The sequence below is a fragment of the Comamonas sp. NLF-1-9 genome, assembly GCF_019195435.1.
Classification (GTDB): domain Bacteria; phylum Pseudomonadota; class Gammaproteobacteria; order Burkholderiales; family Burkholderiaceae_C; genus Comamonas_C.
The window spans coordinates 2,839,249-2,947,453 of the sequence record NZ_CP078069.1; the positions used below are offsets into that span (position 1 = coordinate 2,839,249).

General features: G+C 67.9%; 121 protein-coding genes and 2 tRNA genes (2 of these 123 running past the window's edge). 79 read left to right on the forward strand and 44 right to left on the reverse strand.

From position 1 onward, the window contains the following. The 3 genes from KUD94_RS13645 to KUD94_RS13655 all read left to right on the forward strand — a co-directional run. Positions 1-198, forward strand: the end of a protein-coding gene (locus tag KUD94_RS13645) for a nitronate monooxygenase family protein (RefSeq protein ID WP_218237722.1). It extends 1,242 nt beyond the left edge of the window; the window shows 198 of its 1,440 coding nt (coding positions 1,243-1,440); its start codon lies beyond the left edge, outside the window; it ends in the stop codon at positions 196-198. A gap of 47 nt (positions 199-245) precedes the next feature. Next, positions 246-845 carry a LysE family translocator gene (locus KUD94_RS13650; RefSeq protein ID WP_218237723.1) on the forward strand — a complete coding sequence of 200 codons (600 nt, stop codon included), beginning with the start codon at positions 246-248 and terminating at the stop codon, positions 843-845. An 83-nt stretch (positions 846-928) separates the two neighbouring features. Then, positions 929-1,600 (forward strand): histidine phosphatase family protein, encoded by a 672-nt coding sequence (locus tag KUD94_RS13655; protein WP_218237724.1) that lies wholly within the window; start codon positions 929-931, stop codon positions 1,598-1,600. A 101-nt stretch (positions 1,601-1,701) separates the two neighbouring features. On the opposite strand, the gene KUD94_RS13660 is transcribed toward KUD94_RS13655, so the two are convergent. The 3 genes from KUD94_RS13660 to KUD94_RS13670 all read right to left on the reverse strand — a co-directional run bounded on the left by KUD94_RS13660 (position 1,702) and on the right by KUD94_RS13670 (position 3,501). After that, positions 1,702-2,517, reverse strand: coding sequence for a creatininase family protein (locus KUD94_RS13660; protein ID WP_218237725.1), 816 nt, complete (start codon positions 2,515-2,517; stop codon positions 1,702-1,704). Positions 2,518-2,529: 12 nt separating this feature from the next. Then, positions 2,530-3,039 (reverse strand): copper chaperone PCu(A)C, encoded by a 510-nt coding sequence (locus KUD94_RS13665; RefSeq protein ID WP_218237726.1) that lies wholly within the window; start codon positions 3,037-3,039, stop codon positions 2,530-2,532. A 96-nt stretch (positions 3,040-3,135) separates the two neighbouring features. Next, entirely contained in the window at positions 3,136-3,501 is a 366-nt protein-coding gene (locus KUD94_RS13670) for a hypothetical protein (RefSeq protein ID WP_218237727.1), read from the reverse strand. A 100-nt stretch (positions 3,502-3,601) separates the two neighbouring features. Here KUD94_RS13670 and KUD94_RS13675 point away from each other — a divergent pair, with 100 nt between their 5' ends. Continuing rightward, positions 3,602-5,797, forward strand: a complete 2,196-nt coding sequence (locus tag KUD94_RS13675; protein WP_218237728.1) for a protein-disulfide reductase DsbD — start codon at positions 3,602-3,604, stop codon at positions 5,795-5,797. Between the two features lie 212 nt (positions 5,798-6,009). On the opposite strand, the gene rsmI is transcribed toward KUD94_RS13675, so the two are convergent. Further along, the gene (gene rsmI / locus KUD94_RS13680; RefSeq protein ID WP_218237729.1) at positions 6,010-6,951 is read right to left on the reverse strand and encodes a 16S rRNA (cytidine(1402)-2'-O)-methyltransferase; all 942 of its coding nucleotides are present in this window, start codon (positions 6,949-6,951) and stop codon (positions 6,010-6,012) included. Here rsmI and KUD94_RS13685 point away from each other — a divergent pair. Further along, complete coding sequence (locus KUD94_RS13685; protein ID WP_218237730.1) at positions 6,951-7,346, forward strand: YraN family protein; 396 nt, start codon at positions 6,951-6,953, stop codon at positions 7,344-7,346. The genes rsmI and KUD94_RS13685 overlap by 1 nt on opposite strands. A 77-nt stretch (positions 7,347-7,423) precedes the next feature. Here the strand turns inward: KUD94_RS13685 and fliE are convergent, their stop codons facing one another. Then, entirely contained in the window at positions 7,424-7,735 is a 312-nt protein-coding gene (gene fliE, locus KUD94_RS13690) for a flagellar hook-basal body complex protein FliE (RefSeq protein ID WP_218237731.1), read from the reverse strand. Positions 7,736-7,917: 182 nt separating this feature from the next. Between fliE and fliF the strand changes: the two genes are divergently transcribed. The 13 genes from fliF (at position 7,918) to fliR (ending at position 19,056) form a co-directional block, all read left to right on the forward strand. Then, positions 7,918-9,612, forward strand: a complete 1,695-nt coding sequence (fliF, locus tag KUD94_RS13695) for a flagellar basal-body MS-ring/collar protein FliF (RefSeq protein ID WP_218237732.1) — start codon at positions 7,918-7,920, stop codon at positions 9,610-9,612. A gap of 27 nt (positions 9,613-9,639) precedes the next feature. Then, positions 9,640-10,635 (forward strand): flagellar motor switch protein FliG, encoded by a 996-nt coding sequence (gene fliG / locus KUD94_RS13700; protein ID WP_218237733.1) that lies wholly within the window; start codon positions 9,640-9,642, stop codon positions 10,633-10,635. Positions 10,636-10,652: 17 nt separating this feature from the next. Next, positions 10,653-11,375, forward strand: coding sequence for a flagellar assembly protein FliH (locus tag KUD94_RS13705; protein WP_218237734.1), 723 nt, complete (start codon positions 10,653-10,655; stop codon positions 11,373-11,375). Continuing rightward, on the forward strand, positions 11,365-12,768 hold the full coding sequence (fliI, locus tag KUD94_RS13710; RefSeq protein WP_218237735.1) for a flagellar protein export ATPase FliI: 1,404 nt from the start codon (positions 11,365-11,367) through the stop codon (positions 12,766-12,768). Before KUD94_RS13705 ends, fliI begins: the two co-directional genes overlap by 11 nt. 13 nt (positions 12,769-12,781) lie before the next feature. Next, positions 12,782-13,246: a flagellar export protein FliJ gene (fliJ, locus tag KUD94_RS13715; protein WP_218237736.1), complete on the forward strand. Its 465-nt coding sequence runs from the start codon at positions 12,782-12,784 to the stop codon at positions 13,244-13,246. A 3-nt stretch (positions 13,247-13,249) separates the two neighbouring features. Further along, positions 13,250-14,671 carry a flagellar hook-length control protein FliK gene (locus tag KUD94_RS13720; protein WP_218237737.1) on the forward strand — a complete coding sequence of 474 codons (1,422 nt, stop codon included), beginning with the start codon at positions 13,250-13,252 and terminating at the stop codon, positions 14,669-14,671. Positions 14,672-14,840: 169 nt separating this feature from the next. Further along, positions 14,841-15,431, forward strand: a complete 591-nt coding sequence (fliL, locus tag KUD94_RS13725) for a flagellar basal body-associated protein FliL (protein WP_218237738.1) — start codon at positions 14,841-14,843, stop codon at positions 15,429-15,431. A gap of 29 nt (positions 15,432-15,460) precedes the next feature. Beyond that, on the forward strand, positions 15,461-16,465 hold the full coding sequence (gene fliM / locus KUD94_RS13730) for a flagellar motor switch protein FliM (RefSeq protein WP_218237739.1): 1,005 nt from the start codon (positions 15,461-15,463) through the stop codon (positions 16,463-16,465). Next, positions 16,455-16,919 carry a flagellar motor switch protein FliN gene (fliN, locus tag KUD94_RS13735; protein ID WP_218237740.1) on the forward strand — a complete coding sequence of 155 codons (465 nt, stop codon included), beginning with the start codon at positions 16,455-16,457 and terminating at the stop codon, positions 16,917-16,919. The genes fliM and fliN overlap by 11 nt, the downstream gene beginning before the upstream one ends. Further along, a complete protein-coding gene (locus KUD94_RS13740; RefSeq protein ID WP_218237741.1) occupies positions 16,903-17,229 on the forward strand; it encodes a flagellar biosynthetic protein FliO in 327 nt (108 codons plus the stop codon). The genes fliN and KUD94_RS13740 overlap by 17 nt, the downstream gene beginning before the upstream one ends. A 2-nt stretch (positions 17,230-17,231) precedes the next feature. Continuing rightward, on the forward strand, positions 17,232-17,996 hold the full coding sequence (gene fliP, locus KUD94_RS13745; RefSeq protein WP_218237742.1) for a flagellar type III secretion system pore protein FliP: 765 nt from the start codon (positions 17,232-17,234) through the stop codon (positions 17,994-17,996). A 15-nt stretch (positions 17,997-18,011) separates the two neighbouring features. Beyond that, positions 18,012-18,281, forward strand: coding sequence for a flagellar biosynthesis protein FliQ (fliQ, locus tag KUD94_RS13750; protein WP_218237743.1), 270 nt, complete (start codon positions 18,012-18,014; stop codon positions 18,279-18,281). 7 nt (positions 18,282-18,288) lie between these two features. After that, the gene (fliR, locus tag KUD94_RS13755; protein ID WP_218237744.1) at positions 18,289-19,056 is read left to right on the forward strand and encodes a flagellar biosynthetic protein FliR; all 768 of its coding nucleotides are present in this window, start codon (positions 18,289-18,291) and stop codon (positions 19,054-19,056) included. A 91-nt stretch (positions 19,057-19,147) separates the two neighbouring features. On the opposite strand, the gene KUD94_RS13760 is transcribed toward fliR, so the two are convergent. Next, a complete protein-coding gene (locus KUD94_RS13760) occupies positions 19,148-19,777 on the reverse strand; it encodes a response regulator transcription factor (protein ID WP_218237745.1) in 630 nt (209 codons plus the stop codon). After that, positions 19,774-20,898 carry an ATP-binding protein gene (locus tag KUD94_RS13765; protein ID WP_218237746.1) on the reverse strand — a complete coding sequence of 375 codons (1,125 nt, stop codon included), beginning with the start codon at positions 20,896-20,898 and terminating at the stop codon, positions 19,774-19,776. The genes KUD94_RS13760 and KUD94_RS13765 overlap by 4 nt, the downstream gene beginning before the upstream one ends. A gap of 141 nt (positions 20,899-21,039) precedes the next feature. On the opposite strand from KUD94_RS13765, the gene KUD94_RS13770 reads away from it, so the two are divergent. The 7 genes from KUD94_RS13770 to KUD94_RS13800 all read left to right on the forward strand — a co-directional run bounded on the left by KUD94_RS13770 (position 21,040) and on the right by KUD94_RS13800 (position 27,393). Next, positions 21,040-21,486: a hypothetical protein gene (locus tag KUD94_RS13770; protein WP_218239311.1), complete on the forward strand. Its 447-nt coding sequence runs from the start codon at positions 21,040-21,042 to the stop codon at positions 21,484-21,486. Positions 21,487-21,543: 57 nt separating this feature from the next. Continuing rightward, entirely contained in the window at positions 21,544-21,906 is a 363-nt protein-coding gene (locus KUD94_RS13775; protein WP_218237747.1) for a response regulator, read from the forward strand. A 56-nt stretch (positions 21,907-21,962) separates the two neighbouring features. After that, the gene (locus KUD94_RS13780) at positions 21,963-24,101 is read left to right on the forward strand and encodes a chemotaxis protein CheA (RefSeq protein WP_218237748.1); all 2,139 of its coding nucleotides are present in this window, start codon (positions 21,963-21,965) and stop codon (positions 24,099-24,101) included. Positions 24,102-24,126: 25 nt separating this feature from the next. Then, on the forward strand, positions 24,127-24,618 hold the full coding sequence (locus KUD94_RS13785; protein WP_218237749.1) for a chemotaxis protein CheW: 492 nt from the start codon (positions 24,127-24,129) through the stop codon (positions 24,616-24,618). Between the two features lie 68 nt (positions 24,619-24,686). Beyond that, on the forward strand, positions 24,687-25,580 hold the full coding sequence (locus KUD94_RS13790) for a CheR family methyltransferase (protein ID WP_218237750.1): 894 nt from the start codon (positions 24,687-24,689) through the stop codon (positions 25,578-25,580). Further along, positions 25,567-26,280, forward strand: coding sequence for a chemoreceptor glutamine deamidase CheD (cheD, locus tag KUD94_RS13795; protein ID WP_218237751.1), 714 nt, complete (start codon positions 25,567-25,569; stop codon positions 26,278-26,280). Before KUD94_RS13790 ends, cheD begins: the two co-directional genes overlap by 14 nt. Positions 26,281-26,301: 21 nt before the next feature. Then, a complete protein-coding gene (locus tag KUD94_RS13800; protein WP_218237752.1) occupies positions 26,302-27,393 on the forward strand; it encodes a chemotaxis response regulator protein-glutamate methylesterase in 1,092 nt (363 codons plus the stop codon). A gap of 96 nt (positions 27,394-27,489) precedes the next feature. Here the strand turns inward: KUD94_RS13800 and KUD94_RS13805 are convergent, their stop codons facing one another. Beyond that, complete coding sequence (locus tag KUD94_RS13805) at positions 27,490-28,131, reverse strand: histidine phosphatase family protein (RefSeq protein ID WP_218237753.1); 642 nt, start codon at positions 28,129-28,131, stop codon at positions 27,490-27,492. Between the two features lie 283 nt (positions 28,132-28,414). Here KUD94_RS13805 and KUD94_RS13810 point away from each other — a divergent pair, with 283 nt between their 5' ends. From KUD94_RS13810 to KUD94_RS13830, 5 genes are all read left to right on the forward strand, one after another. After that, positions 28,415-29,452 (forward strand): ABC transporter substrate-binding protein, encoded by a 1,038-nt coding sequence (locus KUD94_RS13810; RefSeq protein ID WP_255568850.1) that lies wholly within the window; start codon positions 28,415-28,417, stop codon positions 29,450-29,452. A gap of 21 nt (positions 29,453-29,473) precedes the next feature. After that, entirely contained in the window at positions 29,474-30,289 is an 816-nt protein-coding gene (locus KUD94_RS13815) for an ABC transporter permease (RefSeq protein ID WP_218237754.1), read from the forward strand. Further along, on the forward strand, positions 30,286-31,161 hold the full coding sequence (locus tag KUD94_RS13820; RefSeq protein ID WP_218237755.1) for an ABC transporter ATP-binding protein: 876 nt from the start codon (positions 30,286-30,288) through the stop codon (positions 31,159-31,161). The genes KUD94_RS13815 and KUD94_RS13820 overlap by 4 nt, the downstream gene beginning before the upstream one ends. Continuing rightward, the gene (locus KUD94_RS13825; protein ID WP_255568851.1) at positions 31,158-32,411 is read left to right on the forward strand and encodes an NnrS family protein; all 1,254 of its coding nucleotides are present in this window, start codon (positions 31,158-31,160) and stop codon (positions 32,409-32,411) included. Before KUD94_RS13820 ends, KUD94_RS13825 begins: the two co-directional genes overlap by 4 nt. 123 nt (positions 32,412-32,534) lie before the next feature. Then, positions 32,535-33,179, forward strand: a complete 645-nt coding sequence (locus KUD94_RS13830) for an FmdE family protein (protein WP_218237756.1) — start codon at positions 32,535-32,537, stop codon at positions 33,177-33,179. A 76-nt stretch (positions 33,180-33,255) separates the two neighbouring features. Here KUD94_RS13830 and fba read toward each other — a convergent pair whose 3' ends face one another. Continuing rightward, on the reverse strand, positions 33,256-34,320 hold the full coding sequence (gene fba, locus KUD94_RS13835) for a class II fructose-bisphosphate aldolase (RefSeq protein WP_218237757.1): 1,065 nt from the start codon (positions 34,318-34,320) through the stop codon (positions 33,256-33,258). Positions 34,321-34,387: 67 nt separating this feature from the next. After that, positions 34,388-35,830: a pyruvate kinase gene (pyk, locus tag KUD94_RS13840; RefSeq protein ID WP_218237758.1), complete on the reverse strand. Its 1,443-nt coding sequence runs from the start codon at positions 35,828-35,830 to the stop codon at positions 34,388-34,390. 172 nt (positions 35,831-36,002) lie between these two features. On the opposite strand from pyk, the gene KUD94_RS13845 reads away from it, so the two are divergent. Next, positions 36,003-36,869: a transporter gene (locus KUD94_RS13845; protein WP_218237759.1), complete on the forward strand. Its 867-nt coding sequence runs from the start codon at positions 36,003-36,005 to the stop codon at positions 36,867-36,869. Positions 36,870-36,902: 33 nt separating this feature from the next. Here the strand turns inward: KUD94_RS13845 and KUD94_RS13850 are convergent, their stop codons facing one another. From KUD94_RS13850 to KUD94_RS13875, 6 genes are all read right to left on the reverse strand, one after another. Continuing rightward, positions 36,903-38,336, reverse strand: coding sequence for a 4Fe-4S binding protein (locus KUD94_RS13850; protein ID WP_218237760.1), 1,434 nt, complete (start codon positions 38,334-38,336; stop codon positions 36,903-36,905). Beyond that, entirely contained in the window at positions 38,333-39,181 is an 849-nt protein-coding gene (locus KUD94_RS13855) for an FTR1 family protein (RefSeq protein ID WP_218237761.1), read from the reverse strand. Before KUD94_RS13855 ends, KUD94_RS13850 begins: the two co-directional genes overlap by 4 nt. Before the next feature lie 11 nt (positions 39,182-39,192). Then, the gene (locus KUD94_RS13860) at positions 39,193-39,567 is read right to left on the reverse strand and encodes a cupredoxin domain-containing protein (RefSeq protein ID WP_218237762.1); all 375 of its coding nucleotides are present in this window, start codon (positions 39,565-39,567) and stop codon (positions 39,193-39,195) included. A gap of 35 nt (positions 39,568-39,602) precedes the next feature. After that, entirely contained in the window at positions 39,603-40,145 is a 543-nt protein-coding gene (locus tag KUD94_RS13865) for an iron transporter (RefSeq protein ID WP_218237763.1), read from the reverse strand. 138 nt (positions 40,146-40,283) lie between these two features. Beyond that, entirely contained in the window at positions 40,284-40,631 is a 348-nt protein-coding gene (locus tag KUD94_RS13870) for a cupredoxin domain-containing protein (RefSeq protein ID WP_218237764.1), read from the reverse strand. Between the two features lie 175 nt (positions 40,632-40,806). Further along, complete coding sequence (locus tag KUD94_RS13875; RefSeq protein ID WP_218237765.1) at positions 40,807-42,189, reverse strand: aminopeptidase P N-terminal domain-containing protein; 1,383 nt, start codon at positions 42,187-42,189, stop codon at positions 40,807-40,809. 59 nt (positions 42,190-42,248) lie between these two features. Between KUD94_RS13875 and KUD94_RS13880 the strand changes: the two genes are divergently transcribed. From KUD94_RS13880 to KUD94_RS13925, 10 genes are all read left to right on the forward strand, one after another. Beyond that, complete coding sequence (locus tag KUD94_RS13880) at positions 42,249-43,031, forward strand: nucleotidyltransferase family protein (RefSeq protein ID WP_218237766.1); 783 nt, start codon at positions 42,249-42,251, stop codon at positions 43,029-43,031. 173 nt (positions 43,032-43,204) lie between these two features. Then, positions 43,205-43,540 carry a preprotein translocase subunit YajC gene (yajC, locus tag KUD94_RS13885; protein ID WP_218237767.1) on the forward strand — a complete coding sequence of 112 codons (336 nt, stop codon included), beginning with the start codon at positions 43,205-43,207 and terminating at the stop codon, positions 43,538-43,540. Positions 43,541-43,592: 52 nt separating this feature from the next. Next, positions 43,593-45,494 (forward strand): protein translocase subunit SecD, encoded by a 1,902-nt coding sequence (gene secD / locus KUD94_RS13890; RefSeq protein WP_218237768.1) that lies wholly within the window; start codon positions 43,593-43,595, stop codon positions 45,492-45,494. Between the two features lie 20 nt (positions 45,495-45,514). Further along, on the forward strand, positions 45,515-46,468 hold the full coding sequence (gene secF, locus KUD94_RS13895; protein ID WP_218237769.1) for a protein translocase subunit SecF: 954 nt from the start codon (positions 45,515-45,517) through the stop codon (positions 46,466-46,468). Between the two features lie 58 nt (positions 46,469-46,526). Continuing rightward, complete coding sequence (locus KUD94_RS13900; RefSeq protein WP_218237770.1) at positions 46,527-48,908, forward strand: DUF1631 family protein; 2,382 nt, start codon at positions 46,527-46,529, stop codon at positions 48,906-48,908. 40 nt (positions 48,909-48,948) lie between these two features. Continuing rightward, positions 48,949-49,025, forward strand: a tRNA-Arg gene (locus KUD94_RS13905). Positions 49,026-49,211: 186 nt separating this feature from the next. Next, a complete protein-coding gene (locus tag KUD94_RS13910) occupies positions 49,212-49,640 on the forward strand; it encodes a CopD family protein (RefSeq protein WP_218237771.1) in 429 nt (142 codons plus the stop codon). A 22-nt stretch (positions 49,641-49,662) separates the two neighbouring features. Beyond that, a complete protein-coding gene (locus tag KUD94_RS13915) occupies positions 49,663-50,007 on the forward strand; it encodes a ferredoxin (RefSeq protein WP_218237772.1) in 345 nt (114 codons plus the stop codon). Between the two features lie 35 nt (positions 50,008-50,042). After that, the gene (locus tag KUD94_RS13920; protein ID WP_218237773.1) at positions 50,043-50,672 is read left to right on the forward strand and encodes an alpha/beta hydrolase; all 630 of its coding nucleotides are present in this window, start codon (positions 50,043-50,045) and stop codon (positions 50,670-50,672) included. Between the two features lie 76 nt (positions 50,673-50,748). After that, entirely contained in the window at positions 50,749-51,912 is a 1,164-nt protein-coding gene (locus KUD94_RS13925) for a D-alanyl-D-alanine carboxypeptidase family protein (RefSeq protein WP_218237774.1), read from the forward strand. A 16-nt stretch (positions 51,913-51,928) separates the two neighbouring features. On the opposite strand, the gene ccmB is transcribed toward KUD94_RS13925, so the two are convergent. Genes ccmB through ccmC form a run of 9 tightly spaced genes read right to left on the reverse strand, consistent with a single transcriptional unit; the run spans position 51,929 to position 58,959 of the window. After that, positions 51,929-52,642, reverse strand: coding sequence for a heme exporter protein CcmB (gene ccmB, locus KUD94_RS13930; RefSeq protein WP_218237775.1), 714 nt, complete (start codon positions 52,640-52,642; stop codon positions 51,929-51,931). Next, positions 52,639-53,307, reverse strand: a complete 669-nt coding sequence (gene ccmA / locus KUD94_RS13935; RefSeq protein WP_255568855.1) for a cytochrome c biogenesis heme-transporting ATPase CcmA — start codon at positions 53,305-53,307, stop codon at positions 52,639-52,641. The genes ccmB and ccmA overlap by 4 nt, the downstream gene beginning before the upstream one ends. Before the next feature lie 11 nt (positions 53,308-53,318). After that, the gene (gene ccmI / locus KUD94_RS13940) at positions 53,319-54,527 is read right to left on the reverse strand and encodes a c-type cytochrome biogenesis protein CcmI (protein ID WP_218237776.1); all 1,209 of its coding nucleotides are present in this window, start codon (positions 54,525-54,527) and stop codon (positions 53,319-53,321) included. After that, complete coding sequence (locus tag KUD94_RS13945) at positions 54,527-54,979, reverse strand: cytochrome c-type biogenesis protein (protein ID WP_218239315.1); 453 nt, start codon at positions 54,977-54,979, stop codon at positions 54,527-54,529. Before KUD94_RS13945 ends, ccmI begins: the two co-directional genes overlap by 1 nt. 16 nt (positions 54,980-54,995) lie before the next feature. Continuing rightward, entirely contained in the window at positions 54,996-55,523 is a 528-nt protein-coding gene (locus KUD94_RS13950) for a DsbE family thiol:disulfide interchange protein (RefSeq protein WP_218237777.1), read from the reverse strand. Continuing rightward, positions 55,520-57,556, reverse strand: coding sequence for a heme lyase CcmF/NrfE family subunit (locus KUD94_RS13955; RefSeq protein ID WP_218237778.1), 2,037 nt, complete (start codon positions 57,554-57,556; stop codon positions 55,520-55,522). The genes KUD94_RS13950 and KUD94_RS13955 overlap by 4 nt, the downstream gene beginning before the upstream one ends. Beyond that, positions 57,553-58,002 (reverse strand): cytochrome c maturation protein CcmE, encoded by a 450-nt coding sequence (gene ccmE / locus KUD94_RS13960; RefSeq protein WP_218237779.1) that lies wholly within the window; start codon positions 58,000-58,002, stop codon positions 57,553-57,555. The genes KUD94_RS13955 and ccmE overlap by 4 nt, the downstream gene beginning before the upstream one ends. Positions 58,003-58,006: 4 nt before the next feature. Further along, on the reverse strand, positions 58,007-58,147 hold the full coding sequence (gene ccmD, locus KUD94_RS13965) for a heme exporter protein CcmD (protein WP_255437801.1): 141 nt from the start codon (positions 58,145-58,147) through the stop codon (positions 58,007-58,009). Next, the gene (gene ccmC / locus KUD94_RS13970) at positions 58,144-58,959 is read right to left on the reverse strand and encodes a heme ABC transporter permease CcmC (protein WP_218237780.1); all 816 of its coding nucleotides are present in this window, start codon (positions 58,957-58,959) and stop codon (positions 58,144-58,146) included. The genes ccmD and ccmC overlap by 4 nt, the downstream gene beginning before the upstream one ends. Positions 58,960-59,215: 256 nt before the next feature. Between ccmC and rpsL the strand changes: the two genes are divergently transcribed. From rpsL to rpsQ, 15 genes are all read left to right on the forward strand, one after another. Next, complete coding sequence (gene rpsL, locus KUD94_RS13975) at positions 59,216-59,593, forward strand: 30S ribosomal protein S12 (RefSeq protein WP_146912115.1); 378 nt, start codon at positions 59,216-59,218, stop codon at positions 59,591-59,593. 149 nt (positions 59,594-59,742) lie between these two features. After that, positions 59,743-60,216 (forward strand): 30S ribosomal protein S7, encoded by a 474-nt coding sequence (rpsG, locus tag KUD94_RS13980; RefSeq protein WP_146912114.1) that lies wholly within the window; start codon positions 59,743-59,745, stop codon positions 60,214-60,216. 86 nt (positions 60,217-60,302) lie between these two features. Beyond that, the gene (fusA, locus tag KUD94_RS13985) at positions 60,303-62,411 is read left to right on the forward strand and encodes an elongation factor G (protein ID WP_218237781.1); all 2,109 of its coding nucleotides are present in this window, start codon (positions 60,303-60,305) and stop codon (positions 62,409-62,411) included. Between the two features lie 173 nt (positions 62,412-62,584). Further along, positions 62,585-63,775 carry an elongation factor Tu gene (gene tuf / locus KUD94_RS13990; RefSeq protein ID WP_218237621.1) on the forward strand — a complete coding sequence of 397 codons (1,191 nt, stop codon included), beginning with the start codon at positions 62,585-62,587 and terminating at the stop codon, positions 63,773-63,775. Between the two features lie 25 nt (positions 63,776-63,800). After that, positions 63,801-64,112 (forward strand): 30S ribosomal protein S10, encoded by a 312-nt coding sequence (gene rpsJ, locus KUD94_RS13995; protein ID WP_005796953.1) that lies wholly within the window; start codon positions 63,801-63,803, stop codon positions 64,110-64,112. Between the two features lie 220 nt (positions 64,113-64,332). Then, positions 64,333-65,007 carry a 50S ribosomal protein L3 gene (gene rplC, locus KUD94_RS14000; protein ID WP_218237782.1) on the forward strand — a complete coding sequence of 225 codons (675 nt, stop codon included), beginning with the start codon at positions 64,333-64,335 and terminating at the stop codon, positions 65,005-65,007. After that, positions 65,007-65,627: a 50S ribosomal protein L4 gene (gene rplD / locus KUD94_RS14005; protein WP_218237783.1), complete on the forward strand. Its 621-nt coding sequence runs from the start codon at positions 65,007-65,009 to the stop codon at positions 65,625-65,627. Before rplC ends, rplD begins: the two co-directional genes overlap by 1 nt. After that, positions 65,624-65,938, forward strand: coding sequence for a 50S ribosomal protein L23 (rplW, locus tag KUD94_RS14010; RefSeq protein WP_146912109.1), 315 nt, complete (start codon positions 65,624-65,626; stop codon positions 65,936-65,938). Before rplD ends, rplW begins: the two co-directional genes overlap by 4 nt. Before the next feature lie 2 nt (positions 65,939-65,940). After that, the gene (gene rplB / locus KUD94_RS14015) at positions 65,941-66,765 is read left to right on the forward strand and encodes a 50S ribosomal protein L2 (RefSeq protein WP_218237784.1); all 825 of its coding nucleotides are present in this window, start codon (positions 65,941-65,943) and stop codon (positions 66,763-66,765) included. A 10-nt stretch (positions 66,766-66,775) separates the two neighbouring features. Next, on the forward strand, positions 66,776-67,054 hold the full coding sequence (gene rpsS / locus KUD94_RS14020; RefSeq protein WP_218237785.1) for a 30S ribosomal protein S19: 279 nt from the start codon (positions 66,776-66,778) through the stop codon (positions 67,052-67,054). A gap of 9 nt (positions 67,055-67,063) precedes the next feature. Then, positions 67,064-67,396 (forward strand): 50S ribosomal protein L22, encoded by a 333-nt coding sequence (gene rplV, locus KUD94_RS14025; protein ID WP_146912106.1) that lies wholly within the window; start codon positions 67,064-67,066, stop codon positions 67,394-67,396. Positions 67,397-67,412: 16 nt separating this feature from the next. Next, entirely contained in the window at positions 67,413-68,273 is an 861-nt protein-coding gene (rpsC, locus tag KUD94_RS14030) for a 30S ribosomal protein S3 (RefSeq protein WP_218237786.1), read from the forward strand. Between the two features lie 2 nt (positions 68,274-68,275). After that, positions 68,276-68,692: a 50S ribosomal protein L16 gene (gene rplP, locus KUD94_RS14035; RefSeq protein WP_218237787.1), complete on the forward strand. Its 417-nt coding sequence runs from the start codon at positions 68,276-68,278 to the stop codon at positions 68,690-68,692. A gap of 12 nt (positions 68,693-68,704) precedes the next feature. Continuing rightward, complete coding sequence (rpmC, locus tag KUD94_RS14040) at positions 68,705-68,902, forward strand: 50S ribosomal protein L29 (protein ID WP_218237788.1); 198 nt, start codon at positions 68,705-68,707, stop codon at positions 68,900-68,902. 12 nt (positions 68,903-68,914) lie between these two features. Continuing rightward, complete coding sequence (gene rpsQ, locus KUD94_RS14045; RefSeq protein WP_146912102.1) at positions 68,915-69,184, forward strand: 30S ribosomal protein S17; 270 nt, start codon at positions 68,915-68,917, stop codon at positions 69,182-69,184. A gap of 174 nt (positions 69,185-69,358) precedes the next feature. On the opposite strand, the gene KUD94_RS14050 is transcribed toward rpsQ, so the two are convergent. Next, positions 69,359-69,802, reverse strand: coding sequence for a GNAT family N-acetyltransferase (locus KUD94_RS14050; RefSeq protein ID WP_218239316.1), 444 nt, complete (start codon positions 69,800-69,802; stop codon positions 69,359-69,361). A gap of 175 nt (positions 69,803-69,977) precedes the next feature. Here KUD94_RS14050 and KUD94_RS14055 point away from each other — a divergent pair, with 175 nt between their 5' ends. The 3 genes from KUD94_RS14055 to ptsP all read left to right on the forward strand — a co-directional run bounded on the left by KUD94_RS14055 (position 69,978) and on the right by ptsP (position 72,442). Next, the gene (locus KUD94_RS14055; protein WP_218237789.1) at positions 69,978-70,385 is read left to right on the forward strand and encodes a PTS sugar transporter subunit IIA; all 408 of its coding nucleotides are present in this window, start codon (positions 69,978-69,980) and stop codon (positions 70,383-70,385) included. Positions 70,386-70,391: 6 nt separating this feature from the next. Then, positions 70,392-70,661 (forward strand): HPr family phosphocarrier protein, encoded by a 270-nt coding sequence (locus KUD94_RS14060; protein ID WP_218237790.1) that lies wholly within the window; start codon positions 70,392-70,394, stop codon positions 70,659-70,661. A 62-nt stretch (positions 70,662-70,723) separates the two neighbouring features. Further along, positions 70,724-72,442 (forward strand): phosphoenolpyruvate--protein phosphotransferase, encoded by a 1,719-nt coding sequence (gene ptsP / locus KUD94_RS14065; protein WP_218237791.1) that lies wholly within the window; start codon positions 70,724-70,726, stop codon positions 72,440-72,442. A gap of 218 nt (positions 72,443-72,660) precedes the next feature. Here ptsP and lipB read toward each other — a convergent pair whose 3' ends face one another. Both lipB and KUD94_RS14075 read right to left on the reverse strand, forming a co-directional pair. After that, positions 72,661-73,302, reverse strand: coding sequence for a lipoyl(octanoyl) transferase LipB (gene lipB / locus KUD94_RS14070; protein WP_218237792.1), 642 nt, complete (start codon positions 73,300-73,302; stop codon positions 72,661-72,663). 56 nt (positions 73,303-73,358) lie between these two features. After that, positions 73,359-73,673: a YbeD family protein gene (locus KUD94_RS14075; RefSeq protein ID WP_218237793.1), complete on the reverse strand. Its 315-nt coding sequence runs from the start codon at positions 73,671-73,673 to the stop codon at positions 73,359-73,361. A 147-nt stretch (positions 73,674-73,820) separates the two neighbouring features. On the opposite strand from KUD94_RS14075, the gene KUD94_RS14080 reads away from it, so the two are divergent. The 10 genes from KUD94_RS14080 (at position 73,821) to KUD94_RS14125 (ending at position 81,918) form a co-directional block, all read left to right on the forward strand. Further along, the gene (locus tag KUD94_RS14080) at positions 73,821-74,372 is read left to right on the forward strand and encodes an ATP synthase subunit I (RefSeq protein ID WP_255568859.1); all 552 of its coding nucleotides are present in this window, start codon (positions 73,821-73,823) and stop codon (positions 74,370-74,372) included. Then, positions 74,362-75,261, forward strand: a complete 900-nt coding sequence (gene atpB, locus KUD94_RS14085) for a F0F1 ATP synthase subunit A (protein ID WP_218237794.1) — start codon at positions 74,362-74,364, stop codon at positions 75,259-75,261. Before KUD94_RS14080 ends, atpB begins: the two co-directional genes overlap by 11 nt. Before the next feature lie 83 nt (positions 75,262-75,344). After that, complete coding sequence (atpE, locus tag KUD94_RS14090) at positions 75,345-75,608, forward strand: F0F1 ATP synthase subunit C (RefSeq protein WP_146912055.1); 264 nt, start codon at positions 75,345-75,347, stop codon at positions 75,606-75,608. Between the two features lie 97 nt (positions 75,609-75,705). After that, positions 75,706-76,176: a F0F1 ATP synthase subunit B gene (locus KUD94_RS14095; RefSeq protein WP_218237795.1), complete on the forward strand. Its 471-nt coding sequence runs from the start codon at positions 75,706-75,708 to the stop codon at positions 76,174-76,176. Between the two features lie 13 nt (positions 76,177-76,189). Beyond that, positions 76,190-76,729 (forward strand): F0F1 ATP synthase subunit delta, encoded by a 540-nt coding sequence (locus KUD94_RS14100; protein ID WP_218237796.1) that lies wholly within the window; start codon positions 76,190-76,192, stop codon positions 76,727-76,729. A gap of 41 nt (positions 76,730-76,770) precedes the next feature. Then, positions 76,771-78,330, forward strand: a complete 1,560-nt coding sequence (gene atpA, locus KUD94_RS14105; protein ID WP_218237797.1) for a F0F1 ATP synthase subunit alpha — start codon at positions 76,771-76,773, stop codon at positions 78,328-78,330. A 19-nt stretch (positions 78,331-78,349) separates the two neighbouring features. Continuing rightward, positions 78,350-79,216: a F0F1 ATP synthase subunit gamma gene (gene atpG / locus KUD94_RS14110; RefSeq protein WP_218237798.1), complete on the forward strand. Its 867-nt coding sequence runs from the start codon at positions 78,350-78,352 to the stop codon at positions 79,214-79,216. Positions 79,217-79,248: 32 nt separating this feature from the next. Further along, positions 79,249-80,682: a F0F1 ATP synthase subunit beta gene (gene atpD / locus KUD94_RS14115; protein ID WP_218237799.1), complete on the forward strand. Its 1,434-nt coding sequence runs from the start codon at positions 79,249-79,251 to the stop codon at positions 80,680-80,682. A gap of 87 nt (positions 80,683-80,769) precedes the next feature. Further along, complete coding sequence (locus KUD94_RS14120) at positions 80,770-81,186, forward strand: F0F1 ATP synthase subunit epsilon (protein ID WP_218237800.1); 417 nt, start codon at positions 80,770-80,772, stop codon at positions 81,184-81,186. A 201-nt stretch (positions 81,187-81,387) separates the two neighbouring features. Then, complete coding sequence (locus tag KUD94_RS14125; RefSeq protein ID WP_218237801.1) at positions 81,388-81,918, forward strand: DUF2946 family protein; 531 nt, start codon at positions 81,388-81,390, stop codon at positions 81,916-81,918. A gap of 60 nt (positions 81,919-81,978) precedes the next feature. On the opposite strand, the gene KUD94_RS14130 is transcribed toward KUD94_RS14125, so the two are convergent. The 4 genes from KUD94_RS14130 to KUD94_RS14145 form a co-directional block, all read right to left on the reverse strand. Then, a complete protein-coding gene (locus tag KUD94_RS14130) occupies positions 81,979-82,914 on the reverse strand; it encodes a cytochrome c5 family protein (protein WP_218237802.1) in 936 nt (311 codons plus the stop codon). Between the two features lie 103 nt (positions 82,915-83,017). Next, positions 83,018-84,469, reverse strand: a complete 1,452-nt coding sequence (locus KUD94_RS14135) for an efflux transporter outer membrane subunit (protein ID WP_218237803.1) — start codon at positions 84,467-84,469, stop codon at positions 83,018-83,020. Positions 84,470-84,482: 13 nt separating this feature from the next. After that, complete coding sequence (locus KUD94_RS14140) at positions 84,483-87,629, reverse strand: efflux RND transporter permease subunit (protein WP_218237804.1); 3,147 nt, start codon at positions 87,627-87,629, stop codon at positions 84,483-84,485. 18 nt (positions 87,630-87,647) lie between these two features. Next, a complete protein-coding gene (locus tag KUD94_RS14145; protein WP_218237805.1) occupies positions 87,648-88,883 on the reverse strand; it encodes an efflux RND transporter periplasmic adaptor subunit in 1,236 nt (411 codons plus the stop codon). Between the two features lie 175 nt (positions 88,884-89,058). Between KUD94_RS14145 and KUD94_RS14150 the strand changes: the two genes are divergently transcribed. Further along, positions 89,059-89,688, forward strand: a complete 630-nt coding sequence (locus KUD94_RS14150; protein ID WP_218237806.1) for a TetR family transcriptional regulator — start codon at positions 89,059-89,061, stop codon at positions 89,686-89,688. A gap of 17 nt (positions 89,689-89,705) precedes the next feature. Beyond that, a tRNA-Arg gene (locus KUD94_RS14155) sits at positions 89,706-89,781 on the forward strand. Positions 89,782-89,805: 24 nt separating this feature from the next. On the opposite strand, the gene KUD94_RS14160 is transcribed toward KUD94_RS14155, so the two are convergent. Further along, a complete protein-coding gene (locus KUD94_RS14160) occupies positions 89,806-90,417 on the reverse strand; it encodes a LysE family translocator (protein ID WP_218237807.1) in 612 nt (203 codons plus the stop codon). A 142-nt stretch (positions 90,418-90,559) separates the two neighbouring features. On the opposite strand from KUD94_RS14160, the gene KUD94_RS14165 reads away from it, so the two are divergent. Both KUD94_RS14165 and KUD94_RS14170 read left to right on the forward strand, forming a co-directional pair. Then, positions 90,560-91,315 (forward strand): tyrosine-protein phosphatase, encoded by a 756-nt coding sequence (locus KUD94_RS14165; protein ID WP_218237808.1) that lies wholly within the window; start codon positions 90,560-90,562, stop codon positions 91,313-91,315. Between the two features lie 33 nt (positions 91,316-91,348). Further along, positions 91,349-92,071 (forward strand): PhaM family polyhydroxyalkanoate granule multifunctional regulatory protein, encoded by a 723-nt coding sequence (locus tag KUD94_RS14170; protein WP_218237809.1) that lies wholly within the window; start codon positions 91,349-91,351, stop codon positions 92,069-92,071. A 62-nt stretch (positions 92,072-92,133) separates the two neighbouring features. On the opposite strand, the gene KUD94_RS14175 is transcribed toward KUD94_RS14170, so the two are convergent. Beyond that, positions 92,134-93,621 carry an FAD-linked oxidase C-terminal domain-containing protein gene (locus KUD94_RS14175; RefSeq protein WP_218237810.1) on the reverse strand — a complete coding sequence of 496 codons (1,488 nt, stop codon included), beginning with the start codon at positions 93,619-93,621 and terminating at the stop codon, positions 92,134-92,136. A gap of 76 nt (positions 93,622-93,697) precedes the next feature. On the opposite strand from KUD94_RS14175, the gene KUD94_RS14180 reads away from it, so the two are divergent. Further along, a complete protein-coding gene (locus tag KUD94_RS14180) occupies positions 93,698-94,564 on the forward strand; it encodes a lysoplasmalogenase (protein WP_218237811.1) in 867 nt (288 codons plus the stop codon). A gap of 74 nt (positions 94,565-94,638) precedes the next feature. On the opposite strand, the gene KUD94_RS14185 is transcribed toward KUD94_RS14180, so the two are convergent. From KUD94_RS14185 to ruvA, 8 genes are all read right to left on the reverse strand, one after another. Next, positions 94,639-96,366: a GDYXXLXY domain-containing protein gene (locus KUD94_RS14185; protein WP_218237812.1), complete on the reverse strand. Its 1,728-nt coding sequence runs from the start codon at positions 96,364-96,366 to the stop codon at positions 94,639-94,641. Then, on the reverse strand, positions 96,363-97,337 hold the full coding sequence (locus tag KUD94_RS14190) for a DUF2157 domain-containing protein (protein WP_218237813.1): 975 nt from the start codon (positions 97,335-97,337) through the stop codon (positions 96,363-96,365). Before KUD94_RS14190 ends, KUD94_RS14185 begins: the two co-directional genes overlap by 4 nt. Positions 97,338-97,386: 49 nt before the next feature. Further along, entirely contained in the window at positions 97,387-98,691 is a 1,305-nt protein-coding gene (locus tag KUD94_RS14195; protein ID WP_218237814.1) for a TRAP transporter large permease, read from the reverse strand. Next, positions 98,688-99,176, reverse strand: a complete 489-nt coding sequence (locus KUD94_RS14200) for a TRAP transporter small permease (RefSeq protein ID WP_218237815.1) — start codon at positions 99,174-99,176, stop codon at positions 98,688-98,690. Before KUD94_RS14200 ends, KUD94_RS14195 begins: the two co-directional genes overlap by 4 nt. A 44-nt stretch (positions 99,177-99,220) precedes the next feature. Next, entirely contained in the window at positions 99,221-100,207 is a 987-nt protein-coding gene (locus KUD94_RS14205) for a DctP family TRAP transporter solute-binding subunit (RefSeq protein WP_218237816.1), read from the reverse strand. Positions 100,208-100,350: 143 nt separating this feature from the next. Beyond that, positions 100,351-101,415, reverse strand: a complete 1,065-nt coding sequence (gene ruvB, locus KUD94_RS14210; RefSeq protein WP_218237817.1) for a Holliday junction branch migration DNA helicase RuvB — start codon at positions 101,413-101,415, stop codon at positions 100,351-100,353. 17 nt (positions 101,416-101,432) lie between these two features. Continuing rightward, positions 101,433-102,983, reverse strand: coding sequence for a serine protease (locus KUD94_RS14215; protein ID WP_218237818.1), 1,551 nt, complete (start codon positions 102,981-102,983; stop codon positions 101,433-101,435). A 14-nt stretch (positions 102,984-102,997) separates the two neighbouring features. After that, entirely contained in the window at positions 102,998-103,570 is a 573-nt protein-coding gene (ruvA, locus tag KUD94_RS14220; RefSeq protein ID WP_218237819.1) for a Holliday junction branch migration protein RuvA, read from the reverse strand. Positions 103,571-103,617: 47 nt separating this feature from the next. On the opposite strand from ruvA, the gene KUD94_RS14225 reads away from it, so the two are divergent. The 4 genes from KUD94_RS14225 to KUD94_RS14240 all read left to right on the forward strand — a co-directional run bounded on the left by KUD94_RS14225 (position 103,618) and on the right by KUD94_RS14240 (position 106,309). Next, positions 103,618-104,559 carry a PhoH family protein gene (locus KUD94_RS14225; protein ID WP_218237820.1) on the forward strand — a complete coding sequence of 314 codons (942 nt, stop codon included), beginning with the start codon at positions 103,618-103,620 and terminating at the stop codon, positions 104,557-104,559. Positions 104,560-104,580: 21 nt separating this feature from the next. Further along, positions 104,581-104,967: an aspartate 1-decarboxylase gene (panD, locus tag KUD94_RS14230; RefSeq protein ID WP_218237821.1), complete on the forward strand. Its 387-nt coding sequence runs from the start codon at positions 104,581-104,583 to the stop codon at positions 104,965-104,967. Between the two features lie 55 nt (positions 104,968-105,022). Further along, the gene (gene ybeY, locus KUD94_RS14235) at positions 105,023-105,484 is read left to right on the forward strand and encodes an rRNA maturation RNase YbeY (protein WP_218237822.1); all 462 of its coding nucleotides are present in this window, start codon (positions 105,023-105,025) and stop codon (positions 105,482-105,484) included. Positions 105,485-105,556: 72 nt separating this feature from the next. Beyond that, the gene (locus KUD94_RS14240; RefSeq protein ID WP_218237823.1) at positions 105,557-106,309 is read left to right on the forward strand and encodes a sulfite exporter TauE/SafE family protein; all 753 of its coding nucleotides are present in this window, start codon (positions 105,557-105,559) and stop codon (positions 106,307-106,309) included. Here KUD94_RS14240 and KUD94_RS14245 read toward each other — a convergent pair. Beyond that, a complete protein-coding gene (locus KUD94_RS14245) occupies positions 106,299-107,009 on the reverse strand; it encodes an HAD family phosphatase (RefSeq protein WP_218237824.1) in 711 nt (236 codons plus the stop codon). The two genes, KUD94_RS14240 and KUD94_RS14245, sit on opposite strands and share 11 nt — an antisense overlap. Positions 107,010-107,143: 134 nt before the next feature. Between KUD94_RS14245 and purU the strand changes: the two genes are divergently transcribed. After that, positions 107,144-107,992, forward strand: coding sequence for a formyltetrahydrofolate deformylase (gene purU / locus KUD94_RS14250; protein ID WP_218237825.1), 849 nt, complete (start codon positions 107,144-107,146; stop codon positions 107,990-107,992). On the opposite strand, the gene KUD94_RS14255 is transcribed toward purU, so the two are convergent. Next, on the reverse strand, positions 107,989-108,205 hold the final stretch of the coding sequence (locus KUD94_RS14255; RefSeq protein ID WP_218237826.1) for an ATP-binding cassette domain-containing protein. The gene runs 1,667 nt beyond the window's last position; 217 of the gene's 1,884 nt are visible here — the last part of the coding sequence; its start codon lies beyond the right edge, outside the window — the gene reads right to left on this strand; it ends in the stop codon at positions 107,989-107,991. The two genes, purU and KUD94_RS14255, sit on opposite strands and share 4 nt — an antisense overlap.

Genomic DNA, 108,205 nt, shown 5'->3' on the forward strand with positions numbered 1-108,205 from the left:
GCGGCCACTGCGGACGCAGCGCCGGCGGCAGCGGCGCAGCCGCTGGCTGCGCTGCTGGCCAGCGCCGCGGCCTTGCAGGCCGAGTGGAAGGCGCTGCTCGAAGCGATCGACGCAGAGCTTGCCCAGCAGGCCCGCGCGCTGCTTGCGCTGCGCGCGGAGGCGCTCGATGCGCTGCTGGCCGCCAGTGCGCAGGGCTGACGCGGCGGGCCCGATGCACACCGAGATCGTGCGGGCAGGGGCGGCGCATGCCCTGGTCTGAATTCACCGCTCTGTTTCTGCTGGCCACGGCCATGAGCTTCACGCCCGGGCCCAACACCTCGCTGGCCACGGCGATCGCGGCCAACCGCGGCCTCGCGCCGGCGATGCGCTTCGTGCTGGCGGTGCCGGTGGGCTGGTGCCTGATGCTGGTGCTGTGCGCGGCCGGGCTGGGCGCGGCCGTCGCCGCGGTGCCGGCCTTGCGCTGGTTCATCAAGCTTGCCGGCGTTGGCTACCTGCTCTGGCTGGCCTGGCGGCTGGCGCGCTCGCGCCGGCTGGCGCAGGCGGATGGCTCGCACCTGTCGGTCGGCTTCTGGGAAGGCGTGGCGCTGCAATTCGTCAACATCAAGGCCTGGCTGATGCTGCTGGCCATCGTCGCCAGCTGGATCATCGGGCGCGAGGACGCCATGATGCGCCTGCTGCTGGTGCTGCCGGTGATGGCCGGCTTTGCCTTCACCAGCAATCTGGCCTATGCCAGCGTCGGTGCGCTGGCGCGCCGCTGGCTGGCCCGGGGCAGCCGGCTGCTGTGGTTCAACCGCGCGATGGGCCTGGTGCTGGCGCTCACCGCGCTGTGGATGCTGGGCGCCTGAGGCGACGCTGAACCAGCGCCTCGCGCGCCGCGCGTCGCCGCCGGGACAAGCGCCGCGCGGCGGCGTTCGCACAATCGGCGGCCATGGGAAGCCTCTACCTCGTGCGCCATGCGCAGGCCTCGCTGGGCGCGGCCGACTACGACGAGCTCAGCGCCCGCGGGCGGCTGCAGGCGCAGCGCCTGGGCGCATGGTGGCAGGCGCATGGCCAGCGCTTTGATGCTGTCTGGAGCGGCACGCTGCGCCGCCACGCCCAGACGCTTGAGTGCATGGGCCTGGCGCTGAACGGCCTGCCCGCTGCGCAGCACTTTGCCGCGCTCGATGAATACGACGGCGCGGCGCTGGTGCGCGCGGTCCATCCCGGCCCCTTGCCGGCGGTGCATTCGCCCGAGGGCTTTCGCAGCTACTTTCGCCTGCTGTGCGATGCGCTGGCGCAGTGGATGGCCGGCACCCTGAGCCCCGAGGGCATGCCCGACTGGCAGACGTTTTCCGCCGGCGTGCGCGCCTTGCTGGAACAGGCGCGCGCGCAGCACGCGGGCCAGCGGCTGCTGGTGCTCTCCAGCGGCGGGCCGATCTCGACCGCCATCGCCCAGGTGCTGGGCAGCGCGCCCGAGGTCGGCATCGCGCTGAACATGCGCCTGCGCAACACCGCGGTGAGCGAGCTCGGCGTGAGCGCGCGCCGCCTGGCGCTGCAGACCTTCAACACCTTGCCGCATCTGACTGCGCCCGAGGACGTGGCGCTGCAGACCTACGCTTAGGCTGCGCTCAAAAGGGCTCCTGCGCGCGGGGAATTTTTCAGCGCCGCCGCAAGGCTGCGCTGGTGCAAGCGGCCCGCTTTGGGCGCAAACGCGCCTGGCGATCAGCCGGTCGCGGGCAGCGGCAAACCCTGCAGCTCCGCCATGAGCTGCGCCAGCGCCTGCCCAGCGGCCTGCACCAACGCGCGGCCCTTGTCCGCAGTGGCGGCGCTCGCGTCGCCCACGGCGCCGCTGGGGTTGTAGTCCTCGATCATCCAGCCCAGGCGCACGCTCTTGCCATTGCCGGCGATGGGGCAGCGCTCGGCGCGCTCCTGCGAGCTCGAGCGCCAGTGGCGCGCATGCGCCATCTGCACCGTCTCCGGGGCCAGGTGCAGCATCATCGAGGTTTCGATCGCGCCGCCGTGGATGCCAAAGCGCCATTCCTGCTCGCTGAACAGCGCGCGCACCGGCGCGGGCAGCGGCAGGTCAGGCCAGCTGCAGCGCCACACCTGCAGGCCCAGGCGCTGGCGCAGGCTGCGCGCGGCGATGTCCATGGGGGCGACGTTGCCGCCATGGCTGTTGAACAGCAGCAGCCGGCGCACCCCGGCGCGCGCCACAGCCTCGCCCAGGGCCTCCCACAGCGCGAGCAGCGGGGCCGGCGCCAGGCTGAGCGTGCCGGGGAAGGACAGGTGTTCGGTAGACAGCCCGACGTTTTGCGCCGGCAGCACCAGCAGCGGCAGCGCTGGCGGCAGCTGCGCCAGCGCCGCGTCGAGCACGCCCTGCGCCAGCACCGCATCCACGTCGAGCGGCAGGTGCGGGCCGTGCTGCTCCAGCGCCGCCAGCGGCAGCACCGCCAGCGTCTGCGCCGCCAGACCGCTGTCGCGGGCGGCGGCAAAGTCGCGCGTGCTCAGTGCTTGCCAGTGGCGGGAGGGGTAGGACATGGCGGGCGGTGCTCAGGAGCCGTGGTGCTGCGCGGCGCCCGCGTCGGGCGCGCCGTGCGGGGCATTTTGCCGCACCGGCACCTGCACCGTCTGGTTCAGGCTTGCGCCCTGCGCGTCGCGCAGTTGCAGCGTGATGTCGATCTGCGTGCCCGCCTTGAGCGGCTGCTTGAGGTCCAGCAGCATGATGTGGTGGCCGCCGGGCTTGAGCGTGACGCTCTGCCCCGCGCCCAGCTTGAGCGAGGGCACGGCGTGCATGCGCATGGTGTCGCCCTCGAGCTTCATCTCGTGCACCTGGGCGACGCCGGCCACGGGGCTGCTGGCGCCCACGAGCTCCAGGTCGTGGTTGGCCTGCAGCGTCATGAAGGCGCCGGTGCCGCCCTGGCCGGGCACGGTGGCGCGCGCCCAGGCGTCTTGCACTTGCACGCGCGCTTCGTGCGCGAGGGCGCCCGCGGGCGCCAGAAAACACAAGGCCAGCGCCAGCAGCGCGGGGCGGGTGAAGAAAGAAAAAGAGGCTGTTTGCATGGTGTTCAAAATGCGGTGATTGACGGGACGGCGCGCCGCGCGCCGCCGGCCATGGCCGGGCGGGGCGAACGCGCTGCAATGCGATGTGCGGGGCGCTCAGGCCTGCGGCGGCCCGCGCGCGGGCGGAACGTCAAGCGCATGGCCAGCGGTCAGCGTCGTCGCTGCGGGGCCCAGCCAGTGGCCGGCCAGCGGTGCGGCGCAGGGCAGGCCCGTCCACGCCGCGGGCGGCGGCAGCACCGGCAGGCACAGCGGGCAGTTCAGGTGCGTGTGCCCGGCCGGCGCGCTGCCGGTGTCCGGGCCGTCCGCGCTCCAGCCGGGGGCGCTGGTGCAGATGTCTTGTGCGGGCGCCGGCTGCAGCACCGGCGCGGCCGCAGCCGCACCCAGGGCCAGCGCGAACCACAGCAGGAGCACGCGGCCCGACAGGCGGGTGGCGCTGCGGCGAAGGCGGGCAAGCAGGCTCATGGCGGGCGGCCATGATACCCAAGCCGCCGGGGTCTCTGCTCAGGCTCTACCATCGGCGCTCCCCGGAACCAAAGCCCGGGCCCGCCCTCCAAGCCGCACCATGTTTGCCCGACTTCGCCCCTTGCTGCCGCGTGCTCTGTTGTTGATAGCTGCAGCCGCAGTCGCCACGAGCGCTGCAGCCCAATTCCAGTTGAAGAGCAGCTCGGGGGTCGCAGCCAGCAACGTGGTGAACACGCCGCATGTGCGCGCCGAGCTCGTGGCCCAGGCGCCCGAAGGCGTGGCGCCGGGCAAGCCGCTGACCCTGGGGCTGCTGCTCGAGCACCAGCCGGATTGGCACACCTACTGGCTCAATCCGGGCGATTCCGGCCTGCCCACGCGCCTGCAGTGGACGCTGCCCGCCGGCGTGGACGCGGGCGAGATCGCCTGGCCGCTGCCGCGCAAGATCCCGATCGGCACGCTGGCCAACTACGGCTACGAAGGCCAGGTGCTGCTGCCGGTGCCGATGAGCGTCTCCAGCCTGTTTGCGCCCGCGCCCGGACAGACGCAGGCGAGCTTCACCGTGCATGCCTCCTGGCTGGTCTGCCGCATGGAGTGCGTGCCCGAGGAAGGCACGCTCACGCTGCAACTGCCGCTGGCCGGCACCACGGCGCTGAATGCCGAGGCCTTTGCCGCCGCCGAGCGCGCGCTGCCGGCGCCGCTGGCCACTGGCCAGAGCAGCGCGCGCGTGAGCGAAGACGCAATCGAGCTGCAGGTGCAAGGCCTGCCCGCCGCCTGGCGCGGCCAGGTGCTGGACGTCTTCCCTGAAACGCCCGAGGTGGTGCACAACGCCGCCGAGCCGCTGCAGCAGTGGCAGGGCGAGGTCTGGACCGCGCGCGTGCCGCTGTCGCCCGAGCGCGGCGCCAGCCCCGAGCTGATGCCCGTCGTGCTGGGCTGGCAGGGCGCGGGCCTGCGCGTGCCGCTGCCGGTGCAAGGCAGCTGGCCGCCGCTGCCCGAATTCCCGGCGCCGCTGCCGGTGGCGGCTGCGGCTTCGGCGTCGACAGCGGCGGCAGCGCCCGCGCTGCCCGCGCGCGCACCGGTGGCGGCCGCGCCCGGGGTGTGGCTGCTGGCGCTAGGCGGGGCGCTGCTGGGCGGCTTGCTGCTCAACCTCATGCCTTGCGTGTTCCCGATTCTGGCGGTGAAGATCGCCGGTTTTGCCGGGCACGCCGGCGCGCCGCGCACCCGGCGCATCGGCGCTCTGGCCTATGCGGGGGGGGTGGTGTTGTCCTTTTTGGCGCTGGGCGCGCTGATGCTGGCACTGCGCTCCGCGGGGCAGGCGGTGGGCTGGGGCTTTCAGCTGCAGTCGCCGCTGGTGGTGGCGCTGCTGGCGGCCTTGTTCACCTTGATCGGGCTGAATCTCGCCGGCGTGTTCGAAGTCGGCATGCTGCTGCCTTCGCGCTGGGCCACGGCGCAGGCGCGCCATCCGGTGACCAATGCCTTTCTGACCGGGGTGCTGACGGTGGCCGTCGCCTCGCCCTGCACCGCGCCCTTCATGGGGGCCTCGCTCGGGCTCACGCTGGGCCTGCCGCCGGTGCAGGCGCTGGGCATCTTTGTCGCGCTCGGCCTGGGTCTGGCCGCGCCATATCTGCTGGCCAGCTGGTGGCCCGCGGCCGCGCGCCTGTTGCCGCGCCCGGGCGCGTGGATGGACACCTTCAAGCGCGTGCTGGCCTTCCCGATGTTTGCCACGGTGGTCTGGCTGGTCTGGGTGCTGGGCCGGCAAAGCGGCATCGACGGCGCGGCGGCGCTGCTCGCCCTGCTGGTGGCGCTGGCGCTGGCGGTCTGGAGCTTGACGCTGCGCGGTGGCGGGCGCTGGCTCCTGGCTCCGCTTTCGATAGCTGCTGGCGCTTGGCTGCTGACGGTTTGGGGGCCAAAAGTGGTTGAAATGCAGGCGCCGTCTACGCTGGCAGCTACACAATCCGAGGATGGCTGGCAAACCTGGCGCGCCGGCCTGCCCGAAGAACTGCTGTCCCAGGGGCGCGCGGTTTTCGTCGACTACACCGCCGCCTGGTGCGTGACCTGTCAGTACAACAAGAAGACGACGCTGGCCAACGCCGAGGTGCGCGGCGACTTTGCCGCCAAGCGCATCGCGCTGCTGGAGGCCGACTGGACGCGCCAGGACCCGGCGATCACCGCCTCCATCACCTCGTTCGGGCGCAGCGGCGTGCCGCTGTACGTGCTCTACGCGCCGGGGCGCGCGCCGGTGGTGTTCAGCGAAATCCTCGGCGTGCGCGAGTTGCGCGCGGCCCTGGCGGCGCTTTAGGGCGGCGCTGAACAAGTCCCTTGCGCGCCGCGCATCCCGGCTTGGGGCGGTCTGCGGCGTTGCAAATCCTCGCGATAGCTATGGCTATCGCTGCGGTTTGCGTCTTGCAGCCCATCCCCAGGCCGGGCGCGCGCCATCGCGGGAACTGGTTCAGCGCCGCCTTGGCGCGAGACTGAACAAGCCCCTCGCGCGTGGCGCCGGCTGCTCGCGTTCTATCCGCCTTCGCCGCGCGCGTCGCTCTGTCCGCGCAAGGCCAGCGCGCGTTCGTAGAGGGCGTTGCGTCCCTCGCCGGTGAGGGCGGCGGCGATCTGCACCGCGCGCTTGAGCGCCAGCTCGGGCAGCAGCAGGCGCAGCACCTCGTCGCCGCGCCCCGGCGGCGCGCCGGCGCCGCAGGCCTGTGGGTGCAGCACGATGGCAAATTCCCCGCGGCTGCGCTGGGCGCCCTGCTGCAGCCAGGCGGCGCAGTCGCGCGCGGGCAGCGTGGCGACTTCCTCGAACTGCTTGGTGAGCTCGCGCGCCAGGGTCACGCGCCGCTCGCCCAGCGCCGCCAGCTCGCGCACCAGCGTGGCCATGCGGTGCGGCGCCTCCAGCAGCACGATGGCGCGCGGCTCGGCGGCCAACTGCTCCCAGGCGCTTTTGCGCTCGCCCGCGCGCGCGGGAAGAAAGCCGTGAAAGACGAAGCCCTGCGGGGCGTCGGCGGGCGCGACGGCGCCGGCCACGCTGAGGCTGGCGGTGAGGCTGCTTGCGCCGGGCAGCGGAATGCAGCGCACGCCCGCCGCCTGCGCCGCGGCTACCAGGCGCGCGCCGGGGTCGCTGATGGCGGGGGTGCCGGCGTCGCTCAGATAGGCCACGCGCTCGCCCAGCGCCAGGCGCTGCAGCACGGTCTGGGCGGCCTCGGCCTCGTTGTGCTGGTGCAGCGCAAGCCATTGGCCGGGGGCCTTGTCCATGCCGTAAGCGCGCAGCAGCTGCTGGCTGTGGCGCGTGTCCTCGCAGGCGAGCAGGTCGGCCAGTTGCAGCACCTGCAGCGCGCGCAGCGTGATGTCGGCCAGGTTGCCTATGGGGGTGGCCACGACGTAGAGCGCGCCCTTTGGATAATTCTGCGCACCGGCCGCATCGCGCGCGCCGACGAGGGCAGTGGCATAGGAGACGCTCAATGGGATTCCTCGGTAACAAAACGGCCAGCGGTGCGGCGCCTACCACGCGCGTGCGCGGCCAGCAGGCGGAAGACGCGGCGCTTGCGCACCTGCAGGCGGCGGGCCTGAAGCTGGTGCAGCGCAATTATCGAACCCCGGGGCGCGGCGGCGGCGAGATCGACCTGATCCTGCGCGATGCCGACGGCACGCTGGTCTTCGTCGAGGTGCGCAGCCGCGCCAGCGCCGGCTTCGGCGGCGCCGCGGCCAGCATTGGCGCGCTCAAGCGCCGGCGCATCGTCTTTGCCGCGCGCCACTACCTGATGCGCCTGCCGTCGCTGCCGCCCTGCCGCTTTGACGTGGTGGCGCTGGGGCCGCAAGGCCTGCAATGGCTGCGCGCGGCGTTTGACGCGCAGTAAGTGGCGCGGGTCGGCGCGCGAGAAGCGCTGGCGCGGCGTCTGGGCGAGGCGCACGCAGGCCGGCCCGGCCGCGCCCCTCACACCTGCATGTTCATGATGTCGGTATAGGCCTGCACCAGGCGGTTGCGCACGTGTAGCGTGGCCTGAAAGCCGACCTGGGCCTTCTGGATCGCGACCATGGTCTCTTCGATGCTGACCTTGGGGTTTTCCAGCTGCACCTGCTTTTGCAGCTCGTCGGCCTGGTTTTGCGCCTTGCTCACGGCGGTCAGCGCCCCTTTGAGCGCGCTGGAAAACCCGGCTTCGGGCGTGGCGCCCTGGGCCTGGGCCATGCGCCGCGCCGCCAGCGCGCTGGCAAGCGGCAGGGGGGTGGAGGAGATGCGCATGTCCATGGTGTGCTGGCGACTCGTGCTGCAAAGTGGCTCTATCCTAGGGCGCGGCAGCGCAGCCGGAACAGGGAACAACCGGCCAAATCCGCGCCTTATTGGCGCAACGCCGGCAGGGGGGCTGTGAATAATCGTCGCACCGCCCCTGCCTGCCCCGGGGCGCAAGCCTTTGCCTGGAAAGCCGCACGATGCCCAATGCCGCCGTTGCCGAAATGCCGATCGCCGCGCCGCTGGCGCAAGGGCCGTGGGCGCAGCGCTTTGCCGCACTCGACCGCGCGGCGCGCCTGCGCCTGGCGCTGGGGGCGGCGCTGTTCGTGCTGATGGCGCTGGCCGCCGCCTGGTTTGCCGCGCGGCCCGACTACCGCGTGCTGTTTGCCAACTTGAGCGACAAGGACGGCGGCGCCATCGTCGCGCAACTGGCGCAGATGAACGTGCCCTACAAATACACCGAGGGCGGCGGCGCGATCATGGTGCCGGCCGACCGGGTGCACGACGTGCGCCTGCGCCTGGCCTCGCAGGGTCTGCCCAAGGGCTCGGTGGCGGGCTTCGAGGTGACCGAGACCAGCCGCTTTGGCGTGACGCAGTTCCAGGAGCGGTTGAATTTTCAGCGCGGGCTCGAGGGCGAGCTCACCCGCTCCATCCAGGCGCTGGCGCCGGTGCAAAGCGCGCGCGTGCACCTGGCGCTGCCCAATCAGAACGGCTTCTTTCGCGAGCAGCAAAAACCCTCGGCCTCGGTGCTGGTGAGCCTCTACCCCGGGCGCTTCCTGGACCGCGGCCAGATCGCCGGCATCGTGCATCTGGTGGCCGCCAGCGTGCCCGAGCTGGCGCCGCAGGCGGTGAGCGTGCTCGACGACAGCGGCAAGCTGCTGTCGCAAAGCCCCGAGAGCGCGGGCGGCGCGCCCACCGGCGAGCAGCTTGCCTACGCGCAAAAGCTCGAGCAGCAGTACACCCAGCGCATCGTGGACATCCTCGCGCCGGTGGTCGGGCGCGACAACGTGCGCGCCCAGGTCACGGCCGACGTGGACTTCAGCCAGACCGAATCCACCATGGAGCAGCACCGCCCCAACCTGGCCGCCGACGCTAGTGCGGTGCGCAGCCAGCAGGTGATAGAAAACGCCGCCAAGCCCGGCGACAAGCTGCCCGCCGGCGTGCCTGGCGCGGTCAGCAACCAGCCGCCGCAAAACGCCAGCGCCCCGGTCAACGGCGCCAACCCCGCGCCCGACGCCGGTGGCCAGGGTGGTGCGGCGGCGGGTGGTGGCAGCGTGGGACACCGCGAGATCACCACCAACTACGAGGTGGACAAGACCACCAGCGTGACGCGCGCCGCGCAAGGCGTGGTCAAGCGCGTGAACGCCGCCGTGGTGGTGAACTACCGCATGGTGGCGCAGAGCGGCGGCAAGCCCGCCGTGGCCGAGCCGCTGTCGGCCGAGCAGATCGAGCAGATGACCGCCCTGGTGCGCGAGGCCGTGGGCTACAACAAGGAGCGCGGCGATTCGGTCAACCTGATGAACGCCCAGTTCCAGAGCGACGCGCTGGCGCCGGCCGAGCTGCCGCTGTACAAGCAGCCCGAGGTGCTGGAGCTGGCGCGCAGCCTGGGCCTGCCCATAGGCTTGTCGCTGGCCGCGGTGCTGCTGCTGATGGCCGTGGTGCGCCCGGCGCTCAAGGCGGGCCGGCGCGTCGAGAAGCTGCAGGCCACGCCGGTGCGTCAGGTGGACGCGCTGGCGGCCGAGCGGATCGAGCGCCCGGCCCTGGCCGCGCCCGTGACGCAGTCCGAGCAGTCACCCACCGAAGAGCAGCTGCGCCTGCAGGAAGCGCGCGCGCTGGCCAAGGAAAACCCGGTGGCCGTCGCCAACATCGTCAAAACCTGGGTCAACGGCGACTGAGGCCGGGGCCGCTGCAGAGAGAACACCATGGACGAGCAAGGCCTCAATGACGCAGCTGTCTTGCTGATGTCGCTCGGCGAGGAAGAGGCCGGCGAAGTCTTCAAGCACCTCTCGCCCAAGGAGGTGCAAAAGCTCGGCGAGACCATCGCGCGCATGCGCACCATCTCGCACGAGCGCGTGCAAGAGGTGGTCACGCGCTTTACCAACGAGGCGGCGGCGCAGAGCCTGCTGGTGTCGGACACCAGCAACTATGTGCGCGCGGTGCTCAAGCGCGCGCTGGGCGACGACAAGGCGGCGCTGCTCATCGACCGCATCCTGCAGGGGGGCGACGTCTCGGGCATTGAAAGCCTCAAGTGGATGGACCCGCTGGCGGTGGCCGAGCTGCTGCGCAACGAACACCCGCAAATCGTCGCCGCCATCCTGGTGCACCTGGACCCCGACCATGCGGCCGACATCCTGATGCAGCTGAGCGAGCGCCAGAGAGGCGAGATCATGCTGCGCGTGGCCACGCTTGAAGGCATACAGCCGACCGCGCTCAAGGACTTGAACGAGGTCTTGTTCAAGGTGCTGGCCGGCGGCGACAAGGTGCGCAAGAGCTCGCTCGGCGGCGTCAAGGCCGCGGCCGAGATCGTCAACCTGTTTCGCGGCGGGGTCGATGGCACGGTGCTCGAGAGCATCCGCGAGCAGGACGCGGAGCTGGCGCAAAAGATCATGGACAAGATGTTCGTCTTCGACGACGTGATGAAGCTCGACGACCGCGCGATCCAGACCGTGCTGCGCGAGATCGCCTCCGAAACCCTTGTGGTGGCGCTCAAGGGTGCGCAGCCCGAGCTGCGCGAGAAATTCCTCAAGAACATGTCCACGCGCGCCGCCGAGGCCATGCGCGAAGACCTGGAGTCGCGCGGCCCGATCCGCCTGTCCGAGGTCGAGGCGCAGCAAAAGGAAATCCTCAAGACCGTGCGGCGCCTGTCCGACGAAGGGCAGATCGCCCTGGCCGGCGGCGGCGACGACGCCTTCGTCTGAACGCGAGCTGCAAGCCCATGCCCGGATCGAACCTGCGCAACTACACCCGCTTCATCCCCGGCGAGGAGATCTCCGAGGCGGTGCGCTGGCAGTTTGGTGCGATCGCCGGCGACGGCCTGGCGCTGCTCGATGCCGCGCCCGAGGTGGCCGAGCAGGAAGCCAGCCCCGCCCCGGTGCTGGTGGACGAGGCACAACTGCAGCAGGCGCGCGAGGAGGCGCTGGCCGAAGGCCGGCGCCAGGGCCAGAGCGAAGCTGCGCAAGAATGGCAGCAGCGCCTGGACGACTACGTGCGCGGCCAGGGCCGCCAGGCGGGCGAGCAACTGGCTGCGCTGGTGCAGCGCCTGGAGGACAGCTTCAGCGGCCTGCAGCAGCAGATGGCCGAGCAACTGCTGCAGCTCGCCTGCGAGATCGCGCGCCAGGTGGTGCGCCAGGAGCTGCAGTCCAACCCGCGCGCGCTGCTGCCGGTGGTGCGCGAGGCGCTGGCCGGCTTCGTGCAGGACAGCCGCCCGGCGACGGTGCGGCTGAACCCGGCGGACTGGAAGCTGCTCGAATCGCAGTTGCGCGAGGAATTCGGCAACCAGCGCGTGCAGTGGCAGCCGGACCCGGCGGTGCAGCCGGGCGACTGCAGCGTGGAGAGCGCGGGCGCGCTGGTGGACGGCGCGCTGGACAGCCGCTGGCGCCGCGCGGTGGGCGCGCTGGGGCTGGTGTCGGCCTGGCGGGAGATGGGCGATGGCGATTGAGGGCGCCGGCGCCTGGCAAGACTTCATCGAGCGCGCGCGCGAGCGCGCCGCCGAGCCGCTGGCGCTGTCCGCCAGCGGCACGCTCACCCGCCTGACCGGCCTGGTGCTGGAGGCTGCGGGCCTGCGCGTGCCCGTGGGCGCGCAATGCTTGGTGCGCCAGGGCGCCCAGGAGCCGGTGCTGGCCGAAGTCGTCGGCTTTGCCGGCGAGCGCGCCTTTCTCATGCCCGCGGGCGACGTGCATGGCCTGTCCAGCGGTGCCAGCGTCACGCCCGCGCCGGCCTACGCGGCGCCGCTGCGCCTGGGTGCCCAGGGGCCGGCGCCGGGCGCAAGCGGCGTCGGCGCGCTGCGCCTGCCGCTGGGCGACGGTTTGCTGGGCCGCGTGGTCGACGCCCAGGGCCTGCCGCTGGACCATGCGGGCGCGCTGCAGAACGTGGCCGCCATGCCCTTGTCGCGCGAGCCGATCAACGCCATGGAGCGCGCGCCGGTGCGCGAGCCGCTCGATACCGGCGTGCGCGCGATCAATGCGCTGCTCACCGTCGGGCGCGGCCAGCGCCTGGGGCTGTTCGCCGGCTCGGGCGTGGGCAAGAGCGTGCTGCTCGGCATGATGGCGCGCTACACCAGCGCCGACGTGATCGTCGTCGGCCTGATCGGCGAGCGCGGGCGCGAGGTCAAGGAATTCGTCGAAGACATCCTCGGCGCCGAGGACCGCGGCCGCGCCGTGGTGGTGGCCGCGCCGGCCGATGCGCCGCCGCTTCTGCGCATGCAGGGCGCAAGCTACGCAACCGCGGTGGCCGAATACTTTCGCGACCAGGGCAAGCACGTGCTGCTGCTCATGGATTCGCTCACCCGCTACGCCATGGCGCAGCGCGAGATTGCGCTGGCCATCGGCGAGGCGCCGGCCACCAAGGGCTATCCGCCGAGCTGCTTTGCCAAGCTGCCGGCGCTGGTCGAGCGCAGCGGCAATGGCCTGAATGGCGTGGGCTCGATCACCGCCTTCTACACCGTGCTCTCCGAGGGCGACGACCAGCAGGACCCGATTGCCGATGCCTCGCGCGCCATCCTGGACGGCCACTTCGTGCTCTCGCGCGAACTGGCCGAGTCGGGCCACTACCCGGCGATCGACGTCGAGCAGTCGGCCTCGCGCGTGATGGTCAACGTGGTCGGGCCCGAGCACTTCGAGCTCGCGCGGCGCTTTCGCGCCACCTGGTCGCTCTACCGCAAGAGCAGCGATCTGATCCAGGTCGGCGCCTACGTGGCCGGCTCGGACGCGCAGCTGGACGAGGCGATACGCCTGTACCCGCGCATGCAGGACTTCCTGCAGCAAGGCATGCGCGAGGCGGCGCCGCTGGCCGACAGCATCGCCGCCATGGCCGCGGCGCTGGACGCGGGTTGAGGGGCGTCTTGCCATGGCATCGAACCACGCTTTTGAAGTTGCGATCGAGCTGGCCACGCGTCAGCGCGACGGCGCGCGCAACACCCTGGTGCAACTGCGCGGGCACCTGGCCCGGGCGCAGATGCAACTGCATCAGCTCGCCAGCTATGCGCAGGAGACGCGCCAGCGCTGGAGCCCGCGCGAAGGCGCGCAGCTGCAGCCCGAGGTGCTGCGCCACCAGCGCCAGTTCCTGCAGCGCCTGGAGCACACCATGCAGATGCAGCAGGGCGTGGTGCATGAGCACGAACAGCGCATCGCGCGCGCGGCGGCAGTGCTGGCCGCAGCCGAGGCGCGCCTGGCCAGCCTGCGCCAGGTGCTCGAGCGGCGCCTGCGCGCGCTGGCGCAGCAGCAGGCGCGGCGCGAACAGAAACAGACCGATGAGCTGGCCATGCAGCGCCACGTGCGCGGCGCGGGCCGGCAACTGACACAGGGGATATGAGCCATGGACCCGCTACGCATGCCACCCGCCCAGCCGCAGCCTGCCGCCCAGCCGGCGCCCCAGCCGGCCAGCCAGACCACCGCCCAGGCCGCCACCCAGGCCGCTGCTGCCGAAACCGGCGCGCGCAAGCAGGGCGCGCAGGAGCCGGGCGAAGCGCGCGACGGCTTCGCGCTGCTGCTGGCGGCGCTCGGCGCGGGCGCGGCGCCCGATCTGCCGGGCGATGGTGCGTTGGTGCCGGCCGCGCCGGGCAGCGGCGCGCCGGCCGAGGCCGATGCAGCAGTCGTCCAGGCGCTCGATGCCCATGCGCAAGGTCTGCCCTTGCCGGAACACCTGGCCTTGCTGCTGCAGCAAGGCCAGCACGCCCAGGCCGGTCGCGCGCAGGCCGCGGGTGGCGCAGAGCTTGCACGCAGCCAGCCCAGTGAGCAGGCGCGCCAGCAACAGGCCATCGTGCTTCTTGGACAGGAGCTGCACGCGCAGGTAGGACAAGGGTTGGCGCCCAGTTTGATGAGCAAGGAAACCGCCCAGATCGACGCCAGCCAGGCGCCTGCGCCTGGCGCGCGCCGCAGCCCCGGCGTCGCGTTGGCCGCCGCCGGCCTGGGTGCGGGCGCGCATGCCGCCCTGGCCGCAAGCGGCACGCAGGCTGCGGCCGCCTCCGCTCTTGCCGCCGCGCCAGGCACGCCCGCCGACGCGGGCGCGGCGCTCGCCGAGCTGCCCCAGGGCCTGCAGGCGTTGGCCCAAAGCCTGGACAAGGGCACCGATCAGGCCCGCGTGGCGCTGGCCCCGCTGGCCGCGGGCGGGCGCGGCCCGGAGAGCGCGCCATCGCCCGCGGCAGCGCTGGCCGGGCTTGCCCATCTGGACGGGCCGGGGCGCAGCGCCGGTCAGGGCGCCAACGGATCGGGCGCGCAGCAGGGCGGCGCCCATCCGGGCGGCCAGGGTGCGCTGGGCGCGATGGCGCAGGCGACCGGGGACGCTGCCCGCGCTGGTGCGGCCGGCGCGGACGCGGGGCTGAACACCAGCTTCATGCAAGAGCTTGGCGAGCAGGTCGCCTTCTGGGTGCACCAGAAGAGCCAGCGCGCCGAGTTCACGCTGGACCGCGACGGCCAGGCGGTGCAGGTGCAAGTGGTGCTGGCGGGCGACGTGGCCAGGGTCAACTTTCTGAGCGACCACGAGGCCTCGCGCCTGGCGCTGGACGCCGGCGTGGAGGAGCTGCGCAGCCTGCTGCAGCAGCAGGGCCTGGCGCTGGCCGACGTGAACGTGGGCGTGGCCGGCGAGCAAGGCAGCGCGGGCGCGGGTGCGGGCCAGGGCGGTGGCGAGCGCCCTGCCCCCGGGCGGGGCGAGGGCGCCCAGGCCCGCGTGGTGGCTGCGGGCGAGGCGCTGGCGCCGCAGCGCCCCCGGGGCGACCGGGCGCTGGACGTCTTCGTCTGAAGCGCCGCTGCAGCCCCCGCCGGCACCTGCGTAAGCGCCTGGTTTTCGGGCCTGTTTCGGCTATCACTGCCCGCCCCCTGCCCAATAATGCGTGCATGGCAAGGGTGTGCACAGACTGCCCCCGCGCCGACCGAACCCAGGCGCCCGCGCGGCGCGAAAAGGTGTGCATGTGGCCGACGAAGAAAGCGCTCCCCCGGTAGCTGTCAAAGCCAAGAAGAAGTGGCTGCTGATCATTCTTGCGCTGCTGGTGGTGCTGGCCATCGCCGCGGCCGGCGCGCTGTGGTTCATCGCCAAGCAGCGCAGCGCCAGTCTGGACGAGGACGCGGACCAGCCCGCGGCCCAGATCGAGGACGACAAGACGCCGCCCGCCTTCCTGCCCATGGACAACATGGTGGTGAACCTGGCCGACCCCGGCGGCGACCGCTTCGCCCAGGTGGGCATCACGCTGCAACTGGACGGCGGCAAGACCGCCGAGCGGGTGAAGGCGCACATGCCCACGATACGCAGCGGCGTGCTGCTGCTCTTGTCGCAGCGCACGTCCGACGAGCTGCTCTCGCGCGAGGGCAAGGAAAAACTCGCCGCCGATGTGCGCGCCGAGGTGCTGGACGCCCTGGGCTATGTGCCGCCCAAGCCGCGCAAGAGCAAGAAGCGCGCGGCCGAGGAGGACGATGACGAAGACGAAGTGCGCCCGCGCAAGCCGGCGCGCGACGCCAATGCGCCGGTGCGCGCGGTGCTGTTTTCCAGCTTCATCGTCCAGTAGCCGCAGGCCGCACCAGGAGAGCACAGACCATGGCCGACTCGTTCTTGTCCCAGGAAGAGGTGGATGCCCTGCTCGAAGGCGTGACCGGCGAGAGCCAGAAGCGCGTCGAGGAAGAGGTGGACTCCAGCGCCATCCGCACCTACGACATCTCCAGCCAGGAGCGCATCGTGCGCGGGCGCATGCCGACGATGGAGATCGTCAACGAGCGCTTTGCGCGCAATCTGCGCATAGGCCTGTTCAACTTCATCCGCCGCAGCCCGGAGATTTCCGTGGGCACGGTGTCGGTGCAGCGCTACAACGCCTTCCTGCGCGAGATCGTGGTGCCGACCAACTTCAACATCGTGGCGATACGCCCGCTGCGCGGCAGCGGTCTGGTGGTCTGCGAGCCGTCGCTGGTCTTCGGCATCATCGACACGCTCTACGGCGGCGCGGGCAAGTACCAGACGCGCATCGAGGGGCGCGACTTTTCCGCTACCGAGCAGCGCGTGATCCAGCGCATCGTGGACGTGATCACCAGCGAATACAAGAAGGCCTGGCAGGGCATCTACCCGCTGGAGCTGAGTTACCAGCGCTCGGAGATGCAGCCGCAGTTTGCCAACATCGCCACGCCCAGCGAGATCGTGGTCTCCACCGCGTTTCACCTGGAGATCGGCGACCTGGCCGGCTCCATCCACATCTGCATGCCCTACGCCACGATGGAGCCGATCCGCGACGTGCTCTATTCGACCGTGCAGGGCGACGCCATCGAGGTGGACCGGCGCTGGGTCAAGGTGCTCTCGCGCGAGGTGCAGGCGGCCGAGGTGACGCTGGTGGCGGAACTGGCCCGCGCCGACGCCACGGTGGAGCAGCTGCTGGCCATGCGCCCGGGCGACTTCATCGAGCTGGAGCGCCAGCCGCGCATCCGCGCTTCGGTCGGCGGCATCGATCTTTTCGAGTGCCAGTACGGCACGCACAACGCCAAGTACGCGATCCGCATCGAGGAACGCCTGCACACCGGCGACAGCGCCGGCATGGGGAATGACTATGGCCACTGAGACCGAAACCCACAGCACCGAGGCCGAAGGCGGCCAGGCCGCGGCCGACGACGCCTTTGCCGACTGGGCCGAGGCGCTGAACGAACAAAAGGCCGCCGAAGGCGGCGCGAGCGCCCCCGAGGCCGAGCAGGGCGGGCCGCTGTCGGGCGGGCCGGCCATGCCCTCTTACGCCGGGGGCGATCCGGGCGTGCACGACATCAACATGGTGCTGGACATCCCGGTGCAGCTGTCGGTGGAGCTGGGGCGCACCAAGGTGCCGATCAAGTACATCCTGCAGCTCGCCCAGGGCTCGGTGGTCGAACTCGATGCGCTGGCGGGCGAACCCATGGACGTGCTGGTCAACGGCTACCTCATCGCCCAGGGCGAGGTGGTGGTGGTCAACGACAAGTTCGGCATCCGCCTGACCGACGTGGTCACGCCTTCGGAGCGCCTGCGCCGTGTCAGCCGGGGTTAGTTCGCTGTCGCTGCTGTGGGTGCTGCTGTTCATTGGCGCCATCGCCTGCCTGCCCTGGCTGGCGCGGCGCTGGCAGCGCAGCCGCGGGGCGCCGGCGCTGAGCGCGGGCGGGGTTGGCGCGCGCGTGCTGTCCTCGCTCACCATTGGCCCGCAGCAGCGCGTGGTGACCATGGAAACCGGCAGTGCCGAAGAGCGCGTGGTGCTGGTGCTGGGCGTGACGGCGCAGGCCATCACCTGCCTGCACGTGCTGCCCGCGGCCTCGTTCGCCAGCGCGGTGGCGGCCGCGCGCACCGAGCCTTCACTGGACTGAACATGGCAGGCAAGACCGCAAACCGGCTGTGGCGGGCAGCGCTGGTGCTGCTGGCGCTCGCGGCCGCGCAGGGGGCGCTGGCGCAGGAGGCGCCGGGCACGCTGCCGCTGGTGATCGGCTCGGGCCCCGGGGGCAACAGCTATTCGGTGCCCATCCAGACGCTGCTGTTCTTCACCGCGCTGTCCTTTCTGCCGGCGGTGCTGCTGCTCATGACGAGCTTTACGCGCATCGTCATCGTGCTCTCGCTCTTGCGCCAGGCGCTGGGCACGCAGGCGGCGCCGCCCAACATGGTGATCATCGGCCTGTCGCTGTTTCTCACGCTCTTCGTGATGGGGCCGACGCTGGACAAGGTCTATCAGGACGCCTACCTGCCCTATACGCAGAACCAGCTCAGTTTTGAGGATGCGCTGCCCCGGGCCGAGGCGCCGATGCGCGCCTTCATGCTCAAGCAGACGCGCCAGAGCGACTTCGGCCTGTTCGCGCGCCTGGCCAGGCTCCCGGCCGAGGTCACGGCCGAGACCGCGCCACTGCGCGTGCTGGTGCCGGCTTTCGTCACGAGCGAGCTCAAGTCGGCATTCCAGATCGCCTTCATGGTCTTCATTCCCTTTCTCATCATCGACATGGTGGTGGCCAGCGTGCTGATGTCGCTCGGGATGATGATGCTCTCGCCGGTGCTCGTGGCGCTGCCCTTCAAGCTGATGCTGTTCGTGCTGGCCGATGGCTGGAATCTGCTCATGGGGTCGCTGGCGGCCAGTTTTTCCGGCTGACGCAGGAGGCTTTCGATGACTGCGCAATTCGTTCTCACCTTCGGCCACAACGCGCTCATGCTGCTGCTGGCCATTGCCCTGCCGGCGCTGGGCGCGGTGATGGTGGTGGGGCTGGTGGTGAGCATCTTCCAGGCCGTCACCCAGGTGCACGAGGCCACGCTCTCTTTCGTGCCCAAGCTGGTGGCGGCGGTGCTGGTGTTTGCGCTCGCCGGGCCCTGGATGGTGAGCACGCTGGTGGACTACCTGCGCACCACGCTGGAGACGATTCCTTCCGTCGTCGGCTGAGAGCGCCATGCTGACCTTCGACGAAGCGCAGCTCATGGCCTGGGTCTCACCCATTTTGTGGCCGTTCTTGCGCGTGCTGGCGATGTTCACCGCCGCGCCGATTTTTTCCTCGCGCGCCATTCCGCTGCGGCTGAAGGTGGCGCTGGCCTTTCTGGTGGCGGTGTGCGCGCAGGCGGTGCTGGCGCCGCAGCCGGTCGTCGCGCTGAACAGCGCGGCCGCCTGGGGCGCGGTGGCGCAGCAGGTGGGCGTGGGCCTGGCGATCGGCTTTGCGGTGCGCCTGGTGTTCACCTGCGTGGAGCTGTCGGCCGAGGTCATAGGCCTGCAGATGGGCTTGAACTACGCCTCTTTCTTCGACCCGGCCAGCAATTCGCAGCGCGGTGCGCTCACGGGTTTCTACAGCAACGTCGCGCTGTGGCTGTTCATCGTGGTCAATGGCCATCTGATGGTGCTGATGGCGGTGCTGCAGAGCTTCAAGAGCTTTCCGCTGGACGGCAACGTGCTGCAGTCGTTCACGCAGATGCGCCTGCACGAGCTGGGTGCGGGGCTGTTTTCCAGCGCGCTGTGGCTGGCGCTGCCGCTGATTGCGCTGCTGCTCTTCGTCAACCTCACCATGGGCGTGATCTCGCGCGTGGCGCCGCAGACCAACATCTACGCCGTGGGCTTTCCGGTGACCATCACCGTGGGGCTGCTGGGCATCACCGCGACGCTGCCCATGCTGGAGCAGCCGCTGTACACGCTGCTGCAGCAGACCATAGACCTGTTCGGGCCTGCTTGAAAAATGAGAGCGACTTGCGCGCGCCTGCAAGCGGTTTCAGCATGTTTTGTATCTGAAACCGTTGGTGTACAAGCGCAAGCAGCTATCGTTTTCAGACAAGCTGGTTGCGTATCGCGTACACCGTGAGCTCGGCGTTGTTGCTCAGGCCCAGCTTGGCCAGCACCCGCGCGCGGTAGACGCTCACCGTCTTGGGGCTGAGCACCAGCTCCTGGGCGATGTCCGACAGGCGCTTGCCCGAGGCGATCTTCACCAGCGTCTGCAGCTCGCGCTCCGAGAGCTGGGCGTGCGCCAGCTCGCGCTCGGGCTGGGCCAGGCTGTCGGCCAGCAGCTGCGCGACCTCGGGCGTGAGGTATTTGCGCCCCTGCATGACGGTGTGCACCGCGGTGATGAGCTGCAGCGGGTCGGCCGCCTTGTTCGCGTAGCCGTGCGCGCCGGCCTTGAGCGCGCGCAGCGCGTACTGGTCCTCGGGGTACATCGAGACGATCAGCACCTTGGTGCGCGGATGGCTTTCCTGCACGCTGGTCAGCACCTCGATGCCGCTGCGCCCGGGCAGGTTCAGGTCCAGCAGCAGCACGTCGCAGGGCGCGTGGCGCAGCAGCTCGCGCAGTTCGGTGTAGCTGCCCGCCTCGCCACTCACGCGGATGTCGGGCGCCTCGGCCAGGGTGTCGCGGATGCCGCGGCGCACCAGCGCATGGTCGTCACACAAAATCACGTCGATCATGGCGGCGATTGTCCGGTGTCCGCCCCGTCCGCGGCGGGCAGGGTCAATACCACGCAGGTGCCGCGCCCCTGCTGGCTGCTCACGTCCAGCCAGCCGCCGGCGCGCCGCGCGCGCTCGCGCAGGCCGCGCAGGCCGAAGGAGTGGCTCTTGCCCAGCGCACCGGGCGCCACGCCCGTGCCGTCGTCGCACACCTCCAGCAGCATCAGCCCTTCGTGCTCGGACAGCTCCACGCGCACCTGGCGCGCCTGGGCGTACTTTTGCACGTTGGTCAGCGCCTCCTGCACCGTGCGGTAGGCGACGAGCTGCAGCGGCTGCGCAATAGAGAGCGCCTGCTGCTGCGCCAGCACCGTGCAGCCGATGCCGGTGCGCCGCTCGAAGGTCTGCGCCAGCCAGCGCACCGCGGCCACCAGCCCCTGGTCGAGCACCGGCGGGCGCAGATTCATCATGATGCGCTGGCTCGCGCCCAGCGCGTGCTGCAGCATCTCGTTGGCGCTGTGCGCATGCTCGGCCATGGCGGCGTCGTCGCCCGCGTGGCGCGCGATCCAGGCCAGGTCAAAGCGCGCGGCGGTCAGCGCGCCGCCCACGTCGTCGTGGATCTCGCGTGCAATCGCCGCGCGCTCTTCCTCTATCGTCGCCTGCAGGTGCTCCGCGAGCTCTGCCAGGCGCCGCTCGGAGGCCGCCAGCTCAGCCGCGGCCTGCTCGCGCGCGCGCCGCGCCTCGGCCATCTCGATGGCGCGCGCGATCACGTGCGGCAGGCGTGCCATGTCGTCCTTGAGCAGGTAGTCGGCAAAACCCAGGTGCAGCGCGTTGACCGCCGCCGCCTCGCCGATCGCGCCCGACAGCAGCACGAAGGGCGGATGCGCCGCCAGCGTCTGCGCCTGCTGCCAGGCGTCCAGCGCGGTGAAGCCGCGCAGCCGGTAGTCGGCCAGCACCAGGTCGAACTGGCCGCCGCGCAGGGCCTGCATCAGCGCGGTGAGCGTGTCCACCTGCGTGAGCTCGTGCGCCAGCGGCGCGCGGCGCAGCGCCAGGCGCGCGAGTTCGTGGTCGGCGGCCGAATCCTCCAGATGCAGCACGCGCACGGGTTTGTTCGCGGTGTCAAAGTCTGCGGGAGTAGCTATCATGTTTGTCATTCAGACTCACAGAGGGCGCGATGCCGCCACAGGCACCTTGGCACACATGCGTCGGCTGCGAGGATGGTAGTCGCTTGCCGGACCCCGCCCGCTACCCGGGCCGGGCCGCCGCGCGACCACGCTGGAGACATGATGGCGTCATCCCCTGATCCTTCGAGCGATCCCGTGCTCGCCATCCCGGTGCTGGTGGCGGCAGACATTCAGGACGCGCTGCTGACCTCGCTGCACGACCTGCACCGCCTGCAAGGCCTGCTGGACCATGCGGCGGGCAACCTGATCCAGCGCTTTGGCGACGCCGACGCGGTGCTCACGCCCGAGCTCACCCAGGCGCACCCGCGGCTTCTGGCGCTGCGCGAGGCGCTGCGCAACGCCATTACCGAGCTGCAGTTTCACGACATGGCCACGCAACTGGTGGCGCACACCGGCAAGGTGCTCGAGGCCTGCTCCTCGCAGCTCAGCGCCGAGGCCATGGGCTCGGACGAGGGTGAAGAGCCCGCCGTGGTGCAAAGCGTGCCGCCCGAGCGCGCCAACCCGGTTACGCAAAGCGAAATGGACGCCGGCTCCATCGAGCTTTTCTGACTTGTATCAATGCCGTTACCGGTTAACCTACGAACTTCGGAGTGATTGGAGCCCCGCATGCAGTCGATACTGGCCGTCGATGATTCGCCCTCGATGCGCAAGATGGTGTCGTTCACCCTCACCAGCGCAGGATTCAAGGTGGTCGAGGCGGTGGACGGCGAGGACGCGTTCGAGAAGGCCATGGCCAACGAGATCGACCTGATCCTGGCCGACCAGAACATGCCGCGCCTCGATGGCATAGGCCTCACGCGCCGCCTGCGCGAGCATCCGCGCTTCAAGGACAAGCCCATCCTGATCCTGACCACCGAATCGAGCGACCAGATGAAGCAGGCCGGGCGCAGCGCCGGCGCGACCGGCTGGCTGGTCAAGCCCTTCGACCCCACGCGCCTGGTCGAGGTGATACGCAAGGTGATCCGCTGAGCGCGTTTGCACCGGGGCGCGCACGTCAATGCATTGAACCGAGAGGAAAGCAAACCATGGCAGACACCCATGCCCAGACCGGCGCCGCTGGCTCGGACTTCGATCTGAGCCAGTTCTATGGTGTCTTCTTCGAAGAGGCGGCCGAGAACCTCGACCAGATGGAGCAGATGCTGCTGGCGCTGGACGTGAACGCGCCCGACGACGAGGAGCTCAACGGCATCTTCCGCTGCGCGCACTCGATCAAGGGGGGCTCTGCCACCTTCGGCTTTGCCGACGTGGCCGAGCTCACGCACAAGATGGAGTCGCTGCTCGACCGCCTGCGCCGCCACGAACTGCAACTGACCCCGCCCATGGTGGACGCGCTGCTCGAATCGGCCGACGTCTCGCGCAGCCTGCTCGCGCGCCATCAGGGCGGCGAGCAGGGCGCGGCCGTGCCTACGGCCGAGCTCGTGGCGCGCATCCGGGCGCTGGCCGAAGGCGCCGCTCCGCCCCCCGCGGCGGCTGCGCCCGCGGCGCCCGTGCCGCCAGCAGCGGCGCAAGCAAGTCCTGCACCTGCCCCGGTTGCAGCGCCCAAGCCGGCGCCCGCCCCTGCGGCAGCAGCCGGCGAGCGCGCGCTGCAGATCCGCATCGGCCCGCTGGCCCAACCCGAGCTCGCCGACGCCATCAAGGACTTGTTTCGCGATATCGAGGGCCTGGGCAGCATCGAGGACCTGCCCTCGGACGAGCCGGGCGTGCGCGTCTACGCCGTCAAGACCCGATCCTCGGACGCGGAGCTGCTCGACCTCTTCGTCTTTCACGTCGCGCGCGAACAGGTGCAGATACGCGAGGCGGGCGCGCCCGCAGTCGCGCAGCCAGGCGGCGCCGGCGAGCGCGAGGAGTTCGGCTTTTTCGAGGGCGCCCCCGGCGCGCCCCATGCCGGCGGCGCGCCGGTGCCTGCGGCTGCGGCCAGCGCAGCCGCGCCGGCAGCGCCGAAGGCGCCGACAGCGGGTAGCCCGGCAAGCCAGCACAAGGCGGCGGCGCACAGCGCCATCGAGTCGAGCAGCATCCGCGTGGCGGTCAACAAGGTAGACCAGCTGATCAACCTCGTGGGCGAGCTCGTCATCACCCAGGCCATGCTCGCGCAAAACAGCCGCGACCTGGATCCGGCGCTGCACCAGCAACTGCTGGCCGGCCTGGCCGACCTGGACCGCAACACGCGCGACCTGCAGGAATCGGTCATGTCGATTCGCATGATTCCGATGTCCACCGTGTTCAGCCGTTTCCCGCGCATGCTGCGCGACCTGGCCAAGCAGCTGGGCAAGAAGGTCGAATTCGTCACCCACGGCGAGGCCACCGAGCTGGACAAGAGCCTGGTGGAGAAGATCACCGACCCGCTGACCCACCTGGTCAGAAACAGTTGCGACCACGGCATAGAGCTGCCCGCCGAGCGCCTGGCGGCGGGCAAGACCGAGCACGGCACGCTCACGCTGTCGGCCGCGCACCAGGGCGGCTCCATCGTCATCGAGGTGCGCGACGACGGGCACGGCCTGTCGCGCGAGAAGATCCTCAAGAAAGCGCGCGAGCGCGGCCTGGACGCGCCCGATTCCATGCCCGACGCCGAGGTCTGGAACCTCATCATGCTGCCAGGCTTTTCCACTGCCGAAGTGGTCACCGACGTGTCCGGGCGCGGCGTGGGCATGGACGTGGTCAAGAAGAACATCGCCGCGCTCAACGGCACGGTGGAGATCGACTCGGTCGAGGGCGCGGGCACGCGCGTGTCGGTGCGTCTGCCGCTCACGCTGGCCATCATGGACGGCATGTCGGTCGGCGTGGCCGACGAGGTCTACATCCTGCCGCTGTCCTCGGTGGTCGAGTCCTTCCAGGTCAAGCACGAGGACATCAACACCGTGGCCCAGGGCTCACAGCTCGTGAAGGTGCGCGAGGAGTACATGCCGGTGGTGTCGCTCGAGCGCATCTTCCAGGTGCCGCGCGCCGAGCCCGGCGGCGGCAACGACATCATGGTAGTGATCGAGGCCGAAGGCTCGCGCGTGGCGGTGCTGGTCGACGAGCTGCTCGGCCAGCAGCAGGTCGTGGTCAAGAACCTGGAGACCAACTACCGCAAGGTGGCCAACGTCTCGGGTGCCACCATCATGGGCGACGGCAACGTTGCCCTGATCCTCGATACCAGTGCGCTGGTGCGCCGCGCGCGCCACTGAGGCGCGCGGGCTCTGGAGAAGCAGCATGAATGCAGTCCTCAAGAAGACCGAAGAAGCCAGCGGCCCCGGGGTCGGCGAATACCTGACCTTCCGCCTGGGCAAGGAGGAATACGGCATCGACATCCTCAAGGTGCAGGAGATCCGCGGCTACGAAGACCCCACGCGCGTGGCCAACGCGCCGCCCTTCATCAAGGGCGTGTCCAACCTGCGCGGCACCATCGTGCCCATCGTGGACATGCGCCTGCGCTTTGGCTGCGAGAGCGCCGAGTACAACCACCTCACGGTGGTCATCATCCTGAACCTGCGCGAGCGCGTGGTCGGCGTGGTGGTCGATTCGGTCAGCGACGTGATCGAGCTCGGCCAGGAGCAGCTGCGCCCCGCGCCCGACATCGAAAGCGCGATCGATGCGCGCTGCATCCGCGGCCTGGGCGCCGTGGGTGAGCGCATGCTGATCCTCTTGGACATCGAGCGGCTGATGAACAACCCCGACATGGGGCTGGTGCTGGCACAGGCTTGAGCTTTGCGGCGCGCCATCGGCATGCGGGCGCAAGGGCAGGGCAGGGGCGATCGACAGGGCGGCGTGCCATGAAAGGCTTCAAGACTTCGGCCAGAAGGGCAGCGGCGCCCCCGCCGCCCCTGGCCGCTGCAGCGCCCGAGGCGGGCGGCGCGGGCGAGGCGCGCGAATTCGACTGGACCACGGCCGACTTCAAGCGCGTGCAAACCCTGATCTACCAGCGCGCCGGCATCAGCCTGCACGACGGCAAGCACGCCATGGTCTACAGCCGCCTGTCGCGCCGCCTGCGCGAGACCGGCCACACGCGCTTTGCCGATTACCTGGACTGGCTGCAGAGCCAGGACGGCGCGGAGTGGCAGGAATTCATCAACGCGCTGACCACCAACCTCACCGCCTTCTTTCGCGAGCGCCACCATTTCGAGCACTTCGCGACGCTGCTGGGCAAGCGTCCGGGCGGCCCCTGGCGCGTCTGGTGCGCGGCCGCCTCCACCGGGGAGGAGCCCTACTCCATCGTCATCAGCGCACTGCAGTCGCTCAACGCCGGCGCGCCGCTGCAGGTGCTGGCCAGCGACATCGATTCGCGCTGCATCGAGCTGGCCGAGCGCGGCGTCTACCGCACGCAAGGCCTCAAGGGTCTGGAGCGCGAGCAGCTGCAGCGCTATTTCCTGCGCGGCAAGGGCGCCAATGAAGGGCTGGTGCGCGTGCGCCCCGAACTGCGCCAGCCGGTAAGCTTTCTGAGCGTGAACCTGATCCGCGACGACTGGCCGTTTCGTGAACCCTTCGACGTGGTGTTCTGCCGCAATGTCATGATCTATTTCGACGCCCCCACCCAGCGGCGCGTGCTCGAGCGCATCCACCGCGTGCTCAAACCCGGCGGCACGCTGTACGTGGGCCACGCGGAAAACTTCAGCGAATCGCGCGACCTGTTTGCCTTGCGCGGAAAGACGGTTTATGAGCGCATTTGATGCCGCCCCTGTAGGCGCCGAGCGCCGCCGCGCCCCGCGCATCAGCGCGGCCACGCCCGAGCCGGTGCGCACCCCGGCGCGCACGCCCAGCCTGGACGAGCTCAAGAGTGCGCCGCGGCGCGCCGGCGAGGCCGCGTTCTTCTTCTTCGACCAGCGCTTTCAGTTCAACGCCGTCAAGGTGCTGCCGGGCGAATACTTCGTCTCCAACGAGAACCTGGTGGTGCAGACCGTGCTCGGCTCGTGCATTGCCGCCTGCCTGTGGGACAGCCGCAGTCGCGTCGGCGGCCTGAACCACTTCATGCTGCCCGAGGGCAGCGGCGCCGACCAGTCGGGGCGCTATGGCTCGTATGCGATGGAGCTCTTGATCAACGAGATGATGAAGCTGGGCGCGCGCCGCGAAACCCTGCAGGCCAAGATCTTCGGCGGCGGCCAGGTCATGGCCAACTTCACCGCCATGAACGTGGGCGAGCGCAACACCGCATTTGTGCAGAATTACCTCGCGACCGAGCGCATACCGATCATCGCCCAGGACGTGCTGGACATCTATCCGCGCAAGGTGGCGTTCTTCCCCGCCACCGGCAAGGCCATGGTCAAGCGCCTGGCGCACGCCCACCCCGACCTGCTCGTTGCCGAGCGTGTGCGCGGCAGCGCGGCGGCGGTGGTGCAGGTGCAGCACGGCGGCTCGGTCGATCTGTTCTGAGGGCAAGGAGTGAGGCTGGAGATGGGACGCAAGATCAGCGTGGTGGTGGTCGATGATTCCGCGCTGGTGCGCAGCCTGCTCGCGCAGATCATCAACCGCGAGCCCGACATGCAATGCATAGGCGCGGCCAACGACCCGCTGCAGGCGCGCGAGATGATCCGCAACCTCAACCCCGACGTGATCACCCTGGACGTGGAGATGCCGCGCATGGATGGCATCGACTTTCTCGGCCGGCTGATGCGCCTGCGGCCCACGCCGGTGGTGATGATCTCCACGCTGACCGAGCGCGGCGCCGAGGTCACCATGCGCGCGCTGGAGCTGGGCGCGGTGGACTTTGTCGCCAAGCCGCGCATCGGCCTGGCTTCGGGCATAGAGCAGCTTGCGGCGCAGATCACCGACAAGATCCGCATCGCGGCGCAGGCGCGGGTGCGCCGCCTGCAGACGCCCGCAGCCGGCGCCGAGGCGCAGGCGTCCGGCAGCGTGCCCGCGCGCCCCGGCCTGATCGGGCGCCTGTCGACCGAAAAAATCATCGCCATCGGCGCCTCCACCGGCGGCACCGAGGCGATTCGCGAGGTGCTCACCGCGCTGCCCGCCGACTGCCCCGCCATCGTCATCACCCAGCACATGCCGCCGGGCTTTACCACCAGCTTTGCCGCGCGCCTGAACGGCCTGTGCCAGATGACGGTGAAGGAGGCGCAAGACGGCGAGCGCATCCTGCCCGGACACGCCTACATCGCGCCCGGGGGTACGCAGTTTCGCCTCAGCCGCAGCGGCGCCAACTACCTCGCGGTGGTGGACGACGGCGCGCCCGTCAACCGCCACAAACCCTCGGTGGAGGTGTTGTTCAAGTCCGTGGCCGCACAGGTCGGGCGCAACGCCTACGGCATCATGCTCACCGGCATGGGCGACGACGGCGCCGCCGCCATGCGCGAGATGCGCGACGCAGGCAGCTACAACTTCGTGCAGGACGAGGCCAGCTGCGTGGTCTTCGGCATGCCGCGCGAGGCGATTGCCCACGGCGCGGCCGATGAGGTGTTGCCGCTCAAGGAGATCGCCGGCGCGCTGCTCGCCCGCCTGGGCAGCGCCGCCGATCGCCAGCACAACCGCATCTGAGCGCCATGGCTCCGGCGCAACAGGTGCGGTTCAGGCACGCCGCAGACCGCCGCAGGCTAGGATGCGCGACGCGCGAGGGACTTGTTCGGCGTTGCCCTAATGCTGTTCATCGCGGCTGTCCGCAGCCAGGTGGCCGGTGTCGGCCCAGCCGACCAGGCTGAGGCCCGTGTCCGGGTTCCACAGCAGGCGGTTGAGTGCGGCGTTGGGCAGTTGCCAGGTGCGCGCGGCCTGCAGGTGCTGGCGCGTGGCCAGGCGGTAGAGCATGTCCATCACGCCGCCGTGCGCAACCAGCACGATCTGCTGGTCGGCGTGGCGCGCGGCCAGTTCGTCGACGGTAGCGGCAATGCGTTCGCGCAGTGCGATCAGGTTTTCGCCGCCCTCGGGCGCGTAGTGCGGGTCGCGTTCGCGCCAGCGCCGGGCGTGTTCGGGCGCCTGGGTCTGCACCTGCACGAAGCGCAGGCCCTCGTACTGGCCGAAGCTGCGCTCGCGCAGGCGCGGCTCGGCGACGAGCGGGGCGCCGCTGGTTTGCGCCAGCGCCTGCGCCGTCTGCAGCGCGCGCTGCAGGTCGCTGCTGTAGATGCAGTCCACGGCTTGCCCGCGCAGTGCTTGGGCGAGCTGGTGCGCCTGGCGCAGGCCGGTGGCGTTCAAGCCCACGTCCTGGTGGCCCTGGATGCGGCCTTGCACGTTCCAGTCGGTTTCACCGTGGCGAATGGCAATGATGCGGGTAGGTTCTTGCATGGGCGGGCGCGGCGCGGAGCGTGGTGTGGGTCAAGAGGATTTTGCTTTGAAAAACATAGCTTGTAGCGCTTGATGCGCAAGCGCCAAAGGCATTTTTGATTACTGTGTTTTTACTACTTTTTTAATAGTAGACGCCTCGTGGCCTGCCGCCCTTGGGCCGCTGCGCCCGGCAGCCTCGGGGTTCAATCAAGAATAAATCTCATTATCATGCGGTCTTTCGCTCCCCGGGGCGGACGCTGCGGGCGCACGCCGTGCCAAGGGGTGCAGCTTCCTGGACGGGTTTATGGTGAATGATCGCAAAACCGGCGGGCAAACGCGCCGCCGCTGGATGGCCGCTGCTGCGGCCTTGTCCGCATTCGGGGCATTTGGCCGGCTGCCGCCTGCGGCGGCGCAGGGCGCGCGCCGGGCCAAGCTCACGCTGTCGGGCCCGTTTGCGCTGGTTTCCTACCCCTTGATGCGCATCGCCGACAGCGGCGCGCTGGCCGACTTTGCCGAGCAGGTGGAGTTCGTCGCCTGGAAGAGCCCCGACCAGTTGCGCGCCATCGCCATCGGCCAGACGGCGGATTTCATTGCCGCGCCGAGCAACGTGGCGGCCAATCTCTACAACCGCGGCGTGCCGCTCAAGCTGCTCGATATCAGCACCTGGGGCCTGCTGTGGATGGTCTCGCGCGAAGACGGCCTGCGCACCCTGGCGGACTTTCGCGGCAAGGAGGTGGTGATGCCGTTTCGCGGCGACATGCCCGACATCGTGTTCCAGTTGCTGGCCGAGCGGCAGGGCCTGCGCGTGGGCAGCGACATCAAGCTGCGCTACGTTGCCTCGCCGATGGATGCGATGCAACTGCTCATCACCCGCCGCGCGGACCACGCGCTGCTGGCCGAACCGGCCGTCTCCATGGGCCTGCAAAAGAGCCACTCCTTCCCGGTCAAGGTGATCGCGCCCGATCTGTATCGCAGCGTCGACTTGCAGCAGGAATGGGGCCGGGTGTTCCAGCGCCCGCCGCGCATACCCCAGGCCGGCATCGCCGCGCTCAAGAGCGTGCAGGAAGACGCCGCGCTGCTCGCGCGCTTCGAGCAGGCGCACGCCCAGGCCATGCTCTGGTGCAAGGAACACCCCAGGGAGTGCGGCGAAATGTCCGCGCGCCACGTGAGCCTGCTCACCCCCGAAGGCGTGGCCGACGCGATTGCCGCCACGCGCTCGACCATGCAGGTGGTGCCGGCCCGCCAGGCGCGCGCCGATCTGGAATTTTTCTACCAGCACCTGTTTGATCGCCAGCCTGGCCTCGTCGGTGGCAAGATGCCCGCCGCCGATTTTTACGGCTGATCGCCGCCACTGCCTGCTCCCATGTCCTTGCTGCGCCGCTGGTTCACCGGCATTCCGGCCTATCTCTGGAGCGGCTGGGGCGCGCTTGCCAGCCTGTGTCTGATGCTTGCGCTGTGGGAGGCCGTGGCGCAGGCCTACGGCCCGCTGGTGCTGCCCACACCGCTGGAGGCCGCTGACACCCTGGCACGCTGGGCAGAGCGGGGCGGCATGCTGTGGCCCGCGCTGGCCATCAGCGCGCGCCGCGCCTTCATCGGCCTGGCACTGGCGCTGGCTGCAGGCAGCCTGCTGGGCGTGCTGGCGGGCGTGTCGATGACAGCGTCGATGATGTCGCGCCCCTGGGTCACCGTGCTGCTGGGCACGCCGCCGATTGCCTGGCTGGTGCTGGCCATGCTGTGGTTCGGCACCGGCGACGGCACGCCGGTCTTCACCGTCTTCATCGCCTGTTTTCCCGTGGTCTTTCTCGGCGGCTTGCAGGGCGCGCGCACGCTGGAGCACCACTGGCGCGACCTGGCACGCGCCTTTGATCTGCCTTGGCACATGCGCGTGCTCGACGTGTATCTGCCGCACGTCATCTCCTACCTCTTTCCCGCCTGGATCGTCGCCCTGGGCAGCAGCTGGAAGGTGGTCGTCATGGCCGAACTGCTGGCCTCCGACACCGGCATAGGCGCCGAGCTGGCCGCGAGCCGCGCGCAACTGGATATGGCCGCGACGCTGGCCTGGATAGGCGCCATCGTGCTGGTGCTGCTGGCGCTGGAATACCTGCTGCTGGAGCCCATCAAGCGCGAGATCGAGCGCTGGCGCGACGCGGGTAGCGCCCGCGCGGGACGGCAGCCGTGAGCGCCGCCGCCACAACCGGTGCCACGCCGGCCGCCCTCACGGTGCAGGCGCTGTCGCATGCCTTCGGCCCGCGCGAGGTGCTGCAAGACATCACCCTGCAACTGCCCGCCGGGCACACGCTGGCGCTGGTCGGCCCTTCGGGCAGCGGCAAAAGCACCCTGCTGCACCTGTGCGCCGGCCTGCTCACGGTGCGCGCAGGCCAGGTGGACAACGGCTTTGCGCGCACCGCCATGCTGTTTCAGCAGCCGCACCTGCTGCCCTGGAAGACGGTGCTGGACAACATCGCCCTGGGCCTGAAGGCGCGCGGCCTGGGCCGGGCGCAGCGCCTCGCTCAGGCCCGCGCCATGGGTGAGGCCATGGGGCTGGACGCGCTGGCCCTGGCGCAATTTCCCGGCCAGCTCTCGGGCGGCATGCAAAGCCGCGCCGCGCTCGCGCGTGCGCTGGTGTTGCAGCCCGATTTGCTGCTGCTCGATGAGCCGTTTTCTGCCCTGGACATCGGCCTGCGCGAGCAAATGCACCAGTTGCTGCTGGCCGAGCAGGCGCGCCGCCAGCTTGCGGTGTTGATGATCACCCACGACTTGACCGAGGCCGTGGCCCTGGCCGACAGCGTGCTGGTGCTCGCTGGCGCACCCGCGCGCATCTGCTGGCGGCTGGATCTGAGCCTGCCTGCGCCATTGCGCGACGACGACTGGGTGCACCGCCAGACCGCGCTGCTGCTGGCCCAGCCCGTGGTGCGCGCCGCCTTTGAACTGCCCCCCGCCAAGGTCGAATCGCCCCGCCAGCCCGCCGTGGACGCGAGCGGCATCCAGCCCGGCCAGGCCGTGCAGCAGGTCGCCGCGCCAGACGCCCGCCGCTGCGAGGTGCCGCTGTGAAAGCCATCGCCACGCGCCCCGGCGCGCTCTGGCAGTTGCAGCACCCGCTGTGGCTGTGCCCGTTTCGCCCCTTCTTCGCGCTGGCGCTGATCTGGGCCTGGTTCGTGATGCTGCTGTGGGCCGGTTTTCTTTTCATGGGCTGGCCGCTGCCCGCCGTGCCCGGTGGCCCCTTCGTCTGGCATGCGCATGAGCTGCTGGTGGGCTTTGGCAGCGCCGCCATCGCCGGTTTCGTGCTCACCGCCGTGCCGGAATTCACCGACACCCCGGCATTCGGCGCCGCGCCGGTGCGCCGCCTGGTAGCCCTGTGGCTGATCGGCCGCGTGGCCTTCTGGTGCAGCGGCTGGTGGCCCGTGGCGGGCCTGGCGCTGGCCGGCGCCGCGCACCTCGCGCTGCTGCTGGGCCTGACCGGGCTGCTGGCCCCGCGCCTGTGGCGGGACCCGGAGCGTCGCCATCTCTCCTTCATCTGGATGCTGGTGCTGCTGGCCGCGCTGCTGGCGGGGTTTTACGCCGATGCCTTGCGCGCTGGCGAGCCGCTGCGCTGGCTGCACGCCTGGCTGGGCGCGCTGGTCGCCCTCATCATCGTCGCCATGAGCCGCATCTCCATGAGCGTGGTCAACGCCAGCATCGACGCCCAGGTGTTGCTCGACGGGCTGGAGCGCCCGCCCTATCTCGCCCGCCCGCCCCGGCGCAATCTGGCGCTGCTGGCGGTAGCGCTCTACACCGCGGCAGAGTTCCTCCAGGCGCCGGGGCAGGTCACTGCCTGGCTGGCGCTGGCGGCCATGTGCGCCGTGCTCAATCTGCTCAACGACTGGCATGTGGGCAGGCCGCTGCTGCGGCGCTGGCCGCTCATGCTCTACGGCGTCTATGGCTTCATGGCCCTGGGCTATGGCGCGATCGCGCTGGCCCGGCTCACCCAGGCCTTGAGCCCCAACGCCGGGGTGCACCTGCTGACCACGGGTGTGCTCGGGCTGAACATCTACATCGTGGTCTGCATCGCCGGCTACACCCACGCCGGGGTGGAAAAGGACGGCCGCCCCTGGGTGCTTTGGGGCGCGCTGGCGCTGATGCTCGCGGCCATGCTGCGCGCGCTGGCCTACATCGCCGCGCCTGCGGCGCTGTGGATGGGCCTGGCCGCCGCCCTGTGGTGCGCGGCCTTCATTCTGCAAAGCGCGCACATGCTGCCGGTGTTCCTGCGCCCGCGCGCCGATGGGCAGGGGGGCTGCGCAGGCGTGCTCGGCAAGCCCGGCTGAAGGCAACCTTGATTGGTTTGTGGACAAGGCAAATTTGAATAATGGCCCCATCGCGCCGCGCGGCAGGGCCGCAGGCGCAAGGCTTGACCCGGCCGCACCCTCACATTGAATCAGGAGCTTGACGTGGGCGTTTCTTCACGTGACCAGGACTTTCCGCCCTTCTTTGCCGACGTGCCCCGCATCACCGTGCGCGACAAGCTGGCCCAATTTCTCGGTGCCGCCGTGCATGGCGGCACCATGACCTACGAGTACGCCGACGCGGTGCGCCTGGCCGGCCATTCCTGCCCCACGGTGGCGGGCACCTGGCTGATGGTCTTGAACGGCCTGCGCGCGCTCTATGGCGACGAAGTGCCGGTGCGCGGCGAGATCGAGGTCTTCATGAGCGACTCGCGCGACAGCGGCGCCAACGGCGTGATCGCATCCGTGGTGCAACTGCTCACCGGCGCCGCGCCCGAGACCGGTTTTCACGGCATAGGCGGGCAGTTTTCGCGCGCCGATCTGCTCAAGTTCGACCAGCCGGTGCAAGGCGTGTTCGCTCTGCGCCGCATGGACACCGGCCGCGCGGTGCAGGTGTCGCTCAACGCCGCCGTCGTGCCCTGGACGGACGAGATGCGCGAAGTCATGCCCAGGGCCGTGGGCGGCTACGCGAGCGACGCCGACCTGGCGCGCTTTGGCGAGCTCTGGCAGGGCAGGGTGCGCAAGATGCTGACCGAGCACGCGAGCGATCCGCAAATGATCCATGTGAGCGACTGGCAGCCGCGCGCCTGAGAACTGCCGTGCGGCGCGGCCGAAAAAAAAGCGCCCGGCCGCAAGGACCGGGCGCCGCGCGCGGTGCAGCAGAAGCCTACTGCACTACCTGCGCGAGCGTGCCTGAGGCATAGCGCATCGCCATCTCAGCCAGGCTCAGGCCCTTGATCTTGCTGCCCTGGCCTTCGCAGCCGAACTCGAGGTAGCGCGCCTTGCACACCGCCTTGGCGGCCTCGCGCGCGGGTTTCATCCACTCGCGCATGTCGAACTTTTCCGGGTTTTCCACCTGGAACTTGCGCACCGCGCCGGTCATGGCCATGCGGATGTCGGTGTCGATGTTGATCTTGCGCACGCCGTGCTTGATCGCTTCCTGGATCTCCTTGACCGGCACGCCCCAGGTCTGCTTCATCTTGCCGCCATGCGCATTGATGATGGCCAGCAGCTCCTGCGGCACGCTGGAGCTGCCGTGCATCACCAGGTGGGTGTTGGGCAGGCGGGCGTGGATTTCCTTGACGCGCGCGATCGACAGCACGTCGCCTGTGGGCGGGCGGGTGAACTTGTAGGCGCCGTGGCTGGTGCCGATGGCGATCGCCAGCGCATCGAGCAGCGTGGCCTTGACGAACTGCGCCGCCTCCTCGGGGTCGGTGAGCAACTGGTCGTGGCTGAGTTTGCCGGCCGCGCCTATGCCGTCTTCCTCGCCGGCCTCACCGGTTTCCAGCGACCCGAGGCAGCCGAGCTCGCCTTCCACGGTCACGCCCACCTTGTGCGCCATCGCGACCACTTCCCGGGTCACGCGCACGTTGTAGTCGAAGTCCGACGGCGTCTTGCCGTCTTCCAGCAGCGAGCCGTCCATCATCACCGAACCAAAGCCCAGCGCAATCGCGCCCTCGCAGACCTTGGGGCTGGTGCCGTGGTCCTGGTGCATCACCATGGGAATGTGCGGCCAGGCTTCGCAGGCGGCGGTGATCAGGTGCTTGATGAAGGGCTCGCCCGCATACTTGCGCGCGCCGGCGCTCGCCTGCAGGATGACCGGCGCGCCCACTTCGTCGGCGGCGGACATCACGGCCTGCACCTGCTCCAGGTTGTTGACATTGAAAGCGGGAATGCCATAGCCGTTTTCCGCGGCATGGTCCAAAAGTTCGCGCATCGAAACTAGAGGCATGTGGGGGCTCCGTCCGTAAGTAAAAAAGCTGCAGGGGTATCGCCTGATTCTTGCACACGCTCCCTGATCAGCGCACCTTGCAGATCTTGAGCATGTTGGTGCCGCCGGGCTCTCCCATAGGCTCGCCGCAGGTGATGGCGTACAGGTCGCCCGAGCGCACGATGTTGCGCTCCTTGAGCTGCACCTCGGCCTGGGCCAGCGCGGTGTCGCGGTCGGCGCTGGTGTCCATCAGCAGCGGGCGCACGTTGCGGTAGATGGCCATGCGCCGCTGCGTGCCTATCTTGGGCGTGAGCGCGTAGATCGGGATGTGCACGCGTTTGCGGCTCATCCATAGCGCGGTGGAGCCGCTGTCGGTCATCGCCACGATGGCCTTGACGCCGAGGTGTTGCGCCGTGAACAGCGCGCCCATGGCGATCGACTGGTCCACGCGGCCCAGCGTGTGGCCGCCAAAGTCGGCGTCGCGCTGCACCTCTTCGGCGGCCTCGGCGGCGGCGCAGATGCGCGCCACTTGCTCGACCGTCTCCAGCGGGTACTTGCCCGCAGCGGTTTCGGCACTGAGCATCACCGCGTCGGTGCCGTCGAGCACCGCGTTGGCCACGTCGCTCACCTCGGCGCGCGTGGGCACCGGGTTGGTGATCATGCTCTCCATCATCTGCGTGGCAGTGATCACCACCTTGTCCATGCTGCGCGCCGCGCGGATCATCTTTTTTTGCAGCGCGGGCACCGCCGCATTGCCCACTTCCACCGCCAGATCGCCGCGCGCCACCATGATGCCGTCGGAAGCCTGCAGTATTTCCTGCAGGCGCGGCACGGCCTCGGCGCGCTCGATCTTGGCGATCATGCCGGGCTTGTGGCGCCACTGGGCGCCGGCCACGTTGCACAACTGGCGCGCCATCTCCATGTCGGTAGCGTTCTTCGGAAAACTTACCGCCACGTAGTCCGCCTGGAAGGACATCGCCGTGCGGATGTCTTCCATGTCCTTGGCGGTCAGGGCCGGCGCGCTCAGGCCGCCGCCCTGGCGGTTGATGCCCTTGTGGTCCGAAAGCTCGCCGCCTATGACCACGCTGGTGTGCACCGCATCGCCCTCGATGCCTTCGACCCGCAGCACGATCAGCCCGTCGTTGAGCAGCAACACGTCACCGCGGCGCACGTCGTGCGGCAATTCCTTGTAGTCCAGCCCCACGGCTGCGGCGTCGCCCGGCGCCTGGCGCGCCGCGTCGAGCGTGAAATCCTGTCCCTCGCGCAGCAGCACCTTGCCTTGCTCGAAGGTGCCGACGCGGATCTTCGGGCCTTGCAGGTCGGCCATGATGGCCACCTCGCGCCCGGCACGGGTCGAGGCTTCACGCACCATGGCCGCGCGCTCCTGGTGCTCGCTCGCCTGGCCGTGGCTGAAGTTCAGGCGCACCACGTTGACGCCGGTTGCTATCATTTTTTCCAGCAAGGCGAGGGTTCCCGAGGCGGGACCGAGGGTGGCCACGATCTTGGTGGCGCGGCGAATGTGCGTGGACATGGCGGGTGTTTTCGGGCGTGAATCCGTGGTGCGATCCATTGTGCCCATGTTTGTCGGTGCCCCCTACGCAGGCCAAGCGGGGAGCGCGAGCGTTGTGCCTGCGCCACGCGAGAGTCCACTCGGCAAAACATCAAATGACAATGATTATCGTTTGCGTTCAAATACCCATGCCGTGATTGACGTGATCATGGTGACGCGCGGGGTTGGGGGCTGCAAGCGCCGACCGGGTTGGCGGATCGCGCGCGTCTGGTGCAGGCCCTCGAACAGAACCATGGTGCGTGCGGATTTGATTCGTTTTCGTGCGGGTGTGCTGGCGGTTTCGCTGCTCGCCGCGTCGCTCGCTGCCCAGGCGGCACATCCCTTGCTCACCGACGATACCGGGACGCAGGGGGCGGGGCGCTGGCAGCTTGAACTCAATACCGATCACACGCGCGCCCGGGCCGATGGCCAGAGCGCGTGGCAGAAAGCGGTGGGGACCACGCTGACCCATGGCGTGTCCGATGCCCTGGACGTCGCCGTGAGCGCGCCGTGGTTGCAGGTCAGCGAGCCGGGAGAAGCGCGCGTGCGCGGGCTGGGGGACACCACCGTGCAGGCCAAGTGGCGATTTTTCGAAAATGACGAAGGCTGGAGCCTGGGCCTGCGGCCGGCGCTCGTCCTGCCCTCGGGCAGTGCGTCCAAGGGTCTGGGCAATGGCCGCGCGTCGGCGAGTGTCGCGCTGATATCGACCCTGGAGCGCGGGGACTGGACCTGGCTGGCGAATGCGGGCTACACATGGAACAACAACCGCGTGGGCGACCGGCGCCATCTGTGGGCGCTGTCTTCGGCCGTGCTCTACGCGGCTTCAGCGCAGTGGTCGCTGGCGCTGGACGTGGGCATCTCGCGCAGTGCGGATCAGGGTGTCGGCCATGACAAATACGGCTTGATCGGCGCCATCTTCCACGCCGGCAAGGACGTCGATCTGGATTTGGGCTGGCGCCGCAGCCTGGGCGGTGGCCCCGTGGTGCATACCCTGGGCGCCGGGGTGACGGTACGCTGGTAGCCGACGTGGGCGGCAGGGCCGCGCGGCGGCGGCCTACCACCACCAGAACAGCCAGCCCCAGGCGCTGTCCACCCACAGGCAGGCCAGCAGCACGAGGGAGCAGCCGGACAGCGCACGCAGGCGGCCCAAGCCCCATTGGCGCAGAATGCGCCAGGCAAGCCACAGCGACCAGACATTGGCGGCACACAGCAGCGCCAGGCGTGCGTGGTTTGCCCAGGGCAGGAAGATGCCTTCGCCCTTGAGCAGCGTCACGGTGATCGTGCTCAGGCCGAGAAAAACGCCTATGCCCGCCAGCGGAATCATGGCCTGCGCCAGATGGTGCAGGCGCTGTGTGCGCCACTTGCCCGCCGTGCGCGTGGCGGCAGCCAGCAAGGCGAGCGTGATGCCGCCCCACACCAGCGCCGTTGCGCCGATGTAGGTCAGCAGCAGGGCGCCATCGAGCCAGGTGAGCACGTCGTTACGCTCGGGGTAGTTGGTCAGGAGCCACCACGGCGCGTTGTCCGCCAGCGGCCAGTAGATGTCGTGGTCGATCAGCCAGGTCGCGAGCCATTGCCGGATGGTGACGAACCAAGGGCTGGCGCTCCAGTGAAAGGCGCCGATGGCCACGCCCTGCAGACCGAAGACGATGAGCCAGGTTTGCCAGTGCGTGGCTTCGGAGGCGGCGACCTCGACGATTTCCTGGGCGGGCGAGCGCCATTGCAGCGCCATCGCGTCGTGGTGGCCGCTGCAGCGCCCGCACATGTGGCAGTTGCTGCCGCCTTGCATGTGGCGCAGATCGAGCATGGGCGCGCAATCCACCGCCCGTGGCTTGCGCTTGGTGATGCTGATGGGCTGGCCCGCGTGCGCCATCGAGTGCCGCCAGGCTTCCTCGCTCACCTTGTAGTGCATGGGCGCGAGCTTGGACAAGAGCCCGAAGACGCCGTTGACCGGGCACAGATAGCGGCACCAGGCGCGTTTGCCCCGGGTGTAGAAATAACCGACCACCATCGCCGCCGCCGTGCTGCCGCCCAGCACCACCAGCGCCGCGTGCGGGTACTGATAGACGCTGACCATCTGGCCATAGACCGTGGTCAGCACGAAGGCGGTGAAGGGCCAGCCGCCCCAGCGCATCCAGCGTGGCACGCCCAGCCCGCGCCCGTGCTTGGAGGCCCATTCGGTGAGCGTGCCTTCGGGGCAGAGCACGCCGCACCACAGGCGCCCGAAAAGAATCATGCTCAGCAGCACGAAAGGCCACCAGATGCCCCAGAAGGCGAATTCCGCGACGATGGTGAAGTTGTTCCAGACGCGCGAGGCGTTGTCGGGCAGCGGCAGCATCGCCGGCACGATGAGCAGCACGGCGTAGGTCAGCACCACCGCCCATTGCAGGCGGCGCACCAGCGCCCCGTGGGTGCGCAGCCATTCACCGGCTGCGGCCATGCCCTTTTGCCAGCGCCCCTGAATCCAGGAGGCCTGGGCCAGGGAGGTCATGCCGCGCGCCTCATGCCGGGACGTGCGGCGGTGGTGGTTTTGGCGCGGCTGCGGCGCAGGAGCGTGGCCATGAGCAGCCAGTAGCCCGCGTAGACCAGCACCGTCATCAGAGAGGGCTGGGCGCGGTAACCCGTAATGCCCGCCACGAGGCCGCCCCAGCGGCCCATGTCCGGCAGCAGCCAGGAGGTGTTCCAGACGCCATCGGCCAAGGGGGGCAGCCATTCCAGCGCCTGCATCTTCTCGGCGCCGGTGACCACCAGCGAGGCCGCCAGCAGCAGCAGCAGGATCTCGGTGATGCGGAAAAAGCGCGGCCAGGTCAGCACCTTGCCGCCCAGTTGCAGCAGCCAGAACGTTGCCAGCGCCGCCGCGAGCCCGCCGATGGCGGCGAAGGCCATCCAGGGCAGGTCGCTGGCGGGGGCGGCGGCCAGCGTGCCATACAAGAAGACCACCGCCTCGCTGCCCTCGCGCGCGATGGCCAGTGCCGCCAGCACCGCCACGCCCCACCAGTTGCGCTGCTCCAGCTTGCTGGAGAGGCCTTGCTCCAGCTCGCGCTTGAGCGTGCGCCCGTGCACGCGCATCCACAACACCATCTGCACGATCAGCGCTGCCGCCACCAGCACCATCACGGTCTGGAACTGGTCTTGCCAGTTGATCAGAAGCTCTTGCGCGCTGTAGATGCCCAGCCCCAGCAGCGCCGCCAGCAGCAGACCGGCCGCAACGCCGAACCACAGCCAGCGCCGCCCCGATTCGGCCCCCGGCGTGCGCGACAGCCAGTTGTGCAGGATGCCGACGACGAGCAGCGCCTCGACGCTCTCGCGCCACATCACGAAGATGACCTGTTCCATGTCCAGCCTGCTTACTTGATGACGAACTCGCCGCGTGTCGTTTCCATGTGGAATTCGTCGTAGAAGGGATAGGTGCCGGGCGATTTGCCGGGTAGCGCTCGCGTGCGCGTGCCGCCGGGTGCCACCACCAGCTCCAGCCCCAGCGGCAGGCTTTCAAATTCCGCCGGTGTCTTGCCCTGGTTCACGACCTCCACGCGAAAGCGCTGGCGCGCGGGCAGTTCGACGCGGCGCACGTTGATTTGTCCGTCGTTGAGTTCGATGCGCACGGTGGGCATTTCATCGGCTTGCGCCGGTGCGATGCCCGCAAGCTGCAACGCCAGCAGCGCGGCGCCGAAGAAGGCGGCAGCGCCTGTGTGGCGCGGATACGGGCAGGGATGCGTGGTCATGAGGGTTTGGGGTGTGCGGGCGGCGTACCGGTGGATCAGTACCCGCCCTTTTTGCCGGTGCCGGCGTAGGTGAATTCGTAGCGCGCCTCAAACGGCTTGAACCAGGGCGCGACGCCGGTTTCCTTGTCCACGTGGCGACCGAAATGGCTGCCCTTGGCTGCGCTGGGCGGCTCGATGCGCAGCACCAGCGTGTATTTGCCCGGCCCCATCAGCTTGATGTTGTCGCCGTAGTGCGGGCCGTCGCTGGCGACCATGGGCATCAGTTCGCCCTGCAGCGTTTTGGCGTCGCCTTTTTTGGCGATCTGGTAGTGCACCACCAGGTTGGGCATCCAGACCCCCTCGCCGAAGCCGTTGGGGTTGTCCTTGACGGCGTGGATGTCGGCCTCCAGGTGAATGTCCGAGGACTTGGCCTCGCGCATCATGCCTGCGGGCTCCATCTCGATGGGTTGCAGATAGACCGCCGCCACCTCCATGCCGCCTTCCACGTGGGGCGAGCCGATCGGGACTTCCGCCGCCAGGGCCGGGGCGCCCGCCAACAAGGCCATCGTGCCTATCCAGGACCAGATCCGTTTCATCATCCGCCTTTCGGTGTGTGTAAATGAGAATGAGTCGCACTCGATATTGTAAAACCCGGCGGTGATCTCGGAGAAAACCGGTGCTCGGTGCATTGCCGCGCACCGGGCGACGCGCGTGAGCGCCTCGGCGATCGAGGCGGCTTACTTGACAAGGATGTGGCCCTGCGTCGTCTCCATGTGGAAATCGTCGAAGAAGGGGTATTTGCCCGCGAGCTTGGGCGGCATCTTGCGCGTGCGCGTGGCGCCCGGCGGAAGGACGATCTCCACGCCGAGCGAGCGCGCCTCGAACTCGGCCGGGGTCTTGCCGTTGTTCACCATCTCCAGCATGAAGCGCTTGCCGGCGGGCAGCTCGATGAGGCGGGTGTTCACCTCGCCGTCATTGAACTCGACGCGCGCCACGGGCAGATCCTCGGCCGCCGCGGCTCGGGCGACCAGCGCCGCGGCCAGGCCTTGCAGCAGTCTGGTATTGAAAGAGCGTCGATGCAGCATGAAAAAGGCCTTCTGCGTTCCTGGTAATGTCTGGAACGCCGATTGTGAATCAAAAATGACAATGCCATCGATTCGCATTACGGCGAAAAAATTCCCGTGGACTTCGTCTGCGGCGCTGTGCGGCGGCGCAGACACCGCCCGCTGCGGGCGATGGTCAGGGGCTTCGGGCGTCGCCTTAGTCTTTCATCAGCGCTTCGATGGCGTCGGGCTCGACCGGCACGCTGCGGCTCACCAGCTCGCAGCCCTCGTCGGTCACGATAGCGTCGTCTTCGATGCGTATGCCCATGCCGTGAAAGGCCGCTGGCGCGCCGCTGTCCGGGCGCACATAGATGCCGGGTTCAATCGTCAGCACCATGCCGGGGCGCAGGATGCGGCTGGGCCGGCGCAGCACCGTCTGGCCGCTGAGCGCGTCCGTTTCCTCGTGCACCTGGTCGGCCTCGCCGGGCTCGCTGTAGCTGCCGCAGTCGTGCACGTCCATGCCCATCCAGTGGCTGGTGCGGTGCATGTAGAAGGGGAAATAGGCGCGGCTGGCGATCACGTCCTGCGCGTTGCCCACGCTGTCGGCATCGAGCAGCCGCAGGTCCAGCATGCCTTGCGCCAGCACGGCGAGCGCCGCGTGGTGCGGCTCGTCAAAGCGCGCCCCCGGGCGCGTGGCGGCAACCGCAGCCTGCTGGCTGGCCAGCACCAGGTCGTAGAGCGCGCGCTGCGGCCCGGTGAAGCGCCCGTTGGCCGGGAAGGTGCGGGTGATGTCGCTGGCGTAGCCGTCGAGCTCGCAGGCGGCGTCGATCAGGACCAGCTCGCCGTCGCGCACCGGGGCGTCGCCGGCGCGGTAGTGCAGCACGCAGGCGTTGGCGCCGGCGGCGACGATGGAGTTGTAGGCCGGGGCTTGCGAGCCGCACTCGCGAAAGGCATGCAGCAGCTCGGCTTCGAGGTGGTATTCGCGCACGTCCTCGCCCTGGCGCAGCATGCGTGCACTGCGTCGCATGGCACGGACATGGCCCAGGGCGCTGATCTGCGCGGCGCGGCGAATGGTTTCTTGCTCGCCGCGGTCCTTGATCAGGCGCATTTCATCGAGCAGCGCGCAGACGTCGCTCTGGTGCGCGGGGCAGAGCACGCCGGTGCGCGCACGGGAGCGCACCTGGCCGAGCCAGGCTTCGAGCCGTGCCGCCAGACCGCGGTGCAGTGCAAACGGCCACCATACGGTGCGGCGGTTTTCCAGCAGGGCGGGGATGCGCTGCTCCAGTTCCGTGCTGGAGAAGGCCTCGTCCACGCCCAGGCTTTGCACCGCCGCCTGCGGCCCGAGGCGCAAGCCGTCCCAGATCTCGCGCTCCACGTCCTTGGGCTGGCAAAACAGGCTGCTGTGGCCCTTGCCATCCAGTAGCAGCCAGGCATCGGGCTCGGTGAAGCCGGTCAGGTAGTAGAAGTAGCTGTCGTGCCGGTAGGGATAGTCGCTGTCGCGGTTGCGCAGCGCCGGCGCCGCCGTGGGGATGAGCGCGATCGCGTCTTCGCCGAGTTGGGCAGCCAGGCGGGCCCGGCGCTGTGCGTAGATGGAGGTCATGGGGCCGCATCGTACTGCGCCCACGGGGCCCCGGGCGCGGGCCTTACACTGCCCGCGCCATGAGCGCCGCCCCGCCGTTTCAGGTTCCCGCGATGCTGCTTGCCGCCGGCCGCGGCGAGCGCATGCGGCCCTTGACCGACACCTGCCCCAAGCCCTTGCTGCAGGTGCGTGGCCGCCCGCTGCTGCACTGGCATTTGCAGGCGCTGGCCAGCGCCGGCGTGCGCGAGGCCGTGATCAACACCGCCTGGCAGGGCGATGCGCTTGCCTGGGCGTTTGGTGGTGTTTTTTCAGTTTTGTCCATACTGGACAAGCGCGAGCAGCTATCAATTTCATATTCCGACGAAGGGCGGGACTTTGGCCGCGCGCTGGAGACCGCAGGCGGCATCGCCCGGGCTCTGCCGCGCCTGTCCGAGATCTTCTGGCTGGCTGCGGGCGACGTCTTTGCGCCCGATTTCGACTATCCGGCGCAGGCGCTCGAGCGCTTCATGCGCAGCAGCGCGCTCGCGCACCTGTGGCTGGTGCCCAACCCGGAGCATCACCGAGAGGGTGATTTCGGTCTCTCGGCAGACGGCCTCGCGCTCGACCTGCCGGCGGGACACACCGGCCCGCGCCATACCTACAGCACCATCGCCTTGCTGCGCGCCGAGCTGTTCACGCCGCCCTGGTGCGATCTGCCCGTGGGCAATCCCGAGGGCCTGGCGGCGCCGCTGGCGCCGCTGCTGCGCGCTGCCATGGCGGCGGGGCGGGTCAGCGCGGAGCTCTATCGCGGCCTCTGGGTGGATGTGGGCACGCCGGCGCGCCTGGCGCAGCTCAACGGCCAGCCGCTTGCGCCGCCGCCCTGAATGAGCGTGGCGGGCGGTGCATGCTCCCCGGCTTGCACCAGCGCCCCGGGGCCGGCATGCGCGGGGCGCGCCGGGCGCGCGGGCGGGCGACGAATACAATTGCCGGTTCGCCGCCGCCCGCACCCTCTGCCACGGGCCTGGCCGGCCCATACGACCCCCTCCTGGAGTAAACCGTGTTGATTTCTTCCGCATATGCCCAGACCGCGCCGGCCGCTGCCGCTGGCGGCGGTGACCTGATGAGCTCGCTCGGAGGCATGCTGCCTCTGGTGCTGATGTTCGTCGTGCTCTACTTCATCATGATCCGCCCGCAGATGAAGCGCCAGAAAGAGCATCGCGCCATGATCGAAGCGCTGGCCAAGGGCGACGAAGTGGCCACGGCGGGCGGCGTGCTGGGCAAGGTCACGCGCCTGAACGAGTCGACGCTGCATGTCGAGATAGCACCGGGCGTGGAAGTGCAGGTGCAGCGCAGCGCCGTGTCGCAAGTCCTGCCCAAGGGCACGATCAAGTAAACCGCGCCCCGCGCGGCCACGGCGTGGCCCGGCCACGTCCAGAGAGCATGAAATGAACCGATACCCGGCCTGGAAGTACGTGATCATCGCGGTCGCGCTGCTCGTCGCGGCGTTGTACACGCTGCCCAATTTCTACGGCGAGGCCCCGGCCGTGCAGGTCTCTTCGGCCAAGGCGACGATCAAGATCGACGCCGCCGTGCTCGAGCGCGTGCAGCGGACCATCGAGGCGGCAGGCCTGAAGTCCGACTCGGTGGTGCTCGAGGGCAGCTCGGTGCGCGCGCGCTTTGACACGCCCGACGACCAGCTCAAGGCCAAGGACGCGATCGAGAAGGCGCTGATTCCCGACGCCTCCGACCCGCCCTACATCGTGGCGCTGAACCTGGTGTCGCGCTCGCCCGACTGGCTCACCGCCATCAACGCCCGGCCGATGTACCTGGGCCTGGACCTGCGCGGCGGCGTGCACTTCATGCTGCAGGTGGACATGCAGGCGGCGCTGACCAAGAAGGCCGAGTCCTATGCGGGCGACCTGCGCACTGCGCTGCGCGAGAAGGGCATTCGCCATGGCGGCATCTCGCGCGAAGGCCAGAGCATTCGCCTGCGCCTGCGCGACGACGCGGCGGTGGCTGCGGCGCGCAATCTGATCAGCGACCAGTTCCCCGATCTGCAGGTGGCGGTCGCGCCCGACGCCGAGGCGCAGCTGCTCACGGCCACGATCAAGCCCGAGTCGCTGCGCAAGGTGCAGGAGCAGGCGCTCAAGCAGAACATCGTCACGCTGCACAACCGCATCAACGAGCTCGGCGTGGCCGAGCCCGTGATCCAGCAGCAGGGGCTCGATCGCATCGTGGTGCAGCTGCCCGGCGTGCAGGACACCGCCAAGGCCAAGGACATCCTCGGGCGCACCGCCACGCTGGAAGTGCGCATGGTGGACGAATCCACAGAAGGCCGGGCCGCGGAAATGGGCACTGGCCCCGTGCCCTTTGGCGACGAGAAATACCTGGACCGCAACCAGCAGGCCGTCATCGTCAAGAAGCAGGTGATTCTGACGGGCGAGAACCTCACCGACGCCCAGCCCGGTTTTGACGGTCAGACGCAGGAACCCACGGTGAACCTGACGCTGGACGCCAAGGGCTCGCGCATCTTCAAGGACGTGACGCGCGAGAACGTCGGCAAGCGCATGGCCATCGTCTTGTTCGAAAAGGGCAAGGGCGAGGTCGTCACCGCGCCGGTGATACGCACCGAGATCGGCGGCGGCCGGGTGCAGATTTCCGGGCGCATGACGACGGTGGAGGCCAACGACACGGCGCTGCTGCTGCGCGCGGGCTCGCTCGCCGCGCCGATGGAAATCATCGAGGAATACACCATAGGCCCGAGCCTGGGGGCGGACAACATCCAGCGCGGCATTCACTCCGTGGTCTGGGGCATGGCGGTGATTGCCGCCTTCATGTGCATCTACTACCTGCTGTTCGGCGTGTTCTCCACGATTGCGCTGTCGGTCAACGTGCTGCTGCTGATCGCGGTGCTGTCCATGCTGCAGGCCACGCTGACGCTGCCGGGCATCGCGGCCATGGCGCTGGCGTTGGGCGTGGCGATCGACTCCAACGTGCTGATCAACGAGCGCATCCGCGAAGAGCTGCGCGCGGGCGTTGCGCCCCAGTCGGCCATCCATGCGGGCTACGAGAACGCCTGGGCGACGATTCTGGACTCCAACGTGACCACGCTGATCGCGGGCCTGGCGCTGCTGGCCTTTGGTTCGGGCCCGGTGCGCGGTTTTGCCGTGGTGCACTGCATCGGCATCCTGACGTCCATGTTCTCGGCGGTGTTCTTCTCGCGCGGCGTGGTCAATCTCTGGTATGGCAAGAAGAAGAAGCTCAAGAGCATCTCCATCGGCCAGATCTGGAAGCCCGAAGACGGCAGCGAACTGCGCTCCGTGGCCGGTCGCGGCTACAACAACTGAACTGACGGGAGCCAGAAACCATGGAGTTTTTCCGCATCCGCAAGGACATCCCGTTCATGAAGTACGCGTTGGTCTTCAACGTGATTTCCTTCGTGACCTTTGCTCTTGCCGTGTTCTTCCTGCTCACCCGCGGGCTGCACCTGTCGGTGGAGTTCACCGGCGGCACCGTGATGGAGGTGGCCTACGAGCAGACCGCCGACATCGGCAAGGTGCGCGAAGCGATCTCCGGCCTTGGCTACCAGGACGTGATCGTGCAGAACTTCGGCACCTCGCGCGACGTGATGATCCGCCTGCCCGTGCAAAAGGGCGTGACCTCGGCGCAGCAGAGCGAGGACGTGATGGCGGCGCTCAAGGCGCAGGACGCCGGCGTCACGCTGCGGCGCACCGAATTCGTCGGGCCGCAGGTGGGCGACGAGCTGGTGCACGGCGGCCTGATGGCGCTGGGCATGGTGGTGCTGGGCATCGTCATCTACCTGTCCATCCGCTTCGAATGGAAGTTCGGTGTGGCCGGCATCATCGCCAACCTGCACGACGTGGTGATCATCCTGGGCTTCTTTGCCTTCTTCCAGTGGGAGTTTTCGCTCTCGGTGCTGGCGGGTGTGCTGGCGGTGCTCGGCTACTCGGTCAACGAGTCGGTGGTGATCTTCGACCGTATCCGCGAGGCCTTCCGCAAGTTCCGCAAGCTCACGCCGCACGAGGTGATAGACCACGGCATCACCAGCACCATGAGCCGCACCGTGATCACCCACGCATCGACCGAAGCCATGGTGCTCTCGATGTTCTTCTTCGGCGGACCCAGCCTGCACTACTTCGCGCTGGCGTTGACCATAGGCATTCTGTTCGGCATCTATTCTTCGGTGTTCGTCGCCGCCGCGATCGCGATGTGGCTCGGCGTCAAGCGCGAAGACCTGGCCAAGGTGCACACGCACAAAGGCAACGACCCGAACGATCCGAACGCCGGCGCAGTGGTCTGAGAGCCGGGCGGCAGGTGTCGCGCTGGTGACCATCGGCAGCGGGTAATATGCGGCATCCATGGCCCCGACACCTATGCACCGCCCATCCAGTGATCTTGCAGGCGCAGCGCGCCGGCGCTTCGTGCAGAGCCTGTGCGACAGTCTGCCGGGCGTGGACAAGGCGTTGTTTGATGCCTTGAACGAACTGGTCGGCGAGGTCGCCACGCACCAGGTGATGCAGCGCCGGCGCGACACCTGGCTGCACTACCGCAGCCACCACCAGAAGTGGGCCGACGGTGTCGCCAAGGCATGGCGCGAGGCCGAGGGCGGTGCCCCGCGCAAAGCCGCCGCGCCGCGCGAGCTCGGCGGCGGCGCGCTCGACGGGTTGCAGCTCGTGAGTGAAGACGCGGTGGAAAACCGCTTGCTCGGTGCGCGGCTTGCGCGGGCGATTGCCGCCAAGGCGGACAGCACGCTGGAGGCGGTGCGCCAGCGCACCAAGTACCTCGAGGGCCGAGAGCTTGAGGCGGGCGACGTGCTGCGCCCCGAGGTCGCCTGCCTGGCGCTGGTGGACCAGTGGTTTGATGCCGGTCTTTCGCGCGACGAGCTGGACCTCGTGTTCGATTCGCTTGAAACCGCTCTGACCAAGGCGGCGGTGCCGGCCTACGAGGCGGTGACCGAGTTCTACGACACGCAAGGCGTGCCCGACCTGGCGGCGCTGCGCAGCCGCGTGGTTCGGCCTGCGTCCGCCGGCACGCGCGCGTATGCCGGCGCGGGCTCGGCTTTTGCGCCAGGCCATCCCGCGACTTCGGGCTATGGGGCGCTCGCCAGCGGCTCCCAGCTCGGTTCGGCGGGCGCGCACCTGGCGCCGCAGGCGGGCATGGTGGCGCCCTCGGCCTATGCCGGCTACCCTGGCGGCGCCCAGGCGGTGGATGCGGCGCAAGCCTACGGCTGGTCGCAACTGGACATGACGCGCCAGCGTGCCGAGGAGGTCATGGTGCAGTTGCAGCACCTGCTGGTCCAGTCGTCCACGGGCTTCAGCCCGGTGCATGCGCCCCCTGCAACCGTGGCCTTGTCGCAGGCGCTCGGCTCCATGCAGGTGCAGGCCAATGCCTTCTACGGCAGCGCCGGGCCGCACATGCTGGTTTCTGCCTACGCGCCGGTCGCCGTGGCCCAGGCGGTGACTGAAGTGCGCCAGCGCGCGGTCGAACTCAAGGAAAAGGCCGAGACGGCCAGCGAGAAGGCGATCATCGAAATCGTCGCGCTGATGTTCCAGAGCATTCTGGACGAGGACCGCATTCCGCCTTCGGTGCGCGTGTGGTTTGCGCGCCTGCAGGTGCCGGTGCTCAGGGTCGCGCTGGCCGAGCCGCAATTCTTCAACCAGGTGGACCATCCGGCGCGCAAGCTGATCGACCGCATGGGCTCGTGCGTGCTGGGTTTTGACGCCAATGCCATCAACGGCAGCGCGCTGGAGAAGGAAATCCGCCGCGTGGTGCAGGTCGTGGAGCAATATCCCGAGACCGGCAGCAAGGTGTTTCAGATCGTCCACGACGAATTCGAGAAATTCCTTGCCGACTCGCTCGTGAAGGCGCAGAAAACGAGCTCCGAGATCGTGGGCGTGGCCCAGCAGATGGAGCAAAAGGAGACGCTCACCGTCCAGTTCACGATAGAGCTGCGCACCATGCTGCGCGACATGCCGGTGCGCGACGAAATACGCGACTTCCTGTTTCGCACCTGGGCCGAGGTATTGGCCATGGCGGCGGTGAAGTACGGCGTGCAGGACAAGGAGACCATGCAGTACAAGCGCGTGGCGGCCGACCTGGTCTGGGCCTCAGGCGCCAAGCCCAATCGCAGCGAGCGCAACCAGGTGATACAGATGCTGCCCGGCATACTCGAGCGCCTGCGCCGGGGGCTGGCCCTGGTTGGCATGGAAGGTGAAGCGCAGGACGCGCAGATCAAGGAATTGACGGACACCCTGGCCGAAGCCTTCGTCGCCAAGACCGCGGTGATCCCCCAGGAGCGCATCGACGAGATGGCCCAACGCCTGGTGGACCTGGAAGACTTCATCAGCGACGAGAGCCTGGGCGACATTCCGCTGAACGCCGAGAACATCGAACTGCTGCTTGGCATCGATGCCTCGGCCATCGACGTGATTCCCGACACCGATGCGCCGGTTCAGAGCGAAGCGCTCAAGCGCGCCAACGAACTGTCCCTGGGTACCTGGTACACGCTGGACCACAACGGCGGCACCACGCGGGTGCAGTACGTCTGGCACAGCCAGCGCAAGCAGTTGCATTTGTTCATTGCGCCCAGCGGGCAGAATTACCTGTTTCAGGCGCGGCGGCTGGCGGCCTATCTCCAGGCGCGACTGCTCACGCCGCAGGATGTCGAAGGCATCACGGTGCGCGCGACGCGCAACGTGGTGGCCAAACTCAATGCCAATCCGGAACGCCTGTTGAGCTGAGAGCCCGAGACAGCGAGCGTATTCCGGCGGCGCGCCCTTCCTGCCCGTAGCTCAACTGGACAGAGCAATTGCCTTCTAAGCAATAGGTCGGGGGTTCGAGTCCCTCCGGGCAGGCCATCAGGAGACGTGTCGTCTTGACATGGCGGTGCCGCTTGCGGCGCCGGATGTGCGGTGCTAGATTGTCTGCGGGTGGGCCACCACCCCCCGCTTTCCTCCCTGAGCGGGGCCTCGGGCCGCGTGCGGCCGCAGAGGCTTGTCTGCCCGGCCGAGCGCCGGGCTCCTTTTTATGGACGATGCCGCCGCATGCTGTGGGTCAAGTCTTTGCATATCGTTTTCGTGGTCAGCTGGTTCGCCGGGCTCTTCTATCTGCCGCGCATCTTCGTCAATCTGGCCATGGTGGCACCGGGATCCGTGGCCGAGCGCCAGCGTCTGCTCCTGATGGCGCGCAAGCTCATGCGCTTCATGAGCCTGCTGGCGGTGCCGGCGCTCGCGCTCGGCCTGTGGCTGTGGCTGGGCTACGGCATAGGCCGGGGGCCGGGCAATGGCTGGCTGCACGCCAAGCTGCTGGTGGTGCTGGCCTTGCTGGTCTATCACGGGCTGTGCATGCTGGAGCTGCACCGCCTGGCGCACGGCACGAGCCGCCATGGCGATCGCTGGTTCCGCTGGTTCAACGAGATCCCCGTGCTGCTGCTGCTCGCTGCGGTGGTGCTGGTCGTGGTCAAGCCTTTCTGAGCTGCTTTCTACAATGGAGTCCATGAACGATTCCCGATCTGTACCCTACTACCAGCGGCATATCTTCTTTTGCCTCAACCAGCGCGACAACGGCGACTACTGCTGCGCCCAGCATGGAGCGAAGGAGGCGTTTGAGCACTGCAAACGCCGCGTCAAGGACGAAGGGCTTGCCGGCAAGGGCAAGGTCAGGGTCAACAAGGCGGGGTGTTTGAACCGCTGCGCGGGCGCCCCCGTCGCCGTCGTCTATCCCGAGGGCATCTGGTACACCTATGTGGACCTGGCGGATATCGACGAGATCGTCGAAGCGCATCTCAAGCATGGCCAGATCGTCGAGCGTCTGGTACTGCCCGATGAGGTAGGCCGATGAGCGCCATCGCCACGCACACCAGGGGTTGATGCGCGATGCAGTCCCAGCGTCTTGAATTGGCAGGCCCGGCCGGAGCGATCGAAGCGGTGCGCAGTGCGCCCGATGATGAAGCGTCGCTGCGGGGCACGGCGGTCGTCGCCCATCCCCATCCGCAGTTTGGCGGCACCATGAACAACAAGGTCGTCCAGACGCTGGCGCGTGCCTTCGTCATGGCGGGGTTTGCCGCGGTGCGTTTCAATTTCCGGGGCGTGGGCGAATCGGCCGGTACCTACGACGAAGGCCGTGGTGAGCTGCAGGACATGCTTGCGGTCGTGCAGCAAGCGGCCGCCGAAGGGCCGCTGGCCCTGGCGGGCTTTTCCTTCGGCGCCTTCGTGGCAAGCCAGGCACTGCACACGCTGTGGGAGCAGCGCCCCGCCACGCATGCGGTGCTGGTGGGCGCGGCCGCGAGCAACTTCGACGTCGCCCAGGTTCCCGAGCCGGCGCGCATGCGCACGCTGGTGGTGCATGGGGAACACGACGACGTCGTGCCGCTTGCCGCCGTGCTCGACTGGGCTCGGCCCCAGCTACTGCCTGTCACGGTTGTACCCGGCGGTGCACATTTCTTTCACGGACAATTGCCGCTGCTCAGGGAGCTCGTCGGGCGGCACCTGCAGGCCAGGTTTTGACGCCCGCATCGTGGGTGCGGCCCGTTTTATCTTTCACAGACCCAGGCGCTCGCCGGCTGCGCGAACGCCACGCAACATGAAATTTTCTTTTGCTTTTCTTTCACGCTGGGCGGCGCTGCTTGCGCTCGCGCCGCTGCTGAGTTTCGCGCAACTGCCGCCCGCTCCCGAAGTCGCGGCGCGCAACTACCTGGTGATGGACCTGACTTCGGGTCAGATTCTCGCCTCCAAAGACATCGACGTACCGATCGAGCCCGCTTCCCTGACCAAGCTGATGACGAGCTATGTGGTGTTTGACGCCTTGCGCGCCAAGAAGATCACGCTGGATCAGCGGTTTTCCGTCAGCGAGCTCGCCTGGAAGATGCCGGGTTCGCGCATGTTCATTGATCCCAAGATGCAGGTGCCGGTGGACGATCTGCTCAAGGGCATGATCGTGCAATCGGGCAACGACGCATCCATGGCCCTGGCCGAAGGCGTGGGGGGCAGCGCCGAGAACTTCGTGCGCATGATGAACGACCAGGCCAAGGCGCTCGGGCTCAGCGGCACTTCGTACAAGAACCCTGAGGGCCTGACCGAAGCCGGCCACTACACGACGGCGCGCGATCTGGCGCTGCTGTCCAAGCACTTGGTGCAGGATTTTCCCGAGTACATGCACTACTTCGCGATCAAGCAATATCGCTACGAAGGAACGCCCAAAGCCAATGCCAACAACCGCAACGTGCTATTGTTTCGTGACCCCACGGTGGACGGGCTCAAGACCGGCCATACCGCAGCGGCGGGTTACTGCCTGGTGGCCACGGCCAAGCGGGAGTTTCCGCAGCTCGGCGAGCGCCGGGTCGTGGCGGTCGTCCTCGGGGCCGAGAGCGACAACATCCGCGCCAACGAGACCCAGAAGCTGCTGAACTGGGGTTACAGCGCATTCGACGACGTCAAGCTCTTCGATGCGGGTCAGCCCGTGGCGACGCCCAAGCTCTGGAAGGGGGCGCAGGACACACTCAAGATCGGTCGCTCGCAAGCCATCGTGGTGACGGTGCCGGCGGGCAGCGCCGGGAAAATCACCACGCAGATCGTGCGCCCCGACCCCTTGGTCGCGCCTTACGCCAAAGGCCAGGAGGTGGGCGTGCTGCAGGTGATGCTGGGCGAGCAAAAACTCGCCGAGTTCCCGTTGGTTGCGCTCGAAGCGGTGGAGCAGGCCGGTTTGCTGGGCCGTGCCTGGGACGCGCTGCGCTTGTGGATCAAATAGGCGCGCAGCGCCGCCGCTATTCAGCGGATATGCGCAGCGCCCATCCCGCAGCCCAGGGCCCGAGGAAGGCCGCCAGCGCCAGAATCGCACCCATCAACGAGAGGTGCGCTGAAACCCCCATGCCAGCGGCGCTCGACTGCACGGCAGCGGCGCCGAAGACGAGCACCGGGATGTACAGCGGCAGCACCAGCAGCGCCAGCAGAACGCCGCCGCCGCGCGCGCCGAGGGTGAGCGCAGACATGATGGCGCCGATCAGGCTCAGGGCCGGAGTTCCGAGCAACAGCGACAGCGCGAGCACCGCCACGGCCTCTGCCGGCAGGTCGAACTGCAGCGCCAGCACCGGGGAGAGCAGGGTGAGCAGCAAGCCCGAGCTCAGCCAATGGGCCAGTATCTTGGCCGTCACCAGCATGGGCAGGGGCGTGGCGGCCAGCAGCATCTGCTCCAGGCTGCCGTCCTGATGGTCATCGGCAAACAGCCGGGGCAGCGAAAGCATGGCTGCCAGCAGGGCTGCGACCCAGATCACGCCGGGCGCAATCGCGCGCAGCAGTTCTGTTTCGGCGCCGATACCGAGCGGGAACAGACTGACCACGAGAAAGAAGAAGACGATGGCGGCCGCAGAGTCGGTCTGGCGACGCAGGGCAATGCGCAAGTCGCGCACGAACAGTTGCCAGACGCCGGTCAAAGGCCCGGCAGGCACGCCGGCTGGCGTGGGCAGCGGTGCGCCCGTCATAGCGTCAGCACCTGCTGAGGAACCTCGGCTTCGAGGGCCACGCTTTGATGGCTCGTGAGCACCACCAGGCCGCCACCCGCGACATGCCGCGCGATCAGCCCGAGCAGCCACTGCGTCGCCAGCTGATCGAGCGCGTTGAAGGGCTCGTCGAGCACCCACAGTGGCGCGTGACTCAGCACCAGCCGCGCCAGCGCCGCACGGCGACGCTGACCTTGCGACAGCGTGCGCACCGGTGCGTGTTCGTGCCCGGCCAGGCCAGCCGCCTGCAGAGCGGCCAGAGCCGCAGGCGCTTCGGGTCGTACGCCGCTCAGCGCAAGCAGCAGCTGCAGATTCTCCAGCGCGGAAAGCTCGGGCTTGACGCCCGGCAGATGCCCGAAGAACACCAGTTGGCGCCCATATTCCTCACGCAGACGAGCAATCGGCTGGCCCTGCCACAACACTTCCCCGGCGCTGGGCGACAGCAGGCCGCAGACCATGCGCAGCAGGCTGGTCTTGCCGGCGCCGTTGGCGCCTTGCACGCGCAGCACCTGTCCGGCAGGCAGATCGAGGTGCAGATCGGAAAAGAGAACCCGGCGCGCCCGAATGCAGCCCAGACCCACGAGTTGCAGGGCGGCAGCACCTGTGCGGGCGAGCCGGTCGGGCGGCGCGATTGGGGCGACCTCCACCTTGAGCGCCCTCAGCGCGCCACGACGCGATCGAGCACGATATGCACGCCGCTGCTGCCCGCGGCCACCCCGTCCACATGCCCTTCGATATCCCCCGGCTGCGGCGTGGCACTGCCACTCTTGGAAACGCGCGCTACCAGATTGACCTGGGCAAAGCGCGACAGCCGCAGCTCTTCGGCCATGGCGCTGCTGTCGTCGAGCGTGAAGGCCACGGGCCAACCCGTGGCGGCTACGCGCAGCGCGGCCAGCGGCATGGGCGGGCCCTTGGGAGCACGAGCGAAGACGAACAAGGTATCGGAGTCGGCAATCTGGTCGGCCACGCTCGGATCCACCGTGACCGAGCCGCTGATGGCGGCCTGGCCCGGGGGCGCGGATGCTACCTGGGCGGCCGGCGCTTCGCCGCGCGCCCGCGCAATCAGCTGGTCTATGGTCTCGGCGTCTTTTGCGCCCTCGGGCAACAGGGTCTTGAGATGCTCCCAATGCTGCAGTGCCGTCTTCGCGTCGCCTTGCTGCAGCGCAGCGAGGCCGGCAAACGCCAGCGCGTTGAGGTTGTTCGGGTCGATCTTCAAGGCGCGTTGAACCATGGCGGTTGGCTCGCCCGAAAGATCGCGCCCATGCGCCACCGCAAGGGTATTGGCGTATTCGACCCACAGATCGGGGCTGTCGTCCACCAGCTCCGTGGCCTTGGCATAAGCGGCCAGAGCCTCGTCGGTGTGCCCGAGCTGCATGCTCGCGCGGGCCAGCATGACCCACGACGGGGCATCCTGGGCGTCGGCCGCCACGCGCGCCCGCAAGGCCGCAAGTGTGGTTTCGTCGGGCGCCTGGGGCAGCGCGTCGCTCGCTTGGACGGCCGCATGCTTGCCGCTGATGGCCCCCGGCTGCCCCACCGCCAGATAGACGCTCACCGCCAGCAGCGGCAGCGCCACGGCCGTGGCCAGCGCGATGGCCCAATTGGCCTGCTGACTCGACTGCGCCTGCGCGCGCGCCGCCTGGTCGGCCTGCAGCGCCTGGCGCTGCAACTCCAGGCGTGCTCTCTCGTGCTCGGCCGCGCCCACATCGCCCGCGGCCAGTTGCGCGTCGAGCTCGCGCAGCCCGTCGGCGAGCACCGCCAGATCCTCGCCGTGCTGCAGCGGCCGCTGGCGGCGGCGCAACAGGGGAAACAGCACCGCGGCCAAGGCCGCGAGCACCATGGCTGCGGCCAGCGCCACAAAAGCGAGCATCAATCCTTCTCCTTGGCAAGGCCGAGCAACTGCTGCGCCTTTTGCTCTTCCTGCGGCGTGAGCGCAGCCGGCTCTGGCGTGCCTGGCCGGTTGCCGAGCGCGCGCCACAGCACGAACAGGCCGAGCAGCAGCAAAACAAAAGGCCCACCCCAGAGCAGCAGCGTCTTGGCAGTCAGGCGCGGGCGATAGAGCACGAACTCGCCGTAGCGCTGCACCATGAACTCGCGAATCTGCGCGGGTGTGCGCCCCTGCTCAAGCTGCTTGCGTATCTGCTGGCGCAAATCGACCGCCAGATCGGCGTGCGAAGCGGCAATGGTTTCGTTCTGGCACACCAGGCAGCGCAGCTCGTGCGCGATGTCCATCATTCGTGCCTCCAGCGCCGGGTCGGCCGCCAGCGTGGGCGCCTCGCTGGCCCAGCCGCTGGCGCCAAGCCAGGCCAGGAGGACGAGCATCAAGCGGGCGAGGTATCTATGCACCGAGCTTCCTCATCAGCGGCAGGATGGTCTCTTGCAGCGCCTCGGGCGTGACCGGGCCAATGTGCTTGTAGCGGATCACCCCCTGGCGATCGATGATGAAGGTCTCGGGTACGCCGTAGACCCCCAGATCGATGCCCACCAGCCCCTGCGTGTCCGAGAAGGATTCCAGATAAGGATTGCCCAGTCGCGCAAGCCAGCGCAGCGCATCCTCGCGCTTGTCCTTGTAGTTGAGCCCGTAAATCAGGATGGATTTGTCGGAGCGAGCTAGGTCCACGAACACCGGATGCTCCACGCGGCAGGCCACGCACCAGGAGGCCCAGACGTTGAGCATCCAGACCTTGCCGGCCATGTCCTTGGCGCTTGCCGTCTTCGCTGGATCACCAAGCTGCGGCAGGGTAAAGGCGGGCAGAGGCTTGTCGATGAGCGGCGAGGGCAGCTCGCGCGGCTTGAGCGTGAGCCCAATGCCCAGAAACACCATCAGGACGGCAAACACCGCCAGCGGCACGATGCCTTTTCTCATGGCGCAGCCACCTTGGCAGCGCCCGGCAGCGGCAGTGCGCCCGCGGGGGCGCCGGGCGTGTTCGAGCCCGCAGCGCGCGCCGGAGCGCTCTGGCGCCGCTTGAGCCGATAGCGCCGGTCCATGACCGCCAGGCCTCCGCCCAGAGCCATCATGAAGCAGCCAAACCAGATCCAGTCCACGAAGGGTTTGAAGTAGACCCGCACGATCCAGCGCGTATTGGTCAGCCGGTCGCCCAGCGCCGCGTACAGGTCGCGCGTGAGACCGGGGTCGATGGACGCCTCGGTCATCGGCGTGGGGTTGGCCCCTTCGGTGTAGACGCGCCGCTCGGGACGCAGCGTGGCCACGCTCTGGCCGTCGCGCGTGACGCTGAGCACGCCCACATCGGCGCTGTAGTTGGGCCCGCGCTTGGTTTGCGTGCCTTCAAACAGGAATGTGTAGCCGGCCAGCGTCACGCTCTCGCCCGGCTCCATGGTCACGTCCTTCTCGATCTCATAGCCGTTGACGATGCTCACGCCGACAATGAACACCGCCACGCCCAGGTGTGCCAGCAGCATCCCGTAGTAGCTGCCCGGCTGCGTGCGTATGCGCCGGCGCCAGCTTGGCGAGGGGTGGTTCTTCAGGCGCTCGTAGAGGTTGTAGAAGGTGGTCGCCGCGATCCAGAAAGCCAGGAACAGGCCAAAGCCCACCAGCGGCTTCCAGTTGCCCAGCAGCCAAGGAGAGATGAGCGCGGCCAGCAGACTCACGATGAGCGCCCAGCGCAGCTTGCGCACCAGTGCCAGCGCCTGGTCCTGGCGCCAGCGCGTGAGCGGGCCGACGCCCATGAGAAACAGCGCCGGGGCGATCAGCGGCACGAACACCGCTTCAAAGTAGGGCGGCCCGACCGAGAGCTTGCCCAGACCCAGAGCGTCGATGATCAGCGGGTACAAGGTGCCCAGCAGCACCGCAGCAAAGGCCACCAGCAGCACGACGTTGTTGAGCAGCAGCATGGCCTCGCGCGAGACCATGGCAAATTGTCCGCCCAGGCCCACGCGCGGCGCGCGCCAGGCAAACAGCAGCAGCGAGCCGCCCACGACCACGCTCAGGAAGGCCAGGATGTAGATGCCGCGCGAAGGATCGGTGGCAAAGGCGTGCACCGAGGTAAGCACGCCCGAGCGCACCAGGAAGGTGCCCAGCAGCGACAGCGAGAACGCGATGATCGCCAGCAGCGCGGTCCACAGCTTGAAGGTGTTGCGCTTTTCGGTCACCGCCAGCGAGTGCAGCAGCGCGGTGCTGACCAGCCAGGGCATGAGCGAGGCGTTCTCCACCGGGTCCCAGAACCACCAGCCACCCCAGCCCAGCTCATAGTAGGCCCAGGCACTGCCCACGGCGATGCCCAGCGTGAGAAAGGCCCAGGAGACGGTGGCCCAGGGGCGCGACCAGCGTGCCCAGGCGGCGTCCAGGCGTCCGGCCAGCAGCGCAGCCATGGCAAAGGCGAAGGCCACGACGGTACCCACATAGCCCATGTACAGCAGCGGCGGGTGCGCGATCAGGCCCGGGTCTTGCAATTGCGGGTTCAGGTCCTGCCCGTTGGTCGCGGCAGGCAGCAGGCGCTCGAAGGGGTTGGAAGTGAACAGGATGAACAGCAGCAGCCCGACGGAAATCAGGCCCATGATGGCCAGGATGCGCGCGCGCGTCTCGTCGTCGAGGTTGCGCGAAAACAGCGACACCGCCAGCGTCCAGCATGCCAGGATCAGCACCCACAGCAGGATGGAGCCTTCGTGCCCGCCCCAGACGGCGCAGATGCGGTAGATCAGCGGCAGCTGCGAGTTGGAGTGCTGCACGACGTAGAGCACGGAGAAGTCGTTGGCCACGAACAGATAGCTCAGGCAGGCAAAGGCGCCCGCCACGAACAGGAACTGGCCCCAGGCGGCGGGGCGGGCGAGCGCCATCCAGTCGGCGTTGCCGCGCGCCGCCCCGATCAGCGGCACGCTGCCTTGCAAGAGCGCCAGGCAAAGCGCCAGCACCAGGGCCAGTTGCCCGACCTCGGCGATCATGGCCGCGCTCCGCTGCCCGTCTCCAGCGAAGTGGTCTTGAGCGTGTCGGCCACTTCCTTGGGGGTGTAGTTCTCGTCGTGCTTGGCCAGCACCTGCTCCGCGCGAAAGCTGCCGTCCGCCTGCAGACGCCCTTGGGTGACTACGCCTTTGCCTTCGCGAAACATGTCGGGCAGCAGTCCGTCGTAGGTGACGGGGATGGCCTGGGCGCCGTCGGTGACGACAAAGCGCACGGCCAGGCTGTCGCTGCTGCGCTGCACGCTGCCTTCCTGCACCAGTCCGCCCAGACGAAAGCTGCGATCGACCGGAGCCTCGCTGCTGGCCACTTGCGAGGGGCTGAAGAAAAACACCAGGTTGTCCTGAAAGGCGTTGAGCACCAGAGCGCTTGCAACGCCCAGCGCTGCCAGGCCACCGATGATGATCAGCCCGCGTTTGGTTCTGCTTCTCATGCTCTTACTCCATGTGCCGGCGACGGCTGCGAAGCTGCCAGATCTCGGCAGCGATGACCACCATCATCACCGCAAGCGAGCCCCAGACATAGCGGCCGTAGCCGCCCATGTGCAGGAACTCGGACCAGCTCGACCAGTAAATCATGTGGAGGCTCCGGTGGTCGGCGATGAGGGGGAAGACTCCAGTGGACTTGCCGCGTGCCCCTGCAGTTCCCGTTGTACCCAGCTTGCATGGCGTTCGCGTTCGAGCATGATCAGCCGCACCCGCGCCAGCACCACCGCAATGCAGTAGCACCATACGGCAGCCGAGCTGATCAACATGCCGGCCAACATCGGCGTGGCGATGCTCGGGGCGCTGGTCAGGCTCACCGAAGCGCCCTGGTGCAGCGTGTTCCACCACTGCACCGAGAAATAGATGATGGGAACGTTGACCACGCCCACCAGGGCCAGCACGGCGGTGGCGCGGTCGGCGCGGCGCTCGTCGTCGATGGAGGCATGCAGCGCAAGAAAGCCCAGATACAGGAAGAGCAGGATCAGCTCCGAGGTGAGCCGCGCGTCCCAGACCCACCAGGTGCCCCAGGTCGGCTTGCCCCAGAGGGCGCCGGTCCACAGCGCCAGAAACGTCATCAAGGCCCCCGTGGGCGCGAGCGCCCGCGCCATCATCGAGGCCAGGCGGGTGTTGAACACCAGCCCCACGCCGGCCCAGAACGCCATGGCCACGTAGATGACCATGGACAGCCAGGCGGTAGGCACGTGCAGAAAGATGATGCGGTAGGCGTCCCCTTGCTGCGCGTCGGTGGGCGCGACAGCGAAACCGATGAACAGCCCGATCGCACCCAACAACACCGCCAGCACCGAAAACCACACCACGCCGCGGCCCGCAAGCGGGTAAAAGCGCGCCGGAGCAGCGTACTTGAACCAGTTGATGGAGTTGCGTTGTGCCGTCGGCGCCGTCATGTCACTGGCTTTTGTATCGCGTCAGGGATAACCCCGTATTGTCTGTGTTTGCCCGCAGGCCCTGAAAGACCCTTCGTGCAGCTATACCACTGCAGGCAAGGCGCCGCTGCGGTCTCTGCGGCACGAACGGCGTGCAGAGATTGCGTTCGCGCGCCGAGCATAGTACACTTTCGGGCTTTTCCGGATTTCTTTGGCGGTTGGCTTGCGCGCAGCGCGGGCCGCACCGCGGATTCACGTTCTAGGGACACGTAACTGCATGCCAACCATTAACCAACTCGTGCGCCAGGGCCGCACGGTCGAAGTTGTCAAATCCAAAAGCCCCGCGATGGAGAACTGCCCGCAGCGCCGGGGCGTGTGCACGCGCGTGTACACCACGACGCCCAAGAAGCCGAACTCGGCTCTGCGCAAGGTGGCCAAGGTGCGCCTGACCAATGGCTTCGAGGTCATCTCCTACATCGGCGGCGAGGGCCACAACCTGCAGGAGCACAGCGTGGTGCTGCTGCGCGGCGGTCGCGTCAAGGACTTGCCCGGCGTGCGCTACCACATCGTGCGCGGCTCGCTGGACCTGCAGGGCGTGAAGGATCGCAAGCAGGCGCGCTCCAAGTACGGCGCCAAGCGTCCCAAGGCCAAGTAATACGCCGGCGCAGGCCGGCAAGGTGCTGCTCCTGCGTGGCGCAGGCAGTAGCGTAGTGGCCCCGCGTTCCGGGGTCGAGTAAGTGGAGGTCCCGGTTTGGCCTCCGCGGTGCCGGCAAGGCACCAGCTGAAGCAATTGAAAGGTGAAAAATGCCACGTCGTCGCGAAGTCCCCAAACGTGAAATCCTGCCGGATCCGAAGTTCGGCAACGTAGAGCTGTCCAAATTCATGAACGTGATCATGGAAGGCGGCAAGAAGGCGGTTGCCGAGCGCATCATCTACGGCGCTCTCGAGCTGATCGAGAAAAAGCAACCCGAGAAGAACGCCCTTGAGGTGTTCACCACTGCCATCAACAACGTCAAGCCCATGGTCGAGGTGAAGTCCCGCCGTGTCGGCGGCGCCAACTACCAGGTGCCGGTCGAGGTGCGGCCCATCCGCCGCCTGGCCTTGTCGATGCGCTGGATCAAGGAAGCTGCGCGCAAGCGCGGCGAGAAGTCCATGGCGCAGCGTCTTGCCAACGAATTGATGGAAGCCACGGAAGGCCGTGGCGGCGCAATGAAGCGCCGCGACGAGGTGCACCGCATGGCCGAGGCGAACAGGGCCTTCAGCCACTTCCGTTTCTGAATTTCGCCCCCATTTCCCTCGAAGGCAAGAAGCCCGACGTGCCGGTTTTCGGCGGCCGGGCTGTTGTCCGTTAACGAAAGATCATCATGGCCCGCACTACTCCCCTGGAGCGTTATCGCAATATCGGCATTTCTGCGCACATCGACGCAGGCAAGACCACGACCTCCGAGCGCATTCTGTTTTACACGGGCCTGACCCACAAGATCGGTGAAGTGCACGACGGCGCGGCCACGACCGACTGGATGGAGCAGGAGCAAGAGCGCGGCATCACCATCACCTCGTCGGCAGTGACCTGCTTCTGGAAGGGCATGGATCTGTCGCGCCCGGCGCACCGCATCAACATCATCGACACCCCCGGGCACGTGGACTTCACCATCGAGGTGGAGCGCTCCATGCGCGTGCTTGATGGCGCGGTCATGGTGTATTGCGCCGTGGGCGGCGTGCAGCCGCAGTCCGAGACCGTCTGGCGCCAGGCCAACAAGCACAAGGTGCCGCGCATTGCCTTCGTCAACAAAATGGATCGCACCGGCGCCAACTTCTTCAAGGTGCACGACCAGATGAAGACGCGCCTGAACGCGCATCCGGTGCCGGTGGTCATCCCCATGGGTGCGGAGGACGGGTTTCAGGGCGTGGTGGACCTCATCAAGATGAAGGCCATCATCTGGGACGAAGCCTCCCAGGGCATGAAGTTCGAGTACCGTGAGGTTCCTGCCGATCTCATGGATCAGGCCAAGGAATGGCGCGAGAAGATGATCGAGTCTGCCGCCGAAGCCAGCGAAGAGCTGATGAACAAGTACCTGGAAGAAGGCGAGCTGTCTGAAGAGGACATCATCGCCGGCCTGCGCCAGCGCACGATCGCCACTGAAATCCAGCCCATGCTGTGCGGCACCGCCTTCAAGAACAAGGGCGTGCAGCGCATGCTCGACGCGGTGCTCGACTTCCTGCCCGCGCCAACCGACATTCCCGACGTCGCCGGCACCGATCCGGACGAAGAGGACAAGAAGCTGACGCGCAAGGCGGACGACAACGAGAAGTTCTCGGCGCTCGCGTTCAAGCTCATGACCGACCCCTTTGTCGGCCAGCTCACCTTCGTGCGCGTCTATTCGGGCGTGCTCACCAAGGGCGACACGGTCTACAACCCGGTCAAGGGCAAGAAAGAGCGCATCGGCCGCATCGTGCAGATGCACGCCAACGACCGCCAGGAGATCGAGGAAATCCGCGCCGGCGACATCGCCGCCTGCGTGGGCCTGAAGGACGTGACCACGGGCGACACCCTGTGCGACCTGAACGCCCACATCATGCTCGAGCGCATGGTCTTCCCCGAGCCGGTGATCGCCCAGGCGGTGGAGCCCAAGTCCAAGGCCGACCAGGAGAAGATGGGCATCGCGCTGTCGCGCCTGGCGGCCGAAGATCCGTCGTTTCGCGTGCGCACCGATGAAGAATCGGGCCAGACCATCATCGCCGGCATGGGCGAGCTGCACCTGGACATCATCGTCGACCGCATGAAGCGCGAGTTTGGTGTCGAGGCCAACGTCGGCAAGCCGCAGGTAGCCTACCGCGAGACGGTGCGCAAGAGCGTCTCGGACGTGGAAGGCAAGTTCGTGCGCCAGTCGGGCGGCAAGGGCCAGTACGGCCACGTGGTGTTCCGCCTGGAGCCCAACGAGCCGGGCAAGGGCTTCGAGTTCCTCGACGAGATCAAAGGCGGCGTGGTGCCGCGCGAGTACATCCCTGCGGTGCAAAAGGGCGTGGAAGAAGCGCTCACCGCCGGCGTGCTGGCCGGCTACCCGGTGGTGGACGTGAAGGTTGCGCTCACCTTCGGCTCCTACCACGACGTGGACTCGTCGGAGCAGGCGTTCAAGATGGCGGCCATCTTCGGCTTCAAGGAAGCCGCACGCAAGGCCGACCCGGTGATCCTCGAGCCCATGATGGCCGTGGAGGTGGAGACGCCCGAAGACTACGCAGGCACGGTGATGGGCGACCTGTCCAGCCGCCGCGGCATGGTGCAGGGCATGGACGACATGGTCGGCGGCGGCAAGGCCATCAAGGCCGAGGTGCCGCTGTCCGAGATGTTCGGCTACGCCACGCAGCTGCGCTCCATGACCCAGGGGCGCGCCACCTACGTGATGGAATTCAAGCATTACGCCGAAGCGCCGCGCAACGTGGCCGAAGCGATCATGGCGGCACGCGCCAAGTGATTTGAACGAAAACAGGCTCCAGCGCTTGCCAGCCAGGCGCTGGCAGCTATTTTTTCGATAGTATTTTGTCGGTCTGCGATTCGGTGCCTTCCGGTGGTCCTGTGCCGGGGGAGTCAGCAATCGGGTGCAGACCTTAAACCCTCGCACAGGCATTGCTCTTTTGGAGTTGGAACATGGCAAAAGGAAAATTCGAGCGTACCAAGCCGCACGTGAACGTGGGCACCATTGGTCACGTGGACCACGGCAAGACGACGCTCACCGCAGCGATCGCCACCGTGCTGGGCAAGAAGTTCGGCGGTGACGTCAAGAGCTACGACCAGATCGACAACGCCCCGGAAGAAAAGGCCCGCGGCATCACCATCAACACCTCGCACGTGGAGTACGAGACGGCAAACCGCCACTACGCCCACGTGGACTGCCCCGGCCACGCCGACTATGTCAAGAACATGATCACCGGCGCCGCCCAGATGGACGGCGCCATCCTCGTGTGCTCGGCCGCCGACGGCCCCATGCCCCAGACGCGTGAGCACATCCTGCTGGCCCGCCAGGTCGGCGTGCCCTACATCATCGTGTTCCTCAACAAGTGCGACATGGTCGATGACGCCGAGCTGCTCGAACTCGTCGAGATGGAAGTGCGCGAGCTGCTGTCCAAATACGAATTCCCCGGCGACGACACCCCCATCATCAAGGGCTCGGCCAAGCTGGCGCTCGAAGGCGACACGGGCGAGCTCGGCGAGCAGGCCATCATGCAACTGGCCGAAGCGCTGGACAGCTACATCCCCACGCCTGAGCGCGCCATCGACGGCGCCTTCCTCATGCCCGTGGAAGACGTGTTCTCCATCTCCGGGCGCGGCACCGTGATCACCGGACGCGTGGAGCGCGGCATCGTCAAGGTCGGCGAGGAAGTGGAGATCGTGGGCATTCGCGACACGCAAAAGACCACCGTCACCGGCGTGGAAATGTTCAGAAAGCTCCTGGACCAGGGTCAGGCGGGCGACAACGTCGGCATCTTGCTGCGCGGCACCAAGCGCGAAGACGTCGAGCGCGGCCAGGTCGTGGCCAAGCCCGGCTCGATCACGCCGCACACGCACTTCACCTGCGAGGTCTACGTGCTGTCCAAGGACGAGGGCGGGCGCCACACGCCGTTCTTCAACAACTACCGCCCGCAGTTCTACTTTCGCACCACCGACGTGACCGGCGCCATCGAGCTGCCGGCCGACAAGGAGATGGTGATGCCCGGCGACAACGTGTCCATGACCGTCAAGCTCATCCACCCCATCGCCATGGAAGAAGGCCTGCGCTTTGCCATCCGCGAGGGTGGACGCACCGTGGGTGCAGGCGTGGTGGCGAAGATCATCGAATAATTCCTGGGACGACTGAGGATTATTCATGTCCAAGCAAAAAATCCGCATTCGCCTGAAGGCGTTTGACTACAAGCTGATCGACCAGTCGGCCGCCGAGATCGTCGATACCGCCAAGCGCACGGGCGCCATCGTCAAGGGCCCCGTGCCCCTGCCCACGCGCATGAAGCGTTTCGACATCCTGCGCTCGCCGCACGTCAACAAGACCAGCCGCGACCAGCTGGAAATCCGCACGCACCAGCGCCTGATGGACATCGTCGATCCGACGGACAAGACGGTGGATGCGCTGATGAAGCTCGACCTGCCTGCCGGCGTGGACGTCGAGATCAAGCTGCAGTGAACTGGCTGGCCGCCAGCGCCGCGGGGCGCCAGGCGGCCGGCACTTGTTCTTGCAAAGCGGTTGGGTTAGAATCGCCGGCTTCGCGCAGAGAGCGTCTTCGCGAAGCTTGAACAACCTTCTTTCACGCGCCGGGGCGAATACGCGACAACTTGCGGATTCGCACCGGCGCAAACGCCAAGGCCAATTGAAGTCGGGGCGGTGAGAGTTCTGGAGAATAAACATGAGTCAGAGCAACTCCCTGGGGTTGCTGGGGCGCAAGGTGGGCATGATGCGTCTGTTCGCCGATGACGGGGTCTCCATCCCCGTTACGGTGGTCGACGTCTCGGGCAACCGCGTTACCCAGGTCAAGACCCAGGACAACGACGGCTACGTGGCCTTGCAGGTCACCTACGGTGCGCGCAAAGCTTCGCGCGTGACCAAGCCGCAAGCAGGGCATCTCGCCAAGGCGGGCGTCCAGGCGGGGCAGATCATGCGCGAGTTTCGCGTCAGCTCCGAAACCGCGGACAAGTACCCGGCGGGCAGCGCCTTGCCGGTGACCGAGGTGTTCGCCGCAGGCCAGAAGGTGGATGTGCAAGGCACCTCCATCGGCAAGGGCTACGCCGGCACCATCAAGCGCCACAACTTCGGTTCGCAGCGCGCCTCGCACGGCAACAGCCGCTCGCACAACGTGCCCGGCTCCATCGGCATGGCGCAGGACCCCGGTCGCGTGTTCCCCGGCAAGAAGATGACCGGCCACATGGGCGACGAGACCGTGACCACCCAGAACCTGGATGTGGTGCGCGTCGACGAAGCGCGCCAGCTGCTGTTGATCAAGGGCGCCGTGCCCGGCTCCAAGGGCGGCTTCGTGACCGTGCGTCCGGCCGTCAAGGCGCTTGCAACGAAAGGAGCGAACTGATGCAGCTCGAACTCCTCGATGAACAAGGCCAGGCAGCGTCCAAGGTGGACGTGCCCGAGACCGTGTTCGACCGTCAATACAACGAAGATCTGATCCATCAGGTCGTGGTGGCCTACCGCGCCAATGGCCGTCAGGGCACGCGCGCGCAGAAGGACCGTCAGCAGGTCCGCCACTCCACGCGCAAGCCCTTCAAGCAGAAGGGCACGGGCAATGCCCGCGCCGGCATGACCTCTTCGCCGCTGTGGCGTGGGGGTGGTCGCATATTCCCGAACCTGCCGGACGAGAATTTCACGCACAAGCTCAACAAGAAGATGTACCGCGCCGGCATGGCCTCGATCTTCTCCCAGTTGGTGCGCGAAGGGCGCCTGGCGGTGGTCGATTCGATCAAGCTCGACTCGCCCAAGACCAAGGCGCTTGCCAGCCGCTTCAAGGCGATGAACCTCGATTCCGTCATGGTGATCGCCGAAGAGGTCGACGAGAACCTGTACCTTGCCTCGCGCAACCTGAAGAACGTGTTCGTGGTCGAGCCGCGCTACGCCGATCCGGTGTCGCTGGTGCACTACAAGAAGGTTCTCATCACCAAGGGCGCGATTGACCAGCTCAAGGAGATGTTTGCATGAGCACGTCCAAATTCGATGAAGGCCGTCTGATGCAGGTGCTGATTGCTCCGGTAGTGTCGGAGAAGGCGACCATGGTGTCCGAGAAGTCGAACGTGGTCACCTTCAAGGTGCTGCAGGGCGCGACCAAGCCGGAAATCAAGGCCGCGGTCGAGCTGCTTTTCAAGGTGGAAGTCACGGGCGTCTCCGTGGTCAACGTCAAGGGCAAGACCAAGCGCTTTGGCAAAACCACCGGCCGGCGCGACAACGTGCGCAAGGCCTATGTACATCTCAAGGAAGGCCAGGACCTGAACCTGTCCGGGGAGGCGGCATAACCATGGCTGTCATCAAGATCAAACCGAATACTCCGGGCCAGCGTGGCGCGGTGAAGATTTCGCGCAGCCACCTGCACAAGGGTGAGGGCTACGCGCCGCTGCTGGAGCCCAAGTTCCAGAAGGCGGGGCGCAACAACCGCGGTTGCATCACCGTGCGCCACAAGGGCGGCGGTCACAAGCACCACTACCGCGTGGTGGACTTCGTGCGTGCCAAGGACGGCATTCCGGCCAAGGTCGAGCGCATCGAGTACGACCCGAACCGCTCGGCGCACATCGCCCTGGTGTGCTATGCCGACGGCGAGCGCCGCTACATCATTGCGCCGCGCAACATCGAAGTGGGTGCCACCGTGGTGAGCGGCGCCGAGGCGCCGATCCGCGTGGGCAACACTCTGCCGATCCGCAACATCCCCGTGGGCTCGACCATCCATTGCATCGAGCTCAAGCCGGGCAAGGGCGCACAGATTGCCCGCTCCGCCGGCACCTCGGCGACCTTGCTGGCGCGCGAAGGGGTCTACGCCCAGGTGCGCATGCGTTCGGGCGAAGTGCGCCGGATCCACGTCGAGTGTCGCGCCACCATTGGCGAAGTCGCCAACGAAGAGCACAGCCTGCGCCAGCTCGGCAAGGCCGGCGTCAAGCGCTGGATGGGCATACGCCCGACGGTGCGTGGCGTTGCCATGAACCCGATCGACCACCCGCAGGGCGGCGGCGAAGGCAAGACCGGGGAGGGACGCCACCCTGTGGACCCCTGGGGCAATCTGACCAAGGGCTACCGTACCCGCAACAACAAGCGCACACAGAACATGATCGTGTCGCGTCGCAAGAAGTAAGGGGTAGCCAATGTCTCGCTCCGTCAAAAAGGGTCCGTTCGTCGACCATCACCTGCTGGCCAAGGCCGAGAAGGCCGTGGCAACCAAGGACAAGAAGCCCGTCAAGACCTGGTCGCGCCGCTCCATGGTGCTGCCCGAGTTCATCGGCCTGACCATTGCCGTGCACAACGGCAAGCAACACGTGCCCGTCTACATCACCGACCAGATGGTCGGCCACAAGCTCGGCGAATTTGCCCTGACGCGCACGTTCAAGGGTCACCCGGCGGACAAGAAAGTCCAGAAGAAGTAAGGAACGACCATGTCTGAAACACGTGCAGTCCTGCGGGGCGTCCGCTTGTCCGTGGACAAGGGTCGTCTCGTGGCAGATCTCATCCGCGGCAAGAAGGTGGACCAGGCTCTCGACATCCTGACCTTCACGCAGAAAAAGGCGGCCGGCATCGTCAAGAAGGTGCTCGAATCCGCCATCGCCAACGCCGAACACAACGATGGCGCCGACATCGACGAACTGAAGGTCAAGACCATCTACGTCGAGCAGGGCACCACGCTCAAGCGCTTCACGGCGCGCGCCAAGGGCCGCGGCAACCGCATCAGCAAGCCGACGTGCCACATTTACGTGACCGTGGGCAACTGAAGGCGAGAGGAACACCATGGGACAAAAAATTCATCCTACCGGCTTTCGCCTCGCCGTCAGCCGCAACTGGGCCAGCCGCTGGTACGCCGGCAACCGCGATTTCGCGGGCAAACTCGCTGAAGACATCAAGGTGCGTGAGTTTCTGCGCCGCAAGCTCAAGAACGCCGCCGTCTCGCGCGTGCTGATTGAGCGCCCGGCAAAGAATGCGCGCATCACCATTTACTCGGCCCGTCCGGGCGTGGTGATTGGCAAGAAGGGCGAGGACATCGAGAACCTGAAGAAGGAACTCGCGGCCATGCTCGGCGTGCCGGTTGCGGTCAACATCGAAGAGGTGCGCAAGCCCGAAATCGACGCCAAGCTGATCGCCGACTCCATCACCCAGCAACTGGAAAAGCGTATCCAGTTCCGCCGCGCCATGAAGCGCGCGATGCAGAACGCGATGCGCCTGGGTGCCCAGGGCATCAAGATCATGTCCTCGGGGCGCCTGAACGGCATCGAAATCGCCCGCACCGAGTGGTACCGCGAAGGCCGCGTTCCGCTGCATACCCTGCGTGCCGACATCGACTACGGCGTGTCCGAAGCGCACACGACCTATGGCGCCATCGGCGTGAAGGTCTGGGTCTACAAGGGCGACACCCTCGGCCGCGGCGACCTGCCCGCTGTTGAAACCCCGCGCGAAGACGAGCGTCGTCCCCGGGGTGCGCGCCGCGATGGCCGCCGCGACACCCGCGGACCGCGCCGTGCTGGCGGCACCAATTCGGCGCCCGTGGACGGTAGCGACAAACCCGAAGGTGCCGCTGGCACCGACGCAACCACCGTTAAGCGCGTTGCCAAGGACGCGCCCGCTGCTGCAGCGGCGGACGGCAAAGGAGAATAAGCATGCTGCAACCTGCTCGCCGCAAGTTCCGCAAGGAACAAAAAGGCCGCAACACGGGCATCGCCACCCGTGGCAATACCGTGTCCTTCGGTGACTTCGGCCTCAAGTGCACCGACCGCGGCCGCCTGACGGCCCGCCAGATCGAAGCCGCACGTCGTGCGATTTCCCGCCATGTCAAGCGTGGCGGACGCATCTGGATCCGCGTGTTTCCGGACAAGCCCATTTCCAACAAGCCCGCCGAAGTGCGCATGGGCAGCGGCAAGGGCAATCCGGAGTACTACGTGGCCGAGATCCAGCCGGGCAAGGTGGTTTTCGAGATCGTTGGCGTCCCTGAGGAGCTGGCGCGCGAAGCCTTCCGCCTGGCTGCGGCCAAGCTTCCGCTGCGCACCACCTTCGTCTCTCGCCATATTGGCGCGTAAGGAATTTTCAACATGACGAAAGCCGCTGAACTCCGCCAGAAGGATGTGAGTGCTCTGTTGGACGAAGTGAAGTCGCTGCAAAAGGCCCACTTCGGCCTGCGCATGCAAAAGGCAACCCAGCAACTGGGCAATACCGCTACCCTCAAGACGACGCGCCGCGACATCGCGCGCGCCAAAACCATACTTGCTGAAAAGCAGGCCGCCAAGTAACCAGGAGCGAACATGACGGAAGCAAAGACATCCCTCAAGCGCACCTTGGTTGGCAAGGTGGTCAGCGACAAGCGTGCAAAGACGGTCACCGTTCTGGTGGAGCGCCGCGTGAAGCACCCGATCTACGACAAGATCGTGATCCGCTCGAGCAAATTCCATGCTCACGACGAGAACGGCGAGTACAAGCAGGGCGACACGGTGGAGATCGCCGAAAGCCGTCCGCTGTCCAAGACCAAGAACTGGGTGGTGACCCGCCTGGTGCAAAAGGCCACCTTGGTCTGACGGGCCGGTTCCGCGCGCCGTGGAGCGGGTGCATGCTCGCCGCTCTCAAGACGACCCACCTCGTGGGTCGTTTTTTATTGCCTTGCTGATGCGGCGGCTCGCGGCTCCTGCGCGAGCAAGGCGCGCGTGACCTGGCGCCGCAAACGCATGCCAAGCCGCGCTCACGGGTGCACTTCAGCCCAAGGTCGCCTTGAGGTAGTGCGCTCCCGGGAAGGGGCTGTGGTAGTAGGGCGCAATCTCGACGAAACCCAGCTCCTCATACAAGGAGCGCGCCGCCTCCATGTCGTCCAGGGTATCGAGCAGCACCGTGGCATAGCCCTGGCGGCTGGCCTCTTGCACGATGGCCTCTGCGAGAGCCCGCCCCAGGCCGAAGCCGCGAAACGCCTTGCGCACGTAAAGCCGCTTCATCTCCGCCGCGTTTGGGTAATCACAGTCGTCGATAGGGCGCAGCGCGCAGCAGCCCGCAACGCTGCCATCCACTTCCGCGAGATACAGACAGCCGCGGGGCGGTGCGTACTCGCCGGGCAGTCCGGCGATCTCCTCTTCCAGGCCCTGCAGGCTCAGGTCCACGTCCAGAGACAGCGCGTACTCCCTGAACAGCTCTTTGGCAAGCGCCATGTCGTCGGGATGCGAGGCCACGAACAGGCGGAAGGAAGGAGGCTGCACTTTCGTCGGGTCAAGTGGACAAGGGCATGAGTGTAGCCCGCAGCTTCCGGCGCCTGTCACTTTGCAGGTACCGACCAGCAAGGGCCAGCGGGCCGGGTGATAATGCGGTGTTTCCCTTCTTGCGGCCATGAAGACCTGTATCGTCCTGTTCGCCCATGCGCCCTTGGCCAGTGCCTTGCGCTCCTGTGTGCTGCATGTGTTCCCGGAATGCGAGTCGGAGGTGTTGGCGCTGGATGTGCCGCCCTGCGCGCACCCGGCGCAGATGCACGATGCCGCGCAGGCCTTGATGAGCCGCAGCGGTGCGCAGCAGTTCCTGCTGGTATCGGACGTAGTCGGCGCCACACCGCACAACATCGCCTGTGGACTGGTGCATGAGCCGACATCCGGCCTGATCACCGGGGCGAACCTGCCGATGTTGCTGCGCGCCGTCAACTACCGCCATGAAGGCCTAGATGCGCTGATCGAGCGGGCACTGGCCGGCGGTAGACAGGGGATGCTGCGACCGCAGCCGCAAACGAGCTGCGCCCACCCGTAGTCCGACGTGATCAAGGCCAAGGTAACCATCGTCAACAGGCTGGGATTGCATGCGCGCGCGTCGGCCAAGCTGACCAAGCTTGCCAACAGCTTCGACTGCCAGGTCTGGCTCAGCCGCGGCGATCGGCGGGTCAACGCCAAGAGCATCATGGGCGTGATGCTACTGGCGGCGGGCATGGGCACGGAAGTGGAACTGGAAACCGATGGCGCGCAGGAGCAGCTCGCCATGCAAAGCCTGCGGGCCTTGATCGCCGACAAGTTCGGCGAAGGCGAATAAGGGCGCCAAGCCGAATTTCCCGCTGTAGTGAATCGAACCGGAAGGCGGCACAAAGCATGTCCATGGGCGCTCGCATCAAAGGGCTCTCGGTCACGCCCGGCATCGCCCAGGGCCGGGCAGTCCTGATACAGCGCAGCGCCGGCGAGATTGCGCGCTACCGGCTGGATGGCGCGCGACGAGAGGCCGAATTGGCGCGTCTCGCCGCAGCGCGCGACGCCGTCGTGCGCGAATTGCAGGCGCTGCAGACCCGACTGCCGCAGGGGGCGCCCATGGAGCTCGCCGCGCTGCTCGATGTGCATTTGCAACTGCTGCACGATGAAGCCCTCGTCGGTGCGATCCGGCACTGGATTTCCGACCACGGCTACAACGCGGAATGGGCGCTGGCGACGCAGATGGAGGTCTTGGCGCGCCAGTTCGACGCCATGGACGACCCCTACCTGCGTGAGCGCAAGGCGGATCTTGAGCAGGTGGTGGAGCGCCTGCTGCACCACCTCAATGAGGGCCTGGGCATTGAGCATCTGGCAGGAAGCGATGAGCCGCGCATCCTGATAGCGCGCGATCTCTCTCCCGCGGATTTGCTGCACTATCGCGACGGTGTCTTCGCCGGTTTTGCCACGGATATGGGCACGGCGACCAGCCATACGACCATCGTCGCGCGCAGCATGGGCATACCCGCAGTGGTTGCGGTGCGCGGCATCAGCGAGCGGGTAAATCCGGACGACTGGGTCATCATCGACAGTGAGGCGGGCCTTGTCGTTGTCAACCCCGACGCTTGCGAGCGCGCGGCCTACGCCGAGCGGGCCGCAACCCTCGCGCAGGACAACCGCGAGTTGGAGAGCCTGGTCGTGCTGCCATCGCGCACTCTCGATGGCGTGATGGTTCAACTGCTGGCCAATATCGAAGGGCCGCACGACGTGCCTGCGGCCCTGCGTGCGGGCGCGCAAGGCGTGGGACTGCTGCGCAGCGAGTTCCTGTTCATGAACCGCAAGGGAGCGCTGCCAGGCGAAGACGAGCAGTACGAGGCATACCGCGGCGTCGTGCAAGGGATGGGCGGGCGGCCTGTGACAATACGCACGGTCGATATCGGTGCAGACAAGCCGCTCGGCCCCGTGGTCCGCCCGGTCGCGGCAAACCCCGCACTCGGCCTGCGGGCGATACGCTGGAGCCTGGCCGATCCGGAGATGTTCCGTACGCAGCTGCGCGCCATTCTCCGTGCGGCCGTACTCGGCCCGGTCAAGCTGCTGTTCCCTATGGTCAGCCATCAGGAGCAGCTCGATCAGGCGCTGGCACAGTTGCAAATCGCACGCGACGAGCTTGCCGCGCGCAAAGTGGCCGCAGGCGACGTGCAGGTGGGCGCCATGGTCGAGGTGCCGGCTGCGGCGTTGCTGGCCGATGAATTTCTGCGCTGTGTCGACTTTCTGTCGATTGGCACCAACGACCTGATCCAGTACACGCTGGCCATCGATCGCACGGACGAATCCGTCGCCTACCTCTATACGCCCACGCATCCGGCTGTGCTCAGGCTGGTCGCATCGGTGATCGCCAGTGCAGAGCGTGCAGGCAAGGAGGTCGCTATCTGCGGCGAAATGGCCGGCGACGTGCAGACCACGCGACTGCTGCTCGGGCTCGGGCTCAAGTCGTTTTCCATGCAGCCATCCCAGATACCACGGGTCAAACAGCAGCTTGTGCAGAGTGACGTGGCGGCACTGAAGGCCTGGGCGAATGCGGTGGTGCACTCGGCCCAGCCGCACGCCATGCTTGCGCAAGGACCCAGCGTCTAGGGCAACGCTGAAAACACCCCTCGCGCGCTGCGCATCCCGGCCTGGGGCGGTCTGCGGCCTTGCAAATCCTCGCAACAGCTTCGGCTATTGCTGTGGTTTGTGTCTTGCAGAGCATCCCCACGCTGGGCGCACGCCATCGCGGCGACTTGTTCAGCGTCGCCCTGGAGCGAGACGCTGCGCGTGCGCCATACACCAGTGAACGTGCCGCGTTCCGTCGTTCAGGGCTGCAGCCGACGTTGCAGATGCACTGCCAGCTGACGGGCCACGTCGATCCAGGAGGCCCGCACGCCCACGCTCGCGAGATCCACCGTCTGCAGGCCGACGTAGCCGCAGGGGTGAATGCGCTGAAAGGCTTGCAAGTCCATTGCCACGTTGAGTGCCAGTCCGTGGTAGGTGCAGTGGTTGGTAACCTTGATACCGATGGCGGCGATCTTGCCCACGTCGGTGAAGTCCGGCGTAGGCGCGGGGCTGCCGGGTCGGCGCAACTGCGGGCGCTGGGGCAGCAGCGCGTGGCTGGCGGGTTCGCTCAGGCGCACGTAAATCCCCGGCGCGCCGGCGACCCGGTGGCCGGTGATGCCGAAATCCGCCAGCGTGCCGATCACCGCCTCTTCGATCCGGTACACGTATTCCTTGACGTAATAGCCCGCTCGCCGCAGGTCCATCAAGGGGTAGGCGACGACCTGCCCAGGACCGTGGTAAGTGACTTGTCCACCGCGGTTGGTCGCGATCACCGGGATGTCTCCGGGATGCAGCACGTGTTCGGGCTTGCCGGCCACGCCCTGGGTAAAAACCGGTTTATGCTCGCAAATCCATAGCGCATCAGCCGTATCAGGCTTGCGCGAAAGGGTGAAAGCCTGCATCGCGCGCAGCGTCGCGGCGTACTCCACCTGTCCCAGCCAGCAAAGCGCGGGCGCGGTCACAGCACGACTTTGACCATGGGGTGCGAGGTCAGGGCCCGGTACATGTCATCGAGCTGCTCGCGGCTGGTGGCGGTCACCGTGATGGTTACCGCGAGGTAGTGGCCCTGGCGGCTGGGCCGCAGCTCTACGGTGCTCGCGTCAAAATCGGGATCAAAGCGGTGTGCGATCTCCGTCACCGCTCCCACGAACCCCTCGGCGCGCGCTCCCATGACCTTGATCGGAAACGCGCTCGGGTACTGGATGAGGCTCTCCTGTGCCGACGACGGGTGCTCGCTGCCGATGATCGCGAGTGGGGGGGGTGCTTTGGCCATGCATGCAAGGATAGCAGCGCGCGCCGCCGGGCGTTGCCTTCGTGGCGGGGTGCGGGCCGGGTTCAATGCCCGGTCTGCAAGGCCGGAGACCATCGGGTTTTTACGTATAATCGCAAGGTTTTGTAATCCGGTTCGGGTGTTGTGGCCGTGTCCAGCGATGCGAGTGAGGGCGGCCAGAGCCGCGGCGGGATTGCAAGCGGGTTGGAGACCGGCAAGACGCGCGACGCCGAGGACGATTTCAAGGCCTTGACGCCTGAAGAAGCCAGGCAATGGCGCTTGCGCCATCCGCAGATGCCGGTATCCCGGGCGCTGCGATGGCAGCTGATCGTCGGGGTGGTGGCAGCGTCGGTGACGGGTCTGTTGACACGTCGTCCAGAGCTTGCATGGTCTGTGGCCTATGGGGCCTTGGCGGGTTTTCTGCCGGCCGCCATTGCGGCGGCAGGAACCATGCGCTGGGCTCGGCCGGGTTTTCCGCCGACCGCGGCGCTGGCGGGCCTGCTGGTGTGGGAGGTGGTCAAGCTGGTCTTGACGGCGGGGTTGCTGCTGGCGGCCCCGAGATTTCTGGGTGCGCCGAACTGGCCGGCTTTGCTGATCGGTTTGGTGCTGACAATCAAGATGTACTGGGTTGGTCTCCTCTGGGTCCGGCCGCTGAAGTCTGGCAAGGCGCAGACGCAGAAAGAGCATACCGATGGCTGTTGAAAACGCTGTGGCATCTACTGTGCAAACGGGACCTACCGCCGGGGAATACGTCATCCACCATCTGCATTTCTGGCAGAACAAAGCGTCGGATGCGGTGATCGACATGTCGGTGATTCACATCGACACGGTCTTTTTTTCCGTGCTGCTGGCGGCATTGACCTTCTGGATCCTCTGGGCGGCAGCGCGCAAGGCCAGCTCAGGCGTTCCCGGGCGCTTTCAGGCGGCGGTGGAGATCCTGGTCGAATTTGTCGACAACGAAGCCAAGGGCATCATCAAGAACGCCGAGAGCCGCAAGTACGTGGCGCCGCTGGGGCTGTCGATCTTCGTCTGGGTCACCCTGATGAACACCATGGACCTGCTGCCGGTGGACCTGATTCCAACGGTGTGGGCTTGGCTCGTGGGGCTGTTCGGCGGAGACCCCGCGCACGCCTACATGCGCGTGCTGCCCACCGCCGACGTCTCCGGTGCCATGGGTCTGTCGGTGGCGGTGCTGCTGATCTGCCTGTACTACAACGTCAAGATCAAGGGCATGGGCGGCTGGGCGCATGAGCTGGTGACGGCGCCGTTTGGCACCAGCAAGAACCCGATCATGGCCGTGCTGCTGGGCATCGTGAACTTCGCGATGCAGCTGATCGAATTCGCCTCCAAGACGCTGTCCCACGGCCTGCGACTTTTCGGCAACATGTATGCGGGCGAGCTCATCTTCATGCTGATCGCCCTCATGGGTGGCGCGTTTGCGCTCACCGGTACGGGCATTGGTCTGGCCGTGGGCCATATCATTGCGGGTCTGGCGTGGGCCATCTTCCACATCCTGATCATCATCCTGCAAGCCTTCATCTTCATGATGCTGGCGCTGGTGTACATCGGCCAGGCGCACGACCACCATTGATCGCGGGCGGTCTTGCACCGCCCGGGATGCATGCTTTCCCTCTCGTTTCCTTCTCTACCAACCTTGTTCCTTTAGGAGTCATCATGGAAGTTATCAGCTTTGTTGCCCTGGCCGCCGGCCTGATCATTGGTCTGGGCGCCGTCGGTGCGTGTATCGGCATCGGCCTCATGGGCAGCAAGTTCCTCGAGTCGGCCGCCCGCCAGCCCGAGCTGATGGGTGAACTGCAAACCAAGATGTTCCTGTTGGTCGGCCTGATCGACGCGGCCTTCATCATCGGCGTGGGTATCGCGCTGTGGTTCGCCACCGCCAACCCCTTCCTGGGTCAGATCGCCCTGATCGCCAAGTAAGTTCCGGATCGGGTTGGGAAGGCCGGCGCTCCAAGCGGTGCGCCGGCCCTGCCACTGAGTATCGCGGCCTCGTGCCGCTGCAATCCAAGGAACCAAAGTGAGCATCACCGCTACCCTCATCATTCAAATCATCGTGTTTCTGCTCCTCGTGGCATTCACGATGAAGTTTGTGTGGCCGCCGATTGCCAATGCACTGGACGAGCGGGCGCAGAAGGTCGCTGATGGCCTGGCAGCGGCCGACAAGGCCAAGACCGAGCTGGCGGCGGCCAATCAGCGGGTCGAGCAGCAGCTCGCTGAAACGCGCAACGAAAGCGCGCAGCGCCTGGCGGACGCGGAAAGCCATGCGCGCGCCATCATCGAAGAGGCCAAGGCCCGCGCCGCCGAAGAGGGCAACAAGATCGTTGCCGCCGCGCGGGTGGAAGCCGAGCAGCAACTCATCCAGGCGCGCGAAGCATTGCGCGAACAGGTTGCACAGCTCGCCGTCAAGGGTGCTGAGCAGATCCTGCGCAAGGAAGTCAATCCGGCCGTGCACTCCGAACTGCTCACGCGTCTGAAGACCGAGCTGTAGGAAAGGGACGAACATGGCGGAACTTGCCACTATTGCCCGTCCCTACGCTGAGGCCTTGTTCAAGGCGTGCACGAGCCAGAAGGCCGATCTTGCCGCTGCGGTGCAGTGGCTCGACGAGCTGGCGACGATTGCGGCGAACCCGCAGTTGCTGCAGATGGCCGACAGCCCGAAGGTGACGGCGTCGCAGATCCTGGACGTCATCACCGGCGTGGTGCGCAGCAAGCTGCCCGCAAGCGCGACCAATCTGCTCGCGGCGGTGGTCGAAAATGGGCGTCTGCGGGCTCTGCCGGAAATTGCGGCGCAGTTTCGCGCGCTGGTCAATCAGACGGCGGGCTCGTCGGACGCCCTCGTGGTCAGCGCCTTTGACATGTCGGCGCAGCAGCTGCAAGAGCTGGGCGTGACGCTGGAAAAGCGTTTCGGGCGCAAGCTGAACCTGTCGCTGAGTGTGGATCCGTCCCTGATTGGCGGTGTGCGCGTGGTGGTCGGTGATGAGGTGCTTGATACTTCGGTCAAGGCCCGTCTGGAACAAATGAAAGCGACGCTGCTGGCCTGAGGGCGGCGGGCGTGGCAACTTAAGGAAAGAAGGAAAGAGTCATGCAACTCAATCCCGCAGAAATCTCGGAGCTCATCAAGAGCCGCATCGAAGGACTGGCTGCTGGCGGCGACATTCGCAACCAGGGGACCGTGGTTTCGGTGACCGACGGCATCGTGCGCATCCACGGCCTGTCGGACGTGATGCAGGGCGAAATGCTCGAATTCCCGGCAGACGCCGAAGGCCAGCCGAGCTACGGGCTGGCGCTGAACCTCGAGCGCGACTCTGTCGGCGCGGTGATTCTGGGCGCCTATGAACATATCTCCGAAGGCGATACGGTCAAGTGCACCGGCCGCATTCTCGAGGTGCCCGTGGGCCCCGAGCTCGTCGGCCGCGTGGTGAACGCGCTGGGGCACCCGATCGACGGCAAGGGTCCGATCAATGCCAAGATGACCGACGTGATCGAGAAGGTGGCCCCGGGCGTGATCGCGCGCCAATCGGTGGACCAGCCGCTGCAGACCGGCCTGAAATCCATCGACTCGATGGTGCCGATCGGGCGCGGTCAGCGCGAGCTGATCATCGGCGACCGCCAGACCGGCAAGACGGCGGTGGCCATCGACACCATCATCAACCAGAAGGGCCAGGACGTCACCTGCGTGTATGTGGCGATCGGCCAGAAGGCCTCGTCGATCAAGAACGTGGTGCGCTCGCTGGAGCAGGCCGGCGCGATGGACTACACCATCGTGGTGGCGGCTTCCGCGTCGGAATCGGCGGCCATGCAGTACGTCTCGGCCTACTCCGGCTGCACCATGGGCGAGTATTTCCGCGACCGCGGTCAGGACGCGCTCATCATTTATGACGACCTCTCCAAGCAGGCCGTGGCCTATCGCCAGGTTTCGCTGCTGCTGCGCCGTCCGCCCGGACGCGAAGCTTTTCCTGGCGACGTGTTCTATCTGCACAGCCGCCTGCTGGAGCGCGCCGCGCGCGTCAATGCCCACTACGTGGAAGAGTTCACCAAGGGCGAAGTCAAGGGCAAGACCGGCTCGCTCACCGCGCTGCCCGTTATCGAGACCCAGGCAGGCGACGTGTCGGCCTTCGTTCCGACCAACGTGATTTCCATCACCGACGGCCAGATCTTCCTGGAAACCAGCCTGTTCAACGCCGGCATCCGACCCGCTATCAACGCCGGGATCTCGGTGTCGCGCGTCGGTGGCGCCGCGCAGACCAAGCTGATCAAGGGCCTGTCGGGCGGTATCCGTACCGACCTGGCGCAATACCGAGAGCTCGCGGCGTTTGCGCAGTTCGCTTCCGACCTGGACGAAGCCACGCGCAAGCAGCTCGACCGCGGCGCGCGCGTGACCGAATTGCTCAAGCAGCCCCAGTACCATCCGCTGCCCATCAGCCTGATGGCGGCGTCGCTGTTCGCGGTGAACAAGGGCTTCCTCGATGACGTCGAAGTCAAGAGGGTGCTTGCGTTCGAGTCCGGCCTGCACCAGTTCCTCAAGGCCAGCCACGGCGATCTGCTGCAGCGTCTGGAGAAGAGCCGCGCATTCGACAAGGAAGGCAAGGACGAGGCAGAGCTGACCCAGGCCATCACCGCATTCAAGAAATCCTTCGCCTGAGCGCAGGGGGAGATCCGACATGGCAGCAGGCAAGGAAATACGCGGCAAGATCAAATCGGTGGAAAACACCAAGAAGATCACCAAGGCCATGGAGATGGTGGCCGCGTCCAAGATGCGCAAGGCGCAGGACCGCATGCGCGCTGCTCGTCCGTACGCCGAAAAGGTACGCTCGATCGCCGCGCATCTGGGAGATGCGAACCCCGAGTACGTGCACCCCTTCATGAAGCTGAACGACGCCAAGGCGGCCGGCATCATCGTGGTGACGACCGACAAGGGTCTGTGCGGCGGCTTGAACACCAACGTGCTGCGTTCGGTCACCAACAAGCTGCGCGACCTGCAGGGCGAGGGCAAGGAAGTGCAGGCGGTCGCCATCGGCAGCAAGGGCCTGGGCTTTCTCAACCGCATCGGTGCCAAGGTGGTGTCGCAGGCGACTTCGCTCGGCGACACGCCGCACCTGGACCGATTGATAGGCCCGGTCAAGGTCTTGCTGGACGCTTATGCCGAGGGCAAGGTGAGCGCGGTGTACCTGAGCTACACCAGGTTCATCAACACCATGAAGCAGGAGGCGGTGGTCGAGCAGTTGCTGCCGCTGTCGTCCGAAGAGATGCGCAAGCACAAGAGCGGCCCGGGCTGGGACTACCTGTACGAGCCGGATGCCCAGAGCGTGATCGATGAGCTCTTGGTGCGCTATGTCGAGTCCCTGATCTACCAGGCGGTTGCCGAGAACATGGCCAGCGAGCAGTCTGCCCGCATGGTTGCGATGAAGGCGGCAACCGACAATGCCGGCAACGTGATCGGCGAGCTCAAGCTGGTCTACAACAAGACGCGCCAGGCGGCGATCACCAAAGAACTTTCAGAAATCGTTGCCGGCGCGGCGGCGGTCTGAATCCGGTTTTACCTATTTTTGGAGCAAACAAGATGGCTCAAGAGAATACCCAAGCGAGCGCTGGCGTTCAGGGCAAGATCGTTCAATGCATCGGCGCCGTGGTCGACGTGGAGTTCCCCCGCGAGCACATGCCCAAGGTCTACGACGCGCTCAAGCTCGACGGTTCGGCGCTGACCCTGGAAGTGCAGCAGCAGCTGGGCGACGGCGTGGTGCGCACCATTGCGCTGGGCTCAAGCGACGGCCTCAAGCGTGGCCTGATGGTGTCCAACACCGAGGCTCCAATCACCGTGCCGGTCGGCAAGGGCACGCTCGGGCGTATCATGGACGTGCTCGGCAATCCGATCGACGAGCGCGGCCCCATCGACCAGACCCTGACCGCCTCGATTCACCGCACCCCGCCGGCCTACGACGAGCTGTCTCCGTCGCAGGAGCTGCTGGAGACCGGCATCAAGGTGATCGACCTGGTATGTCCGTTCGCCAAGGGCGGCAAGGTGGGCCTGTTCGGCGGCGCCGGCGTGGGCAAGACCGTGAACATGATGGAGCTCATCAACAACATCGCCAAGGCGCACTCGGGCCTGTCGGTGTTCGCCGGCGTGGGTGAGCGCACCCGCGAGGGCAACGACTTCTACCACGAGATGAGCGACTCCAAGGTCGTGGTGCAGGAAGACCTGAGCCAGTCCAAGGTGTCCATGGTCTACGGCCAGATGAACGAGCCGCCGGGCAACCGCCTGCGCGTGGCGCTCACCGGCCTCACCATCGCCGAGTCTTTCCGCGACGAAGGCCGCGACGTGCTGTTTTTCGTGGACAACATCTACCGCTACACCCTGGCCGGCACGGAAGTGTCCGCCCTGCTGGGCCGCATGCCCTCGGCCGTGGGCTACCAGCCGACGCTGGCCGAGGAAATGGGCAAGCTGCAAGAGCGCATCACCTCGACCAAGGTCGGCTCGATCACCTCGATCCAGGCCGTGTACGTGCCGGCCGACGACCTGACCGACCCGTCCCCCGCGACCACCTTTGCCCACCTGGACTCGACCGTGGTGCTGAGCCGTGACATTGCCGCCCTGGGCATCTACCCCGCCGTGGATCCGCTGGACTCCACCAGTCGCCAGCTCGACCCGCACGTCGTCGGCGAGGAGCACTACAGCGTGGCGCGTGCGGTGCAGGGCACGCTGCAGCGCTACAAGGAGCTGCGCGACATCATCGCCATTCTGGGTATGGACGAACTGGCGCCCGAGGACAAGCTCACCGTGGCGCGCGCGCGCAAGATCCAGCGCTTTTTGTCGCAGCCTTTCCACGTGGCCGAAGTGTTCACTGGTACGCCCGGCAAGTACGTGCCGCTGGCCGAGACGATTCGTGGCTTCAAGATGATCGTCAATGGCGAGTGCGACCATCTGCCCGAGCAGGCCTTCTACATGGTCGGCACCATCGACGAAGCCTTCGAGAAGGCCAAGAAGCTCGCTTCCTGAGGGACGAGAAGGCGCCGGGGCGGTGGTAGCTATTGCTTGCCCCGCACCCCGGCGCAGCCCCTGCAGTGAAGCACCCAAGGAGTTTGCATGAGCACCATACACGTCGATGTCGTCAGCGCCGAAGAGTCGATCTTTTCGGGCGAAGCGAAGTTCGTCGCTCTGCCCGGCGAATCGGGCGAGCTGGGCATTCTGCCCAAGCACACGCCTTTGATCACGCGCATCAAGGCCGGGTCCGTGCGCATCGATCTGGCCAGCGGAGGTGAGGAATTCATCTTCGTGGCTGGCGGCATCCTCGAGGTGCAGCCGGATCGGGTGACGGTGCTCTCCGATACCGCCATCCGGGGCCGCGACCTGGACGAACAAAAGGCCGAAGAAGCGAGGAAGCAAGCCCAGGAAGCGCTGTCGCACGCCAAGAGCGAGATCGATCTCGCGCGCGCCCAGTCTGAACTGGCCATCATGGCCGCCCAGCTCGCCGCCCTGCGCAAGTTCCGCGAGAAGCGCTGAGAGTGCGCCTCCCGGCGTCCTGAAGAGGCCCGCCCGTGCGGGCCTTTTTGATTTTCGCGGCAGCTCGGAGTCGGGTGCCCAGCGCCAGGAAATTCTGGCGACCGCCGCGCTTGCGCCGGCAGTCCGGGGTGGGCGCTACACAATGGCGAGGCTGCCATCAGCCCGGCGAAGCTTTGCCGAAGCTCGGGCAAAATCGCGCGCATGGACGACATCGTCAAGCGGGCGCTCGAGAAATGGCCTGAGGTGCCCGACTGTTTTGGCTGGCTGGGGCTGGACGCCCGCGGGCAGTGGTATCTGCGGGACGCGTCGGTCCAGGCGCGCGGGCCCTTCACCTCATGCAGGGGCGAGCGCTTGCAACATCAAGGCCTGGTGGCGTTCATCGGCCGCAACTACCTGCATGATGCCCGGGGGCAGTGGTACTTTCAGAACGGGCCGCAGCGCGTCTATGTCGAGCTCGAGGCCGCCCCCTGGGTTTGGCGTATCGGCCCGGACGGCGGGCTGATCTCCCACACCGGGCGGCGCACGCAGGCAGACGCAGCCGTCTGCGACGAGCAGGGCAGGCTCTACCTCGCGAGCGCGCTCGGGCTGGGTCTGGTGCACAGCCTCGACGTGGTAGTGGCAGCGCAGCTGCTCGAGCAAGGGAGATGGCCGATGCCGGAATCGATCGACCACGTCGCGCTGACCACGCGCTACGGCTTTGTGCGCAGCCCTCGGCAGGCATTGCAGCAATGAAAAGGCCGGCAGGCTGCTGAGCACTGCCGGCCGGGGCCGCTTGAGCGGTCGAGAGTAGCCTTACCGGGCGGAGTTCACCAGATACTCTACCGCGGCCTTGAAGTCTGCGTCGGAGGCGTTGGAGCCGCCCTTGGGAGGCATCGCGCCCTTGCCGTGGGTGGCGATCTTCAGCACCTCATCAAAGCCCGCCGCCAGCCGTGGCGCCCAGGCGGCCTTGTCGCCAAACTTGGGCGCGCCAGCAACGCCGGTGCCATGGCAGGCCGCGCAGGTGGTCTCGTAGATTTTCTTGCCGGCGGCGGCATGGGCATCGTCGGCACCGGCGCTGGCGCTGGCTGCCGGCGCTGCAGCGGCCGGTGCTGCTGCCGGCGTGGCCGACGATTCTCCGGCAGCGGGCTGCTCGGGAGTCGCCGCAGCGCTTGCGGACGATTCGCCGGCAGTCGGCTTTTGTGCAGCCGCGGGGGCCGCGTTCGCGGACTCACCGGCGCCGGCGGCCTTGTCGTCGGCCGCGGCAGGTTCTTCAAACTTGGCACCGGCCGCATTGGCCATGTAGACCACGGCGCGAGCGATTTCGGTGTCGTCGAATTGGCCGCCTGCCTGGGGCGGCATGGCGCCCTTGCCCTTGAGTGCCGAATGCTCCAGCGCCTCCAGGCCCTGCTTGATGCGCGGCGCCCAGGCGCCAGCGTCGCCGAACTTGGGCGCGCCCGCCGCGCCGCTCGCATGGCAGGCGGCGCATTGCGCCTTGTAGACCTCTTCGCCACTGTGGGCGGCGCTCTGGCTGCTGTCCTTGACCTCGAGCGTGCCTACTTTCTGAATGCGCTGATCGACGGACTGGGCGCTGTTGTCGCCGCCCGGCGCCTGCTTGGGCGCGGAAGAGTAGAAGTACACCAGACCCAGAATGACGAACACCGGCGCCAGGAAGCCCAGTGAGGCGGCCAGCAGCGTCTGGCCCGGGGTCTTGATCAATCCGTGGTTTGTCTCTTCGTTCTCGTTGGTCATTGTTCTCTCACGTTGGACGGGTGGATTGCCGGCGCAATCCATTCTCCATTATAGGAGTGGGCTCTCGTTTCCTGCAGCGCCGCCGCGCGCCGCGCAACCTGGTTCAACCGCGTTCGGCGAGCGAGCGGATCTCGTCCTCGGCGCTCCAGCCGCCGCCCAGTACCTTGTACAGCACTACCTGGTTTTGCAGCTGTTGCAAGCGTGTGAGCACCAGCGCCTGCTCGGACGCATAGAGCGAACGCTGGGCGTCCAGCAGATCGAGATAGCTTGCCACGCCATTGCGATAGCGCAGGTCGGAAAGCTCGAAGCGGCGTGTGTCCGAGCGTGTCTGCGCGGCCTGGGCGTCGAGCTGGTTTTGCAGCGTGGCGCGGCCGGCCAGGGCGTCCGCGACCTCGCGGAAGGCCGTCTGTATGGACTTCTCGTACTGGGCGACCGCGATCTCGCGGCCGACCTGGGCCGCTTCGAGGTTGGCCTGGTTGCGCCCCGCGTCAAAGATCGGCAACACCGCCTGGGGCGCGAGGGAGAAGGCCCAGCTGCCGCCCTTGAACAGGCCGGACAACTCGGTACTGGTGCTGCCGAACTGCGCGGTCAGCGCGATGCGCGGGAAAAACGCCGCGCGCGCAGCGCCTATGCTGGCGTTGGCGCCAATGAGCTGCTGCTCCGCCGCGATGATGTCGGGGCGGTGCTGCAACAGCTGCGACGGCAGACCGGCAGGCAGCGCCTGCATCGGCGCTGTCTTGGCCAGGCGCCGCTGGCCCGGGCGCGCCAGCAGCTCGTCGGGAATAGCCTGGCCGACAAGAAGCGTCAGCGCGTTCTCGTCCAGCATGCGCTGGCGCTGCTGCTGTGCCAGCGTGGCGCGCGCCTGTTCGGCCAGGCTTTGGGCCTGGCGCAGATCCAGCTCGGAACTGACCCCGTGCTCCAGGCGCAGGCGCGTGAGCTTGACCGACTCTTCGCGCGTCTGCAGCGTGCGCTCGGACAAGTCCAGCAATTCGTCGTCGGCCACCAGCGCGAGCCAGCCGGAGGCGACGGCGGCAACCAGGCTGATCTGCCCGGCCTTGCGGGCTTCGTCCGTGGCCAGGTATTGCGCCAGCGCCTGTTCCTTGAGCGCTGCGATGCGTCCAAAAAAGTCGATCTCCCAGCCGGTGATGGCCAGACCTGCCTGGTAGACCGAGCCGTACTTGTTCTGGTTGGCCGGGTTGGGCTGCCGGGTGAAACCGCCCATGGCATTTGCCGTCGGATATTCGGCGGCGCGCTGGATGTCGAACTGGGCGCGCGCCTGCTCCACCCGGAGCATGGCCACGCGCTGGTCGCGGTTGTTCTCCAGCGCCAGGCTGATGAGGGTCTGCAGCTGCGGGTCGGTGAAATAGTCTTGCCAGCGGATGTCGGCAGCCGCCTTGCCCTGCTGCGCATCGGTGGCGCTGGCCCCCGGATAACTGCCTGGCACCGGTGCGGAGGGCCGCTCATAGGTCGGGATGAAGCTGCAGCCGGCCAGCACGGCGGCAGCAAGGGCTGCGGCGGCGGTGCGCGTGCGAACGATATAAGTGCTTGGGGTCATGGTGGGTTTGCTCTCAATGCACGTTGCCATGCAGCTGTGCCTGCTCGGCGTCATGGGCCTGCTGGCGCTTGCTGCCTTTGAAATAACTGCGCACCAGCACGAAGAAGACCGGCACGAAGAACACCGCCAGCAGCGTGCTCGTGATCATGCCGCCGACCACGCCGGTACCGATCGCGCGCTGGCTGGCCGAGCTGGCGCCGGTGGCGAGGAACAGCGGCATCACCCCCAGAGTGAACGCCAGCGAGGTCATGACGATGGGCCGAAAGCGCAGGTGGGCCGCGGCCACGGCGGCCTCGAACACGCTCTTGCCCGAGGCGTGCAAGTCCTTGGCGAACTCGATGATAAGGATGGCGTTCTTGGCCGACAGGCCGATGATGGTCACCAGGCCGATCTGGAAGTACACGTCGTTGGCCATGCCGCGCAAGAGCGTCGCCAGCAGCACCCCGAGCACGCCCAGCGGCACGACCAGCAGCACGGCAAACGGAATCGACCAGCTCTCGTACAGCGCGGCCAGCGCCAGGAAGACCGCCAGCAGCGAGAAGCCGTAGAGCACCATGGCCTGGCCGCTGGCGAGCTTTTCCTCGCGCGACTGGCCGGTCCATTCGTAGCCGAAGCCTTCGGGCAGCCGCGCCGCGATGCGCTCCATCTCGGCCATGGCCTCGCCGGTGCTCAGGCCCGGGGCCGGACCCCCGGCAATCTTCATCGCAGGATAGCCGTTGTAGCGCACGGTCTGGGTCGCGCCCGTGATCCAGCGCGTGGTGGCAAAGGTGGACAGCGGAATCACCTGCCCCTTGTTGTTCAGCACCGGCAGGTCGAGCACGGCTTCGGGCTGCATGCGTGCGGCGCTGTCCGCCTGCACCACCACGCGTTGCAGCCGTCCCTGGCTGGGGAAGTCGTTGATGTAGGCCGAGCCCAGCGCCGTCCCCAGCGCGCTGCCTATGCTGTCAAAGCCCACGCCCAGCGACGCGGCCTTGTCGCGGTCGATGTCGATCTGCATCTGCGGCGCGTCTTCCATGCCGTCGGGGCGCACGCCGGCCAGCAGCTTGCTTTGCGCCGCCATGCCCAGCAGCTGGTTGCGCGCCGCCAGCAGCGCCTCGTGGCCCTTGCCGCCGCGGTCTTGCAGCCGGAAGGTGAAGCCGGCGGCACTGCCCAGTTCCGGGATGGGCGGCGGGTTGATGGCGAAGAGGAAGGCGTCGCGAAAGCCGTACAGCGCCATGGTGGCCCTTTGCGCGATGGCTTCGGCGCCGTGCTCCGGGCCCGGGCGCTCGTCCCAGGGCTTGAGCGTCACGAAGGCCAGGCCCGCGTTCTGGCCCTGACCGGAGAAGGAAAAGCCGGCCACGGTCACGATGTGCTCCACCTCGGGCTGGGCCAGCATGTACTCTTCCACGGCCTTGAGCGCGACTTCGGTGCGCGCGATGGACGCGCCTGCGGGCAGTTGCACGTTGGTGATCAGGCTGCCCTGGTCTTCGTTGGGCAGGAAGGAAGTGGGCAGTCTGGTGTAGATGAGCGAGACCACCGCGATCAGCGCCGCATAGACGATCATCATGCGCCCGCCGCGGTGCAGCAGGCGCCCCAGCCCCGATTCATAGCGCGTGGTGGTGCGCTTGAAGCCCCGGTTGAACCAGCCAAAGAAGCCGCGTTTTTGATCGTGCCCTTCTTGCATGGGCTTGAGCAGCGTGCCGCACAGCGCCGGCGTGAGCGAGAGCGCAAGAAAGGCCGAGAAGGCGATCGCGGTGCCCATGGTCGCGGCGAACTGGCGGTAGATGTTGCCGGTGGAGCCGGGGAAGAAGGCCAGCGGCACGAAGACCGAAACCAGCACCACGGTCACGCCGATGATCGCGCCGGAGATCTGGCCCATGCCCTTGCGCGTGGCTTCCAGCGGCGACAGGCCTTCCTCGGCCATGATGCGCTCGACGTTCTCCACCACCACGATGGCGTCGTCCACCACGATGCCGATCACCAGCACCATGCCGAACATGGTCAGCACGTTGATGGAAAAGCCCAGCGCCAGCAGCGTCGCGAAGGTGCCCAGCAAGGCCACCGGCACGACGATGGTCGGAATGATGGTGTAGCGGAATTTCTGCAGGAACAGCAGCATCACCAGGAACACCAGCGCCACCGCCTCGAACAGGGTCTCCACCACCTTCTGGATGGAGACGGAGATGAACACCGAGGTGTCGTATGGGATCGCGTAGGCCACGCCCTTGGGGAAGAACTGCTGCAGCTCGTCGAGCTTGGCGCGCACGGCCTTGGCGGTTTCCAGCGCGTTGGCCGTGGGCGTCAGTTGCACGCCCATGCCCACGGCCTCGGCGCCATCGAGGCGCGCGCCGCCGCTGTAGTTCTGCGAACCGATCTCGATGCGGGCCACGTCCTTGAGGCGCACGGTGGAGCCGTCGGTGGCGGCGCGCAGCACGATGTCGCCGAATTGCTCGGGCGTGTTCAGCTGCCCGCGTACCACGATGGTGGCGGTAGTGGCCTGGCCTGGCACGCTGGGCTGGTCGCCCAGGTTGCCGGCCGGGATCTGCACGTTCTGAGTGCGGATGGCGGCGTTCACCTGGTCGAGCGACAGATTGAAGCCCTTGAGCTTGGCCGGGTCGATCCAGATGCGCATCGCCCGCTCGGCGCCGAACTGCGTCACCGAGCCGACGCCGGGCAGACGCTGCAGTTCGGGCACGATGTTGCGCGCGGCGTAGTCGTTCAGCGCCTCGATGTTGACCTCCGGCGTCTGCGTGGTCAGCATCGAAAACAGCAGGAAGTTGGAGCGCGACTTCTCCACCCGCACGCCCTGCTGCACCACTACCGCAGGCAGGCGCGGCGTGGCCCGCGCGAGGCGGTTTTGCACGTCTACCTGGGCCAGGTCCGGGTTGGTGCCGGGCTCGAAGCTCAGCGTGATCGTGCCGGTACCGTTGGCCTGGCTGGTGGTTTCGATGTATACGAGGCCGGTGGCACCGTTCATCTCGCGTTCGATGACGGCAAGCACCGAATCTTCCAGGGTCTGGGCAGTGGCGCCCGGGTAGACCGCGGAAATCTGGATGGTCGGCGGCGCAACCGCGGGGTATTGGGCGATCGGCAGTTGCGTGATGGCGACGGCGCCCGCCACCATGATGAAGATCGCGATGACCCATGCAAAGATGGGCCGTTCAATGAAAAACTTGGCCATGTGCTCGGCTCCGGGCGATCAGGACTTGGCTGCGGGGGCGGCCGCCTTGTCGCCGGCTACCCCGGGCGCCTTCCATGGCACGGGTTGCACGATCACCGGCTCGCCCGGCTTGGTGCGCGGCAGCTTCTGAAAGCCGTCGACCATCACCTGCTCGCCCGCCTTCAGGCCGTCCAGCACCACCCAGCTGTCGCCCTGACTGGGCCCGAGCTTGACCGGGCGCGGCGCGAGCTTGCCGCCTTCGCCCACCACCAGCACCGAGTCGCCGGCCGCCGTGCGCGTGACCGCCTGCTGGGGCAGCAGCACCGCGTTGTCCGCCTGCGCCTGCTCCAGCCGCACGCGCACGTACAGGCCCGGCAGCAGCGCGCGCTCGGGGTTGGGCACTTCGGCGCGCAGCATCACCTGGCCGCTGCTCGGGTCTACCGACAAGTCGGTGAACAGCAGCTTGCCCGGGTGCGGGTAGATGCTGCCGTCTTCCAGCACCAGCGTCACCTTGGCGGCGTCGGCGCCGGCGCTCTTGTATTTGCCGCTGGCCAGCTGGGCGCGCAGCTTGAGCGCGTCTGCCGCCGACTGGGTGAAGTTGATGTAGAGCGGGTCGATCTGCTGGATCACGGCAAGCTGCGTGGGGCTGCCTTGCCCGACCAGCGCGCCTTCGGTCACCAGCGCGCGGCCTATGCGCCCGGAGATCGGCGCCGTGACCCGCGCGTAATCGAGGTTGATCTGCGCGCTGGTCACGGCCGCCTTGGCGGCTGCGACGTTGGCTTCACCCGCCTGGCGCGCGGCCACGGCGTTGTCGTAGTCCTGCTTGCTCACCGCGTTCTGCGCCACCAGCGGCGCATAGCGCTCGGCCAGTGCGCGGCTTTGCGCCAGGCTGGCCTCGGCCTGGGCCAGGCTGGCCTTGGCCTGGGCGACGCTCGCGCGGTAGGGGGCGTTGTCGATCAGGAACAGCTGCTGCCCGGCCTTGACTTCGCTGCCTTCGGTGAAGGTGCGCTTTTGCAGGATGCCGGCGGCGCGCGCGCGCACCTCCGCCACGCGCGAGGCTTCCAGCCGGCCCGGCAGCTCGGCAACCAGACCGACGTCGCCGGGCTGCACCGTCACCACGCCCACCTGCGGGGCAGGGGGCGCACTGCCGCCGGCCGGTGCCTGTGCCCCCGAAGGCTTGCAGGCGCTGACGATCAGGGCGCAGGCCAGCGCCAGCGTCAGGGCGCCGGCGTGCGAGCGCGGGGCGCAGCCGGCCGTGAAGGGCAGTCGAGACATTGCTTGTTTCCAATAAGAGGGTGCGGCCCGCCGTCCCAGCCCAGTGCGTCTGGAAGGGCCGAAAACACCGGAGAGTCTTCAGGGCAAGGGCGCGATTATACATACATCAATGAATGTATAATTGAAGCCGCTGCATCAAATCGCGCATTTTCCCTGTTCCTGAAAAAATTGTCCGATGGCCCGACGCACCAAGGAAGAAGCCGACGCCACCCGGCAGGCATTGCTGGACGCGGCCGAGCGCGTGTTCTACGACAAAGGCGTGGGGCGCGCGTCGCTGGCCGAGATCGCCCAGGCGGCGGGCGCCACGCGCGGCGCGATCTACTGGCACTTCAAGGACAAGGTGGACTTGTTCAACGCCATGATGGACCGCGTCACGCTGCCGCTGGAGGCGGCAATGGCCGAGCCTCCCGCGGGCCTCGACCCCTTGCAGCGCGTGCGCAGCGTGGTGCAGGAGTTGCTGCGCCGCCTGGCCGAGGATGAACACACCCGGCGGGTGTTTGAAATTGCCATGTACCGGGTGGAATACGTGGCCGAACTGGCGGGCGTGCGCGAGCGCCACCAGGCGGCGCTGCAGCGCCTGCACGACCAACTGATGCGCGACCTGGCGCTCGCTGCCAGGCAGCAATCGCTGCGGCTGCCGCTGACCGCGGCCGATGCCGCGCTCGGCCTGCAGGCCTTGTTCGACGGCTTGCTGCAGGCCTGGATCCTGGGCGCGAGCGCCTTTGACCTGCAAAAGGTCGGTGCGGCGACGGTGGAGGTCTATCTGCGCGGCTTGGGCTTCGCCGCCCAGGGGCGCATGCGATAATTTGCGGCTTATCTGAAGCGGCTGTAGCTCAGTGGATAGAGTATTGGCCTCCGAAGCCAAGGGTCGTGGGTTCGATCCCCGCCAGCCGCGCCACCCCAATGCCTGCCCGCGCCGCCGCTAGCCGCGCAGCGGCAGCAGCGCCCCCAGAGCCACGAACACTCCACCGCAGGCGCGGTTGAAGCGCCGCCCCGCCCGCGCCAGCCAGGGGCTGATGCGCTGCGCGGTGCTGGCCAGCACGTACTCGGTCAGCAGTTCGGTGGCGGCGAAGGTGCCCGCCAGAATCGCAAACTGCAGCAGCAGGCTGTGCTCGGCATTCATGAACTGCGGCAGGAAGGCGGTGAAAAACAGCAGCGCCTTGGGGTTGGTGGTAGCGGAGAGCACCCCTTGGCCAAACATGCGCCGCGCATTGCCCTGGCCGTGCTGCGCGCACGCCACCACGGTGACCGGCGGCGCGCGCCAGACCTGGATGCCCAGCCACACCAGGTACAGACCGCCGCCCCATTTGAGCACCGTGAGCCAGCGCGCAGAAGCGCTGATCAGCGCGCCGATGCCGAACATCGACAGCGCAATCACCGCGACGAAACCGAGCACGCCGCCGGCGATGGTGAACAGCGTGCGCCGCTGGCCGTACATCGCGCCGTGCGTGAGCGCCAGCAAGCCATTGGGCCCGGGCGACAGCGACAGGCCGATGCTGGCCAGCAGGTAGAGCAGCCAGGTATTGAGCGACATCGATGTCCCGCCTCTTCAAAAAGCGCGATGTTAGGGCACGCTTGCACGCACTGGTGCGCGCGCCTGCGCAGGAGCCTGTGCGACAGCCCGCGGCCGCCTGCGCGCATACAGTTGTCCCATGACAAGCCCCATGACAGGCCGCATGACCGAAACCGACCGCGCGCTGGCGCTGCAGGGCGCCAGCAACTTCCGTGACCTCGGCGGCTACGCTGCGGCCGACGGCCAGCGCGTGCGCTGGCGCCGGCTGTTTCGCTCCGACCATCTGGCGGCGTTGTCGGCTGCGGATGCGCAGGCGCTGGCCGCGCTCGGGCTGGGGCGCGCCGTGGACTTTCGCGGTCAGGCCGAGCGTGCTCAGCAAGCCTATGCGCTTCCGGGCGTGGTGCAGCTCGCGCTGCCGATAGAGCCCACGGTGGTGCGCCGCTTTCGCGAGCTGAGCGCGCGCGGCGAACTGCTCGATGAAGCCCACGCCGATCGCCTGATGCGCGACACCTACCTCGGGTTCGTGGCCGACGATGCGCCGCAGCTCAAGGGCTTTTTCGAGCAATTGCTGGAGGACGGCGCGCCGCTGGTGTTTCACTGCACCGCCGGCAAGGACCGCACCGGCTACGCCGCCGCGCTGCTGTTGCTGGCGCTGGGTGTGCCGCGCGAGACGGTGATGCACGACTACCTGCTGACCAATCGCCTTTACCGGCGCCCGCCCGCGCCGGCCGACGATGTGCGCACCCGCGCGGTGCATGCGGTGATCTGGGGCGTGCGCGCCGAGTATCTGCAGGCCGCGCTGGACGCGATCGAGCGCGAGCATGGCGGCGTGCAGACCTATCTGCGCGAACGCCTGGGCCTGAGCGAAGCAGCGCGTCGGCAACTGGCCCGGCTGTACCTGCAGCCGCCCGCGCGCTAAGCTGGCGGCCTGGCGGCCACTTCAGGAGCGAGCATGAGCAGCGACACATCCCCCTTCGGCTTCGGGCGTTTCGTGCCCGGTTTCGACTTTCTGCAAAAGCTCTCGGAAGGCGCGGCCAGCGCCCTGCCGGGCATGCCGCCGCTGGCCGGCTGGGTGGCGCCGACCATGAGCCTGCCCGAGATCGACCAGCGCATCCGCGAGCTCAAGACGGTGCAGTTCTGGCTGGAGCAGAACGCCAGCGCGCTGACCGCAACCATCCAGGCGCTGCAGGTGCAGCGCATGACGCTGGCGACGCTGCAGGGCATGAACGTGGCGATGAGCGACCTGGCCCGAGGGGCCTTTGCTGCGGGCGGCGCACCGAGCACGCCCGAGCCCGCGCCCGTACCCGAAGCGGCGCCCGCTCCCGCCGCCCAAGCCACGCAGCAAGGCAGCGCCGCCGCGACTGCTGCGGCCCAGCCGGATGCGGCTGCGCCCGGGCAGCCCGGCGTGGATCCGCTGCAGTGGTGGGGCGCGCTGACGCAGCAATTCCAGCAGCTGGCCAGCCAGGCCATGGGCGATGCGAGCGCGCAGCAGGCGGCGCTCGAGGCCTCGCGCCAGATGACGGCCGGTGCCGTCAAGGCGGCGCAAGACATGGCCTCATCGCTGACGGCCGCGCCCGCCGGCAAGAAGGCGGCCACGGCGCGCAAGCGCGCGGTCACCAGCAAGGCGGCGCCTGCCAAGGCCGCGCGCAAGAGCGGTGGCAAGTCGGGCAAATAAACCTGTTTTGATAGCTGCCGGCGCTTGCTGCGCGGGCGTTAGAGCCCCTTTTTACCCATAATTCAAAAGCGCGGCAGATCGGGGTGCGCGAGGCGCCCGCCGCGCACCAGCATCTTGCCGTACTCGGCGCAGCGCGACAGCGTGGGAATGAGCTTGCCGGGGTTGAGCAAGCCCTCGGGATCGAAGGCATGCTTGAGCGCCAGCATCTGCGCGCGCTCGGCAGCCGAGAACTGCACGCACATGGAATTGAGCTTTTCCACGCCCACGCCGTGCTCGCCGGTGATGGTGCCGCCCATGGCGACGCTGGTTTCCAGGATGTCGGCGCCAAAAGCTTCGGCGCGCTGCAGCTCGTCGGGGTCGTTGGCGTCGAACAGGATCAGCGGGTGCAGATTGCCGTCGCCCGCATGGAATACGTTGCAGCAGCGCAGGCGGTACTTTTTCTCCATCTCGGCAATCGCCAGCAGGATGTCGGCCAGGCGCTTGCGCGGAATGGTGGAGTCCATGCACATGTAGTCGGGGCTGATGCGCCCGCTGGCCGGGAAGGCGTTCTTGCGCCCGCTCCAGAAGCGCAGGCGCTCTTCTTCGCTCTGGCTCACCGCAATCGCGCTCGCGCCCGCAGCGCGCAGCACCTGGCTCATGCGCGCGATTTCTTCCTCTACCTCCTCGGGCGTGCCGTCGCTCTCGCACAGCAAGATGGCGGCGGCCGCGAGGTCGTAGCCTGCGTGCACGAAGTCTTCCACTGCGCGCGTCATCGGGCCGTCCATCATCTCCAGGCCCGCCGGGATGATGCCTTCGCCTATCACCGCGGCCACTGCGTTGCCCGCGTCGCGCACGTCGGCAAAGCTTGCCATGATGCAGCGCGCGGTCTGCGGCTTGGGAATCAGGCGCACCGTCGCTTCGAGCGTGACGGCCAGCATGCCTTCGCTGCCGATGACCGCGGCCAGCAGGTCCAGGCCCGGCGCGTCCAGCGCCTCGGAGCCGAATTCGACGGGCTCGCCCGCCGCCGTATAGCCACGCACACGCAGCACGTTGTGCAGCGTCAGCCCGTATTTCAGGCAGTGCACGCCGCCCGAGTTCTCCGCGATGTTGCCGCCTATGCTGCAGGCGATCTGGCTGGAAGGGTCGGGCGCGTAGTACAGGCCGTGGCGCGCCGCCGCTTCGCTGATCGCCAGGTTCCTCACGCCGCACTGCACGCGCGCGGTGCGCGCCAGCGGGTCGATCTGCACGATGCGGTTGAACCGGGCAAGCGACAGCGTCACGCCCATCGCGTGCGGCAGTGCGCCGCCCGACAGGCCCGTGCCCGCGCCGCGCGCGACCACCGGCACCCGCAGGCGGTGGCAGGTTTGCAGCACGGCTTGCACCTGCGCTTCGGTCTCGGGCAGGCAAACCACCAGCGGGCGCTGGCGGTAGGCGGTGAGGCCGTCGCATTCGTAGGGGGCGGTGTCCTCGCGCTGGTAGAGCAGCGCGTCGGCAGGCAGGCAGGTGGCCAGGGCCTGCACGACCTCGCTTTGGCGCGCAGCGCGCTCGGCCGGGGTGGGTTCGGACTGCATGCGGCAACTCTAGCGCAAGCCGCCGCCGCCAGCACACAATCGCGCGACCGACACCCTGGCCGATGCCGCCCACGCCATGCAGCCCACCGCATCCCTCGTTTCCACCATCGTGCGCGGCCCCAAGCTGCTGTGCCTGCTGCCCATGCCGGCGGCCGCCGTGCTGGCACTGGGCTGGGGCGCGCGCAGCGATCTGCCGTGGGTGCTCGTCTGGTGCGCCGCCTTGCTCGCTTGCCTCGTGGCCCTGGGCGCGGCATGGCGCGGCGGGCTGGGTCTGTGGGAGGCCTTGATGGCGCAGGCCGGTGCGCTGGCCGCCGCCACCGGCGCGCTGGCGCTGCCGTCCTGGCATTACCTTGCCAAACCCGCGGCCATGGTGTTCGCTATCACTGCAGTAGCTGCTGACGCAAGCAGGACAAGGGAAAGCGGCCGTTTTGTCTTGAATCCCTTGCATGCCTGGCTGCTGCTGGCGCTGGGCGCATCGCTCGCGGGCGATGTCTTTCTCATGCTGCCCGAGCGCTTCATCCCGGGCCTCGTGAGCTTTCTGCTTGCGCACCTTGCCTATCTGGCGCTGTTTCGCCTCGGCAGCCGCTGGCTGGCCCAGCGCGCAGCGCTCGCGGCCACGCTGGTGCTGGGAGCGGGCGTGTACGCCTTCCTGTGGCAGGGCGGGCTGCCGCCCGAATTGCGTCTGCCAGTGGCCGTGTACGTGCTGGCCATCGCGCTGATGGCGGCGCAGGCCTGGGCGCGCTGGCAGACGCTGCGCGGGCCGGCGCCGCTGTGCGTGGCGCTGGGCGCCTGCTGCTTCATGTTCAGCGACACCTTGCTGGCCACCGACCTGTTCGTGCAGCCCCTGCCCTGGGCGCCGCTGTGGGTGCTCGCCAGCTATTACGTGGCGCAATTGCTGATCGTCGCTGGCGTGCTGCGCAGCGCGGAGCAGGCCGGCGCTTGACGCGGCCTTGCGGTTGCGAGCGGCGCTGCGCAGACGCGCCGCGCTCTGCCGCCCAAGGCGGGCGCGCGGATCTTTTATTTGCTGCTGCGCGCGGGCGGCGGCAGCGCCGTGATGGGCTGCAGGGATGCGTCCGCCAGCCCCGCAAGCAAGGCCTTGCCGCCGGGCAGCACCCGAAACTCGCCGTAGCGCGCCCGGCTGAAGCGCTCGGCCTGGCCTTCGGGGAAGAAGTAGGCGTCGGTCACCAGCGTCCAGCGGCCCTTGAGGTAGCGCAGCGGCAGCAGCAATTCATCGGCCGCCAGGGGTTCGTGCGGGCGGGCCAGGCGCTGCAGCTCGGCCACGCCTTGCGGGCCGAGCCGCGCCACCGCCTGCCGGCGCGCAGCCCAGCCCCGCGCGTCGGCTTGCTCAAGCTGGGTGCGCAACTGGGCGGGCAGGGTGAAGTTCAGCGCCATGTAGTCGCCCTGCAGCAGAGAGCGCGGATCGACCGGCGCGAGCGCGACGAAGACTTTTTGCCCCTGGGCGATGAGCTGCTGCTTGCGGCTTGCATCCTGGTGTACCAGCGCGAGCGCGACCAGCGCTGCCGCCAGCGCCGCGAGCGCCGCCGCACGGCCGCGCCGCCCCGTGCTGGCCGCGCTCCGGGGGGGCGGCGCAAGCGGCCTTTGCCCCGGCCTGCGCGACAGCGCGGCCACGGCCAGCGCCAGCAGCGTGCCCGCGCCCGCCAGCAGCAAGGCTTTGTCGCTCAGCGACCACTGCAGCAGGTAATAAAACTGCGCCAGTTGCACCAGCAGCACGGCCAGCGCCAGCCACAACAGGCGCGGGCGGCCCGTGCCCAGTGCCACGGTGCCGACCACGGCTGCCGTCTCTACCGGCAGCACCCAGCAGGCCAGCAGGAGCAGCGCATAGACCAGGGCCAGCAGCGGGCGGGCCGCGCGCATTTCGGCGGCGGCTTGCGCATCCGCCTGGCGCCGGCCCAGCAGCCAGGCGGCGCTGGCCGCTACCAGCAGGATGCGCAGCGCGATGCGGCCGTTGAAGTCGAACAGCGCCGGCAGGGTCTCGAGTGGCGACTGCGCGTCCAGGCCGACCAGCTCATTGCCAACGCCTTGCAGCGCCATCAGCAGCGGGGCGGTCAGCAGCAAGGCCACCGCGGCGCCATCGGCCAGCGCGCTCAGCCTGAGCGACCAGGCGCGCGGGCGCATGCGGGTCTGCCCCAGGCACCACCAGGCCCAGGCGGCTGTGAGCAGCCAGAGGTTGAGGCTCACGCCGTCTGCCAGCGCGCCCGAGAGCACGCCGTCGACCAGCTCGCCATCGCCGTGCAGCCCCAGCGGAATGAAGACAAAGGTCCACGCCGCCGCCATGCCCAGCAGGCGCTGCACCCAGACCACGCGCGCCAGCCATGCCGCGCCCAGTTGCAGCGCCAGCAGACCGATCAGCGGCCCGACAAGCATCGCGCGGCCCTGCGTCCACCAATGCAGGCCCCAGCTCAGCAGCCACATCACCTGACCCACGATCAGCAGGCTGAAGGCCATCTGCGCGGCAAACAGGCCGACTCGCTTGCGCAGCAGGTATAGCGCGGCGGCGGTGAAGGCCGCACAGCTCAGCAGTGAGCCGGGCAGGCGAAAGATGGCGCCCCAGGACAAAAGCGCGAGCACCCCCAGGCCGAGCGCCGCCACCAGACTCGCGCCGAGATAGCCCAGCACCATCACCAGCCAGGAAGGCTGCGCCTCCTGCTGCGCCGACTGCAAGGCCTGTGCGGGCAGCAGCCCCCGGGCGACGCCTTGCTGCAGCAGCCGGGTCTGCGCCTTCATGCCTGGGCGTCCCTGGCTTGCAGGCGGTAGAGCCAGCGCAGGCTCAGCCCGGTGCTGGCCGCCGCTGCCAGTGTCAGCAACAGCATGGGGCCTACCGCGAAGTCGTTGCCCAACTGAAACAGCCACCAGCCCAGCGTGCTCAGCACCATGGCGTTGGCGGCCATCAGCGCCAGCGCCAGCACGCCGTATTGGCGTGGCTGGCGGCGCCAGGCCAGCAGCAAGGCCCCGGCGATGAGCAGCGCGCACAGCCCGAACTGCGCGTCGGTATGGCGGCCCACCAGGTTGAGGATGCCGCCGGCGCTCCAGGCGCTCAGGGCCATCAGCGCGGCGATGGGCCAGCTAAGCGCAGGGCGCGGCTGGCGCATGAGCCCGCCAGCGCGCAAGGCCAGCGGCAGCAGGAACAGCGCCGCCCAGAGCAGCAGTTCCAGATAGCGATGCAGCGGCGTGGGGCCGTCCGGCGCCCAGAGGACTTGCAGTCCCAGCGGCGCGCCAGACCAGGCGAACAGAGCCGCGCCCGCGATCAGCAGCCACAGTGCCCACAGCCCGTCGTGGCGCGCGAGCAGCGCCCAGGGCAGGGCCAGCAGCGCCCAGATGGCAAACAGCTGCCAGGCGTCCGCGCCGGTCTGCCAGGTCTGGCCGACGAAGGCCAGCAAGGCGCCCAGCGCCAGCGTCGCCAGCAGCAGCAAGGCGGTGTGCGCACGCGCGATTAGCGCAAGCAGCAAGGCGGGCGCGAGCACCGCCGCCTCCAGCAGATGGAGGCGGGTTTGCAGCGCCATGTGCTGCCAGTTGGCGGCCACCCAGAAGATCAGCGCCGCACCCAGCAGCAACGCCGCCACCACGGCAAGCGCGCGTTGCAGCCGCTCGCGCAGCTGCGCTGGCGGCGCCTGCAGCCGCGCGAGCTGCCACAGCTGCCTGGCCTGCGCGGCGTCCAGCGCGTGCTGCCGGATCAACGCTTCAATGAAGGTATGCATCGGCCTTGGGGGGAGCGGGCTGCGGCGCGGCTTTGGGGGGCGGCCGGGCTCAGCGATAGAGCAGGGTCGGCAGCCACATGGTCAGCGGCGGCCAGAGCGCGGCGATGATCAGATCGACCATGGACACCAGCACCAGTGGCGCGATCGCGCGCGAAATCTTGCCCAGGCTGACCTGGGCGATGCCGCAACTGACGAACAGGCAGATGCCCACTGGCGGCGTGAGCATGCCGATCGCCAGGTTCACCACCACCAGCACGCCGAACTGCACCGGATCGACCTGCATCTGCGGCGTGAGCAGCGCCAGCACCGGGACGACGAGCAGCAGCGCGGCGGTGGTCTCCATCACGCAGCCGATGATGAGCAGCAGCAGCATCACCAGCAGCAGCAGACCTATGGGCGGCAGCGCCAGCGAATTGACGAAGGTGTTGAGCAGCTGCGCGCTTTGCTGCATTGCCAGCAGCCAGCCAAAGACCTTGGCCATGGCGATGATGAACAGGATGCTGCCCGCCGTCGCCTGCGAGCGGATGACGAGCCCAGGCAGTTCGCGCCAGGACAGCTCGCGGTTGATCACCGTGCCTACCAGCAGCGCGTAGAACACCGCCAGCGCCGCGCCTTCGGTCACGGTGACGATGCCGCCCAGGATGCCGCCGAGCACGATCACCGGCGCGCCCATGGACCACAGCGCCGCGCGCCCGGTCGCGCCGACCTGCCGCCAGGTGAAGGGCTGGCGCTCGCCATAGCCCTTGCGCCAGGAGATGAACACCGCCACCGCCATGAAGGAAAAACCCAGCAGCGCGCCCACCAGGATGCCGCCGGCGAACAACTGCGAGGTGGAGATGTTGGTCATGAACCCGAAGAGAATCATCGGGATCGACGGCGGGATGATGATGCCTATGGCCCCGCCCGCCGCCACCACGGCCGCGGCAAAGGCCGGCGGATAGCCCTGGCGCACCATGGTGGGAATGACCACCGCGCCGATCGCCGCCGTGTCGGCCGCGGCCGAGCCCGAAATGCCGGCGATGATGATGGACGCGCCTATGGCCGCCGCCGCCAGCCCGCCCGGCGCCCAGCCCACCAGGCTGTTGCAAAAGTCGATCAGGCGGCGCGAGATGCCGCCCACTTCCATGATGGCGCCGGCAATCATGAACAGCGGCACCGCCAGCAGGTCAAAGGAATCGACGCCGGAAAACAGTTGCTGCACCACCGTCTGGCCGAGCGCCGCCAGCGTCACCGAATCGGGGAACACGCCCGGCGTGATGATCAGGCCTATGGCCGGCAGCCCGATGCTGAGCGCCACCGGCAGACCCAGGGCCATGAGCAAGAACATCAGCCCGAAGAGCAGGACGATGATCATGTGGACGGGGCGTGCTTGACCGGGCCGGTCAGATCCACCAGCACGTGCAGCAGGAAGATGGCGGCCGAGACCGGCAGCACGGAGATCGGCAGCGACATTGGCATCTGCACCGCCGACGAGGTCTGATCCCAGGCCTTGAGCGTATAGCCCACGCCAAACCAGGTGATAAGGCCGAAGCAGGCCAGCGTGAGCCATTGCAGCAGGCGCACGATGGCGCGCTCGACCACCGGGCCGAAGCGGGCGCCGAAACCGGCCAGGCCGATGAATTCGGCGCGCTTGTAGGCGACGGTGGCGCCCAGGAAGCTGGTGGCCACCAGCATGTAGCGGCCCACCTCTTCAGACCAGCTCAGCGAATTGCCCATGTAGCGCGCCACCACCTGGACAAACAGGATGAGCGAAAACGCCACGCCGATCACCAGCAGCAGCCACTCCACCAGGCGGTTGGCGTAGTCACTGGCCCGGCGCAGCGCCTGGTGCAGCTTCATGCGTAGGATTGGCCTCTAGCCCTTGATACACCTGCGCTGACAGCTCACTTTTCGCTAGCGAGAATCTTGTCGACGATGGTCTTGGTGTCGCCCGTGAGCGAGGCGTAGACCGGCTGCGTTCTGGCGCGGAAGGCAGCAACGTCGGGGTTCGTCACCACCTGCACGCCGGCCGTCTGCAGCGCCGCAAGCTCCTTGGCCTCATTGTCGCGCACCTGGGCGCGGCCAAACGCCGAGGCCTGCGCGGCCGCGTCCATGAAGGCTTTCTGGTCGGCGGCGGGCAGCTTGTCGAAGAAGGGCTTGCTGCCGACGAAGACCAGCGCCGAATACACGTGGCGCGTGAGCGTCAGATACTTTTGCCCGACCTCGCTGAGCTTGGCCGCGGCGATCACCGAGATCGGGTTCTCCTGCCCGTCGAGCACGCCCTGCTGCAGCTGCGTGGTGATGGGCCAGGCCATGGGCGTGGGGTTGGCGCCTATGCCGCGCCAGATCGCCAGGTGCGTGGGCGACTCCATGGTGCGGATCTTCAGGCCCTTGACGTCCTCGGGCTCCTTGACCGCGCGCTTGGAGTTGGTCAGGTTGCGAAAGCCGTTGTCCAGAAAGTGCATGCCCACCAGGCCCGCCTTGCCAAAGCGCGCGAGCAAGTCCTGGCCTATGGGGCCGTCGAGCACCTTGTCCGTCTGCTCGTAGGAGCTGAACAGGAAGGGCATCTCGATCGCCTTGATCTCGGGCACGAAGGCCTCGACCGGGCCGGTGGTGCACACGCACATCTGCACCGTGCCCAGTTGCAATTGCTGCAGCACCTGGGTTTCGCTGCCGAGCGCGCCCGAGTGGTGGATGATGACCTCGTACTTGCCGGGCAGCTCCTTGTCCAGCACTTCCTTGAACTTCTGCGCCGACAGCGTGTGCACGAAGGAGGGCGCGGTGACGATGCCGATGTTGACTTGCACGGGCGCGGCGACGGCGGCGCTGGCAGCCCAGCCCAGGGTGGCGGCGCAGGCCAGGGCAGTGAAGGCGCGGGATATCAGTTTCATGCTTGGCTCCTTGGTGATTGGGGTGTTCTTGCGCATGCGGCCGCGGTGCGCCGGATGGGGAAAACGATGCTAGCAGAACGCGGTCTGCGCCCGGATGCCCCTGTGCGCGTTGTGCCGATGACGCGGCGCATGCGCACAGGTGCTCATTCCTGGAACAGCGAGGGCGCCTGGCCCGAAGGCTGCAGGCCCAGATGCCGCCAGGCGGCCAGCGTGGCCACGCGCCCGCGCGGCGTGCGCTGCAGGTAACCCTGCTGGATCAGGTAGGGCTCGATCACGTCCTCTATGGTGTCGGGCTCCTCGCCGATGTTGGCGGCAATCGTGTCCAGCCCGACCGGCCCGCCGTCAAAGCGCTGCACCACAGCCTCCAGCAGCTTGCGGTCCATCACGTCAAAACCCTGCGGATCCACGTCCAGCATGGCCAGCGCCCGCTGCGCGATGTCCTGGGTGATGCGCCCGTCGCCCTTGACGTCGGCATAGTCGCGCACGCGGCGCAGCAGGCGGTTGGCGATGCGCGGCGTGCCGCGCGAGCGCCGCGCGATCTCCATGCTCGCGTCGGCGTCTATCGGCGCGTTCATCAGCGCGCTGCTGCGCGTGACGATGCGCGACAACTCCTCTGGCGTGTAGAACTCCAGCCGCGCGACGATGCCGAAACGGTCGCGCAGCGGGTTGGTGAGCATGCCCGCGCGCGTGGTCGCGCCCACCAGGGTGAAGGGCTGCAGGTCCAGCTTGATCGAGCGCGCCGCCGGCCCCTCGCCGATCATGATGTCGATCTGGTAGTCCTCCAGCGCCGGGTAGAGGATTTCTTCGACCACGGGCGAGAGGCGATGGATCTCGTCGATGAAGAGGACGTCGTTTCTCTCCAGGTTGGTGAGCAGCGCCGCCAGGTCTTTGGGCTTTTCCAGCACCGGGCCGCTGGTCTGGCGCAGATTCACCCCGAGCTCGTGCGCGATGATGTGCGACAGCGTCGTCTTGCCCAGGCCCGGCGGGCCGAACAGCAGCACGTGGTCCAGCGCCTCGGCGCGCTTCTTGGCCGCGCCGATGAAGATCTCGAGCTGCTCGCGCGCCTTGGTCTGACCCACGTATTCATCCAGCAGTTTGGGGCGCAGCGCGCGCTCCAGCGCCTCTTCCTGCGGCGAGGCCGCCGCCGCGGAAACCGTGCGCAGCGGCGCAGCGGGCGCAGCTGCAAAGTCGTCGGTGTGGATGCTCATGTGCAGCGCATTGTCCGTCAGGGTTTGAGCCAGCGGTGCAGCGCCTGCGCAAAGCTCAGCTCGAAGCGCCCGAAGTAGTCGCGGCCCGCGGGGTTGCTGCAGCTGGAGGTGCCGCCAAAGAGCTGCCCTACCAGATAGCGGCGCTGGTCCAGCGTGATGAAGGCTGCGGCGCCGCTGCTGCCCGGCTCGACCACGCCCTGCTGCCAGTTCACCGCGAGGAAGGTAGCGCCCGCAGGCCCGCTCGCGGTGCACAGGTTGGCGCTGGTGTTGCACACGCTGTAGCCGGTGATCATGCCGCGACTGAGCTGCTGCAGATCGCCTTCGGCGTGGTGCACGACGGAGATGGCGGTCCCGGGCAGCGCGCCCGAGCCGAAATAGGAGCCGGCGTAGACCACGCCGGGCGGCGCGCTGTCGTTCAGGCGCAGAAAGCTGGTGTCGGTGCCTTCGTCGGCATACAGCAGCGTGGCGCCGCCGCTGCGCTGCACATGCCCGGGCGCAGTGCTGCTGGCGCCGCAAGCGCTGGCACGCAGCAGCCAGTCGGTAGTCAGCGTGGAGGCGGTCGCCTGGTCGGCAATGCAATGGCGCGCGGTCAGCAGCCAGGGCGTGCCGCTGGAGCCGTAGTCGTTCATCAGCGTGCCGCTGCACTGGTAGGCGCGGCCATCGGGCTTCACGTAGCGCAGGCGCGCGACCGAGCGGCCTTGTTCGATGAATTCCGGGCTGCAACTGACGCTTGCCTCGCAGCTGCCCGCGGCCTTGGCCAGGCCAAGCTGCTGCGCGGGCGTGATCGTGGTGTGCGAGAGCAGCGGCACCGCCAGGCGCAGCTGGGCAACGGGCGCATCGGCCGGGATCTCGAGGACGAGCGTGGCCTGCTCGCCGGCGAGCTCTGGGCTCCAGTAGCTGCGGGCGCTGTGCTCGTCCATGCCGGCGGCGAGATTGCGCGCCGCCAGGGCCTGCCACTGCGCGGCGGTGAGCAGTTGCGCTTCACCGCTCGCGCCGATGAACCACGCCTGAGCGCCGGCCGGCAGCGCCTGCAGCTGCAGCCCAAGGCGCAGGCCCTGCGCCCCCGGGGCGACAAAGCGCAGCGCTGCAATGCGCGTGCCGCGGTCGCTGTCTTGCCAGTGCAGCAGCGCGGCGGTCTGCTCGGCGCTGGCCGTCGCCGCGATGCGCCGGCCCGTGCCGATCTGCAGCGGCGCGCCCGCAGCCGCGTCGGCCACGGCGGGCGGTGTGGGCGCGAGCGGCGCCAGCGTGACTTGCGCAATCTGCGCCGTCGCGGGCAGCGCCGGAGCCACGGGCGCGCCCGATGCCGCCACTGGCGCCTGCTTGGCTCCAAGGCCCGGGTCGAAGGGTTCGATGCGGTCGGCGGCCGTGGGCGGCGGCGCCGGCGGTACCGGTACCGGTGCGGGTACGGGTTCTGGCGCGGGCGTGGGCGCGGGTGCGGGCGTGGGCGCGGGCGCGGGCGCGGGCGTGGGCGGCTGCGGGGTCGGCGCCGGGTCGGAGCTGCCGCCGCCACAGGCGGCGAGGGCGAGCAGGCAAGCCAGCAGGGCGAGCCGTGTGGTGCGGGTGTGCATGAAGCCTCCGTTCTTCATTTGGCCAGCGCCTTGAGCGCGAGCTTGATGCCTTCGCTCACGCCCACCTCGGGCGGCAAGGCCTTGAGGCTGCTGGCCGCTTCCTTGTCGTTGTAGCCCAGCGCCAGCAGCGCCTGCAGGATGTCGTTCTGGGCCGCGCTGCCCGGCTGGGCGCGCACGCCGATGTCGGCGCCGAGCTTGCCCTTGAGCTCGAGCAGCAGCCGCTCGGCGGTCTTTTTGCCTATGCCGGGCACCTTGACCAGGCGCGCGCTCTCCTGCAGCGTGATCGCCTGGGCCAGGTCGGCGGCGTCTATGCCCGAAAGGATGGCGAGCGCCGTGCGCGGGCCCACGCCGCTGACCTTGATCAGTTCGCGAAAGGTGCGCCGCTCCGCCGCCGTGCCAAAGCCGTAGAGCAGTTGTGCGTCCTCGCGCACGATGAAGTGGGTGAGCAGCGCGACCGGCTCGCCGGCCGCCGGCAGGTTGTAGAAGGTGCTCATCGGCACCAGCACCTCATAGCCCACGCCGTGGCAGTCGACCAAGACCTCGGGCGGGTTCTTCTCGAGCAGCCGGCCCGTCAGTTTGCCTATCATTCACATCCTCTGCCGCCTGAGCGCGGCGCCTGCCGGAAATTATCCGCGTGATCCTGCGCCACACCTTCACCCCCCTGAGCAATCTGCGCCTGGCGCACCTGTGCGGCCCCGCCGACGAGCATCTGCGCCAGATCGAACTGGCGCTGCAGGTGAAGATCTCGCACCGCCAAGAGTACTTCAGGGTCGAAGGCCCCAAGGCTGCGGCCACGCGCGCCATGGAGGTATTGCAGGCGCTGTACGAGATGGCCGGGCGCCCGCTGCGGCCCGAGCAGGTGCAACTGCTGCTGGCCAGCGAGGTGACGCTGGCGCAGGACGAGGACGGGGCGCTGCGCCTGTCCACGCGGCGCAGCGACCTGAAGGCGCGCACGCCCAACCAGAGCGTGTACCTGCAAAGCATCGCCGGCCACGACATCACCTTCGGCATCGGCCCGGCCGGCACCGGCAAGACCTATCTGGCCGTGGCCTGCGCGGTGGACGCGCTGGAGCGCCAGGCGGTGCAGCGCATCGTCCTCACGCGCCCGGCGGTGGAGGCGGGCGAGCGCCTGGGCTTTCTGCCGGGCGACCTGACGCAGAAGGTCGATCCCTACCTGCGCCCGCTCTACGACGCGCTCTACGAACTGATGGGGTTTGACCGCGTGCAAAAGGCCTTCGAGCGCGCGCAGCTTGAAATTGCGCCGCTGGCTTTCATGCGCGGCAGGACGCTGAACAATGCCTTCGTAATCCTGGACGAGGCGCAGAACACCACGCCCGAACAGATGAAGATGTTCCTCACGCGCATAGGCTTTGGCTCGCGCGCGGTGGTGACGGGCGACGTCAGCCAGATCGATCTGCCGCGCGGCGCCACCAGCGGCCTGGTGGACGCCGAGCGTATCCTCAGGCGCGTGGCCGGCATTGCCATCACCCACTTCACCAGCGCCGACGTGGTGCGCCACCCGCTGGTGGCGCGCATCGTCGACGCCTACGACGCGCAACGCAAGGCGCGCGCCTGAATCGTTTTTTTTCTACTTGCCATGCTTGTTACCCTGCTCAAATCCAAGATTCACCGCGCACGCGCCACGCACTGCGACCTGCACTACGAGGGCTCCTGCGCCATCGACGAAGACCTGCTGGACGCCGCCGGCATCCTGGAAAACGAGCAGGTGCACATCTGGAACGTGGACAGCGGCCAGCGCTTCGTCACCTACGCCATCAAGGGCGAGCGGGGCAGCGGCATGGTGTCGGTCAACGGCTCGGCCGCGCGCCGCGCCTGCGTGGGCGATCTGCTCATCATCGCGGCCTTTGCCCAGATGAGCCAGGAGGAAGTGGCCACGCACCAGCCGCGCCTGGTCTTCGTCGACGAGAAGAACCGCCAAGTCTCGCTCAGCCACCGCGTGCCGACGCAGATGATGAATTCCTGAATTCATAGCTGCCCGCGCTTTATCCACGGGCGCTGGAGCCCTATTTCTTTCAAAAATGCCACTCGCGCAACTGGCCCTGTCCTTGCAATTTGCCCGCGACGCCGCGCAGCACCGCCCGCTGCTCGCAAGGCACCGGGTGGCGCGCTGGATACGCCACGCGCTGGAAGCCGACGCCGAGATCACGGTGCGCATCGTCGGCGAGCCCGAAGGCCGCCAGCTCAACGCCACCTACCGCGGCAAGGACTACGCGACCAACGTGCTCACCTTCGACTACCAGCAGCAGCCGCTGGTGCTGGCCGACCTGGTGCTCTGCGCCCCGGTGGTCGAGCGCGAAGCGCGCGAGCAGAACAAGACGCTGCAGGAGCACTATGCGCACCTGCTGGTGCACGGCACGCTGCACGCCCAGGGCTGGGACCACGAAACCGGCGAAGAAGATGCGCGCGCGATGGAAGCGCGCGAAACCGCCATCCTGCAGCGCCTGGGTTTTGCCGACCCCTATGGGGAGCCCGGCCGCTGAACGCCTGGCGCGGGGCCTGAACCCGGCGCAGCCCCGCCCGGCGCACCGACGCACCACAGAGACCACACCACCATGGACATCGCCCTGCTGCTCATCGCCGCCTTTTTCGCCGGCACGCTGAACGCCGTTGCCGGTGGCGGCAGCTTTCTCACGCTGCCCGCCCTGATCGCCGTCGGCGTGCCTTCGGTCACTGCCAACGCGACCGGCACGGTGGCGCTGCTGCCGGGCTATGTGGCCAGCATCTTCGGCTCGCGCGAGGACATGGAGCCCGCGCCCGGGCTGTCCATGCGCCTGGTCATCGTGCTGTCGCTCGTGGGCGGCGTGCTGGGCGCGGCGCTGCTGCTGGTGACGTCCAACGCCGCCTTCAACCGCCTCATCCCCTGGCTGCTGCTGGCGGCCACCGCGATGTTCGCCTTCGGCCCGCAGCTGCGCCGCTGGGCCGACAGCCATCGCGCAGCGGGTGCGCAGCCCTCGCGCGCCAAGGCGGTGGCAGGGCTGCTGCTGGTGTCCGGCTACGGCGGCTATTTCAATGGCGGCATGGGCATTCTGATGCTTGCGCTCTTCGGCCTGCTCGGGCAGACGCGCCTGAACGCAATGAACGCGATCAAGAACCTCGTCTCCACGCTGCTGACCGCGATCGCGGTGGCCATCTACGCCGCGGGCGGCATCGTGCAGTGGAAGGAGGCCTTCATCATGATGGTCGCCGCCACGCTGGGCGGCTACCTGGGCGCGCGCGGCGCGCGCAAGCTGCCTGCACCGGTGCTGCGCTGGGGCATCGTCGTCATCGGGCTGGTGATGACGGTGTTGTTCTTCCTCAAGCAGTAAGCGCGCTGCGCTGGCGCGCAAGCCATGCGGGTAGCTGCGCCATGTGGGTGATGATGTCCGCCACGCCGGCATCCTGCAATTGCCGCGCGGTGTTGACCGCACCGTGCGCGCGGCACAGGCCGAGCACGGTGGCGCCCGCGTCCACGCCGGCGCGCACGCCCGTCGTCGTGTCCTCCACCACCAGACAGCGCTCGGGTGCCACGCCCAAGCTTGCGGCCGCGGCCAGATAGACGTCGGGCGCGGGCTTGCTGCGCGCCAGATCGTGGCCGCTGAACACATGCACGCCGAAGTAGCCGCTGAGCCCCACCTTGGCCAGCTGCATCTGCACCTTGGCCAGATCGGCCCCCGAGGCGCAGGCGATGCGCCCGCCCAGCAAGCCATGCACCGCCTGCACGGCGGCGATCGCGCCCTCCACCGCCTGCAGCTCGGCCTGCAGGCGGGCGTTGCGCCGCGCGTAGAACTGCGCCATCCAGGCATCGGTCAGCGGCCTGCCGGTTTCGCGGGCGATCAGCGCCGCCTGGCTGCGCACCGCCTTGCCAATGAAGATCTCCAGGCATTGCTGCGGGCTCAGCGCCCAGCCGGCTTCGTTGAGCATCTGGCAGAGCACGCCGTTGGTGATGGCTTCGCTGTCCACCAGCACGCCGTCGCAGTCGAACAGCACGGCGTCGAAACGGCGGGGCGGGGGCAAGCAGGTGTCCATGGTCTGGCAGGGCGGCACGAGGGCGCGGTCTGGAAAAAAGAAGCGCGCGGGCGCGCGGGAGTGAGCGCGCCGATTGTGCCCGCGCCCGCGCAAACTGCCCGGGCGCGGCGCCTGGCGCTGCGACAATCGGCGCCATGAAATCCACCTATGTGTTGACTCTGTCCTGCCCCGACCGCCTGGGGCTGGTGCACGCGGTATCGGGCTTTCTGCTCGAGCACGGCGGCAACATCGAAGAAGCCGCCCAGTACAACGACCTGGCGACCGGCCTGTTCTTCATGCGCGTGCAGTTCGCCTGCGAGCAGGCCGACCATGCGGCGCTGAGCGAGCACCTGGGCAGCTTTGCCGCGCCCTTTTCCATGGCCTGGAGCCTGCACGACCGCAGCCGGCCGATGAAGACCGTGATCCTGGTGAGCCAGCAAGGCCATTGCCTGAACGATCTGCTGTTTCGTGTGCGCAGCGGCCTGCTGCCCATCGAGGTGGTCGCAATCATCAGCAACCACCGCGACTTCTACCAGTTGGCCGCGGGCTACGACATCGCCTTTCACCACCTGCCGGTGAACGCCGCGAACAAGGCCCATGTCGAGCAGCGTCAACTTGAAATCATCGAGTCCGCCGGCGCCGAGCTGGTGGTGCTGGCGCGCTACATGCAAATCCTCTCCGACGCGCTGTGCAGCAAGCTGGCAGGCCGCGCGATCAACATCCACCACAGCTTCCTGCCCAGCTTCAAGGGCGCCAAGCCTTACCACCAGGCGCACCAGCGCGGGGTCAAGCTGATCGGCGCTACCGCGCATTACGTCACCGCCGACCTGGACGAAGGCCCGATCATCGAGCAGGACGTGGCGCGCGTGGACCACACCCACACCGTGGAAGACCTGACCGCGCGCGGGCGGGACACCGAAAGCCAGGTGCTGGCGCGCGCCGTCAAGTGGCACAGCGAGCACCGCGTGCTGCTCAACGGGCACAAGACGGTGGTGTTTCGCTAGCCCGACAGTTCTTCCCAGCGCTGCAGCGCCTGCATCAAGAGCTCTTCGATCTGCGCGTCGCGCTGGTGCAGCGACACGGCGCGCGCGTTGTCGCGGCTGTAGAGCGTGCCATCGGCCAGTTCTTCGCGCAGCGCCCGCTGTTCGGCTTCCAGTGCATCGATCTGCTCGGGCAATTGTTCGAGTTCGCGCTGTTCCTTGTAGCTGAGCTTCTTC

Bases quoted from the DNA above. Each gene is read 5' to 3' on its own strand.
- KUD94_RS13910 (WP_218237771.1), top strand. From the start codon at position 49,212: ATGCTGTGGGTCAAGTCTTTGCATATCGTTTTCGTGGTCAGCTGGTTC.
- rpsS (WP_218237785.1), top strand. From the start codon at position 66,776: ATGTCTCGCTCCGTCAAAAAGGGTCCGTTCGTCGACCATCACCTGCTG.
- KUD94_RS13950 (WP_218237777.1), bottom strand. From the start codon at position 55,523: ATGAGAAAAGGCATCGTGCCGCTGGCGGTGTTTGCCGTCCTGATGGTG.
- rplW (WP_146912109.1), top strand. From the start codon at position 65,624: ATGAGCACGTCCAAATTCGATGAAGGCCGTCTGATGCAGGTGCTGATT.
- KUD94_RS13785 (WP_218237749.1), top strand. From the start codon at position 24,127: ATGAATGCAGTCCTCAAGAAGACCGAAGAAGCCAGCGGCCCCGGGGTC.
- KUD94_RS14130 (WP_218237802.1), bottom strand. From the start codon at position 82,914: ATGACCAACGAGAACGAAGAGACAAACCACGGATTGATCAAGACCCCG.
- KUD94_RS14195 (WP_218237814.1), bottom strand. From the start codon at position 98,691: ATGATCATCGTCCTGCTCTTCGGGCTGATGTTCTTGCTCATGGCCCTG.
- KUD94_RS14055 (WP_218237789.1), top strand. From the start codon at position 69,978: ATGAAGACCTGTATCGTCCTGTTCGCCCATGCGCCCTTGGCCAGTGCC.
- pyk (WP_218237758.1), bottom strand. From the start codon at position 35,830: ATGTCCACGCACATTCGCCGCGCCACCAAGATCGTGGCCACCCTCGGT.
- rplC (WP_218237782.1), top strand. From the start codon at position 64,333: ATGAGTCAGAGCAACTCCCTGGGGTTGCTGGGGCGCAAGGTGGGCATG.
- KUD94_RS13900 (WP_218237770.1), top strand. From the start codon at position 46,527: ATGGCCCCGACACCTATGCACCGCCCATCCAGTGATCTTGCAGGCGCA.
- KUD94_RS13810 (WP_255568850.1), top strand. From the start codon at position 28,415: ATGGTGAATGATCGCAAAACCGGCGGGCAAACGCGCCGCCGCTGGATG.
- KUD94_RS14120 (WP_218237800.1), top strand. From the start codon at position 80,770: ATGAGCACCATACACGTCGATGTCGTCAGCGCCGAAGAGTCGATCTTT.
- fliQ (WP_218237743.1), top strand. From the start codon at position 18,012: ATGACTGCGCAATTCGTTCTCACCTTCGGCCACAACGCGCTCATGCTG.
- KUD94_RS13775 (WP_218237747.1), top strand. From the start codon at position 21,544: ATGCAGTCGATACTGGCCGTCGATGATTCGCCCTCGATGCGCAAGATG.
- KUD94_RS13875 (WP_218237765.1), bottom strand. From the start codon at position 42,189: ATGACCTCCATCTACGCACAGCGCCGGGCCCGCCTGGCTGCCCAACTC.
- rpsG (WP_146912114.1), top strand. From the start codon at position 59,743: ATGCCACGTCGTCGCGAAGTCCCCAAACGTGAAATCCTGCCGGATCCG.
- fliG (WP_218237733.1), top strand. From the start codon at position 9,640: ATGGACGAGCAAGGCCTCAATGACGCAGCTGTCTTGCTGATGTCGCTC.
- panD (WP_218237821.1), top strand. From the start codon at position 104,581: ATGCTTGTTACCCTGCTCAAATCCAAGATTCACCGCGCACGCGCCACG.
- KUD94_RS13780 (WP_218237748.1), top strand. From the start codon at position 21,963: ATGGCAGACACCCATGCCCAGACCGGCGCCGCTGGCTCGGACTTCGAT.
- ybeY (WP_218237822.1), top strand. From the start codon at position 105,023: ATGCCACTCGCGCAACTGGCCCTGTCCTTGCAATTTGCCCGCGACGCC.
- ccmB (WP_218237775.1), bottom strand. From the start codon at position 52,642: ATGACGGGCGCACCGCTGCCCACGCCAGCCGGCGTGCCTGCCGGGCCT.
- KUD94_RS14125 (WP_218237801.1), top strand. From the start codon at position 81,388: ATGGACGACATCGTCAAGCGGGCGCTCGAGAAATGGCCTGAGGTGCCC.
- KUD94_RS13760 (WP_218237745.1), bottom strand. From the start codon at position 19,777: ATGATCGACGTGATTTTGTGTGACGACCATGCGCTGGTGCGCCGCGGC.
- ptsP (WP_218237791.1), top strand. From the start codon at position 70,724: ATGGGCGCTCGCATCAAAGGGCTCTCGGTCACGCCCGGCATCGCCCAG.
- KUD94_RS13815 (WP_218237754.1), top strand. From the start codon at position 29,474: ATGTCCTTGCTGCGCCGCTGGTTCACCGGCATTCCGGCCTATCTCTGG.
- KUD94_RS13675 (WP_218237728.1), top strand. From the start codon at position 3,602: ATGTTTGCCCGACTTCGCCCCTTGCTGCCGCGTGCTCTGTTGTTGATA.
- KUD94_RS13850 (WP_218237760.1), bottom strand. From the start codon at position 38,336: ATGACCTCCCTGGCCCAGGCCTCCTGGATTCAGGGGCGCTGGCAAAAG.
- fliR (WP_218237744.1), top strand. From the start codon at position 18,289: ATGCTGACCTTCGACGAAGCGCAGCTCATGGCCTGGGTCTCACCCATT.
- rpmC (WP_218237788.1), top strand. From the start codon at position 68,705: ATGACGAAAGCCGCTGAACTCCGCCAGAAGGATGTGAGTGCTCTGTTG.
- KUD94_RS14165 (WP_218237808.1), top strand. From the start codon at position 90,560: ATGACCGAAACCGACCGCGCGCTGGCGCTGCAGGGCGCCAGCAACTTC.
- KUD94_RS14190 (WP_218237813.1), bottom strand. From the start codon at position 97,337: ATGCATACCTTCATTGAAGCGTTGATCCGGCAGCACGCGCTGGACGCC.
- rplP (WP_218237787.1), top strand. From the start codon at position 68,276: ATGCTGCAACCTGCTCGCCGCAAGTTCCGCAAGGAACAAAAAGGCCGC.
- KUD94_RS14185 (WP_218237812.1), bottom strand. From the start codon at position 96,366: ATGAAGGCGCAGACCCGGCTGCTGCAGCAAGGCGTCGCCCGGGGGCTG.
- KUD94_RS14150 (WP_218237806.1), top strand. From the start codon at position 89,059: ATGGCCCGACGCACCAAGGAAGAAGCCGACGCCACCCGGCAGGCATTG.
- rplB (WP_218237784.1), top strand. From the start codon at position 65,941: ATGGCTGTCATCAAGATCAAACCGAATACTCCGGGCCAGCGTGGCGCG.
- lipB (WP_218237792.1), bottom strand. From the start codon at position 73,302: ATGCAGGCTTTCACCCTTTCGCGCAAGCCTGATACGGCTGATGCGCTA.
- ruvB (WP_218237817.1), bottom strand. From the start codon at position 101,415: ATGAGCATCCACACCGACGACTTTGCAGCTGCGCCCGCTGCGCCGCTG.
- fliJ (WP_218237736.1), top strand. From the start codon at position 12,782: ATGGCATCGAACCACGCTTTTGAAGTTGCGATCGAGCTGGCCACGCGT.
- rpsJ (WP_005796953.1), top strand. From the start codon at position 63,801: ATGTCCAAGCAAAAAATCCGCATTCGCCTGAAGGCGTTTGACTACAAG.
- KUD94_RS13720 (WP_218237737.1), top strand. From the start codon at position 13,250: ATGGACCCGCTACGCATGCCACCCGCCCAGCCGCAGCCTGCCGCCCAG.
- KUD94_RS14050 (WP_218239316.1), bottom strand. From the start codon at position 69,802: ATGGCGCTTGCCAAAGAGCTGTTCAGGGAGTACGCGCTGTCTCTGGAC.
- rpsL (WP_146912115.1), top strand. From the start codon at position 59,216: ATGCCAACCATTAACCAACTCGTGCGCCAGGGCCGCACGGTCGAAGTT.
- cheD (WP_218237751.1), top strand. From the start codon at position 25,567: ATGAGCGCATTTGATGCCGCCCCTGTAGGCGCCGAGCGCCGCCGCGCC.
- KUD94_RS13800 (WP_218237752.1), top strand. From the start codon at position 26,302: ATGGGACGCAAGATCAGCGTGGTGGTGGTCGATGATTCCGCGCTGGTG.
- KUD94_RS13650 (WP_218237723.1), top strand. From the start codon at position 246: ATGCCCTGGTCTGAATTCACCGCTCTGTTTCTGCTGGCCACGGCCATG.
- KUD94_RS13770 (WP_218239311.1), top strand. From the start codon at position 21,040: ATGGCGTCATCCCCTGATCCTTCGAGCGATCCCGTGCTCGCCATCCCG.
- KUD94_RS13705 (WP_218237734.1), top strand. From the start codon at position 10,653: ATGCCCGGATCGAACCTGCGCAACTACACCCGCTTCATCCCCGGCGAG.
- ccmC (WP_218237780.1), bottom strand. From the start codon at position 58,959: ATGACGGCGCCGACGGCACAACGCAACTCCATCAACTGGTTCAAGTAC.
- atpD (WP_218237799.1), top strand. From the start codon at position 79,249: ATGGCTCAAGAGAATACCCAAGCGAGCGCTGGCGTTCAGGGCAAGATC.
- KUD94_RS14200 (WP_218237815.1), bottom strand. From the start codon at position 99,176: ATGAAGCTGCACCAGGCGCTGCGCCGGGCCAGTGACTACGCCAACCGC.
- KUD94_RS13925 (WP_218237774.1), top strand. From the start codon at position 50,749: ATGAAATTTTCTTTTGCTTTTCTTTCACGCTGGGCGGCGCTGCTTGCG.
- fliN (WP_218237740.1), top strand. From the start codon at position 16,455: ATGGCCACTGAGACCGAAACCCACAGCACCGAGGCCGAAGGCGGCCAG.
- atpG (WP_218237798.1), top strand. From the start codon at position 78,350: ATGGCAGCAGGCAAGGAAATACGCGGCAAGATCAAATCGGTGGAAAAC.
- KUD94_RS13880 (WP_218237766.1), top strand. From the start codon at position 42,249: ATGAGCGCCGCCCCGCCGTTTCAGGTTCCCGCGATGCTGCTTGCCGCC.
- atpB (WP_218237794.1), top strand. From the start codon at position 74,362: ATGGCTGTTGAAAACGCTGTGGCATCTACTGTGCAAACGGGACCTACC.
- KUD94_RS14245 (WP_218237824.1), bottom strand. From the start codon at position 107,009: ATGGACACCTGCTTGCCCCCGCCCCGCCGTTTCGACGCCGTGCTGTTC.
- KUD94_RS13790 (WP_218237750.1), top strand. From the start codon at position 24,687: ATGAAAGGCTTCAAGACTTCGGCCAGAAGGGCAGCGGCGCCCCCGCCG.
- KUD94_RS13765 (WP_218237746.1), bottom strand. From the start codon at position 20,898: ATGATAGCTACTCCCGCAGACTTTGACACCGCGAACAAACCCGTGCGC.
- secD (WP_218237768.1), top strand. From the start codon at position 43,593: ATGAACCGATACCCGGCCTGGAAGTACGTGATCATCGCGGTCGCGCTG.
- KUD94_RS14160 (WP_218237807.1), bottom strand. From the start codon at position 90,417: ATGTCGCTCAATACCTGGCTGCTCTACCTGCTGGCCAGCATCGGCCTG.
- KUD94_RS13915 (WP_218237772.1), top strand. From the start codon at position 49,663: ATGAACGATTCCCGATCTGTACCCTACTACCAGCGGCATATCTTCTTT.
- KUD94_RS14140 (WP_218237804.1), bottom strand. From the start codon at position 87,629: ATGGCCAAGTTTTTCATTGAACGGCCCATCTTTGCATGGGTCATCGCG.
- rplV (WP_146912106.1), top strand. From the start codon at position 67,064: ATGTCTGAAACACGTGCAGTCCTGCGGGGCGTCCGCTTGTCCGTGGAC.
- KUD94_RS14145 (WP_218237805.1), bottom strand. From the start codon at position 88,883: ATGTCTCGACTGCCCTTCACGGCCGGCTGCGCCCCGCGCTCGCACGCC.
- atpE (WP_146912055.1), top strand. From the start codon at position 75,345: ATGGAAGTTATCAGCTTTGTTGCCCTGGCCGCCGGCCTGATCATTGGT.
- KUD94_RS13805 (WP_218237753.1), bottom strand. From the start codon at position 28,131: ATGCAAGAACCTACCCGCATCATTGCCATTCGCCACGGTGAAACCGAC.
- KUD94_RS14100 (WP_218237796.1), top strand. From the start codon at position 76,190: ATGGCGGAACTTGCCACTATTGCCCGTCCCTACGCTGAGGCCTTGTTC.
- KUD94_RS14215 (WP_218237818.1), bottom strand. From the start codon at position 102,983: ATGCACACCCGCACCACACGGCTCGCCCTGCTGGCTTGCCTGCTCGCC.
- KUD94_RS14205 (WP_218237816.1), bottom strand. From the start codon at position 100,207: ATGAAACTGATATCCCGCGCCTTCACTGCCCTGGCCTGCGCCGCCACC.
- fliI (WP_218237735.1), top strand. From the start codon at position 11,365: ATGGCGATTGAGGGCGCCGGCGCCTGGCAAGACTTCATCGAGCGCGCG.
- purU (WP_218237825.1), top strand. From the start codon at position 107,144: ATGAAATCCACCTATGTGTTGACTCTGTCCTGCCCCGACCGCCTGGGG.
- fusA (WP_218237781.1), top strand. From the start codon at position 60,303: ATGGCCCGCACTACTCCCCTGGAGCGTTATCGCAATATCGGCATTTCT.
- fliM (WP_218237739.1), top strand. From the start codon at position 15,461: ATGGCCGACTCGTTCTTGTCCCAGGAAGAGGTGGATGCCCTGCTCGAA.
- KUD94_RS13955 (WP_218237778.1), bottom strand. From the start codon at position 57,556: ATGATCGCCGAGGTCGGGCAACTGGCCCTGGTGCTGGCGCTTTGCCTG.
- KUD94_RS13665 (WP_218237726.1), bottom strand. From the start codon at position 3,039: ATGCAAACAGCCTCTTTTTCTTTCTTCACCCGCCCCGCGCTGCTGGCG.
- fliF (WP_218237732.1), top strand. From the start codon at position 7,918: ATGCCCAATGCCGCCGTTGCCGAAATGCCGATCGCCGCGCCGCTGGCG.
- rpsC (WP_218237786.1), top strand. From the start codon at position 67,413: ATGGGACAAAAAATTCATCCTACCGGCTTTCGCCTCGCCGTCAGCCGC.
- atpA (WP_218237797.1), top strand. From the start codon at position 76,771: ATGCAACTCAATCCCGCAGAAATCTCGGAGCTCATCAAGAGCCGCATC.
- ccmE (WP_218237779.1), bottom strand. From the start codon at position 58,002: ATGAGAAGCAGAACCAAACGCGGGCTGATCATCATCGGTGGCCTGGCA.
- ccmI (WP_218237776.1), bottom strand. From the start codon at position 54,527: ATGCTCGCTTTTGTGGCGCTGGCCGCAGCCATGGTGCTCGCGGCCTTG.
- KUD94_RS13685 (WP_218237730.1), top strand. From the start codon at position 6,951: ATGGGATTCCTCGGTAACAAAACGGCCAGCGGTGCGGCGCCTACCACG.
- fba (WP_218237757.1), bottom strand. From the start codon at position 34,320: ATGCCTCTAGTTTCGATGCGCGAACTTTTGGACCATGCCGCGGAAAAC.
- KUD94_RS14135 (WP_218237803.1), bottom strand. From the start codon at position 84,469: ATGACCCCAAGCACTTATATCGTTCGCACGCGCACCGCCGCCGCAGCC.
- rplD (WP_218237783.1), top strand. From the start codon at position 65,007: ATGCAGCTCGAACTCCTCGATGAACAAGGCCAGGCAGCGTCCAAGGTG.
- KUD94_RS13945 (WP_218239315.1), bottom strand. From the start codon at position 54,979: ATGCTCGTCCTCCTGGCCTGGCTTGGCGCCAGCGGCTGGGCCAGCGAG.
- KUD94_RS13865 (WP_218237763.1), bottom strand. From the start codon at position 40,145: ATGATGAAACGGATCTGGTCCTGGATAGGCACGATGGCCTTGTTGGCG.
- KUD94_RS13855 (WP_218237761.1), bottom strand. From the start codon at position 39,181: ATGGAACAGGTCATCTTCGTGATGTGGCGCGAGAGCGTCGAGGCGCTG.
- ruvA (WP_218237819.1), bottom strand. From the start codon at position 103,570: ATGATAGGCAAACTGACGGGCCGGCTGCTCGAGAAGAACCCGCCCGAG.
- KUD94_RS14240 (WP_218237823.1), top strand. From the start codon at position 105,557: ATGGACATCGCCCTGCTGCTCATCGCCGCCTTTTTCGCCGGCACGCTG.
- KUD94_RS14175 (WP_218237810.1), bottom strand. From the start codon at position 93,621: ATGCAGTCCGAACCCACCCCGGCCGAGCGCGCTGCGCGCCAAAGCGAG.
- KUD94_RS14170 (WP_218237809.1), top strand. From the start codon at position 91,349: ATGAGCAGCGACACATCCCCCTTCGGCTTCGGGCGTTTCGTGCCCGGT.
- KUD94_RS13860 (WP_218237762.1), bottom strand. From the start codon at position 39,567: ATGACCACGCATCCCTGCCCGTATCCGCGCCACACAGGCGCTGCCGCC.
- fliE (WP_218237731.1), bottom strand. From the start codon at position 7,735: ATGGACATGCGCATCTCCTCCACCCCCCTGCCGCTTGCCAGCGCGCTG.
- KUD94_RS14075 (WP_218237793.1), bottom strand. From the start codon at position 73,673: ATGGCCAAAGCACCCCCCCCACTCGCGATCATCGGCAGCGAGCACCCG.
- KUD94_RS13670 (WP_218237727.1), bottom strand. From the start codon at position 3,501: ATGAGCCTGCTTGCCCGCCTTCGCCGCAGCGCCACCCGCCTGTCGGGC.
- fliP (WP_218237742.1), top strand. From the start codon at position 17,232: ATGGCAGGCAAGACCGCAAACCGGCTGTGGCGGGCAGCGCTGGTGCTG.
- KUD94_RS13660 (WP_218237725.1), bottom strand. From the start codon at position 2,517: ATGTCCTACCCCTCCCGCCACTGGCAAGCACTGAGCACGCGCGACTTT.
- KUD94_RS13920 (WP_218237773.1), top strand. From the start codon at position 50,043: ATGCAGTCCCAGCGTCTTGAATTGGCAGGCCCGGCCGGAGCGATCGAA.
- tuf (WP_218237621.1), top strand. From the start codon at position 62,585: ATGGCAAAAGGAAAATTCGAGCGTACCAAGCCGCACGTGAACGTGGGC.
- secF (WP_218237769.1), top strand. From the start codon at position 45,515: ATGGAGTTTTTCCGCATCCGCAAGGACATCCCGTTCATGAAGTACGCG.
- rpsQ (WP_146912102.1), top strand. From the start codon at position 68,915: ATGACGGAAGCAAAGACATCCCTCAAGCGCACCTTGGTTGGCAAGGTG.
- KUD94_RS13870 (WP_218237764.1), bottom strand. From the start codon at position 40,631: ATGCTGCATCGACGCTCTTTCAATACCAGACTGCTGCAAGGCCTGGCC.
- ccmD (WP_255437801.1), bottom strand. From the start codon at position 58,147: ATGATTTACTGGTCGAGCTGGTCCGAGTTCCTGCACATGGGCGGCTAC.
- KUD94_RS13655 (WP_218237724.1), top strand. From the start codon at position 929: ATGGGAAGCCTCTACCTCGTGCGCCATGCGCAGGCCTCGCTGGGCGCG.
- KUD94_RS14180 (WP_218237811.1), top strand. From the start codon at position 93,698: ATGCAGCCCACCGCATCCCTCGTTTCCACCATCGTGCGCGGCCCCAAG.